The organism is Lysobacter sp. 2RAF19, from assembly GCF_052115395.1.
In the GTDB taxonomy this organism is placed as follows: Bacteria; Pseudomonadota; Gammaproteobacteria; order Xanthomonadales; family Xanthomonadaceae; genus Noviluteimonas.
The window spans coordinates 1-109673 of record NZ_JBFRGO010000001.1 but is presented as its reverse complement, the minus strand read 5'-3'; the positions used below and the strand labels follow the sequence as shown (position 1 = coordinate 109673).

Annotated in this window: 131 protein-coding genes and 1 pseudogene (1 of these 132 running past the window's edge); 85 read left to right on the top strand and 47 right to left on the bottom strand. The window is 64.7% G+C overall.

The window, feature by feature from the left end; translation table 11 throughout:
• From AB4059_RS00660 to AB4059_RS00620, 9 genes are all read left to right on the top strand, one after another.
• Positions 1–184 carry the 3' portion of an AI-2E family transporter gene (locus tag AB4059_RS00660; RefSeq protein WP_498975648.1) on the top strand. 1106 nt of this gene lie to the left of the window's left edge, so the window shows 184 of its 1290 coding nt (coding positions 1107–1290); the start codon falls outside the window, past its left edge; the stop codon is at positions 182–184.
• Positions 185–191: 7 nt separating this feature from the next.
• Positions 192–1715, top strand: a complete 1524-nt coding sequence (locus AB4059_RS00655; RefSeq protein ID WP_498975646.1) for an efflux transporter outer membrane subunit — start codon at positions 192–194, stop codon at positions 1713–1715.
• Entirely contained in the window at positions 1712–2821 is a 1110-nt protein-coding gene (locus tag AB4059_RS00650; RefSeq protein ID WP_498975644.1) for an HlyD family secretion protein, read from the top strand. The genes AB4059_RS00655 and AB4059_RS00650 overlap by 4 nt, the downstream gene beginning before the upstream one ends.
• Positions 2822–2829: 8 nt before the next feature.
• Positions 2830–3852, top strand: a complete 1023-nt coding sequence (locus AB4059_RS00645; RefSeq protein WP_498975642.1) for a DUF2955 domain-containing protein — start codon at positions 2830–2832, stop codon at positions 3850–3852.
• Positions 3853–3867: 15 nt separating this feature from the next.
• A complete protein-coding gene (locus tag AB4059_RS00640) occupies positions 3868–4317 on the top strand; it encodes an ion channel (protein WP_498975640.1) in 450 nt (149 codons plus the stop codon).
• Positions 4318–4732: 415 nt separating this feature from the next.
• Entirely contained in the window at positions 4733–5134 is a 402-nt protein-coding gene (locus AB4059_RS00635) for a DUF2541 family protein (protein WP_498975638.1), read from the top strand.
• Positions 5135–5245: 111 nt separating this feature from the next.
• On the top strand, positions 5246–6328 hold the full coding sequence (locus AB4059_RS00630) for an OmpA family protein (protein WP_498975636.1): 1083 nt from the start codon (positions 5246–5248) through the stop codon (positions 6326–6328).
• Positions 6329–6649: 321 nt separating this feature from the next.
• A complete protein-coding gene (locus AB4059_RS00625; protein ID WP_498975634.1) occupies positions 6650–6886 on the top strand; it encodes a hypothetical protein in 237 nt (78 codons plus the stop codon).
• A gap of 438 nt (positions 6887–7324) precedes the next feature.
• Positions 7325–7675, top strand: a complete 351-nt coding sequence (locus tag AB4059_RS00620) for a hypothetical protein (RefSeq protein WP_498975632.1) — start codon at positions 7325–7327, stop codon at positions 7673–7675.
• Between the two features lie 129 nt (positions 7676–7804).
• On the opposite strand, the gene AB4059_RS00615 is transcribed toward AB4059_RS00620, so the two are convergent.
• Complete coding sequence (locus tag AB4059_RS00615) at positions 7805–8155, bottom strand: hypothetical protein (protein ID WP_498975630.1); 351 nt, start codon at positions 8153–8155, stop codon at positions 7805–7807.
• 80 nt (positions 8156–8235) lie between these two features.
• On the opposite strand from AB4059_RS00615, the gene AB4059_RS00610 reads away from it, so the two are divergent.
• From AB4059_RS00610 to AB4059_RS00555, 12 genes are all read left to right on the top strand, one after another.
• Positions 8236–8889 (top strand): hypothetical protein, encoded by a 654-nt coding sequence (locus AB4059_RS00610; RefSeq protein WP_498975628.1) that lies wholly within the window; start codon positions 8236–8238, stop codon positions 8887–8889.
• Complete coding sequence (locus AB4059_RS00605) at positions 8883–9056, top strand: hypothetical protein (RefSeq protein WP_498975626.1); 174 nt, start codon at positions 8883–8885, stop codon at positions 9054–9056. Before AB4059_RS00610 ends, AB4059_RS00605 begins: the two co-directional genes overlap by 7 nt.
• A 126-nt stretch (positions 9057–9182) precedes the next feature.
• Entirely contained in the window at positions 9183–9584 is a 402-nt protein-coding gene (locus AB4059_RS00600; protein ID WP_498975624.1) for a hypothetical protein, read from the top strand.
• Between the two features lie 76 nt (positions 9585–9660).
• On the top strand, positions 9661–10044 hold the full coding sequence (locus AB4059_RS00595) for a hypothetical protein (protein ID WP_498975622.1): 384 nt from the start codon (positions 9661–9663) through the stop codon (positions 10042–10044).
• A gap of 80 nt (positions 10045–10124) precedes the next feature.
• The gene (locus tag AB4059_RS00590) at positions 10125–10589 is read left to right on the top strand and encodes a hypothetical protein (protein WP_498975620.1); all 465 of its coding nucleotides are present in this window, start codon (positions 10125–10127) and stop codon (positions 10587–10589) included.
• 27 nt (positions 10590–10616) lie between these two features.
• The gene (locus tag AB4059_RS00585; RefSeq protein ID WP_498975618.1) at positions 10617–11261 is read left to right on the top strand and encodes a hypothetical protein; all 645 of its coding nucleotides are present in this window, start codon (positions 10617–10619) and stop codon (positions 11259–11261) included.
• A gap of 218 nt (positions 11262–11479) precedes the next feature.
• On the top strand, positions 11480–11743 hold the full coding sequence (locus tag AB4059_RS00580) for a hypothetical protein (RefSeq protein WP_498975616.1): 264 nt from the start codon (positions 11480–11482) through the stop codon (positions 11741–11743).
• A gap of 129 nt (positions 11744–11872) precedes the next feature.
• Entirely contained in the window at positions 11873–12220 is a 348-nt protein-coding gene (locus tag AB4059_RS00575; protein ID WP_498975614.1) for a hypothetical protein, read from the top strand.
• Positions 12221–12836: 616 nt separating this feature from the next.
• Positions 12837–13331 carry a hypothetical protein gene (locus AB4059_RS00570; RefSeq protein ID WP_498975613.1) on the top strand — a complete coding sequence of 165 codons (495 nt, stop codon included), beginning with the start codon at positions 12837–12839 and terminating at the stop codon, positions 13329–13331.
• Between the two features lie 146 nt (positions 13332–13477).
• A complete protein-coding gene (locus AB4059_RS00565; RefSeq protein WP_498975611.1) occupies positions 13478–13888 on the top strand; it encodes a hypothetical protein in 411 nt (136 codons plus the stop codon).
• A 702-nt stretch (positions 13889–14590) separates the two neighbouring features.
• Positions 14591–14950, top strand: coding sequence for a hypothetical protein (locus AB4059_RS00560; protein WP_498975609.1), 360 nt, complete (start codon positions 14591–14593; stop codon positions 14948–14950).
• A gap of 175 nt (positions 14951–15125) precedes the next feature.
• A complete protein-coding gene (locus AB4059_RS00555) occupies positions 15126–15557 on the top strand; it encodes a hypothetical protein (protein WP_498975607.1) in 432 nt (143 codons plus the stop codon).
• Positions 15558–15604: 47 nt separating this feature from the next.
• Here AB4059_RS00555 and AB4059_RS00550 read toward each other — a convergent pair whose 3' ends face one another.
• On the bottom strand, positions 15605–16105 hold the full coding sequence (locus AB4059_RS00550; protein ID WP_498975605.1) for a hypothetical protein: 501 nt from the start codon (positions 16103–16105) through the stop codon (positions 15605–15607).
• A gap of 198 nt (positions 16106–16303) precedes the next feature.
• Here AB4059_RS00550 and AB4059_RS00545 point away from each other — a divergent pair, with 198 nt between their 5' ends.
• Positions 16304–17005 carry a DUF6624 domain-containing protein gene (locus tag AB4059_RS00545; protein WP_498975603.1) on the top strand — a complete coding sequence of 234 codons (702 nt, stop codon included), beginning with the start codon at positions 16304–16306 and terminating at the stop codon, positions 17003–17005.
• Positions 17006–17015: 10 nt separating this feature from the next.
• Here the strand turns inward: AB4059_RS00545 and AB4059_RS00540 are convergent, their stop codons facing one another.
• Positions 17016–17711 (bottom strand): cupin domain-containing protein, encoded by a 696-nt coding sequence (locus AB4059_RS00540; protein WP_498975601.1) that lies wholly within the window; start codon positions 17709–17711, stop codon positions 17016–17018.
• 168 nt (positions 17712–17879) lie between these two features.
• Here AB4059_RS00540 and AB4059_RS00535 point away from each other — a divergent pair, with 168 nt between their 5' ends.
• The 7 genes from AB4059_RS00535 (at position 17880) to AB4059_RS00505 (ending at position 21763) form a co-directional block, all read left to right on the top strand.
• On the top strand, positions 17880–18281 hold the full coding sequence (locus AB4059_RS00535; RefSeq protein WP_498975599.1) for a hypothetical protein: 402 nt from the start codon (positions 17880–17882) through the stop codon (positions 18279–18281).
• A gap of 105 nt (positions 18282–18386) precedes the next feature.
• Positions 18387–18788 carry a hypothetical protein gene (locus AB4059_RS00530; RefSeq protein ID WP_498975597.1) on the top strand — a complete coding sequence of 134 codons (402 nt, stop codon included), beginning with the start codon at positions 18387–18389 and terminating at the stop codon, positions 18786–18788.
• A gap of 93 nt (positions 18789–18881) precedes the next feature.
• Entirely contained in the window at positions 18882–19238 is a 357-nt protein-coding gene (locus AB4059_RS00525; RefSeq protein ID WP_498975595.1) for a DUF4844 domain-containing protein, read from the top strand.
• 177 nt (positions 19239–19415) lie between these two features.
• Positions 19416–19901 carry a hypothetical protein gene (locus tag AB4059_RS00520; RefSeq protein WP_498975593.1) on the top strand — a complete coding sequence of 162 codons (486 nt, stop codon included), beginning with the start codon at positions 19416–19418 and terminating at the stop codon, positions 19899–19901.
• A 163-nt stretch (positions 19902–20064) separates the two neighbouring features.
• Positions 20065–20496: a hypothetical protein gene (locus AB4059_RS00515; protein WP_498975591.1), complete on the top strand. Its 432-nt coding sequence runs from the start codon at positions 20065–20067 to the stop codon at positions 20494–20496.
• A 183-nt stretch (positions 20497–20679) separates the two neighbouring features.
• A complete protein-coding gene (locus AB4059_RS00510) occupies positions 20680–20949 on the top strand; it encodes a hypothetical protein (RefSeq protein WP_498975589.1) in 270 nt (89 codons plus the stop codon).
• A gap of 148 nt (positions 20950–21097) precedes the next feature.
• Positions 21098–21763, top strand: coding sequence for a hypothetical protein (locus AB4059_RS00505; RefSeq protein ID WP_498977786.1), 666 nt, complete (start codon positions 21098–21100; stop codon positions 21761–21763).
• Between the two features lie 17 nt (positions 21764–21780).
• Here the strand turns inward: AB4059_RS00505 and AB4059_RS00500 are convergent, their stop codons facing one another.
• From AB4059_RS00500 to AB4059_RS00490, 3 genes are all read right to left on the bottom strand, one after another.
• Positions 21781–23169, bottom strand: a complete 1389-nt coding sequence (locus AB4059_RS00500) for a hypothetical protein (RefSeq protein ID WP_498975587.1) — start codon at positions 23167–23169, stop codon at positions 21781–21783.
• Between the two features lie 215 nt (positions 23170–23384).
• Positions 23385–23636: a hypothetical protein gene (locus AB4059_RS00495; protein ID WP_498975585.1), complete on the bottom strand. Its 252-nt coding sequence runs from the start codon at positions 23634–23636 to the stop codon at positions 23385–23387.
• Between the two features lie 25 nt (positions 23637–23661).
• Positions 23662–23997: a high-potential iron-sulfur protein gene (locus tag AB4059_RS00490; RefSeq protein ID WP_498975583.1), complete on the bottom strand. Its 336-nt coding sequence runs from the start codon at positions 23995–23997 to the stop codon at positions 23662–23664.
• 170 nt (positions 23998–24167) lie between these two features.
• Here AB4059_RS00490 and AB4059_RS00485 point away from each other — a divergent pair, with 170 nt between their 5' ends.
• Entirely contained in the window at positions 24168–24401 is a 234-nt protein-coding gene (locus tag AB4059_RS00485; RefSeq protein ID WP_498975581.1) for a hypothetical protein, read from the top strand.
• A gap of 23 nt (positions 24402–24424) precedes the next feature.
• Here AB4059_RS00485 and AB4059_RS00480 read toward each other — a convergent pair whose 3' ends face one another.
• On the bottom strand, positions 24425–24817 hold the full coding sequence (locus AB4059_RS00480; protein WP_498975579.1) for a hypothetical protein: 393 nt from the start codon (positions 24815–24817) through the stop codon (positions 24425–24427).
• Positions 24818–24947: 130 nt separating this feature from the next.
• On the opposite strand from AB4059_RS00480, the gene AB4059_RS00475 reads away from it, so the two are divergent.
• The 3 genes from AB4059_RS00475 to AB4059_RS00465 all read left to right on the top strand — a co-directional run bounded on the left by AB4059_RS00475 (position 24948) and on the right by AB4059_RS00465 (position 26758).
• A complete protein-coding gene (locus AB4059_RS00475) occupies positions 24948–25391 on the top strand; it encodes a carboxypeptidase-like regulatory domain-containing protein (protein ID WP_498975577.1) in 444 nt (147 codons plus the stop codon).
• 40 nt (positions 25392–25431) lie between these two features.
• On the top strand, positions 25432–25827 hold the full coding sequence (locus AB4059_RS00470; protein WP_498975575.1) for a hypothetical protein: 396 nt from the start codon (positions 25432–25434) through the stop codon (positions 25825–25827).
• A 130-nt stretch (positions 25828–25957) separates the two neighbouring features.
• On the top strand, positions 25958–26758 hold the full coding sequence (locus AB4059_RS00465; protein WP_498975573.1) for a hypothetical protein: 801 nt from the start codon (positions 25958–25960) through the stop codon (positions 26756–26758).
• A gap of 32 nt (positions 26759–26790) precedes the next feature.
• On the opposite strand, the gene AB4059_RS00460 is transcribed toward AB4059_RS00465, so the two are convergent.
• Together AB4059_RS00460 and AB4059_RS00455 are read right to left on the bottom strand one after the other, a co-directional pair.
• The gene (locus tag AB4059_RS00460) at positions 26791–27300 is read right to left on the bottom strand and encodes a hypothetical protein (RefSeq protein ID WP_498975571.1); all 510 of its coding nucleotides are present in this window, start codon (positions 27298–27300) and stop codon (positions 26791–26793) included.
• Between the two features lie 13 nt (positions 27301–27313).
• Complete coding sequence (locus tag AB4059_RS00455; protein ID WP_498975569.1) at positions 27314–28141, bottom strand: DUF8616 domain-containing protein; 828 nt, start codon at positions 28139–28141, stop codon at positions 27314–27316.
• Positions 28142–28282: 141 nt separating this feature from the next.
• On the opposite strand from AB4059_RS00455, the gene AB4059_RS00450 reads away from it, so the two are divergent.
• From AB4059_RS00450 to AB4059_RS00435, 4 genes are all read left to right on the top strand, one after another.
• Complete coding sequence (locus tag AB4059_RS00450; protein WP_498975567.1) at positions 28283–28675, top strand: ribonuclease E inhibitor RraB; 393 nt, start codon at positions 28283–28285, stop codon at positions 28673–28675.
• 98 nt (positions 28676–28773) lie between these two features.
• Positions 28774–28980: a hypothetical protein gene (locus tag AB4059_RS00445; RefSeq protein WP_498975565.1), complete on the top strand. Its 207-nt coding sequence runs from the start codon at positions 28774–28776 to the stop codon at positions 28978–28980.
• Position 28981: 1 nt separating this feature from the next.
• Positions 28982–29929 carry a phosphate acetyltransferase gene (locus AB4059_RS00440; RefSeq protein ID WP_498975563.1) on the top strand — a complete coding sequence of 316 codons (948 nt, stop codon included), beginning with the start codon at positions 28982–28984 and terminating at the stop codon, positions 29927–29929.
• A complete protein-coding gene (locus AB4059_RS00435; protein ID WP_498975561.1) occupies positions 29929–31110 on the top strand; it encodes an acetate/propionate family kinase in 1182 nt (393 codons plus the stop codon). The genes AB4059_RS00440 and AB4059_RS00435 overlap by 1 nt, the downstream gene beginning before the upstream one ends.
• A 21-nt stretch (positions 31111–31131) precedes the next feature.
• Here the strand turns inward: AB4059_RS00435 and adhP are convergent, their stop codons facing one another.
• Entirely contained in the window at positions 31132–32160 is a 1029-nt protein-coding gene (adhP, locus tag AB4059_RS00430) for an alcohol dehydrogenase AdhP (protein ID WP_498975559.1), read from the bottom strand.
• A 137-nt stretch (positions 32161–32297) separates the two neighbouring features.
• Here adhP and AB4059_RS00425 point away from each other — a divergent pair, with 137 nt between their 5' ends.
• The 6 genes from AB4059_RS00425 (at position 32298) to AB4059_RS00400 (ending at position 35257) form a co-directional block, all read left to right on the top strand.
• Positions 32298–32495, top strand: a complete 198-nt coding sequence (locus AB4059_RS00425) for a hypothetical protein (RefSeq protein WP_498975557.1) — start codon at positions 32298–32300, stop codon at positions 32493–32495.
• Between the two features lie 159 nt (positions 32496–32654).
• Complete coding sequence (locus AB4059_RS00420; RefSeq protein WP_498975555.1) at positions 32655–32942, top strand: hypothetical protein; 288 nt, start codon at positions 32655–32657, stop codon at positions 32940–32942.
• Between the two features lie 154 nt (positions 32943–33096).
• Positions 33097–33423, top strand: a complete 327-nt coding sequence (locus tag AB4059_RS00415) for a hypothetical protein (protein WP_498975553.1) — start codon at positions 33097–33099, stop codon at positions 33421–33423.
• A 121-nt stretch (positions 33424–33544) separates the two neighbouring features.
• Entirely contained in the window at positions 33545–33898 is a 354-nt protein-coding gene (locus AB4059_RS00410) for a hypothetical protein (protein WP_498975551.1), read from the top strand.
• A 234-nt stretch (positions 33899–34132) separates the two neighbouring features.
• Positions 34133–34603, top strand: a complete 471-nt coding sequence (locus tag AB4059_RS00405; RefSeq protein ID WP_498975549.1) for an Hsp20/alpha crystallin family protein — start codon at positions 34133–34135, stop codon at positions 34601–34603.
• A gap of 264 nt (positions 34604–34867) precedes the next feature.
• Positions 34868–35257 carry an FG-GAP repeat protein gene (locus AB4059_RS00400; protein ID WP_498975547.1) on the top strand — a complete coding sequence of 130 codons (390 nt, stop codon included), beginning with the start codon at positions 34868–34870 and terminating at the stop codon, positions 35255–35257.
• An 89-nt stretch (positions 35258–35346) separates the two neighbouring features.
• Here the strand turns inward: AB4059_RS00400 and AB4059_RS00395 are convergent, their stop codons facing one another.
• The gene (locus AB4059_RS00395; protein WP_498975545.1) at positions 35347–35712 is read right to left on the bottom strand and encodes a cupin domain-containing protein; all 366 of its coding nucleotides are present in this window, start codon (positions 35710–35712) and stop codon (positions 35347–35349) included.
• The gene (locus AB4059_RS00390; RefSeq protein WP_498977784.1) at positions 35709–36206 is read right to left on the bottom strand and encodes a YgjP-like metallopeptidase domain-containing protein; all 498 of its coding nucleotides are present in this window, start codon (positions 36204–36206) and stop codon (positions 35709–35711) included. Before AB4059_RS00390 ends, AB4059_RS00395 begins: the two co-directional genes overlap by 4 nt.
• Before the next feature lie 73 nt (positions 36207–36279).
• Between AB4059_RS00390 and AB4059_RS00385 the strand changes: the two genes are divergently transcribed.
• From AB4059_RS00385 to AB4059_RS00365, 5 genes are all read left to right on the top strand, one after another.
• Complete coding sequence (locus AB4059_RS00385) at positions 36280–36834, top strand: DUF2058 domain-containing protein (RefSeq protein ID WP_498975543.1); 555 nt, start codon at positions 36280–36282, stop codon at positions 36832–36834.
• Between the two features lie 307 nt (positions 36835–37141).
• Entirely contained in the window at positions 37142–39214 is a 2073-nt protein-coding gene (locus tag AB4059_RS00380) for an alkaline phosphatase D family protein (protein WP_498975541.1), read from the top strand.
• Positions 39215–39246: 32 nt separating this feature from the next.
• Positions 39247–39981 carry a hypothetical protein gene (locus tag AB4059_RS00375; RefSeq protein ID WP_498975539.1) on the top strand — a complete coding sequence of 245 codons (735 nt, stop codon included), beginning with the start codon at positions 39247–39249 and terminating at the stop codon, positions 39979–39981.
• Positions 39975–40352 (top strand): hypothetical protein, encoded by a 378-nt coding sequence (locus AB4059_RS00370; RefSeq protein ID WP_498975537.1) that lies wholly within the window; start codon positions 39975–39977, stop codon positions 40350–40352. The genes AB4059_RS00375 and AB4059_RS00370 overlap by 7 nt, the downstream gene beginning before the upstream one ends.
• Complete coding sequence (locus AB4059_RS00365) at positions 40345–40758, top strand: hypothetical protein (RefSeq protein ID WP_498975535.1); 414 nt, start codon at positions 40345–40347, stop codon at positions 40756–40758. The genes AB4059_RS00370 and AB4059_RS00365 overlap by 8 nt, the downstream gene beginning before the upstream one ends.
• A 9-nt stretch (positions 40759–40767) precedes the next feature.
• On the opposite strand, the gene AB4059_RS00360 is transcribed toward AB4059_RS00365, so the two are convergent.
• On the bottom strand, positions 40768–41001 hold the full coding sequence (locus tag AB4059_RS00360; RefSeq protein WP_498975533.1) for a hypothetical protein: 234 nt from the start codon (positions 40999–41001) through the stop codon (positions 40768–40770).
• Between the two features lie 100 nt (positions 41002–41101).
• Between AB4059_RS00360 and AB4059_RS00355 the strand changes: the two genes are divergently transcribed.
• Positions 41102–41512 carry a hypothetical protein gene (locus AB4059_RS00355; protein ID WP_498975531.1) on the top strand — a complete coding sequence of 137 codons (411 nt, stop codon included), beginning with the start codon at positions 41102–41104 and terminating at the stop codon, positions 41510–41512.
• Between the two features lie 186 nt (positions 41513–41698).
• Here AB4059_RS00355 and AB4059_RS00350 read toward each other — a convergent pair.
• Both AB4059_RS00350 and AB4059_RS00345 read right to left on the bottom strand, forming a co-directional pair.
• Positions 41699–43765: pseudogene (locus tag AB4059_RS00350) on the bottom strand (methyl-accepting chemotaxis protein); the annotation flags it as partial.
• Positions 43766–43786: 21 nt separating this feature from the next.
• A complete protein-coding gene (locus AB4059_RS00345; protein ID WP_498975529.1) occupies positions 43787–44878 on the bottom strand; it encodes an OprO/OprP family phosphate-selective porin in 1092 nt (363 codons plus the stop codon).
• A gap of 171 nt (positions 44879–45049) precedes the next feature.
• Between AB4059_RS00345 and AB4059_RS00340 the strand changes: the two genes are divergently transcribed.
• Positions 45050–47482, top strand: coding sequence for an FG-GAP-like repeat-containing protein (locus AB4059_RS00340; RefSeq protein WP_498975527.1), 2433 nt, complete (start codon positions 45050–45052; stop codon positions 47480–47482).
• A gap of 57 nt (positions 47483–47539) precedes the next feature.
• Positions 47540–48142 (top strand): DUF938 domain-containing protein, encoded by a 603-nt coding sequence (locus AB4059_RS00335; protein WP_498975525.1) that lies wholly within the window; start codon positions 47540–47542, stop codon positions 48140–48142.
• A 146-nt stretch (positions 48143–48288) separates the two neighbouring features.
• On the opposite strand, the gene AB4059_RS00330 is transcribed toward AB4059_RS00335, so the two are convergent.
• Entirely contained in the window at positions 48289–48654 is a 366-nt protein-coding gene (locus tag AB4059_RS00330) for a hypothetical protein (protein ID WP_498975523.1), read from the bottom strand.
• Between the two features lie 156 nt (positions 48655–48810).
• On the opposite strand from AB4059_RS00330, the gene AB4059_RS00325 reads away from it, so the two are divergent.
• The 9 genes from AB4059_RS00325 (at position 48811) to AB4059_RS00285 (ending at position 55079) form a co-directional block, all read left to right on the top strand.
• Positions 48811–49149 carry a low molecular weight protein tyrosine phosphatase family protein gene (locus tag AB4059_RS00325; protein WP_498975522.1) on the top strand — a complete coding sequence of 113 codons (339 nt, stop codon included), beginning with the start codon at positions 48811–48813 and terminating at the stop codon, positions 49147–49149.
• Between the two features lie 74 nt (positions 49150–49223).
• Positions 49224–49508 (top strand): hypothetical protein, encoded by a 285-nt coding sequence (locus AB4059_RS00320; RefSeq protein WP_498975520.1) that lies wholly within the window; start codon positions 49224–49226, stop codon positions 49506–49508.
• On the top strand, positions 49505–50011 hold the full coding sequence (locus AB4059_RS00315; RefSeq protein ID WP_498975518.1) for a hypothetical protein: 507 nt from the start codon (positions 49505–49507) through the stop codon (positions 50009–50011). Before AB4059_RS00320 ends, AB4059_RS00315 begins: the two co-directional genes overlap by 4 nt.
• Positions 50012–50266: 255 nt before the next feature.
• Positions 50267–50734, top strand: coding sequence for a DUF4019 domain-containing protein (locus AB4059_RS00310; protein ID WP_498975516.1), 468 nt, complete (start codon positions 50267–50269; stop codon positions 50732–50734).
• Positions 50735–51458: 724 nt separating this feature from the next.
• Positions 51459–51806: a hypothetical protein gene (locus AB4059_RS00305; RefSeq protein ID WP_498975513.1), complete on the top strand. Its 348-nt coding sequence runs from the start codon at positions 51459–51461 to the stop codon at positions 51804–51806.
• A gap of 142 nt (positions 51807–51948) precedes the next feature.
• Positions 51949–52425 (top strand): hypothetical protein, encoded by a 477-nt coding sequence (locus AB4059_RS00300; RefSeq protein ID WP_498975511.1) that lies wholly within the window; start codon positions 51949–51951, stop codon positions 52423–52425.
• Positions 52426–52610: 185 nt separating this feature from the next.
• Positions 52611–53840 carry an epoxide hydrolase family protein gene (locus tag AB4059_RS00295; RefSeq protein WP_498975509.1) on the top strand — a complete coding sequence of 410 codons (1230 nt, stop codon included), beginning with the start codon at positions 52611–52613 and terminating at the stop codon, positions 53838–53840.
• A gap of 123 nt (positions 53841–53963) precedes the next feature.
• Complete coding sequence (locus tag AB4059_RS00290) at positions 53964–54431, top strand: Pycsar system effector family protein (protein WP_498975507.1); 468 nt, start codon at positions 53964–53966, stop codon at positions 54429–54431.
• Positions 54432–54536: 105 nt separating this feature from the next.
• Positions 54537–55079, top strand: coding sequence for a DUF4136 domain-containing protein (locus tag AB4059_RS00285; RefSeq protein ID WP_498975505.1), 543 nt, complete (start codon positions 54537–54539; stop codon positions 55077–55079).
• 12 nt (positions 55080–55091) lie between these two features.
• On the opposite strand, the gene AB4059_RS00280 is transcribed toward AB4059_RS00285, so the two are convergent.
• From AB4059_RS00280 to AB4059_RS00245, 8 genes are all read right to left on the bottom strand, one after another.
• The gene (locus tag AB4059_RS00280) at positions 55092–56552 is read right to left on the bottom strand and encodes a M15 family metallopeptidase (protein ID WP_498975503.1); all 1461 of its coding nucleotides are present in this window, start codon (positions 56550–56552) and stop codon (positions 55092–55094) included.
• A 10-nt stretch (positions 56553–56562) separates the two neighbouring features.
• Positions 56563–59769: a hypothetical protein gene (locus AB4059_RS00275; protein ID WP_498975501.1), complete on the bottom strand. Its 3207-nt coding sequence runs from the start codon at positions 59767–59769 to the stop codon at positions 56563–56565.
• A 139-nt stretch (positions 59770–59908) separates the two neighbouring features.
• The gene (locus AB4059_RS00270; protein WP_498975499.1) at positions 59909–61519 is read right to left on the bottom strand and encodes an amidohydrolase family protein; all 1611 of its coding nucleotides are present in this window, start codon (positions 61517–61519) and stop codon (positions 59909–59911) included.
• A gap of 4 nt (positions 61520–61523) precedes the next feature.
• Complete coding sequence (locus tag AB4059_RS00265) at positions 61524–62300, bottom strand: uracil-DNA glycosylase family protein (RefSeq protein WP_498975497.1); 777 nt, start codon at positions 62298–62300, stop codon at positions 61524–61526.
• A gap of 9 nt (positions 62301–62309) precedes the next feature.
• Positions 62310–64958, bottom strand: coding sequence for a S8 family serine peptidase (locus AB4059_RS00260; protein WP_498975495.1), 2649 nt, complete (start codon positions 64956–64958; stop codon positions 62310–62312).
• A 195-nt stretch (positions 64959–65153) separates the two neighbouring features.
• On the bottom strand, positions 65154–65432 hold the full coding sequence (locus tag AB4059_RS00255; RefSeq protein ID WP_498975493.1) for a hypothetical protein: 279 nt from the start codon (positions 65430–65432) through the stop codon (positions 65154–65156).
• A gap of 69 nt (positions 65433–65501) precedes the next feature.
• A complete protein-coding gene (locus AB4059_RS00250) occupies positions 65502–66317 on the bottom strand; it encodes an MEDS domain-containing protein (RefSeq protein WP_498975491.1) in 816 nt (271 codons plus the stop codon).
• Between the two features lie 31 nt (positions 66318–66348).
• The gene (locus tag AB4059_RS00245; RefSeq protein WP_498975489.1) at positions 66349–66834 is read right to left on the bottom strand and encodes a VOC family protein; all 486 of its coding nucleotides are present in this window, start codon (positions 66832–66834) and stop codon (positions 66349–66351) included.
• Between the two features lie 176 nt (positions 66835–67010).
• Between AB4059_RS00245 and AB4059_RS00240 the strand changes: the two genes are divergently transcribed.
• From AB4059_RS00240 to AB4059_RS00225, 4 genes are all read left to right on the top strand, one after another.
• The gene (locus tag AB4059_RS00240) at positions 67011–67349 is read left to right on the top strand and encodes an ArsR/SmtB family transcription factor (protein ID WP_498975487.1); all 339 of its coding nucleotides are present in this window, start codon (positions 67011–67013) and stop codon (positions 67347–67349) included.
• Entirely contained in the window at positions 67346–67729 is a 384-nt protein-coding gene (locus AB4059_RS00235) for an arsenate reductase ArsC (protein WP_498975485.1), read from the top strand. Before AB4059_RS00240 ends, AB4059_RS00235 begins: the two co-directional genes overlap by 4 nt.
• A complete protein-coding gene (locus AB4059_RS00230) occupies positions 67726–68400 on the top strand; it encodes an aquaporin (protein WP_498975483.1) in 675 nt (224 codons plus the stop codon). The genes AB4059_RS00235 and AB4059_RS00230 overlap by 4 nt, the downstream gene beginning before the upstream one ends.
• Before the next feature lie 91 nt (positions 68401–68491).
• Positions 68492–68839 (top strand): GFA family protein, encoded by a 348-nt coding sequence (locus AB4059_RS00225; RefSeq protein WP_498975481.1) that lies wholly within the window; start codon positions 68492–68494, stop codon positions 68837–68839.
• Positions 68840–68855: 16 nt separating this feature from the next.
• Here AB4059_RS00225 and AB4059_RS00220 read toward each other — a convergent pair whose 3' ends face one another.
• Genes AB4059_RS00220 through AB4059_RS00185 form a run of 8 tightly spaced genes read right to left on the bottom strand, consistent with a single transcriptional unit; the run spans position 68856 to position 73432 of the window.
• A complete protein-coding gene (locus tag AB4059_RS00220) occupies positions 68856–69149 on the bottom strand; it encodes a hypothetical protein (protein WP_498975479.1) in 294 nt (97 codons plus the stop codon).
• The gene (locus tag AB4059_RS00215) at positions 69146–69397 is read right to left on the bottom strand and encodes an FAD assembly factor SdhE (RefSeq protein WP_498975477.1); all 252 of its coding nucleotides are present in this window, start codon (positions 69395–69397) and stop codon (positions 69146–69148) included. The genes AB4059_RS00220 and AB4059_RS00215 overlap by 4 nt, the downstream gene beginning before the upstream one ends.
• Positions 69394–69813 carry an MAPEG family protein gene (locus tag AB4059_RS00210; RefSeq protein WP_498975475.1) on the bottom strand — a complete coding sequence of 140 codons (420 nt, stop codon included), beginning with the start codon at positions 69811–69813 and terminating at the stop codon, positions 69394–69396. Before AB4059_RS00210 ends, AB4059_RS00215 begins: the two co-directional genes overlap by 4 nt.
• A gap of 4 nt (positions 69814–69817) precedes the next feature.
• Entirely contained in the window at positions 69818–70600 is a 783-nt protein-coding gene (locus tag AB4059_RS00205) for a succinate dehydrogenase iron-sulfur subunit (RefSeq protein WP_498963115.1), read from the bottom strand.
• 18 nt (positions 70601–70618) lie between these two features.
• The gene (sdhA, locus tag AB4059_RS00200) at positions 70619–72406 is read right to left on the bottom strand and encodes a succinate dehydrogenase flavoprotein subunit (RefSeq protein ID WP_498975474.1); all 1788 of its coding nucleotides are present in this window, start codon (positions 72404–72406) and stop codon (positions 70619–70621) included.
• 6 nt (positions 72407–72412) lie between these two features.
• A complete protein-coding gene (sdhD, locus tag AB4059_RS00195) occupies positions 72413–72796 on the bottom strand; it encodes a succinate dehydrogenase, hydrophobic membrane anchor protein (RefSeq protein ID WP_498975472.1) in 384 nt (127 codons plus the stop codon).
• Between the two features lie 3 nt (positions 72797–72799).
• Entirely contained in the window at positions 72800–73183 is a 384-nt protein-coding gene (sdhC, locus tag AB4059_RS00190) for a succinate dehydrogenase, cytochrome b556 subunit (protein WP_498975470.1), read from the bottom strand.
• 39 nt (positions 73184–73222) lie between these two features.
• On the bottom strand, positions 73223–73432 hold the full coding sequence (locus tag AB4059_RS00185) for a DUF1674 domain-containing protein (protein ID WP_498975468.1): 210 nt from the start codon (positions 73430–73432) through the stop codon (positions 73223–73225).
• An 84-nt stretch (positions 73433–73516) separates the two neighbouring features.
• Between AB4059_RS00185 and ygfZ the strand changes: the two genes are divergently transcribed.
• Positions 73517–74332: a CAF17-like 4Fe-4S cluster assembly/insertion protein YgfZ gene (ygfZ, locus tag AB4059_RS00180; RefSeq protein WP_498975465.1), complete on the top strand. Its 816-nt coding sequence runs from the start codon at positions 73517–73519 to the stop codon at positions 74330–74332.
• Positions 74333–74336: 4 nt separating this feature from the next.
• Here the strand turns inward: ygfZ and AB4059_RS00175 are convergent, their stop codons facing one another.
• The 6 genes from AB4059_RS00175 to AB4059_RS00150 all read right to left on the bottom strand — a co-directional run bounded on the left by AB4059_RS00175 (position 74337) and on the right by AB4059_RS00150 (position 81981).
• Positions 74337–76607 (bottom strand): thiamine pyrophosphate-dependent enzyme, encoded by a 2271-nt coding sequence (locus AB4059_RS00175; RefSeq protein ID WP_498975463.1) that lies wholly within the window; start codon positions 76605–76607, stop codon positions 74337–74339.
• Positions 76604–78697 carry a DUF3857 domain-containing transglutaminase family protein gene (locus AB4059_RS00170; RefSeq protein ID WP_498975461.1) on the bottom strand — a complete coding sequence of 698 codons (2094 nt, stop codon included), beginning with the start codon at positions 78695–78697 and terminating at the stop codon, positions 76604–76606. The genes AB4059_RS00175 and AB4059_RS00170 overlap by 4 nt, the downstream gene beginning before the upstream one ends.
• On the bottom strand, positions 78697–79344 hold the full coding sequence (locus AB4059_RS00165; RefSeq protein WP_498975459.1) for a glutathione S-transferase family protein: 648 nt from the start codon (positions 79342–79344) through the stop codon (positions 78697–78699). Before AB4059_RS00165 ends, AB4059_RS00170 begins: the two co-directional genes overlap by 1 nt.
• Positions 79344–79886 (bottom strand): GNAT family N-acetyltransferase, encoded by a 543-nt coding sequence (locus AB4059_RS00160; protein WP_498975457.1) that lies wholly within the window; start codon positions 79884–79886, stop codon positions 79344–79346. Before AB4059_RS00160 ends, AB4059_RS00165 begins: the two co-directional genes overlap by 1 nt.
• 5 nt (positions 79887–79891) lie before the next feature.
• A complete protein-coding gene (locus AB4059_RS00155) occupies positions 79892–81055 on the bottom strand; it encodes an acyl-CoA dehydrogenase family protein (protein ID WP_498975455.1) in 1164 nt (387 codons plus the stop codon).
• A 98-nt stretch (positions 81056–81153) separates the two neighbouring features.
• Positions 81154–81981: a glycine zipper 2TM domain-containing protein gene (locus AB4059_RS00150; protein WP_498975453.1), complete on the bottom strand. Its 828-nt coding sequence runs from the start codon at positions 81979–81981 to the stop codon at positions 81154–81156.
• 198 nt (positions 81982–82179) lie between these two features.
• Here AB4059_RS00150 and AB4059_RS00145 point away from each other — a divergent pair, with 198 nt between their 5' ends.
• On the top strand, positions 82180–82395 hold the full coding sequence (locus tag AB4059_RS00145) for a DUF6116 family protein (RefSeq protein ID WP_498975451.1): 216 nt from the start codon (positions 82180–82182) through the stop codon (positions 82393–82395).
• Positions 82395–83162: a TatD family hydrolase gene (locus AB4059_RS00140; protein ID WP_498975449.1), complete on the top strand. Its 768-nt coding sequence runs from the start codon at positions 82395–82397 to the stop codon at positions 83160–83162. Before AB4059_RS00145 ends, AB4059_RS00140 begins: the two co-directional genes overlap by 1 nt.
• A 312-nt stretch (positions 83163–83474) precedes the next feature.
• Here the strand turns inward: AB4059_RS00140 and AB4059_RS00135 are convergent, their stop codons facing one another.
• Entirely contained in the window at positions 83475–84269 is a 795-nt protein-coding gene (locus tag AB4059_RS00135; RefSeq protein ID WP_498975447.1) for a tRNA threonylcarbamoyladenosine dehydratase, read from the bottom strand.
• Positions 84270–84352: 83 nt separating this feature from the next.
• Here AB4059_RS00135 and AB4059_RS00130 point away from each other — a divergent pair, with 83 nt between their 5' ends.
• From AB4059_RS00130 to AB4059_RS00105, 6 genes are all read left to right on the top strand, one after another.
• Positions 84353–84769: a hypothetical protein gene (locus AB4059_RS00130; RefSeq protein ID WP_498975445.1), complete on the top strand. Its 417-nt coding sequence runs from the start codon at positions 84353–84355 to the stop codon at positions 84767–84769.
• A 154-nt stretch (positions 84770–84923) separates the two neighbouring features.
• Positions 84924–85385, top strand: a complete 462-nt coding sequence (locus tag AB4059_RS00125; RefSeq protein ID WP_498963147.1) for a glycine zipper 2TM domain-containing protein — start codon at positions 84924–84926, stop codon at positions 85383–85385.
• 131 nt (positions 85386–85516) lie between these two features.
• Positions 85517–86632 carry a M35 family metalloendopeptidase gene (locus AB4059_RS00120; RefSeq protein ID WP_498975443.1) on the top strand — a complete coding sequence of 372 codons (1116 nt, stop codon included), beginning with the start codon at positions 85517–85519 and terminating at the stop codon, positions 86630–86632.
• A 64-nt stretch (positions 86633–86696) separates the two neighbouring features.
• Positions 86697–87185 (top strand): DUF456 domain-containing protein, encoded by a 489-nt coding sequence (locus AB4059_RS00115; protein WP_498975441.1) that lies wholly within the window; start codon positions 86697–86699, stop codon positions 87183–87185.
• A 97-nt stretch (positions 87186–87282) separates the two neighbouring features.
• Positions 87283–88548, top strand: a complete 1266-nt coding sequence (locus AB4059_RS00110) for a phospholipase D-like domain-containing protein (RefSeq protein ID WP_498975439.1) — start codon at positions 87283–87285, stop codon at positions 88546–88548.
• 36 nt (positions 88549–88584) lie between these two features.
• Entirely contained in the window at positions 88585–89886 is a 1302-nt protein-coding gene (locus tag AB4059_RS00105) for a mechanosensitive ion channel domain-containing protein (RefSeq protein WP_498975437.1), read from the top strand.
• A 4-nt stretch (positions 89887–89890) separates the two neighbouring features.
• Here AB4059_RS00105 and AB4059_RS00100 read toward each other — a convergent pair whose 3' ends face one another.
• Positions 89891–90298 (bottom strand): hypothetical protein, encoded by a 408-nt coding sequence (locus AB4059_RS00100; protein WP_498975435.1) that lies wholly within the window; start codon positions 90296–90298, stop codon positions 89891–89893.
• Positions 90295–91848 (bottom strand): fumarate hydratase, encoded by a 1554-nt coding sequence (locus tag AB4059_RS00095; RefSeq protein ID WP_498975433.1) that lies wholly within the window; start codon positions 91846–91848, stop codon positions 90295–90297. Before AB4059_RS00095 ends, AB4059_RS00100 begins: the two co-directional genes overlap by 4 nt.
• Before the next feature lie 99 nt (positions 91849–91947).
• Between AB4059_RS00095 and AB4059_RS00090 the strand changes: the two genes are divergently transcribed.
• The 6 genes from AB4059_RS00090 (at position 91948) to AB4059_RS00065 (ending at position 97626) form a co-directional block, all read left to right on the top strand.
• The gene (locus AB4059_RS00090) at positions 91948–92559 is read left to right on the top strand and encodes an RNA polymerase sigma factor (protein ID WP_498975431.1); all 612 of its coding nucleotides are present in this window, start codon (positions 91948–91950) and stop codon (positions 92557–92559) included.
• Positions 92549–93097 (top strand): hypothetical protein, encoded by a 549-nt coding sequence (locus tag AB4059_RS00085; RefSeq protein WP_498975429.1) that lies wholly within the window; start codon positions 92549–92551, stop codon positions 93095–93097. The genes AB4059_RS00090 and AB4059_RS00085 overlap by 11 nt, the downstream gene beginning before the upstream one ends.
• Positions 93098–93128: 31 nt before the next feature.
• Complete coding sequence (locus AB4059_RS00080; protein WP_498975427.1) at positions 93129–94034, top strand: DUF4097 family beta strand repeat-containing protein; 906 nt, start codon at positions 93129–93131, stop codon at positions 94032–94034.
• A 120-nt stretch (positions 94035–94154) separates the two neighbouring features.
• On the top strand, positions 94155–95996 hold the full coding sequence (locus AB4059_RS00075) for an ABC transporter ATP-binding protein (RefSeq protein ID WP_498975425.1): 1842 nt from the start codon (positions 94155–94157) through the stop codon (positions 95994–95996).
• Between the two features lie 59 nt (positions 95997–96055).
• Entirely contained in the window at positions 96056–97204 is a 1149-nt protein-coding gene (locus AB4059_RS00070; protein ID WP_498975423.1) for a PQQ-dependent sugar dehydrogenase, read from the top strand.
• Positions 97201–97626 carry a GFA family protein gene (locus tag AB4059_RS00065; RefSeq protein WP_498975421.1) on the top strand — a complete coding sequence of 142 codons (426 nt, stop codon included), beginning with the start codon at positions 97201–97203 and terminating at the stop codon, positions 97624–97626. Before AB4059_RS00070 ends, AB4059_RS00065 begins: the two co-directional genes overlap by 4 nt.
• Here the strand turns inward: AB4059_RS00065 and AB4059_RS00060 are convergent.
• Complete coding sequence (locus tag AB4059_RS00060; protein WP_498975419.1) at positions 97623–98678, bottom strand: LysR family transcriptional regulator; 1056 nt, start codon at positions 98676–98678, stop codon at positions 97623–97625. The genes AB4059_RS00065 and AB4059_RS00060 overlap by 4 nt on opposite strands.
• A gap of 142 nt (positions 98679–98820) precedes the next feature.
• On the opposite strand from AB4059_RS00060, the gene AB4059_RS00055 reads away from it, so the two are divergent.
• The 6 genes from AB4059_RS00055 (at position 98821) to AB4059_RS00030 (ending at position 106683) form a co-directional block, all read left to right on the top strand.
• Positions 98821–99090, top strand: coding sequence for a hypothetical protein (locus tag AB4059_RS00055; RefSeq protein ID WP_498975417.1), 270 nt, complete (start codon positions 98821–98823; stop codon positions 99088–99090).
• Complete coding sequence (locus AB4059_RS00050; RefSeq protein ID WP_498975415.1) at positions 99087–99992, top strand: SDR family NAD(P)-dependent oxidoreductase; 906 nt, start codon at positions 99087–99089, stop codon at positions 99990–99992. The genes AB4059_RS00055 and AB4059_RS00050 overlap by 4 nt, the downstream gene beginning before the upstream one ends.
• Positions 99970–101163 (top strand): efflux RND transporter periplasmic adaptor subunit, encoded by a 1194-nt coding sequence (locus AB4059_RS00045; RefSeq protein WP_498975413.1) that lies wholly within the window; start codon positions 99970–99972, stop codon positions 101161–101163. Before AB4059_RS00050 ends, AB4059_RS00045 begins: the two co-directional genes overlap by 23 nt.
• Before the next feature lie 154 nt (positions 101164–101317).
• Positions 101318–104479, top strand: coding sequence for an efflux RND transporter permease subunit (locus tag AB4059_RS00040; RefSeq protein WP_498975411.1), 3162 nt, complete (start codon positions 101318–101320; stop codon positions 104477–104479).
• 18 nt (positions 104480–104497) lie between these two features.
• A complete protein-coding gene (locus tag AB4059_RS00035; protein WP_498975409.1) occupies positions 104498–105250 on the top strand; it encodes an SDR family oxidoreductase in 753 nt (250 codons plus the stop codon).
• Complete coding sequence (locus AB4059_RS00030) at positions 105244–106683, top strand: efflux transporter outer membrane subunit (RefSeq protein WP_498975407.1); 1440 nt, start codon at positions 105244–105246, stop codon at positions 106681–106683. The genes AB4059_RS00035 and AB4059_RS00030 overlap by 7 nt, the downstream gene beginning before the upstream one ends.
• Positions 106684–107142: 459 nt before the next feature.
• On the opposite strand, the gene AB4059_RS00025 is transcribed toward AB4059_RS00030, so the two are convergent.
• From AB4059_RS00025 to AB4059_RS00005, 5 genes are all read right to left on the bottom strand, one after another.
• Complete coding sequence (locus AB4059_RS00025) at positions 107143–108255, bottom strand: IS3 family transposase (RefSeq protein ID WP_498975405.1); 1113 nt, start codon at positions 108253–108255, stop codon at positions 107143–107145.
• Positions 108256–108375: 120 nt separating this feature from the next.
• A complete protein-coding gene (locus tag AB4059_RS00020; RefSeq protein WP_498975403.1) occupies positions 108376–108684 on the bottom strand; it encodes a MafI2 family immunity protein in 309 nt (102 codons plus the stop codon).
• On the bottom strand, positions 108681–108917 hold the full coding sequence (locus AB4059_RS00015; protein WP_498977783.1) for a polymorphic toxin type 50 domain-containing protein: 237 nt from the start codon (positions 108915–108917) through the stop codon (positions 108681–108683). The genes AB4059_RS00020 and AB4059_RS00015 overlap by 4 nt, the downstream gene beginning before the upstream one ends.
• Positions 108917–109174: a hypothetical protein gene (locus AB4059_RS00010; protein WP_498975401.1), complete on the bottom strand. Its 258-nt coding sequence runs from the start codon at positions 109172–109174 to the stop codon at positions 108917–108919. Before AB4059_RS00010 ends, AB4059_RS00015 begins: the two co-directional genes overlap by 1 nt.
• The coding region (locus AB4059_RS00005; protein ID WP_498975399.1) for an RHS repeat-associated core domain-containing protein at positions 109152–109673 on the bottom strand (522 nt) is incomplete at its 5' end. The genes AB4059_RS00010 and AB4059_RS00005, both read right to left, overlap by 23 nt.

Sequence of the window (109673 nt, the reverse complement as noted above, 5' to 3'; positions counted from 1 at the left end):
GCTGGTGATCCTCATCGGCGCCATCGGCGGCATGGTGACCGGCGGCATGGCCGGCCTGTTCCTGGGTGCGGTGCTGCTGGCCGTGGGCTATCAGATCTTCATACAGTGGGTCGATCGTGGGGTGCCCGAGGCGGGCGCGACGGCGCCCGCTGCGATCGCGCACACCGACGACACTCCCGGGTAATCGCAGCATGCGACGCGTCGGCACCGCGTTGATCCTTGCGTCTGTCGTGTTGCTCGAAGGCTGCGTCACGCTTGGGCCGGACTACCAGGAGCCGGAAGTCGGCTGGTTGAAGACCTGGCAGTCCGACCTCTACGGCCAGCTCGGAAACGCCGACCAGCAGATGCAGGTCGACCTGCGTTTCTGGTGGCAGGCCTTCAACGACCCGGTGCTGAACGGGCTGATCGAAACCGCGCGTCGCGAGAATCCATCGCTGCGCATCGCAGGCTTGCGGATCCTGGAGAGCCGCGCCGCACTCGGCATCGCCGGCAGCAACCAGTTCCCGCAAGTGCAGCAACTCAGCGGAGCAGCCACCTACGTCGACGATCGCCAGAGCGGAGGAACAGGTTCAGGCAAGCACGAGCACTTCACCGCGTACGGCGCCGGCTTCGACCTGGCGTGGGAGCTGGATTTCTGGGGGCGTTTCCGGCGCGGCGTCGAATCGGCGGAAGCGGGGTTCTTCGCATCGATCACCAACCAGCAGGACGTACAGGTGCTGCTGAGCGCGCAGGTGGCCATGCTGTATTACGGCTATCGCACGACCTTGCTGCGCATCGAGATCGCGAAGAACAACGCCGCCATCCAGAAGCGCAGCCTGGACATCACCGAGCGCCTGTACCTTGAGGGTCAGGAATCGGAGCTGGACCTGCAGCAGGCCAAAGCGCAATACCTCGGGACCTTCGCGACCATCCCGGAGCAGGAAGCCGATCTGGTCAGGTTGCGCAACGCACTGTGCGCCGTGCTTGGGCGGCCGCCGGGCGAACTGCCGGAACTGGCATCGGTTGGCGGCCCACTGCCGGTCGTCGAGAAGGCGGTGATCGGGCAGTTTCCGGCACAACTGCTGCTGCGTCGCCGGGATGTCCGCACGGCCGCATGGCAGGTCGCCGCGCAGTCGGCGCAGATCGGCATCGCGAAGGCCGATTACTTCCCGGCCATCACGCTGCTGGGGAGCATCGGATGGTCCTCCGATACGCTGGACGGGACGCCAGATATCACGCGCATCACCGCCGGCCCCGCGCTGACCTGGAATCTGTTCGACCACGGCCGCATTCGCAACAACGTGCGCCTGCAGGATGCGCGCCTGCAGGCATCGATCGCGCTGTTCCAGAACAGCGCGCTGCTCGCGGCGCAGGAGATGGACGATGCGGCAATCAGCGTGGTCAAGAGCGGCGAACAGCAGATGCCGCTGCACGATGCGGCGCGCGCGGCGGAGCGTTCGCTCGAACTTGCGAACACGCTTTACCGGGAAGGCTATGCGGGATTCGATCGCGTCCTGGACGCGCAGCGGGTCCTGTTCTCCCAGGACGAACGCGAACTGCTCAACGACAGCGCGCACATCAGCGCCGTGATCACGATGTACAAGGCGGTCGGCGGTGGATGGGTGGACATGCCGATGGACGACATCGTGCCCGGGCAAACGCGCACGACGATGGAAAACAGGACGCATTGGGGCGATCTGTTGCGCGCCCCGCTACCGACGGACGACGCGAAATGAGCGAAGCACAGCCAGCCCCCGGGGATGCCAGGGCGACCGTCGGGAAAGGCGGGCGCATCATCGCCGTGGTGATCGCCTTCAGCCTCGTGTTGTATCTGTTCGCCGATCGCTACACGCCGTACACCTCGCAGGCCAGGATCGAAGGCTTCGTCGTCGGCGTCGCGCCGACCGTCCCCGGTGCGGTGACGAAAATCGCGGTCGCCAACAACCAGGCGGTGAAGGCCGGGCAAGTGTTGTTCGAAGTCGACCCTTCCCAATACCGCATCGCGCTGGCCAAGGCGCGCTCGGATCTGGCCAATGCGCACAAGCAGGTCGGCGCCGGCACTGCGACGGTGGAAGCATCCCGCGCCAAGCTCCGCGCCGCACGCGCGGGCGAGCTGGCCGCGCGACAGGATGCGATGCGCCTGCGTCGCCTGCGGGAAGAGGACGAAGGCACCGTCTCCGTGCGCCGCCAGGAAATCGCCGATGCGGGCCTGCAACAGGCCACCGCGCAAGTGGCTGCGGCCGAAGCCGACATCCGCCGCGCCATCGAACAGATGGGCGGCGACGACGTCGACGAGAACACGGTGCTCGAAACCGCAGTCACCGCGGTCGACAAAGCGGAGCTGGACCTGGCAAGCACAGTGGTCAAGGCGCCCTCGGCTGGTGTCATCACCGATCTGCGCACCGACGTGGGCCTGTATGCCGGCACGGGCAGTCCCGTGCTGACGCTGGTCGCGATCGGCGACGTGTGGATCAACGCCGAGTTCACTGAAAACAACCTCGGCCACATGCGCGTGGGCACTGCGGTGGACATCGTGTTCGATGCGCTCCCCGGGCGCGTGTTCAAGGGCCGCGTGCGCAGCATCGGCCTGGGCGTCAGCGCCGGCAATGCGCCGCCGCCGGGCACCTTGCCTTCGATCGACAACAGTCGCGATTGGCTGCGGCAATCGCAGCGATTTCCCGTCATCGTCGGCTTCGACGCGCGACAGGATCCAGCGCTGCGCGGTGCGCTGCGCGTCGGCGGACAAGCCTCCGTCATCGCCTACGGAGAGGGCAGCGGGATCCTGCGCCTGCTCGGCAAGCTCTACATCCGCGCGGCGAGCCTGCTGTCCTACGCGTACTGACGACCGTGATGCCATTGGCCGCCAGGCGGACGTTCCGGATCGCAGCCGTGATGGGGTTGTCGCTGGCGCTGGCCTATGGCTTCGGCATGCCGTTGCCGTTCCTCGCGCCGTTGTTCGCGATCTTCCTCACTGCAACGCCCGCACCGCCGATGGGGCCGAAAAGCCTGTTGGGATTGTTGGTCGTCGTGTCGATCACGCTGGGCATCGGGCTGGTGCTGGCCCCCATGCTTCGCTACTACCCATGGACCGGCGTGATGCTGATCGCCGCGGGGCTCTTCGTGAGCACCTACCTGGGCGTGGGGATGGGAAAGGGCTTGGTGTCGACCTTGCTGACGATCGGCCTGACGATGATCCCCGCCGCCGCGCTCGTCGAACACGCGCTGGCCAGATCCGTCGTGCAGGCACTGCTGATCGGCATTGCGATCGCCATCGCGTGCCAGTGGATCGTCTATTCGTTCGTTCCCGAAGACCGGATCGTCGCGCCGCGCGCCAAGGCGTCGGAGACGAACGCGCAAGCCGCCGCATGGATCGCCTTGCGTACGATGATCATCGTCCTGCCGCCCGTGCTGATGGCCTTCACCAATCCTTCGTTGTACATGGCCATCATCATGAAGGCGGTCATGCTCGGTCGGCAGGGCTCCGCAGTCGGTGCACGCGCGGCCGGAAAGGAGCTCCTCGGTTCCACTTTCCTGGCCGGTGTCTTCGCGATGGCATTCTGGTTCGCGTTGCAGGCGTGGCCGAGCCTGTGGATGTTCTTCCTCTGGATGTTGCTGTTCGGCGTTTACCTGGGCGCGAAGCTGTATGGCGTTTCCGCGACGCGCTACCCGCCATCGTTCTGGGTCAACGTGGGTGCGACGATGCTGATCCTGATCGGCCCCGCCGTGGAGGACAGCACCGGCGGCGATGTCCGCACCGCCTTCGTCGAGCGCTTCGTCCTGTTCGTCGCGGTCACGGTGTATGCGTGGTTCGCGATCGTGGTGCTCGAACGCTTGCGTGCGGGCCATGCAGCACGGCGATTGCGGGTGGCATAACGCGGGAGGTGCGAGATGTTGCTGAATGTCGTGATCGGGTTGTCGACGATGGCTGCATGCCTCTTGCTGCAGTCGGTGCTGATCGTGGTGGCCATGCGCCATTATCTGCGACGCAATTACCTCGGCACCTCACCTTCCGCGTGGCGCACGCTGGTAACGCTGAATGCGGTGATGTCGTTGCTGGTCATCGGCAACCTGGCGCAGGTGGTGATATGGGCGCTGGTGTTTCGCCTCCTCGGCGAATTCGATGCGCTGGATCCGGCCGTGTACCACTCGGCCGTGAACTTCGCGAGCCTGGGCTATGGCGACATCGTGATGTCCGAACGTTTCCGGCTGCTGGGCCCGCTGGAAGCAATCAACGGCGTGCTGATGATCGGCGTGTCGACAGCGGCGTTGATGACGACGCTGCAAGACGCGTACGGCAAGACTCGGGCCGCAACGAACGAGACGTTGCGCCGGAACTGATGCGCGTACGATAAGGGGTGAGCGTCGCCTCAGGCACTTGAACTGCGGGCGTTCGCCATGACCGTTCTCCAGCGAACGGTTGTGGAAGGCGTGGCCGGGCACCTCCAGTACCCGGCCGCGCCGCTTTCCGGGTCTGGCTTGACATCCTCCGATGCCCCACCAGCGCACCCAGAGTGTGCGGTTTTTTGCGCGCGCTGACCCATTCGGGGCACAACATCCTTGCGCCACCATAAAGCCGAGCTCGCCAACCTAAAAGAGGTGGCGCTCGGCGGTTCGCGCGAGCGACGGCCGCACTCCTGGCGCAAAAAAATTAGGTGAACGAAAGCCTTGAATACTGGGACGTCCGACGTGCGGTGACCGACCGTAACGATCCTTGCGTAGCATGCAAAGCCACTCTCAAGGTGAGGACACATCGATGAAAAGCGGTTTGCTCAACATTGTGGTCCTTGCATCCTTGACGCTCTTGTCGACGCCGGGTGCAATGGCAAAAGACCAATGGTTCTCGCTGGGCCAACAGACCATCCAGGCCGCCGATCCGAGCGTGGAGATCAAGAGCCAAGGCGGGCGCTGGGACAAGGATGTCAAGCAGGTCAAAATCGGCGTCGATGGTGCGGATGTCACGATCAGTAAGCTCGTGCTGCATTGGGACAACCGGCCCGATGCCACGATGGATAACGTCGGCACGCTGAAATCCGGCGGCGAAACCGCACCGTACAACGCGCCGGGGCTCAAGGCACGCCTGACGTCGACGACGATCTACTACACGATCGGCGGCGGCAAGACGAGCGCGACGATCAAGGTGATGGGATACGACTGATCCGAGTCGGTCACACGCGACCGCGATCTTCGACGATCGCAAAGCAAGCCCGGCGGGTGAACGAGCGGCGGCTGAGAACTCGCTACGCTCACGCCGGACAAGGAGTTAAACATGAAGCGTCTAACACGGCTGTCAATGGGCATCCTTTCGGGGGTTTTGTTTGGTGTATTCGCCCAGTCGTCGTTGGCGATCGAAGTGCTCACCAAGGATGATTTCGTCAACAACGTCGTGAAGAAGGAACAGCTGGTCAAGGTCGCGGACAACGCGATCTTCCTTCTCGACACATCGTCGTCGATGAACGAAAAGTTCGCGGGAACGGAAAAGCCGAAGATCCAGGTAATGAAGGACGTGCTGGAACAGCGCAATACGTGGTTCCCGGACATCGGGCACCACATCGGCATCTATACGTACACGAACTGGCAGGACAACTATCCGGTGCAGCCGTACAACCGCGAAAAGGTCGCCGCCGCGCTCGCGTCGGTGCGCGACAAGGGCCAAGGCCCTACGGCGTTGAATAGCGGGCTGCAGAAACTCGAGCCGATTCTGAAGCAGTTGCAGGGACGCACTGCGGTTTTCGTGTTCTCGGATGGCGAGTACACGGGCGCAGATCCCGGCGGAACCGCCAAGCGCCTGGCGAAAAACCATGACATCTGCTTCTACGTGATCAGCACCGCCACGCCCAAGCGCGAAGCCGCGTTACGCGACGACATCGCATCGCTCAACAACTGCTCGCGCCTGATTCCGCTCGCCGACTTCGTCAATCGCCCCGAGTACACGACGGGTGCCCTTTACGACGTCAAGGTCACCGAACAAGTCGTTACGACCACCCAGCAACGCATCACCGGCTTGAAGACCGACGACATCAACTTCGCCACCAACAAATCGGAACTGGCCGCCGAGGACAAGGCGGAACTGGACAAGATCGCGGAGTTCATGAGTATGAAGCCAGATGCGTTTGCGGTCATCGCTGGCTACACCGACGACGTCGGCGGCCGCGACCACAACGAAGGTCTCTCGCGCCGCCGCGCGGAAATGGTCGGGCGCTATCTGCAGGAAGCCCACGGCATTGCCAGCGACCGCATCGCGCTGTTCTGGTACGGCCCGAACAACCCGCTCGTGCCAAATGATTCGGCGGAGAACCAGGCGAAGAACCGGCGTGTGGAGATCCGGGTGGGTTTGCGAGGGGCGACCTGATCGGCCTGCGCCAAGAACGGGGCGTAAGCGAGAAGGCCACCTTGGATGGGTGGCCTTTTTGTTTTACGGGAATGAGGAGCCGCCTCGTGAATGGCGGGATTCGAGCTTCCGTTTCCGACGGCCGTTGTTGGCTGGCCGACCAATCCCGGCCCTCTTGTCGTCAGGGTGCAACCCCCTTGCGCGCTGGCCAGGTCAAGGCTCTCTGATAGAACGATCACAACGTATTCGCTTCTTCGTCGCTCCGGGAGGCAGGGCCATATTGCTCCGGTCTTTTCGTTGACAGTCATGCCGCGACTAGGCGGCAATCTGGGGAGGCCCCCGATGAAGCTCGACGATACCCAAGCCCTACAGCAAACGATCGCATGCGCACTGATTGCGCTATTTCGCACGCATCACGCCCCACGCACGTTGGAGCGAACCTTCCGGAACGTGCGGAGCGAAGTAGCGACAAACGTTGATCAAGAAATGCTCAGCGAATTGCCTGGCGCAAAGCCCCTTCTAGATGCGTTTGAGGCGGCGCTTCGGGAGAACAAGAAAGAAAAGCGGTCCCACGCGTAATGGCGTGTGGAGTCTAGGGCGCCGGGTCCGCCTTTCAACAAAGATGACTCGAAGTCGTTAATGTTCGACGGGGGTGCGTCGCCCATGCCATCTCTCCCAAGAGGGAACATGGCTTTACGGGGCAACGGTTGAGACGCCTGTCGACGTCGTCGCCTTGGACTACGACTGGTGGCATTGCCTGGATCAGGCTGATGATCAACTGGATGCAGGCCAATTGCCGACACCCATGGGTCCAGATGGTTGCCTGTATTACGTCCGTTTCAGGCGAGCGCTAGAGCTTTCAGAGCCTACGTGGCCAGACTCATCTGGCTATCCGCTGTTGCAGGATGCTATGCGGTACGCGGAATCCAAAGTCGTCGGTGGCATTCGCTGGGAAGCAATCTAACGAATGTCCGCTTCTGGCCGAAAGCGGCCATTGGTCCGTGAACAGGGGAAGTCATGCACTACGGGATCACGACGATAGCGACTGATTTCACCGAAGGAGAAATGACGGATTGGCGCGTCCGAGTGATCAAGGCGATCCTCTTCTTCGTACCTCGCGCCAATCCGGACAATGAATGCCTGTATCCCCAGGTCAGGTTCTGGGCGTTGGAGTTGGACGAGGACGGATGGCCGCAGCGGGAAGTCGGCCTCGACGCCTCAAGGATGCCGCTGTTTCGCGCGCCAGATGAGCGCAACACTGGATTCTGGCCAGACATGGCGCACACGCAATTCACGAAGGCGGAACTCGAGGCGATCTCCGAGAATACCTTTGAGGAATTCTGGTCTGGTGCGCCAGGTGTCGGATGACATTTGCGGGGAGGTTCGAGGATGTCCGCTTTCGACCCAAAGCGGCGGACGTGCGGTTGGCCACTCGCGCGGATGGCTGGGGGTTCGTTAGCCTTCGGGGTTCCAGGTTTCGACGTCGAGTGGAGGTGGCTACGTCGTTGCCGGGGCCGTCGCCCCGCCCTCGCCGCCCGACGCGTCCGTTCCATCCTCGGGCGGGTCCTCCGAATAAAACGTGTACCCCCGCGGTTTGCGCTTCAACAGGGCGCGCCAAACAGGAACCAACACCACCGACTCCACCGTCAACGTCGGGAGGCCGCCCGACGCGAATTCGCCGCCGGCGCGCCAGTCGCCCAGCACTTCCGCAGTTGCGAATTCCTGCGCCAACCGCGGATCACTCGCGAAGACACGCTTCGTCGCATAGAAACCGACAATCGGTCGCGACGCCCCATGGGTTACAAGCCGCAGGTCGCTGCCGTGGATCATGATTTGGTAAAAGGGCATGCAGGCAGGATAGCGGACCTTGAGTGCTCGGCTTGTTGGCCTGCCCCATCCTGCCTAAGCTTGGGGCGAAGGGTGAAGGTATGCGCGGATTGCGAATGGCGTTGGCGATGCTCGTGGGAGCGTGCATCGGTCTGAGTGTGGTCGTGGTGTTGTTCGGCCATCGATTCGGTTGGCGGCCGTCGCGGGCGTGGGTGGCGGTCGTGCTGTGCGGGGTGGTCGCGAGCGCCGCGATCTGGAAGTGGCGCAGCCTCGACGTGGACATCGCCGCCGAGGTCGAACGTAAGCTTGAAGCGCTGTCGCGGTGCTACCGCTTCGAAGCCTCCCTCCGCAAGTCGGTGATGTTCGCCCTCCTCGTCGGCGCAGTCTTGTGGCCGGCGATGGCGTTGCTGGCGACGCGCGAGCCGACGATCATGCGCCTCGCACTTGGCGCTGTGGGGCTGTTGACGCTCGCGGCCTTGATCATGACCTTCGGCTACGCGGTGAAGCCGGGCCCGACCCTCGTGATGGATGCGCGTGGCCTGTACCACGCCGGATTCGGCCGCATTCCGTGGGATGCGATCGTGGGCCTGCAGTACGGGGAGACCGAAATAGCGGCGGCCGCGAACGCTTCGTCGTCCGAACGCTCAGGATCGCCGTCGCGTCGCCGCATCGCTTCGCACGCCGGTTCCCGTGGCTGGCGCTGCGCCTGCGGCCGTGGCTTGCCTCCCCCGCCACCGCCTTCGGCGACGTGTTGATTTCCCTCGACACGCTCGACGAGGCGGCGGAAGTGATCGTCGCCGCCGCGTACGAGTTCCGCGGGCGAAACGAAGCGCCATTCGTGGATGCCTGGGAAGTGGGCATGCCCTCGCGCGAAATCGCCGAGCGGCTCGCCGAGCAAACTGCCGCGGCTACGTCAACGTAGTCCGGAGGCGGGGACAATCTGCGGAAACGTTTGATTCCGGTGTCCGCTTTCGACCCAAAGCGGACATTCGGCTAGCGGCTAAACTGCGTCAGGTATCGACCGTTGACTGGGGTGGTTGTGGACTCGTTGCTCTGGAACATCCTCCACGATGGAGGCATCAAGCGCATTGACGGTTCCGTACCCGGCACAGTTGCTCTGCACATCTCCATTCGGTACTTGCGCAGTCGCTTTGCCGGAAACGGCACCGGTTTTGTCGTGCGCCTGTCGGGCTGCACACATCTCACGTTCCAGCCCTATGACGAACCTCCGGTGTCTGACTTGAAGGCAATCGTCGCCTTGGCGCCCGAGATTCTTGGCGCAGAGCCGAGCGATCCGTTGGAGGTGGCATGCGTGATGGGAACGCTGTTCCTTCGTTACGAAGCCGCTGCCATTTCCTTGGACACAGGCGACCAGGTAACGCTTTCGGAGCTGGACGCAGCTTCCAAGTCATATTGGGATGAGTGGTCCGCCCGGAACCGGGCGCGCTGACGCATGTCTGCTAATGGCCGAAAGCGGACACCCTGGTTGGCTAGGCCGGATCTCTCAAACCGGGTAATTTGCGTGCATGAAAAACATCCGTATCGGCGTTCTCGTGTTCGCTTCGCGCGCGCTCCTTCTTGGCGCGATATTGGCTTCAACGGGTTGCGCGTCGGTCAACGGATTCAGCTGGACCTATGAGCCCTCATCGTTTGCCGACCGAATGGGGATGCATGGCTGTGCGATATCGGTCCCCTTGACCTCGGACCAAGTCATCGAAGGCGCCAAGCTCATGGGCAATCCCTCCCCGGAAACGCACGGCGCTTGGATCAACATGAAGGCCGAATTTCGGGAAGGAGATCAATTGCGGTTTGTAAATTGCTCCGAGGTCAAGGGTACGACGGGCACGGATTTTTATGCATTAGTTCGAAACAACGTGGTGATTCTCAAGTTTGCCCCAATGCTCTACTAGACGCGAAAAAGGTGGCTGCTCGTGCGTGTTCTGACTTCAATCTGGAGCCAGCTCGCGGTTCGGGCGACATGGATTGGCGAATGTCCGCTTTTGGCTTTGGCCAAAAGCGGACAACGAGCCTGGGCGTCGTGGCGATCTACTTCTCTGGGCCAAAGGATCTGGAAGCCCTGGCGGAATTCTGGACGCATCATTTGTACTTCGACCTCATCTCTTGTGCAGACCCGCGAAACGCCTTGGAGCTTTTCAACGGTCCAGTGTTCCGAGCAAGCAGCGACGAACAGAAGCGATTCCTTCAGCATGAGAACTCGGCGTTCGTGGCGTTGTATAAGGTCTACGTTCCACTCGACCCGAGACGCCTCTCTTCCGGTGACAACTCAAGTGAGGAATCGGAGATGCCGGCTTACCGGCAATCTGCGCGACTCAGCGGAGTCTGCCTCCGTATTGGAGGCGGCAACATGAGCGGTTTCGGTCTCAGGTCTAATGTCGTGAAGACTCCGTTGGCCTTCGAAGACAACGGCAAACTGACGATCTCGATCAGTCGCTGACGTCCGCTTCCGGCCGATAGCGGTCATTTGACCATCAACGACGTCGACCCAAAGCGGACACACCCGGTCAGGCGGGCGATGGCCTGCATTTTTGAAAGGCAGTTATCGATGGCGATCGGCAGAATGTACGTGGCAGGCATGTGTGGCTTGGCGTTAGCCACCTTGGCGCCAGTTGCGCTTGCCGAGACGCCGACAATGGTGAGTGCATTCCGAACGGCGGCATTGTCGGGTGTCGGCCCCATCGTCAGCGCGGCGGAGGTCGGATCTGGCCTTCGGACGGTGTTCGTCTACGAGGTGACGTACGGGACTAAGCTCGCGAAGAGGGTGAAATTCTGCACCGCAAGTTCTTTGCGAGTTGGAACTCCCGTTCTCTTCGCGATCGAGAAGCCGCAAAAGCATGCGCTCTGTCCGAAGGACACTTGGTTCGTACCGGATGACGACCGCATGTCGACCTACTTGCTCGATGGCTTCGTGGATGCGTACAGCGGTCGCTTGGTCTTCCACTTCGACTACCCCCAATCAGTGCTGCCGGGCTGCGAGATGTCCCTGACGACTGTCGATGCGACCTTCAGTCGGAATGGAAAGGGGGTCGATGAGTTCGGGCCCCTTGTCGAGACGTCGGGGAGCTACTTTTTCTGGGACGACTTTCTGCGTTGTTTGAAGTCGAAGTAAGAACCTCTGTTCAGGCGGGGTCCAATGTCCGCTTCTGGCCGATGGCGGACATCTGCGACGTCTTCGGGCCGCACGTGACAGCTAGTCACGTAGTGACCGCTTTCGACCCAAGGCGAACGTTTGGCCAGCGACTCGCTTTGATTCTCTGCGTTGGGTAGCCTGCGGGCATGTCGACTTCAATTTCGTACCCAGGAAAGTTCCAGCTTTGGAGCTACTCCGTGAGCCACGGGCAGCTCCTCATCCGCAGTTCCAAGACCAAAGATCGTCCGACCCAGATCGACATCCTTTTCAAGAACGTTGCCGCCATCTGCATTCCGACGATGTTTGATGGAATCAGCATCGTGAGTAACGCAGTGCCTGAAGGCCTTCCCAGGTTCGACGTTTTGACGTCGAGTGGATCGGGCTACATCGTTGCCGGCGCGGTTGTCGTAGACGAAAGCGACCTTGATTACCACAACGCAAGCCCGCTACTGAATCGATGAGTCATGCTGAGGAGCGAATGTCCGCTTATGGCCGAAAGCGGACGGCTCAGTGTCGCTTCAGGGCGCAACGTTTCCGGTAATCACTGGGGCCGCTTTCTCTCCAAGGCGGTCATCGCTTAATCTCCGGCTATGACCGACATGGCACATGATCCTTCCAGGGAAGACGTTTCAGCGAAACTCGCGCCCGACCACATCCTTTCGCTGCTACGCGCCCTGCCCGCAGTGTTCGAGGCACTGGCGGGCGACGCGAAACTCATCGCGCGTTACGGCGCCGGCAGCAGGCTTCACGGCGACCTTTGGGGAAATCCGATGCGTGTCGGTACCGCTTGGCTGGATCGGTTCTTGCAGCAAACGATAGAGCAACAGATTTTCGCTCCCGGCGACTCCGATCTCGTCATCGCGCTCGAGAACGGCGACCTCAGGATTTCTTCTGCAACGAGGCGCACCTGCACGTGGGTGGCAATAGCGCGCAGTTGAGACGCGCGTTGCTCGCGAGCGAGCCGTTCAACGCCGTCAAGATGGTCGGCTGGATTGAAGCGCACAGCTAAAAATGCGCCGCGTGGGTTACACGTCGGGCTTTGCGAATGTCCGCTTCTGGCCGAAAACGGACATCGAGCATGGGTGTCCGCTTTCGACCCAAAGCGCACATTCGCTACGATGCTGTCGCACAAGGAAGCCATCGGGGAGCTTGGGTGAGCAGACTAGGAACGATATTCATGGGCTGCTTCGTGGTGGCGGCTTTGTCTTGCGCGCTGGTCTTTTACTTTCAAAGCCAAAGTGCGGAGCACCCCGCCATCTTCGCGTTCTATTCGGGTGCTGCAGCGGTATTGGTCGGTTGCGTAATTGGCGCCGCGATGTTCATCCGGAACGTCGGCTTGATCTACCGGAAGGCCAGGCGACTCGATGGGCCAGACAGTTAGCTCCGAATATCCGCTTCTGGCCGAAAGCGGACGCCGCCCACCGCTCGTCAGGGTGTGACCGCTTGCGACCCAAAGCGGACATTGCGCGGTTCATCGCTGTCCCAAGTCCGCCGCCAAGGCGTCTCATGGTTGAGCATGCATAATCGAGCTCAACCCCTTGGCTCACGCTGACGATGAAAAGACTCGTTTTCGCTATCGCGTTGTTGCTCCCCACCGGAATAGCAAATGCGTGCTCAATCGTGGTGCTGTCTGACTTTCGAGATTCGCTCCGAGATGCCAAGAGCGTTTTCGTGTTTCATGTAACGTCGCTCGAAGTTTACAAAGCGACCGAAAATGACTGGCCAAGCTTTAGAGGTTCAATTGAAGTCGTAGAAACGCTTCACGGCCCGAAGCCTGGATTTACCGCCGTCAACGTGGACGGAGTCTGCAACGACACCCGCCTCGATGTGGATGGATACTATGTTTCAGCCACGTCGGACGACGGTCGGACGCTGCAAATCGAGGCGGGCGACACTTCCTTAATCAACATTTCCGACGAACTCTATTTCGGAACCGAAATGATGGAGCCTTCCTTTAGCTTGAAAGCACTGCGCGACTATTTTCGCGGCGTGCCACTCCCCGAACAATTTCCCTCCGCTGAGTCAGTGCAAAGCGTGCAGGGCCGTTGAGGGCACTTGAGCGAGTGTCCGCTTCTGGCCGATAGCGGACATCGAAGCCAGTGTCCGCTTTCGACCCAAAGCGGACCTTCGATCAGGCCCAGCCGAACGCTCGCGCTGACGCCTGCAACCGCATGTTGATCTGGTAAGTTGGACCCATGACCCGACTTTTTCTGGCAGTTCTGCTAACGCCACTGGCACTGCATCTGCCGTTTCTGATCCCACCGTATGAAACGTTCACGTTCTGGTGGTTTCGACTGTTGCTGTCCTTCAGCTACGCGGCGATGTTCTTATTCGGTGTCCCGCTACTTTGGCTGTTCGTGCGGAAGCGTTGGACTTCCTGGTGGCAGTGCATTGTGGCAGCCCTCGCAGCGGCCACACTTTTTCTGCTCCTTTGGTTCTTCGTCCTGACGAACTGGGAGCACTTCCTGCTCAATGGCCTTCGCGTATCGCTCTATGCTTGGGCCGTGGCGGTGGTGGCCGGGGGATTGTTCTGGCTTATAGCCTTCTGGCGAAACCCACGCTTCACCGGCTCCGAGACAGCGAAGGCGCTTAGCGGTTCGCTCTGATTACAGGCTTGGGGAGTGTCCGCTTTTGGCCGATAGCGGACATTCGGGCGAACCGTGAGGCGTCGGGTGACGACTGGTCACGGAGTGACCGCTTTCGACCCAAAGCGGACACTCGGCAGCGGCTTGGGTATAACCACCGACTCGTCGATTCGTAGCCACCGTTCGTGCCGACTGACAAGTCAATCCGCCACCTCCACTCAGCCCTTTGCATCGACCTGGGCTTCAGCCTTGGTCACGCGACTGTCGCCGAATTGGCGCAGGAGCACGCGCTAGACGCTGTGGAATTCACCCACGCCATTTTTCGGGCGGAGGGCATGGACCCTGAGCTTGTTGATCGGAACCTCTATCGAAGGGTTCGTGATCTGATTCGCGAAGCCGAGGCTAACTCCCAGTTTGAATAAGCGGGCCCAATGTCCGCTCTTGGCCGAAAGCGGACATCGGCGACCTCGTCTGGCCGCAAGTGACAGCTAGTCACGGAGTGACCGCTTTCGACCCAAAGCGGACATATGCCTGCAGCGTTTTACAGCCGCATCCCGCGCCGATAAGCTCGAAATCGATTGGATGGTCTCGGCCGTCCGGGTGCGTGCCCGCGTGACCCATGGATTTGTTTGAGGTGTATGCCGACTCATGATGGAAGTTGACTGCACAGCCGAGGCCCTCGGGACAGAAACTTCCTCGCCGTGCCCATGCTGCGGAAGGCCAGTGCACCAAGGCTCCGGCTGGCTGCTGCGTGGTGACGAAGAGATAGCCTTCTACTCCTACCGCTGGACGGATGGACACGAAATACGCTTCTTCTTGGCCGTTGCGGGCACAGCGTCTGGCCACATGCGTCAAGGTTTTGCCGTCGTATCCTGTCAACGTCTGGGCGATGACCTTTACTACACCGCAGTCGATTCGGAAGCGTCGCCTTGGGAGGATTCAGAGATGATGGGGCGGGTGCTCTCTCGCGAGGAAGCACTAGACCCACATGGCCTCTATCCGGACTTATGGAGCCTCACCGACGCTATTGCGCAGCACGAGCCCCGTTTGGCGCAGCGCATTCTTGCGGCCTACGGAATGTAAGCAATCAGGCATTGCCGAATGTCCGCTTTTGGCCGATAGCGGACACTCGGGTGAGTTCTGGTTGCGGGGTGACGAGCCGGCGCTGCAATGTCCGCTTCCGACCCAAAGCGGACATTGGAGCGCGCGGCCCTCAGTTCGACCAGCGCGGCTGGGTCGTGTTGGATAATCTCGTCGGATGGAAACTGACCGCGTCTACCGCGCCGACTTCGGAAGCTACGCGCTTTGGCTAACGCTGCTCGGCATTCCGCTCGTGCCGGCTGCCGCTGTGCTCGCGAAGTTCGGTTGGGTGGAGTTTCAGGCCAAAGGCATGGTGATGCCCGTTGTGTTTTGCCTCGCGGCCATGGCAACAGCGTTTCTTTGGCTATCTCGCTATCGGCTGACCTTCTCATCGTCCGGCATCGCGTATCGCTCGTGGCGCCGGGCCTGGGACGTGCCGTATAGCGACATCGGCGCGATTTTCCCGTCGCGTGTGGCGCCCATTTCAGGAGTTCCAATTGGCGTCTACGTGCAGATCAAAGGCGGGCGCAGAGAGCTTGTGTACACCAAGGCACTCTCGATGGCCGCCATCAATGAGCTGCTTGCTCTCGCCGCAGCCAGTAACGAATAACCGCTCCTGGCCGATAGCGGACATGACGTCGCATCCGATTCGCTTGCTCAGCCGCCACTCGGTAGCGCACCAGGTTCTTCTTGATTCTCACCGAAGCTCAGGCCGACGTTGGGTGGCAGCACGCACGTCCAATTCAGTGCCATGAACGTGTCGAGGCCTTCGTCCAACGCGACCCAATGGAGGCTCAGGGTGCTGAGCGGATCCATGGTCGCTGACCTGGTCAAGGGGACGTACGTGTAGTAGACGGCAGACACCGGGGTGAGCGTGCATCTGACGTTCGCCGGGAAATTGTTGAAGTTGATCAGACCGAGGACTGCGTGCGCGGACTTTCGGGCTGTTGCCATTGAGCAGATGACTTCGGCATTGGGGTGCTTTTTGTTGTTGCTGATGTTGGTCAGGGCCAATGGGCGGGCTTCCAGTTGCTCCCGATCCTGTGCGGTGGCGCCTTGGCAGAACCCGGCGGCGTTCTGTAGGTTGTCGGCCGCCTTGGCATGTCCTGCGATCGCGACCAGACAAAAAACGGCCAGGAGAATGGTCATGAGGCGCATGGGTACATCCACCGTCGATGTGGGCTCGTGAATGGAACACGCACTCCGCCTGCGCGCTCGGCCATCACCTGGAAGGAAGGTCTGTCCGCTTCTGGCCGACAGCTGCCACCGCAAGTTGATCTGGTAAGTTGGACCCATGACCCGGCTTTTTCTGGCAGTTCACCCCGGGGGCGAAAATTGGACAGGGAGAAGTTCGCCATGAAATTGCGCTGCATGATCGTCATGCTCGGCTTGTTGACCGCACTGTCGTCGACGGCACAGGACGCCGGCGATGCTGCATTGGTCGCAGCTTGCCCAGCGCTCGCTGCTTGGTCCGAAACTCATCCTCGTCATTCGGCGAGCGCCCCGGATGAAGCGATGCCCATCGATTCACCAGCCTTGCGCGCCGAACTCTCCAAGCGAGCAACAACCGATCAGCGCGCCCGCGAATTCATGACGAATGGCAATGCGCCGAGTCAGGCGCAAGTTGCAAACCTGCAAGCGGTTGATTCCGGAAACCTGCAGTGGCTCAAGGCGTTGATCGCGCGACAGGGATTCCCGACCGCCAGGGAGGTCGGCAACAAGGGCGTTTCCGATGCTTGGCTGCTGGTCCAGCATGCAGACATGGACCCTTCGTTTCAGCGCGCCGTGCTTGACGCATTGATGGCGGACATTGCCACTCGCGGAGACTTGAAACCCGAGATCGCCATGCTTTACGACCGCGTTCAACTCGCTGAGGGCAAGGCACAACGCTATGGCACGCAGTTCGAGCGAAATGAAAACGGCGATTTTGTGCCGAAGCAACCAGTGGACGACCTGCCGAACATCGATATCCAACGCGCCGCGGTCGGCCTGATGCCCTTGGATCTTTATCGGTGCGTGTTGCGCAACGTGTATGGCCCGCCGGCACACCGCGCATAGCACGGGGCCTTCAGCGGCTACATGCCCCTGGTGGCGTCCAATCAGACGCCTGGCCTCGGGCCTGTTCCGAATCGTGGATGACGAGAGCAAAGGCGCGACGGATTGTCGTCCCTGTTACGTTCAATTCCATGGGAACGTTCGGCGCCACCGTCATGGTCTCTCCGGCGCGCGCACGCGTGGCGCCCGCTGGCGTTTCCAGGCACTGCGCGCCCGCCAGCACGTACCAGCCTTCGGGGCCTGGGTGCGTATGCACCCTGGAACTGTCACCAGGCCGCATGACGGCATAGGAAAGCACCGCGGTGTAATTGTTTGCGGGGGGAAGCTGCAGCGGCCCGATGCGCGCGACGAACTCCCCACCTGCGGTTGCCATGCTTCGAGGACCAAACTCGGAGAGCCAGGTGCGTCCGGCTTCCTCCACGACGATGTCTCCCGCGCGCCTGGCGGCTTCGGCTGTCGCCCTGTTCGGAAACGCGCGCAAATGCCAATACACCGAGGTCTGGCTGAAATGCAGTCCCGTGACCGTACCGACGTTGAAGCAACCGAACGGCGGTCGCGCCTCGCCCGGAGGGACATCGACACAGGCCACCTCGCCCAAATGTGCGTGTCCGCGCGTGCCGGGCGCCTGTTGCGCCATCAGGCTCCCCGTCGACATGAGGATCGTCATGGCGGACAACACGCGAAGGCGGATGATCGAATCTTGCGCCATGGCTGAGTGTGTCTCAGGAGCTTTTCGGGGAGGGGCATCGGGTCTCTTGCAGTTGAACGCAACTGGTGAAAAGAAACCGGTCAGGCTGCCGTTCGCTCGGCAGGTCTGCGTTGATTGAGCCGGCGGCTGCTATTAGGCTGGCGCACACCCGTCGCCCACGAGTTTCCGATGATCAAGCCCGTTCCCCTCCTGGCCCTGCTCCTTTTCGCCGGAACGGCGCACGCTGGGGACGATTTTGGTGATCGCATCGCCCGTGCGGAGAAGATCGAACGCTCGTCGCCCGTCGGGCGCGACTACCTGATGCGATTCACACCTGAGACACACTCAGCGTTCGAGGACGTCGTGAGCGATTGTTTCGCCGACGGGAAGAAGGGAGATACGGAATCCTTCATTGTGGTGTTCGATGTCGACGTCGCAGGTAACATCACGAATGTCGCCGTCTCGGAATCGAGCGACCACGCACTGTGCTATGCGAAAGGCATTGCGCGCATCAAGGCCCCGGCGCCGCCGGAGTCGTTTGCGGAAAAGGGGTTCCCGGTCGCGATTGAGCTTACGAACTCGATGAAGTGAGCCTGCTCAGCAGTCTCCGCTTCCGACCCAAAACGGACATTCGACAACCTGTCGCAAGTCGCCTTGATCGTGCCTGCATAATCGAGGGACAAATCAGGGCAGACCATGAACATCGAGAAGGCGTCGCTTTCGGTTGCGTCCATGTGGGCGATTACGTTCTTGGCGCTGCTTTCAATCGGACCGCTCGTCACGGGGTTAGACCTGCTGCTTAACTTTCTGCCGCAAGTCCCCGCCATCCAGAGCCTGCATGCGGCCAGCTCCATAGGGCAAGCCTTGTGGGTCGGTTCTGGCGTTCTGGGCGCCGCGACAATCCTCTTGATGCTTCGTCGGTCTGTCCTCGGCGTGGTGGCCTGTCTCGTCTTTGCGGCCTCCTATATTTCCGGCGCGAAGGCGGTCTGGCTGTACTTCACTCCCGGATGCTGGCTCGCGATCGCTGCCGTCGTCCTTTCAGTGATTGGTACTCGTTTGGCGTCGACCGCCTTCGGCAGGTTCCGCGCCCCTGAGTGACCGCTTTCGACCCAAAGCGGACATTCGCTAGCGCGATCGCCGCCGGCTCCGATAATCTTCAAACCCGCCAGAATTACCGCACGCGAAGAGCACATGTCCGAAGACTCCACTACCGTTCAAGCGCTTCGCCAGATCGCGGGGAAGGACAACTTCGCGGGGGAACTCGGAGCGCTTTACACAGGCGTGCAAGACCCCATCGCGCGAAGCGAGCTGAACTCCAGGTTCGATCACGCCGTTGAATTGCTCATATCCGCCGCGAGCGCAGGGGCGCAGACTCCCGAGTACCTGGCAATCATTGAAAAGCAGATCAACGGATTTGACCGGGACTCCTTGGATACCGAAGACGCCGAACAGGTCGCATCCAACTTTGAGAAGGTCCTGGACTGTCTCGGAATCGAGAGTTCTGGCGACATACTCAATGACTGGATGTACGGCTTTGATATCTCCTGAAAGCTAGCCACTTCATCGGGCACTCCATGAGAAGCCGTGGAGGCCTGACCTTCACCAACTGGAATGTCCGCTTTTGGCCGATAGCTGAGATTTGAACTTCTGACCGCTTTCGACCCATAGCGGACACTTGATCAATCGGGCCTACTCCGGGTGCGACTATCTCGCGGGGAAATCGTCATGGTGTCCGACTGGAAGGCGTGCTTGGCCGCGTCGATGATCGTTGCATCCACCTTGGCCGGGTGCGCGGCAGAGAGGTTCCGCGTGTCACCAGGCAAAGTAGGCGTCGAGGTCGAATCACCGGACGTGTCATGCGGCGAACGTCATCGCGAAATTCCGGTCAAGGTGCACGTGCATAACGACAGTGCCGGCATCCTGCAGATCTGGATCGATGATCCGGTTGGACCGCCTTACGAGTTGAGTTGGTTGTCCTACCAAGTGCTCAACGAAGCCGGGAAAGCCGATTGGCGACACGGCCCGGGCGGTCACGGTCCCATGCCACCACCCACGTTGAAGATCGGACCGGGGGATCGCACGGAACTGTGGGCCGTGCTGTTCGACGTCGGTGAGGCCGACTACGGGCGCAGCTTCCGCATCCGGTTCGAAGATGCAGAAAAACACACTTGGACGACCGATGCATTCCGGCCGTGCGTGCAGCGCGGATGATGCGAGTGACCGCTATTGGCCGATAGCGGACACTCGGGTGAGTTCTGGTTGCGGGGTGACGAGCCGGCGCTGCAATGTCCGCTTCCGACCCAAAGCGGACATTGGAGCGCGCGGCCCTCAGTTCGACCAGCGCGGCTGGCGTCGTGTCGGATAATCTCGCCGGATGGAAACTGACCGCGTCTACCGCGCCGACTTCGGAAGCTACGCGCTTTGGCTAATGCTGCTCGGCATTCCGCTCGTGCCGGCTGCCGCTGTGCTCGCGAAGTTCGGTTGGGTGGAGTTTCAGGCCAAAGGCATGGTGATGCCCGTTGTGTTTTGCCTCGCGGCCATGGCAATAGCGTTTCTTTGGCTATCTCGCTATCGGCTGACCTTCTCATCGTCCGGCATCGCGTATCGCTCGTGGCGCCGGGTCTGGGACGTGCCGTATAGCGGCATCGGCGCGATTTTCCCGTCGCGTGTGGCGCCCATTTCAGGAATTCCAATTGGCGTCTACGTGCAGATCAAAGGCGGGCGCAAAGAGCTTGTGTACACCAAGGCATTCTCGATGGCCGCCATCAATGAGCTGCTTGCTCTCGCCGCAGCCAGTAACGAATAACCGCATATGTTTGCGGCCTGTTCCCTGCTTCTGGCCGAAAGCAGACATTCGACCACGACCGCTTCGACACCAAGCAGACAATCTTCACGCTCCATCGACGTACTCCAACGTCATCTGAATGCGGGCAATGGCCCCGGCGAAAAGGCCGCTATATTCGATGTCCCCCGACGAAGGAGTTTGGAAATGGCGATGACCAATCAATCTCTCGCGATGGCGCGTACGCTGGGCGTGGCGCTCGTCGCCGCGCTGAGTCTTGCGGGCTGCAAAACCTACGACACCGAGTTCGCGACGATCAACTCGCGCCTGGATCAACTCGACACGAAGGTGCAAGGTGCGGCCCAGAGCGCCGAGTCCGCCAATCAGGCTGCGCAGCAGGCCAACCAACGGCTGGATCAGTTGGAAGGTCGCGTCCAGAAGCTCGAAACGGCACCGCCCCGCAAGCCGCGCGGTTGATCGCGTGCAGTGACGCGATGTGAACCCGGGACCCGTTGGCCTTCGCTGGCCACGGGTCTGTTTGCTTGACCCGATCTTCGTCCCAAGGAACCGTCCCCTCCGCATGTGCATACACCCTGCGATCCGGGCCGCTTGTGGCCCGCTGGTGTTGGCGTTGGCGTTCGCAAGCGTCGGCGTGGCCCACGCCCAGGAGGCCGCCGCGCAACCCGTGGCCGCCGTCGACCAGCTTCCCGAAGGCCAGAAGGTCTCCGACACCGTGATCGCGCTCGCGGGCTGGGTGGTCGCGACCAAGGACAGCCAGGGCTATCCGTTCGCGGTCATCGACAAGGCCGCCGCACAGATCCTGGTGTTCGGCGGCGACGGCCGGCTTCGCGGCGCGGCACCGGGGCTCTTCGGTTCGGCGATCGGCGATCATTCGGCCCCCGGCGTCGCCGGTCTCGCGCTTCGCGAAATTCCCGGCGAGGATCGCACGACGCCCGCGGGTCGCTTCGTGGGCGCTTTCGGGCCATCCATCGACGCCGGGCGCGTCCTGTGGGTCGACTACGATTCGGCGATCTCCATGCACCCGACGGCGACTGGCGTCCCGTCCGAAAAACGCGCCGAGCGTCTTGCATCGCCTTCGCCGGACGACAACCGCGTCACGCATGGCTGCATCAACGTCTCGCCAGAGTTTTACGAGCAGATCATCCGCCCGATGTTCGAACGCGGTGGCGTGTTCTACATCCTGCCGGACAAGGCGCCGCTGGCCGAGGTATTCCCGGAGTTCGCGCACAGCCGCGAGACCGCGCAAGGCGGCGACCTGCCCGTGAACTGAAGGACCCGGTCGAGCCCCTATTGCTTCGACGCAGTACACGCCCCCGGAACCCCGGCCTCGCAATCGCGCTTGCGCTTCAGGCTCTTCGCGCGGGCGGCTTCCAGCTTGGCCGCGCCTTCGGCCCTGGAACGCGCGGCGTCGGCATCCCGGCGCGCTTGCTCGGCGGAGCGTTTCATCGCGTTGAGTTCCTCCAGCGTGGGCAGATTGAGGCCGCCTTCGATCGATTCACTCTCCAGCGCCGGCCACAGCACGCGGCGCGGCACCGGGTCCTGCTGTTGCGCTTGCCGGTATCCGTAATCGGCGGAATCGCGCGAGCCATATGTCTGGCAGTTCACGCCGATGATGCCGCCCTGCGGCACCAGGCCGGAGGTCTGCATCGCGTTGGTGAAGCGCGCTTCGACGTCGCTGCCGCGGTTGGGCCCCTCGTAGGCGTCGTATTCCTCGCTGGGGCCGTCATAGGGCTTGTAGATGCGCTGGTGGATGAGTTGGGTGATGAAGGAATCCCCGTCCTGCACGCCGTAGGCGCAGAACGACCACCAGTCGCGGTTGTCGGCGCCCTGCACCCACGGCCGCGGCTTGGGCTTGGGTGGATTGGCCAAGGCCGCGAGCGCTTGCGCTTGTTCGACCTGGTCCTGCGCCGCAGCCGCGCTCGCATCCGCATCGCGCGCTGCCTGTTCCAGACGCGCGATCTCGGCCTGCGCGGCGACGGCTTGCTCCTGCTCGGCGGCATCGGCTTGCGTGCGCCGTAGCACCGCGGCCTGTTCCTGCAACGCGGCGGCTGCGGCTTCGAGTTCTTCGGCCGTGCGCGGTTGCGACGGTGCCGGGGGAGCCGGCGGAACCGTCGCGTTTGTCGAAGCCGACGCCGATGCCGATGCCGATGCCGATGCCGATGCCGATGCGACCGCACCATCGATCGGCGTGAACCGGTTGTAGGCGGACGCAGGCGATTCGGATACCACCTGCCCTGCCCGCAACTTCACCAACCGGATTTCCATGGCGCCGTCGTCGGTGAGCACCATGCGATGCGGGGCCTTCAACAGCCCGCGGCCCACGAAGACCACGCTGCCATCGGCCTGGACGGTGCCGTCCCATTCCTTGCCGGCGAGATAGGAGCCCTTGACGTGCAAGGTGCCCGGGCCCGGCCCCGGTGTGATCGTGTTGGTATGCAGCACCTTGCCGGTGTTCGGGCTGCTGAACTCCTGCACCAGCACGGCGCCGGGGACCTCCCAGCGCCAGTGCAATCGATACCCGTCGGCGCCTGCCTGCTTGTCGGTTCCCGCCAGCCGGGCGAACAGCCCCCAGACCGCAGGATCGGCCGGCACCGTCGACTGGGCGCGGGCCGACGGCGCGCACACGATGACGCAACACAACGCAGCCGCGGCCGCGAGACGGATGAAGGTATTCATCGGACGTATCCCCCTGGATGGGGAAACGATAGCCGAACCCCGCAGCCGGATATAGTCGGGTTAGCAGTCACCCGCGTTTCCACGGCGCTCGTGATTGCCGGGAAACCAATCGGTTTTTCGTTCGCCCAAATCGGCTTGTTCTTCCTGTTCCTCCTTGGCGTGGCCTTGTGCTGCGGAAAGCAAAGGCGGAAATGCAAAACGCCATTCGAAACTCGTCAACTTTCAGTCGTTGACGAAGTCGTGCGTTGTTCCGTGACTTGCAGCCGACGCACGACGAGGTGGTCGATCTCCAGTCGCTTGATGCGTGCCCGCCCGATGACCACGCGACCGATGACCAAAGCACCGATCGCCACCGCGCCGAGCGCAATCGCGCCGAGGGTCATCCCACCCACCGCCAAAGCGCCCATCGACTGCGCGCCGACTGCTTTTGCGGGAACGGCGCTTGAGCGTGCGAGTTCCCGTCTCATGGGGAGCGCCCGTGAAGCCGCCCGCTCAGGCCTTCTTCGCCCACGCCGAGCACCAACCTTGGGACGACACCGAGAACTGCGGGAAGATCTGACACGGGCCGGAGGCGTCGCCCTTCGCTCCCTTGAAGAAGTTGCAGTTGTCGCAGCGGCTGCCGGCCTTGAACGAGGGGTGTTTCACCTTCGTCGCGTCTTCGGTGTAGGACAAGGCTTTGGCTTGCGCGTTGTCCGGGGGAAGCTTCGGTAGCTTGGCGGCAGCGGGCGCCGCTGGGGCGGATGTTGCGTCCAGCGCCAGAGTCGCGATGGCGGTTGCCGTGACGGCCCGGGCGAGGAAGCGGCGACGTGAAGGGTCGTGCGTGTGCATGGCTCACCTCCGAGCGCCGGATTATGCGCCCGCGTTCAACCGTGGGTGATGTCGCCCATATGGGGGGCGCGTGCAGCTTGTTCGCCGAAAGGCACCCAGCTGAAGGCTTCAGGCACGCCGGTAGTGCTGCCGAGGGGCGGACGTTACATTTGCCGGAAGGCGCAAACCGCATGGGCGAGACGATCCCCACCGTGAATTCGACCCTCCACGACCTCCACGCCATCACCTTCGAACAGTTGCGGCTCTCCGCGGCGGTGCGTGTCACCGACGGCACGGTTTCGACGCTGTTGTGGGTCAACCCGGATCGCTCCAGAACGAAGGATTTGTTCATCCGGGTTCCCGACATCACCGCCGAACATGTCGATCCGGTAAGACGCCAGGTGCTCCTGCTTCTGGCGACCTAGCCAGCGGCGCCGGACGTGCGTTGTCAGCCTTGCGGCGGCAGGTCCGGCATCATCGGGATCGAGCGGTCGATCAACGGTGTGTTGTAGCGGTCGCCGCCCTGCTTGAGCCTGCGCTGCTTCTCGGCCTGGCGCCTCGCGTACTCGGTGGGCTTGAAGCGCTTGATGTTGAACGACTCGACCGTGTTGTCGGACCAGCGTACGTGCACGGTCGTCGGGTCGAGCGTGTAGCAGCCCGCGCGCTGTTCGACCCCTGCGGCGGTGTGCCGGATCGCGCTCTCGCCTTTCGCGCAGAAGCCCTGTTCGTCGGTCAGTGTGTATTGACCGCCCTCCTGCTTCAGGACCGCGAGGTCGTTCGCGCGGGCGGCCGGCGCGGCGAGCATCGCCGCCAGCACGAGGCATTCAAGCATTCGTCGCATGCAGGTCTCCTGGGTCTGGGCAGTGGGGTGGCGTTGGGCGGCCGGGCAATCATGCCATCCCCTTTGGACGTCCGGCTCGCCAACCGGATAGTCTTCCCGCTGGCGCGCAGGGGCTGAAGGGAACGTAGCCATGAAGAAGTCGCTAGTGTTCTCGATCCTCCTGCTTGCTGCGCAATCGGCGTCTGCAAAGTGCATGCCCGCCTACCACGTGTTCTCGGGCGTCGCAGTCGACGACAACGGCAAGCCCATCTCCGGCGCATCGATTGGCATCTCGTGGTTCGAGGTCGACGGACCCGCTGGCCCGGCACTCGCAATGACCGATGCCAGCGGGCGTTACAGCATCCCTGCATTTTTCGATACGTACTCCGGGAAAGGCGCCGTTGTAGAGGACGCATGCAATTGGCGCGTCAGGTTCGTCTCGGTATCTGCATTCAAGGCGGGCCGTCGTTCGCCCTACACCAGGGTGCGCGTTGGTAGCTCGGAAGCGGTCCGCGTCCCGGCGGCAGTGATCTCGTTGAAGGTGGAAGTAAAGGAGGACACTTTGCTTCCGTTCCTCAAGGGGCCGAAGCGCTGATGGCGCTCCACGCATTTCAGGCGATGGGTTGACTGACACCATGCGCAACGAAAAGCATCGTCGTTTTCGAACAGCCCATTGGCTAAGGCTGACCTGCATCAATGCCGCGGCTCTTGCCCTCTGTGCCGTTGTGAGCACCTTTGTCGTTACCGCCCAACTCCCCAGGCTCTACATCACGCTGCTCGCGATCTCCATCGGCATAGCAATGGGGACGCTTCAATACCGCTGCGATCTCACCCTAGCGGTGAAGGACAGCCTGATTCCGTGGATTCTCTGCGCGGCCTCGTCGTCTGCCTTGCTGTTTTGGTCGTTCTCCCCCGACGGCATATTTGCACCGGCGATCGGTGCCAGGGCTGCGTGGGCAACCGGGTTCGGCATGGGGACATCCCTGCTGTGCCTGATGCCTTTGCGTTGGTTATCTCAACGTTCGGGGTGAGCCCTGAGTGACCCCATTGTTGCCAGAGGAAAAGATGCTCGTGTTTGAAGTGCTACCAGGGCTTCCCCCTTACGGAGATCTGCCCAGGCTAATTGGTGCCACGGGCTCGACCGTTTACAGGGAGGGCTACGTGATCCGCTTCCTTGCGGGCACGCCGGAAGAGTGGGTTGGCAACTTCCAGCGCGACATGACTTCCTTCGACCAGGCGGTCGCGCTTTCCGACACGAAGCATGTCCTCGTAATCGCAGGTGGCGCAGCGTACGTCGTCGACCCGGCGACCCAATCCATCGTCGAGTCCTTCGGAGGGCACATCGAATCGTGCACGCCAACTGCGGACGCGAGTGGCTTCCTCCTATCAGACTCGACGGACATTGAACTGATCAACGGTTCCGGCCGCGTGTGGCGGAGCCGTCGGCTTGCGTGGGATGGCTTGCGCATTCTCGAGGTAACGCTCCACGAGATCCGCGGCGAGGCCAGGCACTTTGAGGACTCGTGGCATCCCTTTCGGGTCAATCTCTCGAATGGCCAGGCGACGGGCGGCGCATTTCCTGGACCCGGGCCCAAACAATCAAGCCTACGCCGTCGCATTCCAACCTGGGTTTTCGGAGCCGCGTCAGTCGCCAGTGCGCTTGTTACGGCCTACGTCTTTCTTTCCGCGATAGCGACCGCGTCCCTTCGGTTTGGCGTCTGCGGCCCCTCGTGGCTCGACGCCCCCGACCAGTTCTGTCGCATCGGCACACAACGCCTGTTGCTCTCGTACACGCTTGGCGCGGTGACGCTGCTACTGGTTGGCGTTACAGCCTGGTTGTTCTGGCGACGTCGCATCGGCCCCATGGAAGACGGATGGCCAGCGTCAGACGCGAAGGTCGCTGAAGAAATCCTTGCGGGGCTCCGTGATCCGGATGGGACGGCGAAACCACCGCGCGACTGATGTTGCTTGAAAGCCGATTCGACTCAACGCGATCACTCCGACGGAACGCAAACCGCGAGGATGTATTTCGCCCCCGGCTGCGTCAGCGGGTCGAGCTCGCCCCATTCCTCTTCGGTCATCGCTTTGAGGCTGGTCCCTTGCAGGGCGAGTTGCTCATCGATTTGGTTCGCCAATGAAGGCTCCGCGCCGAGGACGGTCGCATCGGCATCGGCGAGCAAGGCCCATCGGCCATCAGCGTCGTACATCACGAACTCGAGTGACCAGGTTTCCTCCGCGCGCGTGTATGCCTTGTAGACGTCCCAGTCCGGCGCGATGCGATCAGGCCCCAGATGGTCCGGTGCGTAACGCTCGATCAGCAGTTCGCCAGGTGCAGCAAGGGCGAGCAGGACATCGAATAGTTGTCTTGGCATCCGCGTCGAGTCGAAGGTGCCACGATCCAGGACACAGCCCCGCCACCCGCGCGCTCGAAACGGCGGAAGCATGTTGCCTTCTTCATTGAAGAATCGAGCACGGGCGGAGCCAGGCGGGATGTCGTATTGCATATGGTTCGACCGCCTACTTGCTCGCGCGCTCAAGGTTGAGCCGTTCGCGCGACTTGGCATCGCCAAGCGCCGCGCCGCGTTCGAGCAGTGCGAGCGCGGCGTCGCGGTCTCCGTCGGCCCCGCGTTCCAGGCGCATGAGCGCCGCGTTGTATGCGGCAATCGCGCTGCCTTTCGACGCGGCGTTCTCGAAGCCTGCGAGCGCCTTGTCCGGGCAGAGGAAGAAGACATCCCAGCCGGCGGCGGCGCGCATCAACATGTCGGCGTCGTCTTCGGGAATCTGGTCCTGCACATTGGCGGGCCAGCCAGCCACCAGGGAAGCGAACACTTCGGACCCGCTTGGCACGAAGTAAGAGCCCGCTCCCTCGCGCGTGGTGAATGCCTGGCGCGTGGTGCGGCGCGTTCCATCCTTCGCGATCCAGAGGAACCCGTCCTCTCCCTTGACCGGAAATCCGCCAAGCGCCTTCGACACGCGATCGGCGAGCGACGGCACGCCGGGTTGCGGCGAGACGCCTGTCCATGAGCCGATCAGCTCCACGCGCTCCAATTTGCCATCGAGTTGGGGCCTCACGGCGTCGGCGATATCGTCGGCGGTGAGGATGCGCATCTCCCCGTCGTACATGCGCCAAGGGCTCGCCTGCAAGCCGATCGTGAACAACGCATCGCTGTCCGGCACGGCCTCCAGATAGTCGGACAGCGCCTGTCCGGCGTAAACGCAGTCCGTTGCACCCTGCTTCGGCGAGCAGGTTGTCACGCTGACCGAGCCGGACAGGGCCAGGTGCGACGTGTCGCATGCCAGCGCGGCGGGACTGAGGAGGCAGAGAGCGAGCAGGAGCTGCTTCATGTGGCGACTGCGAAAGTGGGTTCGGCGTGCACTTTAGCTTGCCTCGGGCTCCAGCCGAATCTTGACGCTACAGCCAGCAACGCCTGAACATCCCACGCAACAGGCCCGCATGTGGAAACGGGTCTATCAACGGGGGTCGTCATGAAGCACGTTTGGAAAGCATTTGCGGCAGTTCTGTGCTTGGCGACTTCGTCGGCTTTTGCGCAAACGTCCATCGCCGAGCAACAGGACGCCCGGGTCATCGAGAACCTGCGTGCCGCTGGCGCCGACCTCTCGAAGTTGCATGACATCGACTTCTTTCTCATGTTCGACACCAAGTCCCAAGCCGAAAGCGCTGCGGCGGAAATCGAACGCCTTGGCTATCGCATCGCCGAAATAGAATCCTCGCCAGACGGAACGCAGTGGCAGATACACGCAACGCGCCAGATGGTTCCTGCATTGGATGCAATGACAGCCATTACGCGCAGCTTTGAAGCCTTGGCGCAGAAACATGGTGGCTATTACGATGGTTGGGGCACTTCCGCGGTTCAATAGCGTGAAGGTCTCGGTCGTCCGCACACCGGGCGGCCCCACCCCGCTGGCCGATCTCCAGCGCGCAGTCGCGTTCCCTCTCTGTACAAGGAGGAACGACCATGCCCCACTCCCAGCCGTTGGACGACGTCGCCCAGGCGCTCGTCGAGGCGATTTCCGCAGTCGCGGCGTACGCAGTGCCTTCCACGGCGGTGCCCGCCTTCCTGCAGCACCTGGCCGCATTGGCTGAGTCCCATCCCGAGGGATCCCCGCGGAGGCAGGTCCTGCACCTGATCCACTCGCGCATGGGGCCGTTGATGGAGGAGTGACATGAGCGCACCCCGCAAGCACGCGAAATACGATCAGCTCATCGAGAGCTGCAGTGCGCTGCCGCCCATGACCACGGCCGTCGCGCATCCATGCGACGCCTCCTCGCTCTCGGCCGCGATCGATGCCACACGCCTCGGGCTCATCGCGCCGATCCTCGTCGGCCCGCAGGCGCGCATCCACGGCGCAGCGAAGGCGGCCGGCCTGGACCTGGGCGACATCGAAATCGTCGACAGCCCGCACAGCGTGGAATCGGCGGTGCTCGCCGTCGCGCTGGTGCGCGAGGGACGCGCCGAGGCGCTGATGAAGGGCAGCCTCCACACCGACGAACTGCTGGGCGCGGTGGTCAAGCGCGAAACCGGGCTGCGCACCGCGCGGCGCATCAGCCACTGCTTCGTCATGGACGTACCGGGGCACGAGGACACGCTGATCGTGACCGATGCGGCGGTGAACATCGCGCCGACGCTCGCCGAGAAAGTGGACATCGTGCAGAACGCCATCGATCTCGCCCATGCGCTCGGCGTCGTCGAGGTGCGGGTGGCGATCCTCTCGGCCATGGAGACCGTGAACCCTGGCGTGCCGTCGACATTGGAAGCGGCGGCGCTGTGCAAGATGGCCGACCGCCGCCAGATCACCGGCGCGATCCTCGACGGTCCGCTCGCGCTCGACAATGCGATCGACCTCGAAGCGGCCAAGCTCAAGAATCTCGACTCCCCGGTGGCCGGCCGCGCGAACGTGTTGGTCGTGCCCGACCTGGAGGCCGGCAACATGCTCGCCAAGAGCCTGACCTTCCTGGCCGGCGCCGACGCCGCCGGCATCGTGCTGGGCGCGCGCGTGCCGATCATCCTCACCAGCCGCGCCGACTCGGTCACCGCGCGCCTGGCCTCCTGCGCGGTGGCCGTCCGTGTCGCGCATGCGCGACGCCTGGACGCCGCGCAGGCGGTGCGCTGATGGCCGGCGCCATCGCCGTCATCAATGCGGGCTCCTCGAGCCTCAAGTTCTGCGTCTACTTCCATCGTGCGCACGGCCTGGCGCCTGCGCTGCGGGGGCAAATCGAGTCGATCCACACGCAGCCGCGTTTCAAGGCGCGCGATGCCGCGGGTGCGGAGCGCGGGACGAAGGCATGGCCCGAAGGCACGACGCTCGGGCACGAAGGGGCGCTGCACCACGTCGTCGATCTCGTGCGCGCCGAACTGCCGCACGAGCCTTTGCTCGCGGTGGGCCATCGCGTGGTGCACGGCGGAATGGAATTCGCCGCGCCCGTGCGCATCGACGCCGACGTGCTCGCGCGCCTGGAAGCCTTCATCCCGCTCGCACCACTGCACCAGCCACACAACCTGGCGGCCATTCGCTCACTGCTCGCGGCGCGACCCGAGCTGACGCAAGTCGCCTGCTTCGACACCGCCTTCCACCGCGCCATCCCCGAGATCGCGCAGATGTTCGCGCTGCCGCACGCGCTGCACGTCGAGGGCGTGCGCCGTTTCGGCTTCCACGGTTTGTCGTACGAATTCATCGCTTCGCGCTTGCCGCAGTTCGATCCGGTCGCCGCGGCGGGCCGTACCATCGTGCTGCACCTGGGCAACGGCGCGAGCATGTGCGCGATGCGCGCCGGGCGCAGCGTCGCGAGCACGATGGGCTTCACCGCGGTCGACGGCCTGCCGATGGGCACGCGCTGCGGTTCCATCGACCCGGGCGTGATCCTCTACCTCATGGACGAGCGCGGCCTGGACGCGCGCGCCATCGAGAAGATGATCTACAACCAGTCGGGGCTGCTCGGGGTGTCGGGCATTTCGAGCGACATGCGAACGCTGCTCGCCTCCGGCGAACCGGGCGCGAAGCGCGCGGTCGACCTGTACGTCTATCGCATCGGCCGCGAGCTGGGCTCGCTGGCCGCCGCGCTCGGAGGGCTCGATGCGATCGTCTTCACCGGCGGCATCGGCGAGAACGCGGCCGTGATCCGCGAGCGCGTTTGCCGCGACGCGCAATGGCTGGGCGTGGCGTTGGATCCCGAAGCCAATGAAGCCGGTGGTCCGTGCATTTCGGCCGCCGGTTCGCGAACGCGGGTGTGGACCGTGCCCACCGACGAAGAACTGATGATCGCGCAGCACACCCTTTCGGCCCTGGAAGCTTGAACAACGCCGCGCGGTACGACGCTATGCCGCCATGTCGAGGACGATGCGGCCCTCGATCTCTCCCTTGTGCATGCGGGCGAAGATATCGTTGATGTTCTCCAGCTTCTCGGCGGCGACGGTCGCGGCGACCTTGCCCTGCGCGGCGAACTCCAGCGACTCCTGCAGATCCAGCCGCGTGCCGACGATCGAGCCGCGCACCGTAATGCCGTTGAGCACCATGCCGAAGATGTCCAGCGGGAAGCTGCCCGGCGGCAGGCCCACCAGCGACACCGTGCCGCGACGCCGCATCATTCCCAATGCCTGCTCGAATGCTTTCGGCGACACCGCGGTGACCAGCGCGCCATGCGCGCCGCCGATTTCCTGCTTCAGGAACGCGGCCGGATCGGTGTTGCGCGCATTGACCGTGACAGTCGCGCCCAGGCGCCGCGCCAGTGCGAGTTTCTCGTCGTCGACGTCCACCGCGGCCACGTTCAGGCCCATCGCCTTCGCATACTGCACAGCCATGTGCCCCAGCCCGCCGATGCCGGAAATCACGACCCAATCGCCGGGCCGCGTATCGGTCATCTTCAAGCCTTTGTAGACAGTGACGCCGGCACACAACACCGGCGCGATCTCGACGAAACCGATCTCCTTCGGCAGATGCCCGACGTAGCCTGCGTTGGCGAGCGCGTACTGCGCGAAGCTGCCGTTGACCGAATAGCCGGTGTTCTGCTGCTGCTCGCACAGCGTCTCCCAGCCGCCGAGGCAGTGTTCGCAGTAACCGCAGGCCGAATGGAGCCACGGAATACCGACGCGGTCGCCTTCCCTGACGTGTGCGACGCCACCGCCGACCGCGACCACGGTGCCCACGCCCTCGTGGCCGGGGATGAAAGGCGGCTGCGGCTTCACCGGCCAATCGCCTTGCGCCGCGTGCAGATCGGTATGGCACACGCCGCAGGCCGCGATCTGCACCAGCACCTCGCCGGGCCCGGGCCGCGGCACGGGGACCTCATCAATCACCAGCGGCTGGCCGAACGCACGCACCACCGCGGCCTTCATGGTCCTGTCCATCGCGATCTCCACGGGAGGAAGGTGGGACCCAACGTTACGCCGGTCTTGCGGGGCGTGCATGGGCGCACATGGCGGACATCGGGACCGCCGACATGCTTAACTCTGCTGGCCGCGTTCTCGTCCACAACGCTTGAGAGGTGATCGTCATGCACCCACGCCGCGAATCTTTTCGAGTCGTCTTCGTTCTTGCCGCATTCGGTCTCCTGAGCCTTTTCAGCATGCTCGCCCGCCCGAGCCTCGCCAACATTCGGGCGGTGGACTTCGTGCATCTCATCGGCACGGGCATGTGTTTCGGCGGCGCCATCGTGGCATTTGCCTGGGCACGTTCGCAGTAGCGCAAGGCGCGGGAATGTTGGCTCCAGCTTCCGGGGTGGAGCGGCGGATCGTCCCGTGACCATCGGTCAACGAGTGTCGGCTTTCGACCCGAAGCAGACATTCCCCTCGACTTGTTTATGCTTGCACTAGGTCCTCTTTAGTCGGGTTCTTGGCAGTCCATGATGTGCATCCGCGTAAACCTCGTATCCGGCACCCATGAGCGTTTTCCGCCCGGGACGTCGGTGGCGGCTCTACTGTTTGTCGATGCCAAGGATTTGGACGTGGCCGAGGAAATCGCGGGCAGGACACTCGCCGAGCATGGCTGGGCCAGGATGGAGACCGAGCGCGTCAAGACGATCGCTGACTACTCGCAGTTCGATTACCGCGATGACGTCGTAGGCCAAGCATTCCGCGATGCAAAGGAGTCAGGCTTTGGTCACGTCATCTACCCAGAAACCGACGCCTGACGCTCCATGTCTGCTTCTGGCCCTTAGCGGACATCGAGCACCCGAGCGTCCGCTTTCGACCCAAAGCGGACATTCGGTCTGTGTTCGTTGCGGCGCGGTCGGACCTGTAATGTGTCAGCCAGTTGGGTCACTGACCCGCAGGCGATACTCCCGAATGGTCACAGCCGCTGACTTCCGAGATTCATACCTCAGTTCGTTTCTTGTCGGCTTCGACTGGGACAAATCGGAGCACTTCGCACAGCTCACGCTTCGGCAACACGGGCGCGTCGAACGCATCTATCGGGTCGAAGGGTTGACGTCTTGGTCTGCCTTTGAGGATTTCCGGGCGCAGCACATCGAGCAATGCACTCTCTTGACCGAGCCAGGGGACGTCTATCTGTGCCTCGATCCGTACCGCGAAGGTGAGCGATCACAACAGGACAACTACTGGTTCGTTGGCTCCCGCATATTTGACGACTCGGCAAGCGGCGCCGCCAGCTAGCCATTTGCGACTGTCCGCTTCTGGCCGATAGCGGACATCGAGCTTGGGTGTCCGCTTTCGACCCAAAGCGGACATTCAAATCGTCGAATAGCATGCGAAAACGTAATTCGGGCAGGGCGAGATGATCGAGCAGAAGAACCACGAGGAATACGTACTTGCAGCGCGCCGACGGGCCGCCGAGATTGCCGCTGGCATCCTCTCGGGCGATGTTGCGGTTCTCGAGGGTAGTCGTCTCCTCGACCTCATCCGATGGGAGCTGGAGGTAGACGAACGCGATCCAGACTTCGATGTCTTTACCGCGATAGCCTCCGAAACGGATGCGCTGCCGATTGGGCCTGTGCGGCAGCACTGGTCTCCCGAGGCGTTAGCAAAGCTGGAGTCGGAAATACAAAGTGCTATCGCATGGGCCGCACCGCTGGCTGCACCGGCTTGTCAAGCGATCGTGGAACGGTTCGGTATGCCCGCAACAACCTGATTGCTCGTGCAGGATTAATGTCCGCTTTTGGCCGATAGCGGACACTCGACCCTGACCGCTTACGACCCATGGCGAATATCCCTGTGGGTCCGATTTTTAATGCATTTTTGACAGGCATTAAGAATCGCCAACGGACCGGTGCACCCTGCTTGAAAAGACGCGTCGGCGCGCTATTTTGCGCGCCGGTGGGACCTACCACCATCCTCAGATCAACGCTTGAATTGGAGAGATGCGATGAACCAGATGGCTCGCTTTCCGCAGTGGGGCGGACAGGGAACCACAGACCCGGTCCGCCAAATCATCGACCGCCTTTTTGAAGGTAACTTTTTCCAAGCCGGCTCCAGGGACGAATCGTCAGTCGTGACCAGCCAATGGATTCCATTGGTGGACATCAAGGAAGAGCAGGACCGCTTCATCCTCTATGCCGATATTCCCGGCGTGGATCCCAAGAACATCGAAGTGCAGATGGATAAGGGATTGCTCACCATCAAGGGAGAGCGCACGAGCGAGATCGACGAAAGCGAGCGCTTCTCCCGCATCGAGCGCCGACACGGCAGCTTCCATCGCCGTTTTGCGCTCCCCGATAGCGCCGACCCTGAAGGGATTACGGCGACCGGTCACAACGGCGTGTTGCAGATCCTGATCCCGAAGCGCCCCGAGACCACCCCCCGCCGCATCCAGGTGGGATCGACCTTCAACAATTGAGCTAGTGGCGCCCCGCAAAAGTGGCGGGGCGCTTTCTTACTTCAAGGTGCGTGGGAGCTATGGACCGACTGACGGAGGAAGCGCTTTGCGATTTGCAGGCTCAGGTTCTTGTTCTCCGGATGGCACTACGGGCTTTGATTCGTACGCATCCCGATCCTGACGCCTGCCTGGCTGCATGGCGTACGACGGTTTCGGATATTGGGTCCGGTCCTGCCGTGTTGCCCGTGTACGCTCGTGGCAGCGAATACGTCACCGACAGGTGTCATGCGTTTGCCGAGGATTGGACAGCCGAGTTGGTCGAGCACGCGGTTGCAAACAGGGGCAACCAGGATTCGAAAACCGGAATTAAGCATCAGGCCGGCGGGGCGTGGCACGCCCCGAAGTAGCAAAACTCATCATTGCCGTCCCGGTGATTTCGTCGGCCTGACCGCTGTCCCCGACCCAGCGTGGCTGCCTGTGGCGGCGGGCGATTTCGATGGGGACGGCAAGGCCGATGTGTTGTGGCGCAGTCTTGGTAACGCCAACGGCCCTGGTACGGGCGAAAACACGATCTGGAAATCCGGCAACGGCGCCACGCAGCAGGCGGTGCACACAGTGGGCGACTACGAATGGCAAGTGATGCCAACGGAAGGAACCATAGGCATATTTTTCTAAGTCGACTGGATTGGCGAGCTTGGCGAATGGCCACAAACGCGAAATCCGTAACTGCCCACAGCGCGCGCGGCCTCACCCATCGTCAGGCGCTAATCCCCCGTCGGCGCCACGCCCGCCCGCTCGATCATCAACACCACGGTTCGGCCGCGCGCATGGGGGAAGTGCATCACGCCCCTGGGCACGGTGAAGGCCTGGCCGGGTTGCAGCGTGACCATGCGATCTTCCAGTTCGATGTCGAGTTGGCCTTCCATGACCAGGAAGAACTCGTCGGTGTCGTCGTGTTTGTGCCAGTGGAAATCGCCGTCCAACACGCCCAGGCGCACCCAGGCATCGTTGACGGCGCAGAGCGTGCGGTTCCACCAGGGCGACTGCGCGGCACCGATGGCGGTGATGTCGAAGTCGGTGCCGACGTCGTGGAGGATGGTGTCGGTGTCGATGTCGTAGGGGCGATTCATGATGGGATTCCTGCAAGGTGCGTCAGGTACAGGCGCAAGTCGAACTCGAGCTGGTGGTAGTCCGGTTCCATGTGCGTGCACAACTGGTAGAACGCCTTGTTGTGCTCGGCTTCCTTCAAATGCGCCAGCTCGTGCACGGCGATCATCTTCAGGAAGTCAGCAGGCGCATCGCGGAACACGGTGGCGATGCGAATCTCGCGACTGGCCTTGAGCCGATCCCCCTGCACCCGCGAGATCGCGGTGTGCGTGCCGAGCGCCTGCTTCATCACCTGCAGCTTGCTGTCGTAGAGCACTTTGCCCAGCGGCACCGCCCTGCGCAGATGCGCGTCCTTGAGGGCCTGGACGTAATCGTACAGTTGGCTGTCGCTGCGCACGGCGTGCGGCTGGGCGTACTTTTCCGCCAGCATCGGGCCGAGCCGACCCTGTGCGATCAACGCGCGCACCCGCTCGTGCACATGCGGCGGGTAGCCTGCGAGGTACTTCAGCGGTTCCATCGGAAGGCGACGACGGCGAGCGGCGGGGACGGCAAGTATCATGGTCCGAAAACCCCCGGCAAGACACTCCGACATGGCGAAGGGCAATCCCCTCCAGGAACAACTGCTCAAGGCCGGCCTGGTCAAGAAGTCCAAGCTGGCCGAGGTGGCGCGCGAACAGAACAAAGCCCGGCATGCCAAAGCGCCACCCGAGCCCAGCGAAATCCAGCGCGAAGCCGACCGCGCGCGGGCGCAAAAGGTCGAAGCAGACCGCGCCCTTGCCGCCGAACGCAAAGCACAGTCCCGCATCACTGAACTCCGCGCCCAGGCACGGCAGATCATCGAGGACAGGAAAGTGCCGCGCACCGGCGAGAGCGAATACCGCTTCACCGCCGACGGCGCCATCCGCACCCTGCTCGTCAACGACGACCTGCGCAAGAAACTGTCCACCGGCGCACTGGTGATCGCCCGCCTGGGCGACCGCTACGAACTCTTGCCGCGCGCGGCCGGCGACAAGGTCCGCGAACGCGACGCCAGCATGATCGTGCTCGATCACGGCGAGAAAGCAGGCGCCGAGCCCTCCGCCGAAAACTCCGACGATGATGCGTACTACGCGCAATTCCAGATCCCTGACGACCTGATTTGGTGACGCCGCTCTTGATCGTAGAAAACGATCGCCTCCCTGCAAAGCTTGCTTTGCAGCCAACAATGAAAGCTCGGGCGAAGGCCCCCTGATCGAAGCGACCCCGCAAGGTGATGCCCCAGCGTGGGGAGTTTCAAATTTTTTTCCCAAAAAAATTTGGAACTTCACACGTTCGGGCGGCGCGCCAATGATGGAGTGGCGCTCTTGGCTCGCGTGCCCGCCGACAAGTGGTCTGCCCGCAGTACTTCCGGCACGCTCCCCGCCCAAATATTCGGCTCAGCGTTACGGCACATTGACCATCGTCAGGACCAACATGCCGACCCTGGACCGTCGACAGTTCCTGAAACTCGCCACCGCCCTGGGCGCGACCGTGGCCTTCGGCTGCGCACCCGTGCGCCCCTCGACGAACGCCTGGCGCGAACGACGCGACCTGTTTCCCCAAGGCGTCGCCTCCGGCGACCCCGACGACAACAGCGTACTGCTGTGGACACGACGCCCCTATGCCGACCCCCGCGAACGCGCCACGCTGATCGTCGAACTCGCGGAAGACCCGGCATTCACCCGCGTCATCGCCACCACCTCGGCGCCCGTACTCGCCGCAGCCGACTGGACCTGTCGCGTCCTCGTCGGCAACCTGCCCCCGGCCGGCGAATACTGGTATCGCTTCATCGACGAAGAAGGCAACGGCAGCCGCATCGGCCGCACATTGACCGCGCCCGCGCCTGACGATGCGCGTCCGACGAAGTTCGCCTTCGTCAGTTGCCAGACCATCTGCGAAGGCGCGCAGAACGCCTATCGCAAGATGCTCTACGAAGACGAACGCGCGGCACCGGACGAACGCCTCGGCTTCGTACTGCACCTGGGCGACTTCATCTACGAAGTCGTGCAATACCCCGACCAGGTCAAGGATGGCAAACGCTACGACCGCATCATCAAATTCCCGGTCAAGTTCCAACACGGCAAGAAAGTCGCCAACAACCGCTTCACCGTGCCCGGCTCGCTGGACGACTATCACGCGCTCTACCACGCCTACCTGCTCGACCCCGACATCCAGGACGCGCGCGCCCGCTTTCCGTTCGTGGCGATGTGGGACAACCACGAATTCTCATGGCAAGGCTGGCAGTCGAATGCGGGACACGGCGCGGGCCCGGTGCCGGCGCAGACACTGAAGGTCGCGGCGAACCAGGCCTGGTTCGAATACCAGCCGGCGCGCGTCGTGCAGCCGGGCCGCTCGCTGGCCAGCTTCGATGCGCCGCACGTGGTCGACACGCCGGTGACCGATTTCGACGACGACGGCCTGGGGCATGAACCCAACAACCTCGCGGCGATCGACAGCCTGATCGCCTATCGCGCATTGCGCTGGGGCCGGCACATCGACCTGATCATCACCGACCAACGCAGCTTCCGTTCGCCCGATCCGTCGAATCGCGACGAGCTCGCGCCGCTGTTCGCGGACACGCCCTTCAGCTTCTTTCCCGAAGCGCTGGCGATGCACATCGACAGTGGCCGCGACTTCGCCGACGGCCACCCGCCGGCGAAGCTGGTGTTCGGCGAGAAGTCCATCGCCAACTTCCGCGCCAAAGAACCACCGCAGTCGATGCTCGGTGCGAAGCAGAAAGCCTGGTTCCTCGAACGCCTGCGCACTGCGCAAGGCACGTGGAAGATCTGGGGCAATTCGCTGGGCACGCCCGACTGGCGCCTCGATCCGCAACAGCTGCCGGCCGCGATGGGGAAATGGACCGACGGGTATGCCGTCCTGGCCAACGGCGACTGGGGCGGCATGTACCACGAGCGCGCGCAGATCTTCGATGCGGTGCGCGATGCCGGCATCACCGGCTTCGCCATCCTGTCGGGCGATCGCCACAGCTTCTGGGCGGGCCTGGCCGCCAAGGCCTTGCCGCCCGCGCAGTTCGAACCGGTGGGCGTCACCTTCGTCACCGGTTCGATCTCGGCGCCGGGCACGGCGGAAGCCAACGAGCACAACCTCAAGATGGACGATCCATTGCGCCCGCTGTTCGTCGCCAATCCCGGCGGCGGGCCGCCGCAGCCCACGGTGAACCTGCTGTTGCACCACGGCGTCCACTCGGCGCTGGAATACGCACGCAGTGGCGACCTGGGCAAAGCGCGCGCCGTGCGCAATCCGGAGATGGCGCCGCATCTGTCGTTCGTCGACATGGGCGGGCATGGTTACGCCACGGTCCGCGTCGACGGCACCACGATGGCGACCGACTTCGTCTGCATCCCGCGCCCCATCGCGCGCAGCCCCGGCGACGACGGCGGGCCGTTGCGCTATCGCGTTCGACACGAGGTGAACCTCTGGCGGGCGGGCGAACACCCGCAGATGCGGCAGACTGTGTTGGAAGGCGATGCGGGACTGGCGGTGTGACGCTGGATGTTGCGATGGGGAGATCGCGGTAAATGCCGAATCTGAAAGCGCTGTTGTTGTCAGCGACGTTGATCTGCCTGTCCACGCTTGCCGCTTGTGCGGCGACGCCCGCACGCCCGCTGGTCGACGTGCTGCCCGGCTGCTACAGAGCCAGCGACGAATCGCGCTACGACGCAAAGCAAGTGCAGCTGAAGGCCGATCACACGTATTACGCCGAACACCAGGGCGACATCACCCTGTGGGGTTCCGGCACGGGCGAATGGCGCGTTGAAGGCCACACGGTCCTGTTCTCGCCGGACCATGTGGACGGCGAGCCTCCGGTGCCCGAGCGCCTGATCGTCGAGCGCGGCTGGCATCGCGTCGCGTTGCGCATTCCCGACGGCGGCATCCTCTGGAAGGCCCCCTTGTCACCCATGTCCTGCGATGCGGCGAGCTGGGAGGGAACTGCGCTCAATCGAAAGGGCGCACCACCCCCGATCCCCGACGGCGAGTACACGTTCCATCATCGCTTCGCCGAACACCCGTCGATGCCCAGCGCCGACATGCGCGTACGATTCGGCGCCGGCCGCATCGTCGTGACCAACACGACGCCGGGCACGCCCTTCCCGATCGGTGTCGTCGCCGAAGGTCAGTTGCTGTGGAACGGTTACGTCGGCAAATGGATCATCGCCCGCACGCCGGCCGACCAGAAGGCGACCGAGGTGGGTGGATGTTCCGACGGGCCTGAAGTCGTCGACCTCGAGAAGCGGGTGTACTGGACATGCTGATCGCCCTCGCCAAGTCCTTGATGACCGTTGCGTTCGCAGTTCTTCTGACAAAACTCCTGCTCGACCAGAATTTCGTTTCAGCCGCAATCTTCGCCCTGATCTACGCCGCCGGATTCTGGTTCCGGTTCAAGGAGGTCTTCTGGAAGGCATCCTTTCTGTTTTGTTCGCTGATGGCGATCATGCTTTTGTTCCCCGTATTCGGTGGACTGGAACCGAACACCCCGGGTGCGATCGATACCGGAGAGTGGGCCAGCTTCGAAGTTGCACTCTTCGTTCTGTTCGTCGCCTGCTCGCTGATGGCCTTCGTCGCGGGTTTGACCGTGGCCGCAGCGAACAGGCGTCGGCGATACGGAGATCGAAAACATGCTTGAGCGCACTTTGGTCGGGCTATTGATGTTCGCTCTGGTCGGGCCCGCAGTCGGTGGACTCGCGATCGGGCTTAAAGCATTCCTGACGGACCCTGTACGGGACTGGGCACTCCTGCTCCTGTTTCCGTTCGCCGCTTATTTCGTCGGCCTGATCCCGGCGGCAGTGACGGGTGCGATTGCAGGAGCGCTACATCCCTCGCGCGCGCAAGCGATAGGCCACTTCGTCGCTGTGTGCGTGCTGGGCTCGGTGATCTCCGCGGTGACCGTCTATGTCTTGGGTCAAGGGGACGAGAAAGTGTTCGCGTTGTGTGGGTTCGTTGCGTCGTTGGTTTGCGAACCGCTGCGGAGGCGGTTTCATGCCACGCAATTCGCAAAGGCGCGTAGCGGAGCGGACGTCGGTCGATCGTAATCGCGCGCGCTACTCGCGGAGGCGCTTGATGGCGCTCAGCGCGAGGTAGCTCCCCGCGAACAGGCTGATTGCGACCAAGGCCAGCGCCAGATTGCCGGAGACAAACGATTGGCTTCGGTATCGAAAGACCCAAGTGCCCGATCGGATGGATTCGAGCAACGAGCTGCCACCGAGGAGCAGCATGACAACGCCAGCCAGCAATGCGGAGGCTTGGCCGTGCGCTTGTTTGTTGACGTCGGTCATCCTGGCCCTTTCCCCCAATCGATCAGGCTTGCCGAATTGTGCCTTGGAACCCGAGTGCGCACTACCATGATGGCCAGGGCCAGAGGACTCGAACGTCGCAATGAACATTGTCATCACCGTGATCGCGATCGTCATCGCGGTCGCTGCCCTGGTCGGCCAACGCGCAATGCAGCGCGACGCGCTGCGGAATTCCTTCCAGGCGCAGACATTCGACACGCCCGAAGGCAAGGTCGACGGCCGCAGCCTGCAGGTGGTGAAAATCGCGTCGCTCGCCGCGACGACACCCAACAGCGTCGAAGGCTTCGATACCCAGACGCGCGATGAGTTCTGGTACTGCGTTGGCCCGGGCCCCAGTTACTTCCTCGCCATCCCGACGATCGGCGTGCGCTACGGTTCGGTGGCGTTCGTGCGCTGGGTCGTGCGCCCGCTGTCGGAGGAGCGCATGCGCGGCGCCTTGCGTGGCGATCGGCGCGCCACCAAACTCGCGTTCGGAGAGGCAATCGACGCGTGACGTCGTGCGTGCATCAGACGCCCGGCTGCGGCGCTCGGCGCGAGTCCGGGCGGCACCAACATGCATCGAGGAACGCGCGAAGAATATGGCGCTGAATGAAGACCAGGTTCTTCCTTAGTCGTTGGCCGCCCTGCGAAGACTCACCGGCGCCGCGCTTCCCTGCCGGCCAACGTTGCCGCCCTGCTGCAGACGAAACGCAGCAACGGTATCCACCAGTTCCGAGGCCTGCTGTTCCAGGCTACGCGCGGCAGCCGAGGCTTCCTCCACCAGCGCTGCGTTCTGCTGCGTGCCTTCGTCCATTTGCGTGATGGCTTGGTTGACCTGCTCGATGCCGGCGCTCTGTTCCTGCGAGGCGGCGGAGATGTCGGCGATGAAGTCGGTCATGCGCTGCACGCTGGTCACGATTTCCTGCATCGTCTGGCCGGCGCGGTCGACCAGCGCCGAGCCCTCGCCCACCTGCCCCACCGATTCGGCGATGAGCTGCTTGATCTCCTTGGCCGCGCCGGCCGAGCGCTGCGCCAACGAGCGCACTTCGGAGGCGACGACCGCGAATCCGCGGCCCTGTTCGCCGGCACGCGCCGCTTCGACCGCGGCGTTCAACGCCAGGATGTTGGTCTGGAAGGCGATGCCGTCGATCACGCCGATGATGTCGGCGACCTTGCTGGAGGAGGCGCGGATCGCGCTCATCGTCGTGACCACCTGGCCGACCACCTGCCCGCCCTGCTGGGCGATCTGCGTGGCGCCCAGCGCGAGCTGGTTGGCCTGGCGTGCGTTGTCCGCGTTCTGCCGCACGGTGGAGGTGAGTTCTTCCATCGAGGAGGCGGTTTCCTCGAGCGAGGCGGCCTGCTGTTCGGTGCGTCGCGACAGGTCGTCGTTGCCGGCGGCGATCTCCATCGCCGCGGTGTTGATCGCATCGCTGCCCGAACGAATCCGGCCGACGATGTCGGTCAGCTGCGTGGCCGTGCGGTTCGCGTCGCCTGCCAACTGGCCGAAGCGACCGGGCAAGGTGGCATCGATGCGGCGCGTGAGGTCGCCTTCGGCCATCGCCGCGAGGACGGCGCCCACTTCCGCCAGGCCGTCTTCGGCGGTGGCCATCAGTGCATTGAGGCTGTCGACCAACTCGCGATAGAAGAAGGCGAAGCGTGCGGCATCGCCGCGCTGGGTGAAGTCGCCGGCCGTCGCGGCGTCGACCAGATGCTTGATCTCCGCGTTGACCGCCTGCATGCCGGCCTTGACCGCATCCACTGCGGCAGCGGCTTCGCCCTTCTTGCCGGGCATGCGGTCCACGTCACGCGACAGGTCGCCGCGTCCGTACGCAGCCACCACGTCGAGAATGTGCGCGGTGGCGTCGATGTGCGAAGCCACCAGCGTATTGGTCTGTTCGGCCATGCGTGCATAGGCGCCGGGAAAACGATCCACCGCGATGCGATGGTCGATTGCGCCCAGTTCGTGCTGGTCGAACATCGCTTCCTGCGCGGCGGCGTAGCTTCGCAGTACGTCCACCATGTCGCGCATGGCGCCGGCGAGGCGGCCGGTTTCGCTGCGGTCCGCCGCGGGAATGCGCCCTTCCAGCTCGCCGCGCGCGACCGATTGCGCGACGCCCACCACCTGCGCCAGCGGCCCGACGATGGAGCGCGTGATCAGCGCCGCGAGCACGACCGCCAATCCGAGCGCGATCACCAGCATCACGCCGATGGCCCAGAGATTGAAGCGATATTCGGCTTCCTGCGCCGCGACGGCCTTGTTGAGCAGCACGAGGTTGTAGTCGAGCAACGCCGCGACGGCATCGGCGGTGGCCTGGCGCAGGTCGCCTGCCGCCTTGACGGCGGTCATGTCGCCCGTCTTCAGGCCTTCGACCAGCTTGCGGCTGTTTTCGAAGTAGCGCGCCCCCTTTGCGCGGACGTCTTCGTACAGCTTGCGCTCGTTCGCGTCGGCGATCTTCGCCTCGTGCGCGGAGGCCAGTGCTTCGAACTGCTTCACGCCGGCCTTGAGCTCGTCGGTGTATTCGGCCGCCTTCGCGGCGTCTTCGTAACTGGCGACGAGACCGCGTTCGCTGACGCGATACTCGGCGAGCATGGTCGCGAGCTGGCCGAGGTTGCGGATCGATGGCACCGATTCCTGCGTCACCGTGCGCACCATCCGCTGGGCCGCCCCCATGCGCTGCGCCGCGAACGCGCCCATCACGAGGATCAGGATCGCGAGGGCGCCGAAGCCGAACGCCAGTCGCTTGCCGATATTGAGATTCTGCAACATGTCGTCTTCCGAAAAGTGGCGTTAGTAGGTGAGCTGCAGGCGTGCGCCGACCACCAGCGGGTCGTCGTGCACACCGCGGCGCGCGGCATCGACGCGAAGCACGTTCGCCATCAGCCGCACGTGCGCATTGAGGGACACGCTGGTTGCGAACCCGACGCTTTCGGCATGGCCGCCCGCGACGGCGCCGTCATCCAGATCGATGGCGCTCCAGCGCAGCGCCACTTCCCACGCGGGGCCGTCGTCGGCCGCAGGTGCGTTCGTCACGCCGCGTTTGTAGGTGCGTGCATTCCCGGTCGGCGACCAGGTGAACAACACGCTGCTGGCATTGCCATGGAAATCGGCGAAGCCATCGCGGTGCGCGACGAGCTGCGCCGCCTCGCCCTGCAGCGACCACGCGCCGCGCACCCACAGGCCTTCCACGGCGCCACGATCGATGCGATCCACGTCGCGCAGCGAGCCGGTCGATGCGGCCTTCAGCGTGGTGAGGAAGGTGCCGGGCGTGGCGCTGAAGGACCCCTTCTCGCTGCGCGGCGAATCGCTGGCCACGCTGAAACCGACATGCGCCGCGCCGGTGTCGTCCTTGTGCAGCAACCAGGTGCCGCGGGCGCTCGCGCCCGGCGCGTCGTTGGTGCCATCAAGGCGCTGGCCGAACACGGCGACGTTGAGCGTGCCGTGCGTGCCGAAGCGCGCGTACTCGGCACCGATGCGGCGGCTGATCGCGAAGGCGCCGACGAAGGACGGTTCGAGGAACGCCGCTTGCTTGTCGCTGATCGCGTCTTCCAGCGTGAAGGGCTGCTTGTACTGCCCGATGCGATACGCATCGCCCTCGCGTGGCGTGAGCTCCAGGTAGGCGTCGGCCGGCGTGCGATCGGCGAAGTCGTGCTCGGCGACGAACTGCCAGCGCTTGCCCGGATCCTTGATGCGGAAGCCGAGCCGCGCGCGGCGGAAGCCGTCCTCGTTTTCCGTCGTGGCGTGGTCGGAGTCCACCCGCGCGAAGTCGTACTGCACGTTCGCGGTGGGGGAAAGATCGAAGGGCAGCGAGGCCGCGGCAGCGGCGGTCGGTGCGCACGCGCAGGCGACGAGGCATGCGGTGCGAAGCGAAGTGGAAGGCATTCGGAAGTCCGGGGGAGGAAGGGAGCCTTCGGCCCACTGCGTTTGCAATGGGCCGCGAGGGCTACATCGACCGGGCGCCGCGTTTCTTGAACTCCGCTGAAGGCAGATCGGTGAATGGTTCAGCCTGCCATTTCGCCTTATAGTCGCGCGGGGACTCGGGGGAGCAAGGGAATGTCGAAGGATTGCCGCCAGGCGAGCCGCCGGAAGGTGCGCGCGCTGTTGTTCGGAATCGTGCTGTTCGCGGCCTGGGTGCCGGCGCAGCTTTTCGCGGCGGAGACGACGCCGCTGGTCACGACGTACGCTGGCGGTGGCGACAACCCCGGCAGCGGCATCGATGCGCGCCAGGCCAAGCTCGACGGGGTCGTCGACCTGGCGTTCGGCGGCGGCTCGCTCTACATCGTGGAGACGCAGGTCACGCAGCAGCGCGTGGTGCGCGTGGATGCCAACGGCATGCTCTGGACCTTCGCCACCCGTGCCCAGATCGGGGACGAATTGTTCTTTGCGGTTGCGGCGGCCGCCGATGGCACGGTTTATCTGTCCAGCAATTCGCGGGTGTGGCGCGTTCCCCCCGGCGGTGTCCCGGAGGTCTTCGCCGGCAACGGCGACTACACGCCGATCGTCGAGGGCCCTGCGCTCGCGACGCCGTTCGCCGGCGTGACCGCCCTGGCGGTCGATGCACGGGGCGCGGTGTACGCGGCGACGGGTAACCGGATCTACCGGATCGATCCCGATCGCACCGTGCGCCGCATCGCGGGGACCGGAAGCCCGACGACCACGGGCGATGGTGGCTACGCCCTGCAGGCGGGGATGCAGGTCAGGGCACTGGCCGTCGACCCACGCGGCTACGTGTTCTTCGTCGACCAACAGACGGTACGGCGCATCACGCCCGGCGGTGGCATCGACCACGTCACCGGCACGCGCTACGACAACGATCCGCTCGCCGGCGACTTCCGGGTGGACACGCCGCGCGGCGTCGCCATCGACGCGTCCGGGAATCTCGTCGTCGCCGGTCTGTTCAGCGCATATCTGGTCGACCCGCGCGGCGTGCTGAAGAATTTCGCGAACAGCTACACCGCCGACGGCTTCCCCGGAGACCCCGGCGAAAACGTGCCTGCCCTGTACGCGAACTACGGGAGCATCGCGCGCATCGCAACCGACCCGGCGGGCAATACCTATGTCCTCGACGACGGCAACGTGCGCGTGCGCAAGATCACGCCCGTGAGCGCGCCCGGCGCCTTTCCGCCGAGCGCGAGGGCGTTCGCCCCCGCGCGGCAGATGCGCCCGTCCAACCTGCCGATGGACGCGGCGATCGCCGACGTCAATGGCGACGGCCGCAACGACGTGCTCATTGTTTCCGGGTGGAGCGGGAACCAACCGGTCCCGCCGCTCGATTTCTGCGTGCTCGTGTACCTGCAGCAGTCGAACCGGAACTTCGCCACGCCCACGTGTTCCCGTTATCCCCCCTCGTCGAACGGCAGCGGCAGCAGCATCGCCACGACGGACCTCAACAAGGACGGCAAGCAGGACGCCGTCGTCGGCACGCATCGCGGACTGATGGTCTTCCTCGGCAACGCCAACGGCCTCGCCGCCGGCGTGGAAGTCGTCGGACCGGCGGGCCAGGGCCTGCATGTGCAACTGGCGGCGATGGATTTCGACCGGGATGGCCGCACGGACATCGTCGCGCGCACCGCGCCGGTCGTATCGGCCGACGATGCCGGCGGGTTGGTCGTGTATTACGGCAACGGCACCGGCGGGATCGCGCGCCAACGGGTGTTGTACGCCACCGGGGTGACGTTGCCGTTCGTGGTGGTCGACGCCGATCGGGACGGCCTGCCCGACATCGCTCGCCTCTATCGCCATTTCGATGCCGTCGCCGGCACGATGGAGCAAGGCGTCGAGATCGATTACAGCAACGGCAGCGACGGCTTCCGGTCGCAGCCGCGCTTCCCCGCATCGGACGCTCCGCAGAAACTGGCCGCGGGGGATTTCGACGGCGATGGCCGCATCGACTTCGCGACGGTCGGCGTGTCGTCGTACACAGCGTTCCTGATGCGCGACGCCAGTGGTGGATACGTCGAACTCCCTCCCGTCGCCGCCCCGCGTGCTCCGCAGTACGACCGGGTTTACGCCAGCGACTTCGATGGCGACGGCGACGACGACGTGTTGCTGTCGACGGACCTGGTCGAGAGCGCGAGCTTCGCCTACCGCGCACAGGACGCAGGCGTGCTCGCCGCACCCGCGCATTACGCCGTGCCCTACGATGCATCGTCGCGGTATCCCGTCATGGCGATCGGCGATGTGGACGGAGACGGTTGCAACGACATCGTGACCGCGGGCGCACAGGCAGGATGGGCGCTGTACCGCGGCATCCGCTGTGGGCCGCGCACGCTGACCGGAACGACGCCGCACTTCGGCGCGCGCGGCGCCGACTCGCCCCTGCCGCCGCACGCCAGGTCCCCTGCCCTGCAGGCGCAGCAGGCCTCGCCCGCGGACAACGCGGTGTGGCGCGCGACGCAATCCTTCCTGAAGGTGGCGCAGCGGCAGTTCCAGCTTTCCGTTGTTACGTTGCGCTTGGCTTGGCGCGCCTTTGTTTCGTGGTTTTGAGGCGTGCCATTGGAGCGCTCGACATGATGCAGCCCCTGCATGCGGCATGCTTGCGGCATGGACGCCAAGCCCTTCGCGCCCGCCTGCGAGCGCAATCGTGATCCAATCCTCGGGGTGCTGCGCACGCAGTTCGCCGATCGCCGCAACGTGCTCGAGGTGGGTAGCGGCACCGGGCAGCACGCGGTGTATTTCGCCGCCGCGATGCCGTGGTTGTCCTGGCAATGCGCCGATCTGCCGGCACAACTGCCCGGCATCCGGCAGTGGCTGGACGAAGCCGGCCTGCCCAACACGCCGCCGCCGCTCGCGCTCGACGTGTGCGGGCCATGGCCGACCGGCCCGTACGACGCGGTGTTCAGCGCCAACATCCTGCACATCGTCGGCTGGGCGGGCGTCGAAGCCTTCTTCGCTGGTGTCGGGCGCGTGCTCGCCGCGGGCGGCACGCTCGTCGTGTACGGGCCTTTCAACGCGGGCGGCACCTACACGAGTGAGAGCAACCGCGAGTTCGATGGCTGGCTGAAAGCGCGCGATCCCCGCTCCGGCATCCGCGATCTCGAAGCGGTGCAGGCGCTCGCCGCGCAGGCGGGCCTGCACGCTGTCGATGACGTGGCCATGCCGGCGAACAACCGCTGCCTTGTGTGGCAAGCTCGCCGGCCGTTGTGATCGCGAGTCTGCTCATGGCGTTGTTCGCCATTCTGCATTTCGCCGCGAGTGGCGCGATGTTCTAGTGGAACCGGGGCTTGCGGTAGTCTGCAAACCGGGGATGGCGTGTTGTCGCCTCCGCTTGAATGCGGGACGTCGGGTTCGCCCTACCCCGCCGGCATCAACCAAGCCAACGCCGACGCTTCATCCTCGAAACTCCGCACGCGCATGTTGCGCACCACGCCCGCGAGTTCGGCGGCGCGCGCGTGCTCCGGCGGCAATCCGATCAGCGCGACGTCGGCTTCCTTCAGGGTCGCGGCGGTGATGGCCTTCGACAGGTAGTCCTGCCGGCCGGCGCTGTCGCCCGCGTCGCCGAAGGTCGCACGGGTGTAATCGGCCAGGATGCGGCGGACGCCGCTCTCGCCGACCATCGTGGCGACAGCATCGAGTGCGGCCATGCGCGCGGCGTAATCCACCACGCCGGTGTAGCGCAGTTCGATCCAGCCCTCGCGCATCGTGACGATATGGGTCACGGCCCTGCCCCTTCTGCGTGTCCCCACACGCGTCGGGCGATCATGCCTCCTGGCGGGTGGGTGCGGTAGTCCCCGTCGGCTTGGCAAACTGTGGCGATAGTCCAAAGCGAAGGCCATCGTTGGCCTTGGCCTGAAACCCCGGAAGCAGGATCGGCCTTGTTCAAAAACATTCTCTTCATCTGCACGCAAAACCGCCTTCGCAGCCCGACGGCCGAGCAGGTCTTTTCCGACTGGCCCGGCATCGAGACGCAGTCGGCCGGCCTTGGAAACGAGGCCGGCAATCCCGTCACCCCGGAGCTGCTTGCGTGGTCGGACATGATCTTCGTCATGGAGAAGACCCACCGCATCAAGCTCTCCACGAAGTTCCGCCCGCACCTGGGCGGAAAGCGCGTCATCTGCCTGGATATCCCGGACGAGTACGACTACATGGATCCCGAGCTGGTCCAGGTGCTTCGGCAGAAGGTGACGCGGTTTTTGCCATCGAACCAGGGATAGGCTCCCTTGTTCGCCGCACTTGCCTTGCATAAGCTCGAAAGCTGACGGGGAGATGCCATGCAGATTTTGCTGACGTGGGCCCGCTGCACAAGACCTACGGTGAAACCGCGTGGCTCGTTTACGCATGCAATGACGCTCGTTCCGTCGTCATCGTTTCGGACGAAGGCAGTCCGGCCTTTCCTTTCGTTTTCATGTTGTACGTAAAGCCCGGGGAAGACGTGCAGGTGCACGGTGAGGGGACCGGCAAGGAGTCGGCCACCCGGGCCGCATACGACGAGATCAAAGCGTCGACGCAATCGGACGTTGCCGGACTCGTGGAGCAAGCACAGTCCGTTCAAGCCAAGAGTCAATCGGAATGAGCTCCACTCTGCTCCCCTTGCTCACGCTGATGGCTTTCGTACTTTCAGCCAACGCCGCCGAACAGCGCATCGGTTCTTCAGGCTACGGACCGGCGCGCATCGGCATGACGCGCGCAAGCTTGCAGGAGGCGATGGGCGCCAGGCTGGTCGATCAAATCCCTGGCGCCGAAAGCGATGGATGCACCTACGTGCTTCCCGAAGGGACTTCGCAGGGCGTCGCATACATGATCATCGATGGCCGCCTTGCACGAATCGATGTCGACACCCAGACGGTCGCAACCATTTCCGGCGCGCATGTCGGCACCACGGAGTCCGAACTGCGCGCCCTGTATCCGGGTATCGAGACATCGCCGCATTTCTACAACGGGCCCGACTGGCACTACATGGTGCTGACGTCCCCCGACGGCCGCCTCGCTATCCGCTTTGAGACCGACGGCGCGCGTGTCGTACGCTGGTATGCAGGCAAGCGCGAGGCGATCGAGTACGTCGATGGTTGCGCCTAGGGGCACTTATGAAATCTCGGATTCCTGCGCTTGGTGCAGTCGCGTTGGCGCTGGGAATGCTCTATTTCCCGGCCCGGTTCGCGCTCGCGTTCGAACTGCGTCGGAGACCATGACGAATGTCCGCTTCCGGCCGAACGCTGCCATAAGTCACCGGGTGACCACGCGCCCCGTTTGCGTTCCATCTGCCGGAACGCTAAAAGGTCGGCAGCTTAGCCGCACGCCACCACCAATCCATCCCAGGTCGTTTCGTACCGAATGAGAGTTGCAATCCTTCTTGTCCTTTCCGCCGCGTTGCTTGGATGTACGGTCCAGTTCAACACGGGCACGGGCGAACAGACACAACCGCGAAGCGGCACAAAATCGGAGCAGGCTGCCGTTCGCGCTGCTGCGTCGGCGGTCCTTGCGCACGTCGATGCAGAAGAATGGAACAGCGTCTGGGACGCTGGTGGAACATCACTCAAGAAGTCGGCCACATTCTCAGGATTCACCATGGGGGTCCGTACATCCCGGGCCATGTTCGGTGTGCCGAAATCCCGAACCATCAAGGGCTATGCGTTCCCGCAGTCCCTCGAAGGCGCTCCGCCTGGGCAATATGGCGTCGTGTTCTATGGAACCGATTTTTCGAGGGTAGCGGGCGTCGAAGAGCAGGTCGTGCTCACCTTCGAGCGCGGCGAGTGGCGTCTGGCCGGCTACTGGGCTTTGAAGAACCAGAAGTTGCTCTAGGCATGAAATACCACGATGGTTCGGAAGTACGCCTCGGTGACATCGTTACCGTCCCGACACCGCGAGGGGACGAGCGAGCCAGAGTCGTCATGCTCGGTGACACGCAGGAACACCTCGATATCGACCCTGAGTTTGTTCAGTGGGTCGTCAGGGACAACATACTGGCTGCCACATCGGTTTTCGTGGAATGGATAGATTCCAATCCGTTCGCGCATTCCGATCCAAAGTACGCGCCAGTGGGCAACCACATGTCTACTGTCGTCGACGAGCACGTTCGGCTTGAGTCTCCAAGGAACGGTCCAGCGCGCTGACCAACATCCCACCGCGACCTATATCCACGTGTCGCCGCCGCCCTCGCGTCTGCGCTTGACGGCCATCGCGGCGCTAACCAGCACATACCAACACGCTGAGAAGATCGCGAGATTCAGGGCATACGTCAAAACCAAGAAAGCCAGGGGCGAATCGGAATGGGTGCCGTCCGGCCACGCCAGGGACGACAGTGCCGCGCCAGGAAGTGACATCGCCTCCCCTGCCGCCGAAGCCCACTGCGTGGGTGGCAGGAGGGAGACGCCGACGATCGTCGCGATCCCGAGTACGAGACAGACCAAGAGTCTTTTCATTGGATAGGATGGGATTGGCTGCGCGCAGTGAGCCCAGAGGTTACTTAAACTCGGAACCAGTCCGGCGATTGGATCACACACAGATGGGGACAATCTCGAATCTGATGGCGCGATTCTCCAGGCGGTCAGAACCTGGGCTTCCTCCGATCGCAGTCAATGCTTCCGCGTTCACCGTCGGCCCGACCTCTGTCGCCTGGCAAACCGTTTCAGAAATCTGGGCTTACAAGATCGATCTCCTCACCACGGACGAGGCGTTCCTGGAGTTCTCGTTCAACGGCCAAACCATTTCGGTCAGTGAGGAGCAGCCCGGATTCGACCTGCTGGAGTCGGAGATGATCGCCGCGTTTCCGGCAACAGCAGACTGGCGTCAACATGTGCTGCTACCTGTGTTCGAGTCCTGCCGCACGCTGCTGTACACGAACGTTTCCGGTCTCCAAGCTGAGTGCCCATGATCAAACTCCTCTGATGCGGACGACCTGTATTTCTACGATCGCCGAGGCAGGTTCACTGGCGCCCTTCGAGGGCATTAGGTTCGCTGCAAAGCGCCCGCTCCAATCCATTGCGGTTGTCGGAATTTCTCGGCATTCTCTGCCGATGAAAATGCATCAATGGTTCATTTGCATCGGCTTGGCTTTGGCCGCAACGCCCGCATTCGCAGCGCCTTCCGAATGCGGCCTGCCGGAAATCACGGGCGCGCGCGAACTGAATCGATTCCTGAGCCTTCGTGCGGTTGAAGTCGTCAAGCGAGCGGCAAACCCGGACGACGGGCTCGCGGCGATGGTCGCCCCATCCGCAATATTCAATCTTGGCGCAGGCGACGTGGGCCGTCCCTTGGGAACGGGAGTCGACGGCGCCCGCGCGCTTGCGCGAGAGATGAAGGCAGACACGTATCGCTTTCTCGGATGGGACTACATGGACATGCCGGCAGGTGCCTGCTCGAAGCGCAAGGTCGAAGTCGAGTTCATCGATGGCAAGGGCAAACAGCTGTCCCGCCTGGAGTTCACGTTCGAAGCGGGTCGCGTGGTGAGCGCCATTGGCTGGGTGCGCTCGTTCGAAACGGGTCGTTTGTAGGTCTCAAGTTCGCAAAGCAACAACCAGCATTGGAGCGGACGCGTACCGCTTATGGCCGTTTGCGAATGCAGTCGCTTGTGCCCCCAGCAGGCGATGGATGCCGCGCCTCAGAAAGTGGATCGTTCCTGTTTGACGTCCCTTCGCCCCATTGGTCGTGGCCGTCTTTCTCAGACAGGAGAGCGGCCATGCAACAACAAGCCAACCCCACCGGGGCCGACAACACCATTCGCCCGTTTCGTTACCAGGCCTCGGATACCGAACTGGCCGACATGAAGCGTCGCATCAATGCGACACGGTGGCCGGAGAACGAAACCGTCGCCGACACCTCGCAGGGCGTGCCGCTCGCACCGCTGCAGGAGCTGGCGCGCTATTGGGCAAACAGCTACGACTGGCGTAAGTGCGAAGCCAAGCTCAACGCGCTGCCTCAGTTCATGACGCAGATCGATGGGCTCGATATCCATTTCATCCACGTGCGCTCGAAGCACAAGGGTGCCCTGCCCGTCATCATTTCGCATGGCTGGCCCGGCTCGATCCTCGAACAGATCAAGCTCATCGGGCCGCTCACCGATCCCACGGCCTTCGGCGGTAACGCGGAAGACGCGTTCGACGTCGTGATTCCTTCGATCCCCGGTTACGGCTTTTCGGGCAAACCGTCCGCGATCGGCTGGGACCATGCCCGCATGGCGCGTGCGTGGATCGCGTTGATGCGGCGCCTGGGGTACACGCGCTTCGTGGCGCAGGGCGGCGACGTCGGCGGGCAGATCACCGACGCCATGGCGGTGGAGGCGCCCAAGGAACTCGTGGGCATCCACACCAACTTCCTGTTCGCGCTTCCGGAGAACGTGTCGAACACGATCCAGGCCGGCGCACCGCCGCCATCGGATATCACCGACCAGGAACGCGGCGCGCTCGCCAAGCTGCAAGGCTTCTTCGTCAAGAACGCCGCCTACGCGATCGAAATGGCCACGCGCCCGCAGACGCTGTATGGAAACGCGGATTCGCCCGTCTCCCTCGCGGCCTGGCTGATCGACCATGGCGACGGCGACGACCAACCGGCGGCCACGGTGCTCGCCGCGATGCGCACGCCGACCGAAGGACAGCCGGCCGAACGCCTGACGCGCGATGACGTGCTCGACAACATCACCCTCTACTGGCTGACGAACACCGGCGTTTCCTCTGCGCGCAGTTACTGGGAGAACAAACCCCCGTATTTCGGCCCGAAGAAATTCACGATTCCGACCGGCTTCACCGTCTTTCCCGGCGAGATCTACCAACCCTCGCGGCGCTGGGCGGAGGGCGGCTATCCGAACCTGACTTATTTCAATGAAGCGAAAAAGGGCGGGCACTTCGCAGCATGGGAGGAACCGTTGGTTTTCGCGTCGGAGATGCGGGCGGCGTTCAAGACCTTGCATTAGCCGTGCCGACCGACGCCCGCCCGCCGATGCAACAGGGCCAGGCCTGCTGCAAGTAGCTTCCCCGCCCGCCTGGCGCGCAGAAGCGGCCGGAGTACACTCCCGCGAAAAACCGGGGGCCGGGGCATGGACAAGGAACGCGTCGACGAGCGCCTTGGAAAGGCGGTCAACCAGTATTTGAACCACTACGTGTTGGTCATCGACACGAAGGCGGCCGCGATCGCCGCGGCGTCGCTGGTGATCGTCGGCTTCGTCACCTCCCCTGCTGCAAGCCACCTGGGCGCCCCTTGGCATCTGGTCGGCGGTGCGCTGTCCGTCGTGGCAGCCATCGTCGCGGGGAGCGTGCTTTATCCCCGGACGCCGCGCTTCAGCAACGGCCATCTGTTCTGGTTCGATATCCGCAACTTCGCCTCACCGACGGAGTACTGGAAATCGGTCGCCGCTTTGGACGACGACGCCGTCGGCCTCGAATACGCGCGGCAGAACTTCAACCTGAGCGGTGTGCTCGTGGAGAAGACGCGGCGGGTGCAAATGGCGCTGTGGTTGCTCTCGTTTTCCTGCGTCGTGCTTGCCATCGCCTATCTGGCGAAGTGACGCGGTTCCGCTCCCCCCGCTGAACCGCATAGCCCAAGGGCCAATGGAATCCCCCCAAGGCAGGTGCTGAGATTCCCCTGCCGAGCGTCACCGGAGGATTTGGCCATGAACCGCAGACTCCCCGCGTATACCACCGCAGCGCTCTGCCTCCTGCTTCTCGCCGCCTGCGCCAGCAGCAAGCCCGTCGTGCAGACCGACAAGGCCGCCGGCGTGGACTTCGCGCGCTATCGCACCTACACCTGGGTCGAGGAACCCGAGACGCAATCGCCGCTCGTGCGCGACAAGCTCGTGCGCGCGATCGATGCGCAACTCGCGGCGAAGGGCTGGCAACGCACGGCCGATGGCGATGTGGCGTTGTTGGGCAAGTGGGACGCGCGTGAGGAAGTCAGCTACAGCAACACGTCCTTCGGCTTCGGGCTCGGCAGTTGGGGCGGCAGCAGTGGTGGCGGCATCGGAACGAGCACCGGGACATCACGCCCGCATTCGAAGATCGTGGGCGCGCTGGCCATCGACATGTTCGATGCCAAGACCAAGCAGGCGATCTGGCGCGCGACGGCCTCGGGCGATGTGCCGAACTCGCCGGAAGGCATCGATGCGGCGATCGCGACGGTCATTCCGCAGATGTTCGCGAAGTTCCCGCCGCCCTGAGCGAGCCAGGCTTCACCCTGGAAACGCGAGCTCGCCGAGTTCCCATGCGCTCCTGAAGCGTTCCATCCCGTGCGAGCCACCGTTGACGCATTTGCGCGCCGTCCGCAGGTCGCCCGCTGCAAGCGCCGCACGCACGCGCGATTCGTTGTTCTTGAGGAATTGCGCGAGGATGCGCCCCGCAAGCGGGCCGTCGTTCGCGCGTTCGGGATCGCTCAACAGATCCACGCCCACCTGTCGACCGATCTTGCCGTAGTTCTCGCGCCCGGTCAGTTGCACGAAACCGCGGCCCTTGAAGCGCGCACCGTCGCCGGCGTGCGTGTTGCCGACGCGATTGCCGGCGCTGGTGCCCGGTTCGTAGCGATCGAAGGGTTGATGGTTCGTGTTGAAGCCGCTGATGCCTTCCGAAATCGGGCGGAAGCCTTCGGATTCGGCGCGGATCGTCGACAAGGCCATCAGCACCATCTGGCGATCGCCGAGTCCGCAGTCGCGCAAGCCGGCGAGGATCGACGGCAGGTGTTCCTCGATGTTCGCCTTGCGTGTCTGCGGGAACATCGTCGCGACCCGATCGACTGTCACGCTGCCGGTGATGTCGCCCACCGCGTGCGCGATCCCCACGCCCCGCTCCGCCATTTCCCTCGCGTGCGATGCCTCGCCGACGGGCCGCAGGAACGCGGCGCTCATGAAGCCGTCGGCAAGGCTGTCGCCGAGGAAATCGACCAGGGCCCAACCGTCCTGGCGCGCCAGCACGTTTACTTGCGTGCCGGCCGGCACGACGCGAATGACGTCGCTGTCCGCCGAGGGTCCACTGCGTAATCGCAGGCCACTGCGCGCGATCACTTCCTGGCGGTCGAGGATCGCCGGTTGCGCCGGTGCAACGCTCGCCGGTGTGTCGAATGCAGGCAGGTGCAGACTCGCCAGATACTCGGCCAGGCCCACCACCGAATCCGGATCCAGGCCGACCGCCAGTTCTTCCGGCGAGACATCCATCTCGAAGTGCATGCAATCCTTGCGATCGCTCCAACTGCCGCCCCATTCGAAGACCGCCACGCCCGCGCGCGTGCGGATCTTGCGGACGTCGTCGATCATCGCCTTGGTCATGTCGGTATCGGCCACGCCGTGGCGGACATCGAGCGCGCGCAGCGCCTGCGTTTCCTTGTTGGAATAACGCACCTGCCGGGTGCCGGGGTGGTTGTTGTAGGGATTGGTTTCCCAGTTCACGTCGAGCGCGATGCCGTAGCTGTGCAGGCTCTTGCCGGTGCCGCCGGTGATCGCGCGGCAGTTGTAGCTGTCGGTGTCCTGCGTGCGCACCGTGTAACCGTGGTGGTGCAACACGGCGGCGAGCGCTTCGAATGCCTGCGTCGTCGGGGGTGCCACGCGGATTTTGTCGGGGCCGAACGGGATCAGCACCATGTCGCCTTCTTCGCATTCGAAGGCTTTCCAGGCGCGACGCAGTTGCGCGGTGTTCTTGGGCATCTTCGTTTTCCTAGGTGAAGGAGTTGATCGAACGCACGATGTCCAGCAACCAGCGCCAGATATCCGGCATCACCAGTGGCACCAGCACCACGCCCATCGCGAGGAACTTCGGCCACAGGGCCCGCAGACTGCCGCCGAAGGACAGGTGGTCGCCGCTGCGCGTGAACATCGGGCCGAGCATCAGGTCCTGCTCCAGGCACAGCACCAGGTACACGCCGTAACCGAAGCTGGCAACCAGCTGCACGATCGCGATCATCGTCATGCGCGGTTCCAGCAGCGGCGGATAGGTGGACATCGCCATGAGCACGGCGATCGGCGCCAACATCGCGCACCACACGCAGGTCCGCATTGCGACGACGTAGAGCTTGAGTTCCGCCACCAGTTGGGCCTGCCATTTTTCGAACCGCCTGGGCGGAAGGTGCCCGTCGCGCCCCATCGATTTCGCGCTGCGATCCACGAGCTGGCACGTCAGGACAGCCCAGGCGTCCGGCGCGGCGTACGACAGCGCGTCGACGTCGCTCACCCGATTGAGGCTAAGGTTGAACGGCGTCTGCGGCACCTGGTGGATGACTTGCGGTGCGGGCCAATCCTTCTCGCCGAGGTAGGCGCGAATTCCCGGCGTCGCCCCGGACACGAACAGCGTGATGCGGCAAAGCAGGCGCGCCAGCCGCGCGGCATTGACGAGGAATGCGACGCCGAAGGCGAGCACCAGCAGCGCGACCAACCAGGGCAGGCCCGAATCGACGCTCAGGGGCAGGCTGCTCGAATTGAGTTCGAACAACAGGAAGATGTTCTGGCGGAAGGCGACGAGCAGGACGATGACGGCGATGATGACGGGCAGGAACCACGCGAGCGTGGGGTGCTTGTAGGGGTCGGGCCGCGAGATGGACTTCACGAACTGGGCCACGTATTTACCGAGCCGATGGTCGGCGACCTTGAGCCGCGCGAAGCCCAGGATGCACACGCACATGTAGAGCAGCCAGATGGCGACCAGTGCATGGAGGTCGCGTCCATGCGCCAGTTGTTTGTCGCCGTCGATCACCTCGATGAGCCGCTTGAGCGAGATGCTCAGCGCGGTGCACGAAACCAGCCACAACAGCAGCATCAGCACCCGCACCCGGTCCGGCGACAGGAATGCAGTCGCCGCGTTGTTCGTCGCCTGCACTGCGGGTTGCGCCGGCGACTGCGATTTCATGCCGGTCCCCGGGCGCAGCCGATCCCACGCCCCCTTGAGCCACCGGCCATCGAGGACCACGTAGCGCATCGCAGACAGGAACACCCTGCCGCGGCCGCCGTCGGCGAGGATCCAGAGCGACACCAACATGAAGTACGCCGACAACAAGGCCAGGGCGACGAACGCCGGCATTTGCGCGGCCACGCGCGTTTCGGCCGCAGCCATCGCACTTCGCGGGAATTCGCCCGCGCTTACCTGGTTGCGGCATCGCAGCGTCGCACCTTCCAGCGGTGGGAAATCCAGTTCCTGGAAACCCGCGAGCGTCGCGACGTACAGGCAAGGGGCGCTGCGCGAGGTCAACCACAGCTCCGGCGCGGCGAAGCGGAAGAAGCCCGCGTTGGGCGTGCTGCCTGCCTCGTGCCAACGCAGCAGGACCGAGGTGGAGCGGAACACATTGGCGGCATAGTCGGTCGCGAACGAGTACGTGCGCGGCCAACCTTTCGCGCGCTTGCAGGCGGCCAGCCTCGCCGCTGCGTCCGTGCAGACGATGGCGTCGCCGGCCGGAACGAAGACCGCACCGCGGCTGCTCCTGCGGTAGTCGGGATGGATCGCGAGGAAATCCAGTTCCATCATCACCGGCAGTGCGTCCGGCAGTCCTTGCCGCACGTGGCTGAGGAGGAACAGGCGATCGCGCACATCGGTGGCGACGATGACCACGACGTCCGGGTGCACGTGGTTGCGGAGCGTATCGAACATGCTGAACAGCAAGAGTTCGTCGGAGCGCGATGTCAGGCTTGGTTCGTAGACAGTCGGGCGATCCATCCCTTCGCGCGCCGACGTCATGTCCAGCTCGAGCAGGCGCCCGCGCGCATTCGACATGCCCGGCACCTTCGACTCCTCCGCGTCGCGCTGCAGGGAGTGCTCGGCGCGGATCGAGGCAATGTTCGGCGGAAACGAGCGAACACTGACGCTGAAGGCCCCCGAGCGCTCATCCTCCGAGCACCGGCGTTTCAGGCCGGCGACTTGCTCGGCATCGCGCCCGAACGACGACTCCTCGGCGAGGATGATCACCTTCCGCTCGTGCGCGCGCACCGGCAAGCTGCACAGATAGCTGCGCAGGGCCTTGTACTGTTCCTTGATCGGCCATGCGACCGGGACGTAGGTGGTGGTGCCCTGCGCGTGCGGCTGTCGGGGATCGGTCGTGTCGAGGTTGTCGATCAACAGATTCGAGGAGACCGTGGCCGATGGGCTCAACAGCAGCACGTCGAGGCTGGAGAAATCGTTGCCGTTGCGAAGCGCCTGGATCGCCAGGGACAGCGATTGCATCGATCCGGAGAACGAGGGGCCGAGTACGTCGAGCATCGCCGTGCGCCGCTGCGTCGGCGCGGTGTCGCATCGCTCGTTGATGCGGAGCGTCGCGACGGGTACCGATCCGAACGTGTTGAGGTTGATGGCACACCGCGCCGCCACGCCGAACGCGCCGCGCTGCACGCCATAGCTGGGCGACTCTCCCACCAGGAACACGATTGCATAGCGCGGGACCGCGCCGTGGGCATTCGCAGAACGCCAGACATCGCGGCGGAACCGGAGCACGCCGGGGGTCCTGCGATACGCGCGCGCGTCGTCGGGTTCGTCCTGCTCCTGCGCGCCCGGTTTGAGTGGCGCGAGGGGCCGCCAGGGAAAGGCGTAACCATCCAGCACATAGCCTTGGGACTGGAACGCGCTGATCGAAGCCGCAAGCGCCATGTCGAACGAACGCCCCAGGTGCGTTTCCGTCGGGTCGGGGATCGTGGCCACGAGTGCGCGCACATTGGCGTATCCGCTCGACAGGCTCGCCAGCGGACGCAGCGGATCGGCCAATTGCGGCGTCGTTGCGAAGTAGTCTTTCCCCGTGCTGTCCTGGGGTCCCGCGACCTTGGCTGTCGCCGGCGCCGAGACACTGATCGGTACTGCCACTTTCGCCGCACTGCGCGCGTCGCCGCACCACCCCAGCAACGCCAACACGCTGCACACCGCAACTGAGCAGTGAAACCACCCGCGCATGACACGAACGCTTCCTCTGCATTGCGCACCTGCTGGCAAACGACGCGTCCGGATGCGGCCAGCGGCCACGAAATTGGACCAACGGTAGTGACGCGCGGTCTCTCCAGAGACGCGTGGTATCGCCGTTGCACCCCGCGCCTCAGCGCGCGAATGCCTTCGCCAGGCGATTTCGGATGGCCTTCGGCACGTTGGGGTGGCTCGTGATTTGTTTCACGAAGGCCTTGTCGTCGACCGCAGTCAGCTTGTCGAGCGTCATCGGCGCGAGCACTTCGGAAAGCACGACGTTGCCCAACGCTTCGATGCCCAGCGCGCGTTTGGGCATCGCAACGCCCTGCCCTTCGTCGAAAAAGCGCGGACGCAGCGAGGTGCCCGCGGGCTCCTCTTCCTCGAGCTCGAGCGTCCACTCCGGTTGCACCTGCGCCAGTGCGCGCACCGATCGTGGATGTTCGAGTTGTTCGGCGAGCTTCACCAGGTCGCGTAACCCGGTTTGCAAGGTTTTCGTCGCAGCCTTCAACAACACCGGCTTCAAGGGCGCGGTCGTGACGCCGGACAAATCCAGCAGGCGCGGGCTACCCCCGACCTTGCACGTTTCCCCTTTCGCGGCACTGCCCATGAGGCGACGCAGGCCGTAACGACGCACACCATCGATGAGGACCAGCACGATGTCGGTTTCGTTGGCGTCCAGCAGTTGCAGGTAAGGCGGCTTATCGTGCCCGCGCACGACGATCAGGTCGGCGCGCTTGCCGGCTTCCAGGCTGCCCACGCGCGTGTCCCAGGCGATGATGCCGGCGGCGTTGCTGGTCGCCATCGCGACGATGTCGGCATCGGAAAACACGTTGCCGGCGTGCCTGGCGACCTGGTAGGCCACCTTCATTTCGCCGAGCAGGTTCTTGCTGCCGCTGGGCGCCCAGTCCGCGCCCAGCCCCATGCGCACGCCCGCTTTCTTCGCGGCTGCGATATCGGCGGTTTGTCCGTAGAGCAACAGGTTGCTCAGCGGAGACCACACCATGGAGGCGCCCTTGGCTTTCATCCGCCGGAAATCCGTGGCCTTGAGCGCGACGCAATGGATGCCCGCGAGCGACGGCGCCAGCGCGGGTTCGACACCCTTGGGACACAGCGATTCGAAATGCGCGCGGGCGCGGGCATCCGTGCCTTCGCTCAAGTGCAGCAACACCGAAGACGAATGCTTCAGCAGCGTCAGGAAGGTTTCCCGATCGTGCGCCGCGACATCGGCGATGCGCGCATGCGCCGCGGGGAACCCCTCGCCATCGGAGACTTCCGGATTGCGCAGGAAGCCCTTGTAGAACGTGCTCATGCCGCTGTTGCTCGCGAGCTTGATGCCCTGCGATGTGGTCACGCCGCCCAGCAGGCATTTGCATTCGGTGTAACGCGCGATGGCTTCCGGATAACCCTTCGTGCGGCCCAGCACGCTCAGCGGCCCGCTGATCAGGCGTCGATAGTCGGGGTGGTCGCCCCACTGATCGCGGTTGGTGTACAGCTTCGGCACGTCCCACAGGGTGAGGATGTTGTAGGCCAGGTGGTTGTGCAGGTCGATCAGCCCGGGGTACACGGTGCCGTTCGTCTTTTGCGGCGTCACTTTCGCGAAGTCGTCCGGTGGCGGCGCGCTCGCCGGCACGACGGCGGCGATGGAATCCCCGCGCACGTAAACCACGCCGTCGGCCAGGACCGTGCGCTTGCGATCCATCGTGACGATGCGGCCGCGCAATGCATGAAGCTTGGTCGCGGCCACGACGTCAGGCGCCTGTCGGTGCGATCCAGATCAGCGTGTGCCGATCGTCCGGACTCGGGCGCGACACGCTGGATCGGTGCGCGGGCGTGGACGTGCGGCCCGCGGCATCGTCGCCGAGGAACGCGGGCACGCCATAGGGCAAGTCGCGGCGCGGAATCGGCGTGTAGTCGCTCTCGCCCAGGGCCGCGCCGTAATTGGCGACGCCGGTTTCGCCGTCGTCGTCGGGCGTCACGATGCCGCGCAGGTCGATCACCGCCTGCCGCCATTGCGTGGCCAGTTTGGTTTCGTCGTGGCTGCTGGGATGAGGCAGTTCGAACACCGGCGTGGTGCCCTTGCCTGTCCACAGAGCGACCGCGCGCTGCGCCTGCTCGCCGAAGGCGACGATCGCCTGGGTCTTGGGCGTGTGCGCCGCGGTGAAGACGCGATTGCGCCACTTCTTGTGCACCGGGTCGTCGAGGAGCGCATCGCCCGCGCTCGCCTGCGAAGGAATCAACGCATAGGAATAGGCGTTGAGGCACAGATACGAACGCGTCAAACCCAGCTTGCGCAGGAAGCCCTGCACGCGTTGTCCGGCATCGCCGACCAGCGTGCGCGCCGCGATGCGTTCGGTGGCGCCCGGGTCGGAGGCGATGCACAACACACGCGCCGAGCCATCCAGCCGACCGCGGTAGAACACCGGCCCCCAGTCGTACCAGAAGTGCGGCTTCAACGCGCCGTAATCCGGACATGCCGCGAACAGCTTCGCGAAGCGTTGCGTCGGACCCTTGTCGAACTCGATCATGCGGTGGCCTCAGGTGCTTGCGAGCATCTTCACCAGGTTCGGAATGCCCTTGCCCTGCGCGTAGGGATCGCGCCCCAGGTCGGTGCACTGCTCCATCAGGATCTGCTTCACGCGATCGGGATAGCCGATGAACTCCCGACGCTGCGACAGGAACGCGGCAAGCACGCCCGAGACGTGCGGCGAGGCCATGCTCGTTCCGGATTCGGCGACGTAGAGCTGTTCGGCGGTCAGCTTCTTCAGCTGGGCCGGCGTGAGACTTCCGGGCGTCATGCCCTTCGGGAGCAGATCCCTGAAGTCCGCGCGCGCCGACAGGATCTTTTCGCCGGGCGCTACGACGTCGGGTTTGAGCCGTCCATCGGCGGTCGGCCCGCGCGAAGAAAAATAACTCACGCCATACGTGTGGGGATTGGTGCGATGCACCGAGCCCACCGCGATGGATTCCTCGAGATTGGCCGGGTCGCCGATCGACAGATCCAGGTTCGCTTGCCATGGGCCGTCGTTCAAGGTCTGCAACACGGTGAAACCTTCGTTGCCGGCGGCCAGCACGATCAACACGCCCTGGCGCCACAAACGGCGCAACTCCATGCACAAGGGCGTATGCCCGCATCCGAAGACACTCGGGTCGAAGTTGCCGCCCAGGCTCAGGTTGACGCCGTGGATACGAAGCTCCTGCGATTGCTCGTTGATCTGCGCGATCTTGTCCAGCGCGATCAGGATCCACGCATCCTCGCCCTCGCCGCTGTTGTTCAGGACCTTGAACGAATGCAACTTCGCGCGCGGCGCCATGCCGGCGAACGTGAGGAGTTCCTTTTCGTCTTCAAGCGGGTGCGGAAACTCGCCGGCGATGATGCCGGCCACGTGCGTGCCGTGGCCGAAGGCATCGATGAAGCCGTCCGCACCTGCCGGCAGCGTCGGTTTTCCCTTGTCGTAGGTGACGAACCCCCCCACCGGTTGATTGACGCCGTTGCCCGACCGCTTGCTGTCCGTGCAATCCCACAGGCTCGCGATGTTCTCGTGCATCGCGAAGTGCGGATGCAGGTGGTTGATGCCGGTGTCGAGCAACGCCCATTCGATGCCGTGGCCATGCGCGGAATACGCCTGGTGCGCCGGCGCGGCCTGCACCATCTGCGCGGAACGACAGATCAGCGCCTTCTTCTGCGCGTTCTGCCAGACGCGGTTGATCTGCAGGCCGTTGAACTCGGTGCGCAGGACCTCGATCTCCGAGCGGTTCAACTTGGCCGACAGAAAACGCATGTGATGCTGGATCTGCAGCAGGTCGATGTTGGTCTTGCTGCGCTTGGCGAAGGCGCGCAGCCGCGCGTCGATCGCAAGGCGGCCGGCTTCGATGGTGCTCTCGCCTTTGTCCTTGAGGTCCATCACCTCGATCATGACCGGGTGGCGGTAGGCCTCGTCCTTGGTTTCGATGCGCTCGACCAGGTCGGACATGATCCGTTGGTTCGCCATGCTGCTGGCGAAGTCGCGGCCGACGGCGGCGTACACGGTTTGCCGCACGATGGGCGTGGACAGGTAGCCCATCGCCGAATGCGCGTTGCCGGTGAACAGCGGATTGGCGTCGCGCTCGGCGCGGGTGATCTGGTGATTCTCGAACGAGGCACCAGCCGGCACGGGCCCGATGTCGTCGGTCAGGTTCGGGTCGAACGCGACGACATCCCCGGTGTTCGCAACATTGACCCACTTGGTGACGCAGGGCGGGAACGGCAACTTCTTCTGCTTCGTCCATTTCTCGAAGACCGTTCGCACGGGCGGCAGCCCGAGCGGCGAGCCGATCGTCACGAACAGGCGCACGTCCGCCTGGGCCTTGCTGAGTTGGCGCAGCACGTCGTAGGCGATCATCGTGCCCTGGCTGTGCGCGACCACGATGAAGGGCGCGCCACCGCTGGCCAGGCGCTGCAGGAAGATGTCTTCCATCTGCTTGCGGTGATCCCATTCGAACAGGAAATCCTGCACGTCGGGCAGCGCCATGCCGGTGATCAGGTCGGTCAACTTGCGCAACAGCGCATCGCCGAAGCCCTTGGTCTGCAGGCCGTAGACGCCCTTGCTTCCGCCGACCGCTTCGAAGGTCAACGCATTGCCCCTGGATTGCGAGGCCGCCTCTTCTTCGGCGCGATCCAGCATCTGCGAACCGATCTGGCGCAGGAATTCCTGCTGCGCGGGATCGGAGGTGATCGCCTTCACCGCTTCATCGAGTTCGTGCTGCGGATCGGGCGTGCCGACGGCGAGCACCTTTTTCGTGCGGAAGGCTTCTTCCGGATCGTGGCAGGCGCACTTGGGGTCGATGCAATCGCAACTGGACGGTTGCGGATACCGCGCGCGATTGACCCAATAGGCCATGCGCGTGCGATCGCCCATGTCTTTCCCGAACAGCGCGCGATCCCATCGGATGACGAGCACCTGTTCCTCGGGATGATTGCCGATGCCGTGGATGTAGACCGCGGTGCGGGCCTTGGTCGGATCGGCGCCGACTTCCTTGACGGCCTTGCTCGCCCTGCCCGCATCGAACAGCGGCTCGAACTCGATGACATTCGGTGGACCGAAGTCCGGAAGCGGCATCGCTTTCGCGCGTTGCGTCTTCTTCGCCGGCCGTGCCGTGCGCGCCTGCTTCCGCGCCGTTTTGTTCGCCCGCTTCTTCGCAGCCATCGTGATCCTCGCTTCTCCGCGCGGTGGCGCGGCTCGTGCTTGGTTCACTCAGGCCGAACGCGTAACACCGGCGAACGCCGGCCATGCTTGCGCGACCGTTGGGCGGATGAATGCCGGGGGATACCGGCATCGCATGCGTGACCGGAATTCAACAGTGCGCGCGACAACGCGCGCACGGCACGCATTGCGCGAGGATCACGCCTGCGCGGCGCCTTCCTCGGGCGGCGGCGCCAATTGCACGGCGAGCTCTTCCAGATCGGTGATCGCAGCTTCAACTGCGTCGTAGAACTCGCCCTGCCGCGTCATCAGGTCTTCGAAACGCGACGCACGCTTGAGCTTGGACAGCTCGCCATCGAACAACAGCCACTGCGTCGTCAGCATCTCGACGTTGTTCTTGGCGTAGTGCCGCATCTCCTTGAGTTGCAGCACCGTGTCGTGCACGTGGTCCAGCGCGGTCTTGGTATCCGACGTCATGGCGGTCTCCCTTCGCGAACGAACCCGTCGAAGGTACCGACGCGGGGCGCGTCGTGCGGTGAACGCCGCTCAGGCCCCGGCGAGCGCAGTGAAGACTGTTTCGATCCGCTCGGCGTCGCGCGATTTGTCGTGCACCCATTCGCCGCGCTTGACGAAGAAGTTGCCGTGGTTGTGAATCAGCTCCCGGCACGCGCACAGGGAAGCAGACTCGGCCGGGTACGTGCAGACGGCCATGATCTTGGCGTCCTGGATCGCGACGTTGACGCGGGTTTCGTAAGCCATGAAGCGCGACATGCTCGCCGCGTCCTTCACCCACGCCACGCTGCCCGACGCGCGCAGCCCTTGGTAACCGTCGCTCTTGGCGGCCGCACCGAGCGCGGCGAACTGGTAGCTCAGCTGTTCGGGCGCCTTCACCGTGCCGTTGGGATCGGTGTAGAACTCGGCGTAGTGCACGATCTGCATCTGCCCCTTGGCCATGCGATCGGCGAGATCGGGCACGGCGGCGGCGAGCGCATTGCGCGCTTCATCGACCGTCAGGTCGCCGACCAGCCAGGCGCAGGCTTCGTTTCGTTCCAGCCCCTGCTTGAAGTACGGCACCAGCATGTCGAGCTGGTCCTGCTTGGTTTCGTAGAACTGGCAGACGTGCGAGCCCCACGGCAGGTCGAGCAGCGCCTTGCCGCTTTCCTTGGGCACGGAAACCATGCCCTTGGAGATCAGATACAGCAGCAGTTCGGCGGTCATGTCGGCGGACAGCCCATGCAACAGCGGCGCGTCGAGCTCCGAGAGCCGCGTCAGCAGCGACTCCAGGGCGTGCTCCGACTCCGGGATACCCGCGACCGACAACTTCTGGCGGAGGGTCGGGTTCGGGTATTGGTCGATTTTCATCGGCCCAGTGTAGGCCCGATTCGGTTCGGTATCAGGCTTTGACACCCTCAACCGCACGATCCAGGGCGGCGATGTCGATCTTCCTCATCGTCATCATCGCTTCGAAGGCGCGCTTGGCCGTTTCGCCGCCTTCGCTCATCAAGTCGGTCAGGCGCCGCGGCGTGATCTGCCACGACAGGCCGAAGCGATCCTTGCACCACCCGCACTCGCTCTCCTGCCCGCCGTTGTTCACGATGGCGTTCCAATAGCGATCGGTTTCGGCCTGGTCGTCGGTGGCGACCTGGAAGCTCACGGCTTCATCGAATTTGAACTGCGGCCCGCCGTTCAACAGCATGAAAGGCATCTTGAAGATGGTCATGTTGATGACCAGCGCGTCACCGGCCTTGCCGGAGGGATAGTCGCCCGGCGCGCGCGCGATGTTGTCGATCTTCGTGTCGGGGAAGGTGTCGGCATAAAAGCGCGCGGCTTCTTCGCCGTTCTTGTCGAACCACAGGCAGGGCTGGATCTTGGGGGTCATGGCTTGCCTTCCGGGGGAGTGGACGAAACGCCGAACCTACTGTGAGCGCGATAAGGAAACGGTTAAAGGTCCGCATCCGCCGGCGGACCCTTCAAGAAAAGGAGCCAACGCGCACCGCGCGAATCGGGCTCGTGCTTGACGCCGCTTATCACTTCCATAATATTGGAATTGTGGAAATGCCCTCCTCCCTCGCCTGCCTGGCCGCGCTCGGCCACGAATCGCGACTGCGTGCCTTCCGGCGGCTTGTCGAAGCCGGGCCGGACGGACTGCCCGTGGGAGAACTGCGCGAACACCTCGACCTGCCGCCCGCCACGCTCACCGCGCACCTCAACGTGCTGCGCTCGGCCGGCCTGGTGCTCGACCAGCGCGAAGGCCGCGTCATCCGCGTGCGTGCGAACTACGAGCGCATGAACCATCTCATCGCCTACCTCACCGAAAACTGCTGCGCCGGATCGGGCGCGTGCGATCCGGTGTCTTCCGCCTGCAAGCCACGCAAGAGCACTCGCAAGCCATGAAGCGCGTTTTGTTCGTCTGCGTCGAGAATTCCAACCGCAGCCAGATGGCGGAAGCGTTCGCGCATATGCTCGGCGGTGCCGACGTCGATGCGCAGAGTGCAGGGTCGCGTCCCTCGGGCGTCGTGAATCCGAAAGCGGTGCGCTTCATGTCTGAAGTCGGCTATGACCTCTCCACGCATCGTTCGAAATCCCTGGACGACATCGAGGGCGCGTTCGATGCAGTAGTAACGATGGGTTGCGGCGACGAATGCCCCTGGGTGCCGGCGAAGCGGCGCGAAGACTGGGCGCTGGCCGATCCCAAGCACATGGATGACGCCGGCTATCGCGCGGTGCGCGACGACATCGCGGCGCGCGTGCGTGCATTGCTGGCGTCGCTGTGAACCACTTGCCTCGTGCGCTGCTGGCAGAAGGTCTCGGCACGGCCGCGTTGCTGGCGACGGTCGTCGGCTCCGGGATCATGGGCGTGGCGCTGTCGCGGGGAAACGATGGCATTGCGTTGCTCGCCAACGCCAGCGCGACCGCCGCGATCCTCTACGTCCTCATCGTGATTCTCGGCCCGATCTCCGGCGCGCATTTCAATCCGGCAGTGACGCTCGCGATGCGCCTGCGCGGTGCGATCGACACGCGAACCACGCTCGCCTACATCGCCGTGCAAGTCATCGCGGCCATCCTCGGCGTCGTGCTCGCGCATGCGATGTTCGACCAGGCCTTGCTGCAACCGGGGACGCATGTGCGCACCGGCACGGGGCAATGGCTGAGCGAAGGCGTCGCGACGTTCGGTCTGTTGCTCACGATCCTGCTCGGCATGGCGCATCGGCCTGCGGCCGTGCCCGCGCTGGTCGGCGCTTACATCTTCGCGGCCTACTGGTTCACGGGCAGTACGTCGTTCGCCAATCCTGCGGTGACGGTGGCGCGCGGGTTGACGCAATCGTTCGCGGGGATCCGGATGATGGACGTGCCGGGGTTCGTGGTGGCGCAGGTGATCGGGATGGGGGTGGCGGTTGGGGTCGCGGCGAGCTTGATCCCCCTCAATCGCGCTTTGCGCGATTGATCCCCCTTGGGAAGGGAGATGAGGGCCAGTGGTACTTGAATCGACGCGTCGATCCCCGCAGCATCCTTGAATTCCCCCAGGAGCGCGCTCGATGAACTACACCGGTAGCTGCCAATGCGGCAAGGTCGCCTTCGACGTCGAAGGACAGATCGACAGCGGGCTGGCCTGCAATTGCTCGATGTGCGCCAAGCGCGCGTCGCTGTTGTGGTTCGTACCGCGCGAGAAGCTTGTGTTGCGCACGCCGGAATCGGACATGGCGACGTACACCTTCAACAAGCACCACATCCAGCATCGCTTCTGCGACACCTGCGGCATCCACGTGTTCGGCGAAGCGAACGATCCGAAGGGCAATCCCGTCGCGGCGGTCAACCTGCGCGTGCTCGACGACGTGGATCTGTCGGCGATTCCCGTGCACAACTACGACGGGCGCGCGCTCTGAGGTCTCCCGAACGCGCTCAGCGGAAGGTTTTCAGCGGACCGCCGAAGACGACGTAGAGCCCGTTCGCGGCGATCTGCAGCGCGAACCACAGGCACGTGGTCAGGGCCAAGGGCTGCGGCAGTATCCAGAACGCCGCCGCCAGCGAGCCAACGAAGCTCACGAACAACCACCAGGACGCGAGCGTGACCCGCACCTGGCAGGCAGAACAGTGCAGGTCCGCCGGGTGCGCCACGCGCGACTGGATCGGCAGCAGGCCGAGCAGCCCGAAGTCGATGCGGCGGCTGCAGTTGGGACAACGGGCGGGGATCATGCGTGCGGCAGGTTGCGGATGCGTTCGATGAGCGCCTGCAGCTCCGCATCGGGCGCGGTTTCGTGCCCGAGGAACCATTTCCACAAGCGGTCGTCTTCGCTGTCGAGCACGCGCAGGAAAGTCGCGCGATCGGCGTCGTTGGATTGGCGCCACGAAGTCTCGAGCCAACGCTCGAGCAGTTGGTCGAGTTCGCGCATGCCGCGGCGGCAGCGCCACTTGAGCTTGCGGATTTCGGCGTCGTCGTTCACCACGCCTGCCCCGTTGCCAGATACGCCCACCAGGTGAACAAGACCAGTGCGCCCGCGACATACAGGAGGAAGCGGTGCATGACGCGGTTGTAGGTGCAGTGCACGGCGCTATGCAGCACGCGCAGGACGACGAAGATCCACGCCAGTGCGATCGAGATCGGCGTGACCAGGTGCGTGGACATCGCGACGAACACCGCGGCGTAGAACAGGACCGGGAGTTCGAAGAGGTTGCGGAAGTTGTCGGAGGCGCGCGTGTCGGTCAGCAGGCGCGCCATTTCCGACGAGGTGGCGACCGCCTGCGCATCGATGCGCCCACGCCCGAGCTCGGCCAGACGCAACCAGTACATGCGAACGAAGACGACGGCCGTCAGGCCGACCAGGGCGAACGCGGGCTTGAGGATCTCCGCGTCGGCCACGGGATCAGCCGCGCCTTGCCAGCATCAACTTCTTGATCTCGCCGATCGCCTTCGCCGGGTTCAGGCCCTTCGGGCAGGTCCGCGCGCAGTTCATGATCGTGTGGCAGCGGTAGAGCTTGAACGGGTCTTCCAGGTCGTCCAGGCGCGCGCCGGTGTCTTCGTCGCGCGAGTCGACGATCCAGCGGTAGGCCTGCAGCAGGATCGCCGGGCCCAGGTAACGGTCGCCGTTCCACCAATAGCTCGGGCAGCTGGTCGAGCAGCACGCGCACAGGATGCATTCGTACAGGCCGTCGAGCAGCGCGCGATCTTCCTTCGACTGCAGGCGTTCGCGATCCGGCGCCGGCGTCTGCGTGCGGATCCACGGCTTGATCGACGCGTACTGCGCGTAGAAGTGCGTCATGTCCGGCACCAGATCCTTCACCACCGCCATGTGCGGCAGCGGGTAGATCGGCACTTCGGCCTTGGTGCAGTCGGAGATCGCGCGCGTGCACGCCAGCGTGTTCGTGCCGTCGATGTTCATCGCGCACGAGCCGCAGATGCCTTCCCGGCAAGAGCGGCGGAAGGTCAGCGTCGGGTCGATCTCGTTCTTGATCTTGATCAGCGCGTCGAGAACCATCGGGCCGCAGGTGGCCAGGTCGACATCGTAGGTGTCGACGCTCGGATTCTTGCCGTCGTCCGGGTTCCAGCGATACACCTTGAAGGTGCGCACTTTCTTCGCGCCGGCGGGCGCGGGGAAGTGCCGGCCCTTGCCGATCTTCGAATTCTTCGGGAGCGTGAATTCAGCCATGGTTTCTCGTTCCCTGGGTCAGTAGACGCGCGGCTTGGGCGGCACGACTTCGACGTCGTTGCTGAGCGTGTACATGTGTACCGGGCGGTAGTCGATGCGCGTGTTGCCCGCATCGTCGACCCAGCACACGCTGTGCTTGTGCCAGTTCGCGTCGTCGCGTTCCGGGAAGTCCTCGCGCGCATGCGCGCCGCGCGATTCGGTGCGGTTCTCGGCGGACACGATCGTGGTCAGTGCCTGGCCCAGCAGGTTCTGCAGTTCCAGGGTTTCGATCAGGTCGGAGTTCCAGACCAGCGAGCGATCGCTGACCTTCACGTCGGCGAAGGACGCATTGATCTCACGGACCTTCGCCACGCCTTCGGCCAGCGTTTCGCCGGTACGGAACACCGCGGCGTCGGCCTGCATCGCACGCTGCATGTTGTTGCGGATCTCGGCCGTGGGCAGCGAGCCCTTGGCGTTGCGCAGGCGGTCGAAGTTGGCGAGCGACTGGTCGCATGCCGTGGTCTTCAGATCCTTGTGCGGCATGCCGGGCTTGATGGTCTCGGCGCAACGGTTGGCGACCGCGCGGCCGAACACCACCAGGTCGAGCAGCGAGTTGGAGCCCAGGCGGTTCGCGCCGTGCACCGACACGCACGCCGCTTCGCCGATCGCGTACAGGCCCTGCACCACCGCATCGGGATTGCCGTTGCGCAGTTGCACGACTTCGCCGTGATAATTGGTGGGGATGCCGCCCATGTTGTAGTGGACGGTCGGTAGCACGGGGATCGGTTCCTTCTCCACGTCCACGCCCGCGAAGATCTTCGCGCTCTCGGCGATGCCGGGGAGCTTTTCGTGGATGTCCTTCGGGTCCAGGTGCGTCAGGTCGAGGTTGATGTGGTCCTTCAGCGGGCCCACGCCGCGGCCTTCGCGGATCTCGATGGTCATCGAACGCGAGACGACGTCGCGCGAAGCGAGGTCCTTCGCGTTCGGCGCGTAGCGCTCCATGAAGCGCTCGCCGTTGCTGTTGCGCAGGATGCCGCCTTCGCCGCGCACGCCTTCGGTGATCAGGCAGCCCGCGCCGTAGATGCCGGTGGGATGGAACTGCACGAACTCCATATCCTGCAGGCCCAAGCCGGCGCGCAGCGCCATGCCGCCGCCGTCGCCGGTGCAGGTGTGCGCGGAGGTCGCCGAGAAGTACGCGCGGCCGTAGCCGCCGGTGGCGAGCACCACGCCGTGCGAACGGAACAGGTGCAGCGTGCCTTCGGCCATGTCCAGTGCGAGCACGCCGCGGCAGGCGCCCTCCTCGTCCATGATCAGGTCGAGCGCGAAGTATTCGATGAAGAACTGCGCTTTATGCGCGAGCGACTGCTGGTACAGCGTGTGCAGGATCGCGTGGCCGGTGCGGTCGGCGGCCGCGCACGTGCGCTGCGCGATGCCCTTGCCGTAATGCGTGGTCATGCCGCCGAAGGGACGCTGGTAGATGCGGCCGTCTTCGGTGCGCGAGAACGGCACGCCCTGGTGCTCGAGTTCGATGATCGCGGGGATGGCCTCGCGGCACATGTACTCGATCGCGTCCTGGTCGCCCAGCCAATCCGACCCCTTGATGGTGTCGTAGAAGTGGAAGCGCCAGTCGTCTTCGCCCATGTTGCCGAGCGCGGCGGAAATACCGCCCTGCGCGGCGACGGTGTGCGAGCGCGTCGGGAAGACCTTCGTCAGGCACGCGGTCTTCAGGCCTTTTTGCGCAAGGCCGAAGGTGGCGCGCAGGCCGGCGCCACCGGCGCCGACGACGATCATGTCGTACTTGTGTTCCTGGATCTTGTAGGCGGTCATTTGGGCTCAGGCCAGCAGCGCGATGCGGACGATCGCGAACAACGACGCGATCGCGCCGAGGGTGCACAGGAACAGGTTCAGCAGTTGGAGCGTGACTTCCCAGGCGCGCGTGTGCACGTAGTCTTCGATGACCACCTGGATGCCGAGCTTGGCGTGCCAGAACATCGCGACGAGGAAGGCGCCCATCAGGATCGCGTTCCAGGGACGGTGCAGCACGTCGATGGCGTGCTGGTAATCGCCGCCCACCATCGAAAGCAGCACCCACACCAGCCAGGGCACGAGCAGCGCGAGCGCGACGGCGGTGACGCGTTGCACCCAGAAGTGGCCGGTGCCGGTCTTGCCGGAGCCCAGGCCGCGGGCGCGTGCGAGCGGAGTACGCAGGTCGGTCATGGCTCAGGCGACTCCCAGTGCGAAGAACCACAGTGCGGCGGTGACGACCACCGTGAGCGCGAAGACGGTCCAGCCGGTCTTGTAGACGGAGGGAATGTCGTAGCCGTGGCCCGTATCCCACAGCAGGTGCCGCAGGCCATTGAACAGGTGGTAGACCAGGCACAGCGAGAAGGCGAAGGTGAACAACAGTCCGATCGGCGATCCCACGCAGGCCATCGCGCGCGCGCCGGACTCCGGGCCCATCGAGAGCATCACCAGGAACCAGGCCAACGCGAAGGCACCGACGACCAGGCCGATGCCGGTGGCGCGATGCAGGATCGACATCGTCATCGTGATCTGCCAGCGATACACCTGCAGATGCGGTGACAGGGGGCGTTGCGTCGCCATCGGGTCGTCTTCCTTACGTGATGTCAATCGGGTGCGGCGTCAGAAATCGATGCAGCGGCCGTTCTTTTCCCAGTCGCCGTAACGGACCGGGTCCAATCCCTTGCGCCCGCCGATCTCGACCGGTGGGCGAACGGGGTCCACGTCGTCGGCCGGGACAACCTGCGTGCCTTCGTGCGGCGCGACTGCACCATCGGGCAGCGCTCCGGCGTCGGTGTCGGGTTCGGATTGACCTATGATTCGCGGCGTCACAACCCCCGAAGTTTAAGTCCGCACCGGATGTCCCACAACCTAGCGCCCCCGCCCGCCCCGGCTTTCGCCCTTCCCGGCCACCGCGTGATCGCGCTCGAAGGGCGCGATGCCATCGCCTTCGCGCAAGCGCAGTGCATGAACGACGTGGAGGCAGCACGCGTCGGGCGATGGCAATGGAACGGGTGGCTGACCCCGAAAGGCCGCGTCATCGCGCTCTTCGCCCTGGCCCGCGTGGCCCAGGACACCGCGTGGCTCATCGTGCCCGACGTCGATGCGCACGCCCTTGCCGCGCAATTGCAGCGCTTCGTGCTGCGCCGCCAGTTGCAGGTGACGGTGCGCGACGATCTTCACGCGAGCGGCACCTTCGACGCGCCTTCGACGGCCGCCGGCGCCAGTTTCGCGGGCACGCCGGAGGACGGGATCGAATTCGACTTCGGTGGATTCGGGCTCAAGCGCACGCTGCGCATCGCGCCGGGCGGTGCATCGCCGGGCGATGGCGACGCCGAAACGCGCTGGCGCGCGGCCGATTTGCGCCTGGGCTTTCCGCGTTTGCCGCCTTCGCAAGCCGAGCAGTGGACGCCGCAAATGCTCTCGCTCGACCGCCTGCATGCCTTCAGCGTGAAGAAGGGGTGCTATCCGGGGCAGGAGATCGTGGCGCGCACGCACTTCCTCGGCCAGGTCAAACGCGGGCTGACGCTGTTCGAATGCCAGAGCGAGCCCGAAGCCGGCGCGAACGTCGACGTGGGCGCCGCGACGCTGGGCCAGGTCGTGAGCACCGCGCGCAATGGCGAAGGCTGGGTGGCGCTCGCGGTGTTGCCCGTCGAGCGCCCCGATGTGCCGGTGACGAGCAACGGCGTGACCTTGCGCGAACGCGCGTTGCTCGCCGGCCTCGCCCGCTAGCGGATCACGCCTTCGCGGCGAGCCGGTCGGCCGCCGCGACGATGTCCTCGTCCGACGGAATCACCAGGAAGGCGGCACCCGCGAGCGGCGTGAACGTATCGGCGCCGACCACGCGCTGGAACGGGCGCGCGCCGAACCCGCCTTCCACGATCGCGGTGACCACGCCCTCGCCCACGCCCGCGCTCTTGCGGCCTTCGTCGACGATGAGGATGCGCTTGGCGGACTTCGCCTGTGCGCGGATGAAGGTTTCGTTGAGCGGCACCAGCCAGCGCAGGTCGACCACGCGCGTCTTCCAGCCGTGCTTGCCTTCGATCTGCTTCGCCGCACGCAGCGACATCGGGACGCCGTTGCCGAAGGTGAAGATCACCAGGTCGTCGCCCTCGCCGTAAACGCGGCCTTCGCCGAGCTCCATCGCCTCGTTCGGCGCCGGGTATTCGGTGAGCCAGCCGCCGTCGCCGGGCTCGTGCAAATCCTTCGTCATGTACAGCGCGATCGGTTCGAGCAGCGCGCACACGCGCCCGTCGACCTGCGCGAGCGCGGCCAGCGTGCGCAGCATCGTCGCCGCATCGTCGCCGCGCGAAGGGCAGCCGACGACGAGACCCGGGATGTCGCGCAAGGCGGTGATCGAATTGTCGTTGTGGAAGTGCCCGCCGAACCCGCGCTGATACCCGAGCGACGCGATGCGCATCACCATCGGATTGCGGTACTGGCCGTTGCTGAAGAACTGCAGGCTCGCCGCTTCGCCGCGGATCTGGTCGCAGGCGTTGTGGAAATACGCCAGGTACTGGATTTCGGGGAACGGCAGCATCCCCATGTTCGCGTAACCCTGCGCAAGGCCCAGGATGATCGTCTCGTCGAGCAGCGTGTTGAACACGCGCTTTCCGGAAAACGCCTTCTGCAAGCCCTTGGTTACCGTGTACACGCCGCCCTTGAGCGCGACGTCTTCGCCGAACAGCAAAGCCTGCGGATACTTGGCGAACAGATCGTGCAACGCGTTGTTGATCTGGATCGCGAGATGGCGCGGCGCTTGTTTCTCCGGCAGCTTCGCTTCACCGCCGAAGGCCTGCTCGCGACGTGCGGCATCCGGCACGCGCGCGGCTTCCTTGCGCACGGCGTCGGGCGTGTACGGCGCGAGCGGCTTCATCACGTCGGCCAGGTCGGTCAGTCGCGGACGGCTGTCGGCGTCGTGGGCCGCGGCGAAACACTTCTTCCGCGTGTCTTCGTACAGCGCGAGGATGTCTTCCTTCGACATCAGGCCCGATTCGAGCGCGATCGCGGCCGAACGCAGCAACGGATCGGTCGCCTCCACCGCGCACAGTTCTTCGATCGAACGCCATTCGATTTCGAAGTCGGTGCCCGCGTGGCCCATGATGCGCGTGGTGCGCAGGTGCAGGAAGGTCGGGCGGCGCGTGCGGCGGCAATGTTCGACGGCGGCTTGCACCTGGCCATAGCCTTCGGCGAGGTCCAGGCCATCGGCGTAGAAGTAATCCAGGTCCGGGCGCTGCTGGAAGTTGCGCGCGACCCAGCCGCTCGGCGTCTTCACCGAAATGCCGATGCCGTTGTCTTCGCACACGAACAACACCGGCGCGGGGAGCTTCTGGTACGCGGTCCACGCCGCGGCATTGAACGCGGTCTGCGCGGTGGCGTGGTTGCTCGAGGCATCGCCGAAGGAACAGATCGCGATGCTGTCCTTCGGGATCGGAAGTTCATGCCCGATGCGCGGACCTTGTTCGATCGCGAGCGCGGTGCCCAGCGCCTTGGGCAGGTGCGAGGCGATCGTCGAAGTCTGCGGCAACACCCACAAGGGCTTGCTGCCCCACACCTTGTGGCGGCCGCCGCTCGCCGGATCGTCCTTGCTGGCCGCGAAGGACAGCGCCGAATCCATGATCGGGTCCATTCCCGGCAGCTTGCGGAAGCGCTCGGCCATGAAGCCGCCCGAACGGTAATGCAGGAACGCCGGATCGGTGTGGCGCGTCAGGCGCGCGACCATCGCGTTGCCTTCGTGGCCACTGGAACCGATCGTGTAGAAGACCTTGTTCTGCACGCGCAACACGCGCGCCATCAAGTCCAGATGGCGCGAAATCAACTGCGATTCGAAGATCTCGCGGAAGCCCTGCGCATCCAGCGCGCTGCCTTCGAGGATGGCTTCGTGCGGCGCGGGCGCGACATCGCGGTGGCCGTTCCAATCGCGCACGTATTCCTGGAAGTTGACGTCGCAGATTTCGGCGCGGTTGAGGCCCTTCATGCGGGCGGGGATCGGCTTGGCGGCGTTCATGGGGCGGCGTCTCTCGAGCGATTCTGGGGGGCGGTCCACGACGAGCGCAGACGACGCAACTGGGATTCCTGCTTGAACGCGAGCCCTGCGAAGAACAGCAGCAGGCCTGCGAGCACGGCGGCGATCATGCGCCACTGATTCACCGAGGCGTCCTGCGCCCTGGCGGCGGTGTCGTCGGCGTCATCGCCGATCGCCACGCTGTATTCCATGAGTTCGCGCACGCGGCGGACGTCGGCACGGACCTTCGCGTAATCGCGCGCGGGCACCTGGTCGGCCAGGCGGCGCCATTCGCCGACGATCTCCAGCTTGTCGCCGACCACGCGCACGACGCGATGGAAACGGAAATAGGCATTGGCGATGGTGGTGTCGTCGGGCGCGATGTCCCATCCACCCGCGAGGTGCGTGCGGACGGTTTGCCGCGCGTAGGCTGGACCCTCGAGCGCCATCGGCGTGCTGCGCTTGTCGAGGTCGAAGGCCGGCATCCAGTCGAGCAACTGGAACAGCACGATGTCGAAGCCGTTGCCCTCCTTCGCCGGCCAACGCATCACGTAGCGTTCGATCGCGCGCGCCGCGCCGGCGCCGCGGTCGTGCAGGCTCGGCGTGCGCGTGCTCTGCAAGTCGTCGTAGTACTTGCGCATGTAGCTGACGTACTGCTCGCCCAACTCGTCCTCGCCATCGGCGAAGGTGTCGCGGATGCCGTCGGCCTTCTCGTTGCGATAGTCGGTGACGATGGTGAAATCGGCGCGGAAGCCGTCGTGCGTCGTCGCAAGGTCGACGCGCTGGCCGACATCCACCAGCGGCGTGCGCGGTGCGGGCTGCGGGATGTCGACGAGGCGGTCGCAGGTGTCGCAGATCGGCAGGCCCAGGCGGAAGGGCAGCGGCGAGCGATCTTCGAGCGCACCGGTTTCGATATCGCGCGTGGGGTCGATCCAGACCGGCTTGCCGTCCAGGTGCGCGCGCACGACCACGTGGTCGAACGCGACTGCACTCGGCTGGCGGCTGGCGAGCGACTCGCGGCCTTCGGTGTCGACGAGCACGGGCTCGGCGACGATGCCGGCTTCGTGCAACAGCGCCGAGAGCAGCACGGCCTTGTCCTTGCAGTCGCCGAAGCGGCGCGCGACGACGGTTTCGGGCAGGTTCGGCTCGTGCGAATTCTTGCCCATGTCCAGCGCGGTGTAGCGGATCTCGCCTTCGACGAAGGCGATCGCGCGCAACATCGCCGCGCGTTTGTCGGTGTCGTGCAGCTGCAGGCGTTCCACCAGTTCGGCGGCGAGCGCGCGGTCGCGCAGGCGCGGGTTGTACATCGGCAGCGCCCATCGCACGACGTCGGACCAGCTGGAGGCGGTCGAAAGTTCGATGTCGCCGTAGGGGTCGAAGCTCGACGGCGTGTCGGGCTCGGTGCGCGTGCGCGGCAGGCGGCGCGCGGAGAATTCGACGAAACGCGCATCGCCGATCGCGCCGTCCTGTCGCAGGAAATCCGCCGGCGCACGCACGTGCAAGGGCCGCGCGGCCGGATATAGCGCGCGCACGCGGCGATAGGCGAGCGCCGAGTCGAAGCGCGCGGTGTAACTGCCGTGGTAATCGCCACCGAACACCGGGTTGTCGCCCACCACGCTGTAGCTGTAGTCGACGATGTCGCCCACGCGCAGGTCGGGCAAGGTGATGCTCAGCGTGTGCTCGCCGTCGTACATGGCCTGGTCGAGGTCTTCCTCGCGGCGCAGCACTTCGATGCGGGCCGAATTGCGACGGTCGCTGACCTGGCCACCGCGACGCACTTCGATCGCATGGATTTCGACGCGCTGGTATTCGGGCTGGTACCAGATTTCGATCTGGCCGCCGTCGGACAGCGCGCGCGCGTTGTCCAGGCGCGTGGCGATGCGGCGATAGGCGACGCGCTGCGGGCCGCGCACGTCGACCTGGTCGTCGAGCAGCAGGTAACGCGTGCCGTCGCCGGTGGGTTGCGCGTCGCCGGCATCGGGCAACGGGGCGTCCTTCACCCAGGCCGGCGCGGGCGCGAAGCGGTAATCGGCGGCCAGCGCGGGCAGCGCCAGGCAACACAGCAGCAACGCGAGCAGGAGGCGGCGCAACATCACGTCATCGCCGCCAGGCGCTCGCGCACGTCCGCGTCGTTCTCGGGCAGCGCCACGAAGTTTTCGGTGGCGCGCACGCGATCGAGCCAACCGCGCAGCACCGGATAGGGGTCGAGCGCGACGCCGCCCTCGCCCGCCACGGCCGTGTACGCGAACAAGGCGATATCGGCCACGCCGTACTGCGCGCCGGTGAACCAGGGGTGTTCGACCAGATGCCGTTCCATCACGCGCAGCGCATCGTGCGCACGTTCGCGCAAGCGCGGCAGATCCGCGCGACGCGGGGAATCCAGCGGCGTCCATCCGCAGATGAAGCGCGCGACCGCGACGTAGGGTTCGTGGCTGTATTGCTCGAAGAACATCCAGCGCAGCGCCTGCGCACGCTCCCACGCATCGGCCGGCAGGAAGGGCGTGCCGTCGGCGAGCCAGCACAGCATCGCGTTGGATTCGGTCAGCACCGCGCCGTCTTCGCGCACGAGCACGGGGACCTTGGCATTCGGATTGAGCGCGAGGAATTCGGGCGTGTGGGTCGCGCCCTGGTCGCTGCGCGTTTCCACCCACGTATACGGGCGGCGCAGTTGTTCGAGGAGCAACCGCACCTTGTGGCAGTTGCCCGAAGGCGAGAAGCCGTGGACGGTGAGCATGGCCATCAGCGGTTGCGCGCGCGCCATTGTTCGCGCGTCTGGCCCCAGATATCGATCACGACATCCTCGAACGGCGCCGGCAATTGCCCGCGCCCGAGATTGCGCGAGCCCAGGCGCTTGGCGAGTTCCTGCGAACCGACGTTGTCCAGGTCGATGGAATGGATCACGTCGGTCCAGCCGAGTTCGTCGAAGGCCCAGTCGATCGCGGCGACCGCCGCCTCGTACGCATAGCCCTTGCCCCACGCGGCGCGGCGCAAGGCCCAGCCCACTTCGGTGCCGGGCCAGCCTTCGGGATGCCATGGACCGATGTTGCCGATCCATTGGTTCGAGGATTTCTCGATCACGGCGAACATGCCGAAGCCCTGCACCGCCCATGCGCCGGGCATCTGCAGGAACTTGCGCCAGGCCGCCGCGCGCGGCGAGGTGCCGCCGATGTAACGGCACGCTTCTTCGTCCTGCTGCAACTCCGCGAAATATTCGAAGTCTTCCGCGCGTTGCACGCGCAGCACCAGGCGATCGGTCTCGATGCGGGTGTCCAGGCGCGACACGGGCGTCAGAACGCGCTGATGCCCGTGAGTTCGCGGCCGATCACCAGCTGGTGCACGGTCTCCGTGCCTTCATAGGTGATCACCGACTCGAGGTTGAGCGCGTGGCGGATCGCGCCGTGCTCGGTGGTGATGCCGGCGCCGCCGAGCAGGTCGCGGCATTCGCGCGCGATGTCGATGGCCATGCGGCAGTTGTTCCACTTCGCCAGCGAAACCTGCGCGGGCTGCATCTTGCCGGCGTCCTTCAGGCGACCGAGCTGCAGCACGAGCATCTGCGCCAGCGTGATGCGGCGGGCCATTTCGGCCATCTTGATCTGCGCGCTCTGCGTAGCGGCGACGGGGCGGCCGAAGAGCATGCGTTCCTTGGTGTAGTGCAGCACTTCGTCCAGGCACGCGATGGCCGCGCCGATCGGGCCCCAGGTGATGCCGTAGCGCGCCTGCGTCAGGCAGCCGAGCGGACCCTTCAGGCCCTTCACGTTCGGCAGGCGGTTGGCTTCGGGCACGCGCACGTTGTCGAAGAACAGCGCGCTGGTCACCGAAGCGCGCAGCGACATCTTGTGCTTGATCTCCTGCGCGGCGAAGCCGGCCATGCCCTTCTCGACGATGAAGCCCTGGATGCCGTCGTCGGTCTGCGCCCACACGATCGCGATGTCGGCGAGGTTGCCATTGGTGATCCACATCTTCGAACCGTTGAGGACCCAGTCCTCGCCGTCGCGGCGCGCATTGGTCTTCATGTTGGCCGGGTCGGAGCCGCCCTGCGGTTCGGTCAGGCCGAAGCAGCCGATCACCTTGCCCGCGGCCATGTCCGGGAGCCAGCGCGTGCGCTGCTCTTCGGTGCCGTAGGCGAAGATCGGATACATGCACAGCGAGGACTGCACGCTGACGAAGCTGCGGATGCCGCTGTCGCCGCGTTCGAGTTCCTGGCAGATCAGGCCGTAGCTGACGGCGTTGAGGCCGGCGCAGCCGTACTTTTCGGGCAGCGAGGAACCGAGCAGGCCGAGTTCGGCGATTTCGCCCACCAGCTCGCGCGGGAAGCGGCCCTGGTCGAAGGCATCGCCGATGATCGGGATGACGCGTTCGTCGGTGAAACGCGCGACCGTGTCCTGGACGGCGCGCTCCTCTTCGCTGAGCAGGGAGCGGACGTCGTACAGATCGTAGGGATGCAGGGCCATGGGGGGCTTGGGTGCGGACGGAAGCCCGACATTGTAGGTAAAAAAATGGGGCCGGATCGCTCCGGCCCCATCTGGTAACGGTTTCCGCTTGTCCGGCCTTAGCCGTTGTCGTTGCTGCCCGCGGCCGAGGCGACCTGCGTCATGACCTGCCCGTCCACCACCGGCAGGCGCTGGCCGGGCTTCTCGTCCATGCGGACGGTGTGTTCCTGGCCTTCATAGCGGTAGGTCACGTCGTAACCGACGGTCCGGGACTCGCTGCCCAGCGAGATGCGGCTGCCCGGCTTGTCGCCGGTCCGCATGGTGCCGGTGGTGCCGTCCGGGTTGCGGTAGGTCACGTTCCACGCCACGGTCCGCGAGGACTGCGAGGTCGAGGTCTCGGTGTGGCACTGGCGCTCGGTCTTGTCGACCACCTTGCCGCCCACGTGGCGCTTGTCGATCTCGCGACCGGCGAAGCCACCGGCCACCGCACCGGCGACGGTCGCGGCCTTCTTGCCGTTGCCGCTGCCGACCTGGTTGCCCAGCAGGCCGCCCACCACCGCGCCGACGACCGTACCGCCGACGTTGCCGTCGCGTTCCGGGGCGCGTTCCTGCACGACGACGTCCTGGCAGACCTCGTGCGGCGAGGAGGTGGTGCTGGTTTCCTTGATCGGCTCGGTGCCGATGACCTGCGCGTAGAGCTTTTCCGACTTCTTGATCGGCTGCACGCCGATCACGTCGGCGTATTCGACCTTCGGGTTGGCCTGCACGCCGGTCTCGTCGAGCGGCTGGTCGGCCGCCGCGTCGGCCGGGTTGGCGGCCAGCGACGGCGCGGGCTGCACGTCGGCGGCGACGTCGGCCTTGCCGCGGTTGTTCATGAAGGCTGCGGTGGCCACGCCACCCACGAGCAGCGCAGCGAGGGCAATGGCGAGAGTGTTGTTCTTCAACATGGCGGTAGGCCTCCTTCGGCCTTCTTCGTACTTGCTTCGGCGGCACGAGCGCCGGCGTCGGAAAAGATTCCAACACTTCCTTCCTGAACGGCCACCCCGCAATTTGACAACTTCTTAACCGAATCGTGAAGCACGGCACGATCGCTGCAGGCTGCATGCTAGCGTTGGATGAACGCAGCATTCAGGAGCGCCCCGTCGATGCCCAACCCCATCACCAACCGGTTGCTCGGGTTTCTGTCGAAACTGAGTTTCCCGCGCCTGTTCCTCATCACCGCGGCCTTGTTCGTGCTCGACACGGCGATCCCCGACTTCATTCCCTTCGCCGACGAAATCCTCCTCGGCCTGGGCACCTTGTTGCTCGCAGGCCTGCGCAAGCGCAAGGCACCGGACGTCATCGAGACGCCCCGCCGCTGATGTACGCGCTGGTCGATACGCACTGTCATCTCGACGTTGCGGAGTTCGACGCCGACCGCGACGCCGTCGTCGCGCGTGCGCGAGAAGTCGGCGTCACGCGTCAGATCGTTCCGGCCATTCAAGCGAACACTTGGCCGGCATTACGCGACGCATGTGCCCGGGACGCGGGCTTGTTTCCGGCCTACGGGCTGCATCCGATGATGATCGCTGCGCATCGCGAAGCCCATTTGCGCGAGCTGCGCGATTGGATCGAACGCGAGCGTCCAGTCGCCATCGGGGAATGCGGGCTGGATTTCTGGGTCGAAGATCTGGATCGCGATGTCCAGGCGACGTTCTTCGATGCGCAATTGGTGTTGGCGCGCGAGTTCGACCTGCCCGTCATCGTGCATGCGCGACGTGCCGTGGATGCGGTGATGGCGGCGATCAAGCGCGTCGGCAACTTGCGCGGTGTGATCCACAGTTACGCCGGCAGCGAGGAGCAGGCGCGGCAGCTCGCGGATCTGGGGTTCCTTATCGGTATCGGGGGGCCGGTGACGTATGCGCGTGCCAATCGCGTGCGGCGCGTGGCGGCCAGCGTACCGTTGGAAACGCTGCTATTGGAAACCGATGCGCCGGATCAACCCGATTGCGGGCATCGCGGGCAGCGGAACGAGCCTGCGCGCATGGTGCGGGTGTTGGAGACGGTCGCAGAGTTGCGCGGGGAAGATCCGGGGGTCATTGCGAAAGCGACGACTTGGAACGCAGAGAGGTTGTTTGGGTTGGGTTGATGCAGCCTCCAGAGCGGCGCAGCGGCGCGCCGTATCGAAGGCCATATTGCTCCGCAAGGGCGCACGCTCCGCAATGTGGCCTTCAATACGACGTCCACTGCGCACCACGCTTCGGGTTGCGCGACAGCATCGGATGATTCGGTTCGTCGCGATTTGATCGGGCCCGTGTACAGCCAGCACACCAGACGGGCGGCGCCTCGCGCCTCGAGGACATCTCGGAGCCGAGCTCCAGTCGCGCGTTCTCCTCGATGTCCTCTCTGGCGCATCGGCGCCTTCGCGGCGATCTGTATTTTGTCTTTCGCTAGATGAAGACTAGGGGGCCTTGACCTTCAACAAAACTTCCATCGCCTTTCCCACCGCCGCGAACGCAAACGCGCCGGTGACATGCGTGGCGGCACCCAGGCCTGCACCGCAATCCAGTTTCAACGCCGCATCGGCCTCCATCTGCGGTCGTATGCCGCACACGCTGCCGTCGGCTTGCGGATATTTCACGTTTTCCAGCGAGTAGACCGCCGAAATTCCGAAGTACCGGTCCTTGCTGCGCGGGAAGTTGAACTCGCCGCGCAGCTTCTTGCGGATCAGCGAGAGCATCGCATCGTGTTCGGTGCGCGAGAGGTCGCGGACGCGGATTTGCGTGGGGTCGGTGCGGCCGCCGGCCGAGCCGACGGTGATCATCGGCAACTTGCGGCGCCGGCACCAGGCGATCGAGGTCACCTTCGTCCGGAAGCTGTCGCAGGCATCCAACACCAGGTCGAAGTTGCGATCGAGCAAGGTGTCGAGGTTGCTCGCCGTCAGGAAGTGCTGCACGGGATCGACGTCGATCTGCGGGTGGATCGCCCGCACGCGTTCGGCCATGACTTCGGCCTTGTTGCGGCCGTAGTTCCCGGCCAGCGCGGGCAGCTGGCGATTGGTGTTCGACACGCACAGGTCATCCGCGTCGACCAGCGTCAGGTGCCCGACGCCCGAACGTGCCAACGCCTCGGCCGCCCACGCGCCCACGCCGCCCAGGCCGATGACGGCCACGCGCCGCGTGTCCAGGCGCTCCACCGCGCCGCGCCCATAGAGCCGGTCGATGCCGGCGAAACGATCCCGCAAGTCCTGTCGCATACCGCGCATTCTACTGAAGCCACGCCTGCGGCCCCGGCCCTCTGCTACCCTCGCCGCCACACCATCCACGCAGGAGCACGGACATGGCAGGCACCGGGGCGCGTTACTTCTTCCTCTTCCTTGTCGGCCTGGTGGTGGGCGCCATCCTCACCGTGATGGGCATTCGCACGTGGCAGGCGCGGCAGGATCCTTTCCCCGATGCGCTGATGCACGTGCAGCAATGGCATGCGGTGCAACTGAAGAACAACCTCGAGGCCAACCGCTGCAACGCGACCGACACGCTGCCGCACTTCAATGCGTTGCGGCTGACCGCCGACGACATCGAAGCTGCCTTCCCCGACCTGCGCGACGACGCGCGATTCACCAAGGCCGCCGGCGGTTTCCGCGCCGCACTGGATGCCGCGCGCGCGAATCCGCCGCTCACCTGCCCCGCCCTGGCCAAGACGATGGAGTCCATCGGCAACGCGTGCAAGGCGTGCCACCAGGATTTCCGCGGTTGATATTGCAAGCCTGATCGCGTCGCTGATTGCGTTGCTGAAGATCCGGCAACTGAACATGCGCTGATGCGCGCGCGGCGAAACCCGCGCGCTTGATGCCCTGTTCACCGCGCGACTCACAGCATCGGTGCCGGACAAACACCGACAGGAGAGTCGCATGAAGATGCACATGCTTGCTGCAGCCGCCGTCGCCACCCTCGCGCTCGCGGGCTGCGCATCGACGTCGCCGTCGTACAACGGCACGTCTGGTTACAACACGCCGCCGCCTGCGCAGAGCTGCTACGACTGCGGCACGGTCACGCGCATCGACGCGGTGGGTTCGCAGCAGACCAGTGGCACCACGGGCGCGGTCCTGGGTGGCGTGGTCGGTGCGGTCGCGGGCCATGAGCTGGCGAAGAACACGAGCAACGGCAAGCAGAATGCCGCCACGGTCGCCGGCGCGGTCGGCGGCGCGGTCGCCGGCTCGGCGATCCAGAAGAACATGAACAAGGCGCAGAGCTACAACGTCTATGTGCGCATGGACAACGGCAACACGGTCACGCTCAACCAGACCGATGTCGGCGGAATCCGCGAAGGCGCGTATGTGCGCGTCTACAACGGCCGCGCCTGGGCGAACTGATCAGCGAACCAGCCCCAAGTTCGTCCTTGTTCGAGGCCGCCTGCGGGCGGCCTCTTTTTTGCATTTTCTTCACGCGCGCTTCGCGCATATGCCGCCGGCAGGGTTCCAACCACCCAAGGGGTTCCGATCGCATGAAACTGTCCGTCAGCCAGACCGTCGTCGCATCCGCCCTCCTCGCCGGTTCGATCGCAGCGGTCTCCACCGCCGCACCGCCCACCGCGCGCAGCAATCCGCTGCAGGTCAGCATGGTCGCCGCCACCGGCAAGGCCAGCGACTTCCTCGGCGCCGTCGAAGTGCGCATCACCAATACCAGCCGCAATACGGTGCGCGTGCCGAAGTGGCAGCTGCCGTCGGATTTCCTCGAAGCCCGCCTGTTCCAGGTGAGCCGTGACGGCAAGCCCGTGCAGTACGAAGGTCCGCTGGTGAAGCGCGGCCTGCCGACCGCGGCGGACTTCGCGATCATTCGCCCGGGCCAAACCTACATCGCGAAAGTGGATCTGTCCGCTGCCTACGATCTGGCGCAGACCGGCCAGTACACGGTGACCTTCGCCTCGCCGCTGCAACACGCCTCTCTCTCGGGTGGCGCGATGCTGCGCCAGGCCTCCGGCGCGCCGATGATCGCGCGCTCGGCGCCCCTGCGCCTGTGGGTCGACGGCCGCGACCAGTTGCTCGGCAAGGCTGGCGGCAATGGTGCGAAGAAGCCGCCGACCGGTGGTGGCGGCACCGTCGTCAACGGCGTGAGCTACGTCGGTTGCACGACCTCGCAGATCAGCACCGCGGGCAGCGCGGTCAACAGCGCGCGCACGTACACCGAAAACGCGAAGGGCTATCTCAACGCCGGCACGGCGGGCCCGCGCTACACGACGTGGTTCGGGACCTACACGTCCACGCGCTACAACACGGCCAAGTCGCACTTCACCTCGATCGACGCAGCGATGGACCAGAGCGCCGGCCAGGTGAAGATCAACTGCGGCTGCAACCAGAGCTACTACGCCTACGTGTATCCGACGCGCCCCTACGAAATCTTCGTCTGCCGCGCGTTCTGGAGTGCGCCGCTGACGGGCACCGATTCCAAGGCCGGCACGCTCGTGCACGAGATGAGCCACTTCAACGTCACCGCCAGCACCGACGACCACGTCTACGGCCAGGCCGGCGCGAAGAACCTGGCGATCACCGATCCGGCCTCGGCGCTGGACAACGCCGACAGCCACGAATACTTCGCGGAGAACAACCCGTTCCAGAACTGAGGCAAGATGCGGGAAACCGAACCCGGCCGAAAGGCCGGGTTTTTCGTGCAACCAGAGAACCCAGATGACCCAGCAAGCGTTGCTCTACGCCATCGCCGCCCTGCTCGTCCTCGTCGGCCTGGCCGGCGTGATCCTGCCGGCCCTGCCCGGATTGCCCCTGGTCTTCGCCGGCATGTTGCTCGCCGCATGGGCGGGCAATTTCCAGGAAATCGGATGGGTCACGCTCGTCGTGCTCGGCCTGATGACCGCGGTGTCGTTCGTGATCGACTTCTGGGCCACCGCGCATGGGGCCAAGCGTGTCGGCGCGAGCAAGCAGGCCATCTGGGGCGCGATCCTGGGCACCTTCGCGGGCCTGTTCGTGATGCCGCCGCTGGGCTTGTTCATCGGTCCGTTCGTGGGCGCGCTCATCGGCGAGTTGATCCACGGCCGGGAAATCCGGCAAGCCGCGAAGGTCGGCTTCGGCACGTGGCTGGGCATCGTGCTGGGCATCGTGCTGAAGCTGGGGCTGGCTTTCGCGATGCTCGGGGTGTTCGCGTTCGCCTGGTTCTTCTAGAACGCCGCGTCCAATTCACGCGGGGGCTGCGGCCGCTTCTTTACCGTCATCCGCTCCCATGGACCCGGGGCGCGCGATGCGCTGGAGCAAGACCCGCATGCTGACCGTTGTCATCGTCACCATCCTCGTGACCGGTTTGGCCGTCATCCTCGGCCTGAACTTCGTCAAGCCGGAAAAACAGATCCAACGCAAGGTCGAACACCGGTACGCGGTGGCCGACCCGCAGTTCCGTCGCGAGATGGGGGTGCTGCTCGGCCCGGCGATCCTGTCGCACAACGTGATCAAGGACCTGCAGAACGGCGACGAAATCTTCCCCGCGATGCTCGAAGGCATCCGCGGCGCGAAGAAGACGATCAGCTTCGAAACCTACATCTACTGGGAAGGCCAGATCGGCCGCGATTTCGCCGCCGCGCTGTGCGAGCGCGCCAAGGCCGGCGTGCAGGTCCACGTCACCATCGACTGGGCCGGCAGCTACAACATGGAAGAATCGCTGCTCGACCAGATGAAGCAGGCCGGCGTGCACGTCGTGCGCTATCGCCCGCTGCATTGGTACAACCTGGCGCGCATGAACAATCGCACCCATCGCAAGCTGCTGATCATCGACGGGCGCGTGGGCTTCACCGGCGGCGTGGGCATCGGTGATCCGTGGAAGGGCCATGGACAGGACAAGGACCACTGGCGCGACATGCATTTCCGCGTCGAAGGCCCGGTCGTCGCGCAGTTCCAGGCGGCGTTCAACGACAACTGGATCAAGACCACGGGCGAAGTGCTCAACGGCCCCGACAACTTCCCGGCGCTGGAAAGCGCCGACGGCATGGACGCGCACCTGTTCATCAGCTCGCCCAACGGCGGCAGCGAAAGCATGCACCTGATGTACCTGATGGCGATCGCGGCGGCCGAACATTCCATCGACCTGGAAGCGGCGTACTTCATTCCCGACGAATTGATCACCAACGCCTTGCTCGCGGCACGCAAGCGCGGCGTGCGCGTCCGCGTGATCGTGCCGGGCAAGAACACCGATTCGGACGCCGCGCGCCATGCCTCGCGCATGGATTGGGGCCCATTGTTGCAGGCCGGCATCGCGATCAGCGAATTCGAACCGACCATGTTCCACAACAAGATGATGATCGTGGACAAGGAGATGACGTCGGTGGGTTCGACCAACTTCGACCTGCGCAGCTTCCGCCTCAACGACGAGGCGAGCCTCAACGTCTATGACACTGCGTTCGCCGAGCACATGACGCAGATCTTCGAGCAGGACCTGACCAAATCGAAGGGCTATACCTACGAGATGTGGGAGAAGCGACCGCTGAAGGAGAAGTTCATCGAGCGCGTGATCCTGCCGATCCGCTCGCAGCTGTAGACTGGCGGGGCCTTTCCGACGCCACGACGGTTGCGAATGACCCGATCGATCGCCGCGCGCCTTGCGCCCCTGCTGTTGCTGTTGTCCCTGGGTGTCCATGCCCGCACGCCGGCCCCGGTGCTGCCCTCGGCCGCCACGTCGGTCCCCGGCGCCGTCGACGCGACCGACCGCGCGCTCGACAAGCGCGTGGAAGCGCGCCTGGCCTCGCAACCGCAACTGGCCGACGTGGAAGTCAGCGTGATCAATCGCGTCGCGATGCTGCATGGCGAAGCGGTGACCAAGGCCGACATCGACATGGCGGGCGCCATCGCCGCGGAGACCGCCGGCGTGACGGGCGTGGAGAACCGCGTCGTGCTGAGCACGAAGTTGTCCGATCGCTTCCAGGTGGCGGTGCGGGCGGTGGGCGACAAACTCGTGCGCCTGGTGGCGGCCACGCCCCTGCTCGTCATCGCGATGGCGATCGTGTTGCTCGCCGCGTGGATCGGCCGCGGCCTCTCGCGCCGCATGCGCTGGATGGCGCGCGTGCACAGCAACAACCCCTACATGGAAGCCCTGCTCCGTCGCCTGGTGCAGGGCGCGATCACGCTGGTCGGCATCCTGGTCGCGCTGGACCTGCTGGGCGCGTCCTCGCTCGTCGGCGCGGTCCTCGGCTCGGCGGGCGTCATCGGCCTGGTGCTCGGTTTCGCGTTCAAGGACATCGCGGAGAACTACATCGCCGGCATCCTGCTCAGCCTGCGCCGGCCCTTCGCGCCGGGCGACCACGTGGTCGTGGATCGCGTGCACGAAGGCAAGGTCGTCGCGCTGACCTCGCGCACCACCCTGCTGATGACGCTCGACGGCAACCAGGTCGCGCTGCCCAACGCGCTGGTGTTTCGTTCGGTGGTCCTCAACTACACGGAAAATCCGAAGCGCCGCTTCGACTTCATCGTGCCGCTGGATCCGAATGCATCGGTGGGTGATGCGCTCCGGCTCGGCCTGGAGCGTTTGCGCGGGATCAAGGGCGTGCTCGAGGATCCCAAGCCCAACGCGCTGATCGTCGAATACCTGCACGACCAGTTGAAGGCGCAGTTCCTGGGCTGGGTCGACCAGCGCGAAAACAGCGTGCCGCGCGTGCGCAGCGAAGCGATGCGTGCGGTCAAGTCCGCGCTCGACAAAGGCGGCGTGCGCCGCGCCGGCACGCCGGCGCCCGCGGTGGCGCCGTCCGCGCCGACGGTGGAACACGCGATGCACGTCGACACCTCGAAGGACAAGGAAATCGACGCGCAACTGGCCGAAGCGCAGCGCAAGTCCGAAGACGTGAACCTGCTCGACGACAAGAACCCCGCGTCGCCGGAGTGAGGCGCTACTCCCCGTACATCAGCCAGTGGCGCGCGACGAACTCGTCGTTGGTCACGTAGACCTGCACGCCGCGTTCGCTGGCGAGGATCGAACCGTGCTCGCTGCCCTGCAGGTCGTCCTGCAGTTCGACGAAGGCGGTGCGGATCGCGCCGAAGCCGGCGTCGGCCATCGCGGCGATGACATCGTCGACCTGCTCCAGCGGCACGGTGCCGTCGAGGTCTTCGACCACCAGCAGCCGCGTGGCGCCGTGCGCGCGGCAATACGCGCCGAGCATCTGCCACATGGCGATGGAGACCTCCAGGCTGTCGCGGCCTTCGTGCACGTAGGCGCGCACGTAGCCGTGGTGCTGTTCGAATCGCACCTTGAAGGGCTGGCCGGCGGCGGCGTGTTCGACGAGCGTCGGGGCGATCAAGCGACCACCACCGGGATTTTCCCGATGCGCGCCTGCCATTCCTTCGGGCCGGTCGCGTGGACCGACGTCCCGCTGGCATCCACCGCCACCGTGACCGGCATGTCCTGCACGGTGAATTCGTAGATCGCTTCCATGCCGAGGTCTTCGAAGGCGACGACCTTCGCGGCCTTGATCGCCTTGGAGACCAGGTAGGCCGCGCCGCCGACCGCCATCAGGTAGGCCGAGCCGTGCTTGCGGATCGCCTCGATCGCGACCGGGCCGCGTTCGGCCTTGCCGACCATGCCCAGCAGGCCGGTCTGCGCGAGCACCTGTTCGGTGAACTTGTCCATGCGCGTGGCGGTGGTCGGGCCGGCGGGGCCGACGACTTCGTCGCGCACCGGATCGACGGGACCGACGTAGTAGATGAAACGGCCGCGCAGGTCGACCGGCAAGGACTCGCCGCGATTCAACATTTCGACGATGCGCTTGTGCGCGGCATCGCGACCGGTGAGCAGCTTGCCGTTGAGCAGCAGCACTTCGCCCGGTTGCCAGGTCGCGAGGTCGTCCTTCGTCAGCGTATCCAGGTCGACGCGGCGGCCCTTGGAGGCGTCGTAGGTGAGCTTCGGCCAATCTTCCAGCGAAGGCGGCTGAAGCATCACCGGCCCGCTGCCGTCGAGTACGAAGTGCGCGTGGCGCGTGGCGGCGCAGTTGGGGATCAATGCGATCGGCAGGTTCGCCGCGTGCGTCGGGTAATCCTTCACCTTGATGTCGAGCACGGTGGTCAGGCCACCCAGGCCCTGCGCGCCGATGCCCAGCGCGTTGACCTTGTCGTAGAGCTCCAGGCGCAATTCCTCGGCGCGGTTGGATGCGCCGCGCGCCTGCAGCTCGACGATGTCGATCGGCTCCATCAGCGCTTCCTTCGCCAGCAGCATCGCCTTCTCGGCGGTGCCGCCGATGCCGATGCCGAGCATGCCCGGCGGGCACCAGCCGGCGCCCATCGTCGGCACGGTCTTGAGCACCCAATCGACGATGGAATCGGAGGGATTGAGCATCGCGAACTTCGACTTGGCTTCCGACCCGCCGCCCTTGGCCGCGACGATCACCTCGACCGTGTTGCCCGGCACGACGCGGACGTTGACCACGCCGGGCGTGTTGTCCTTCGTGTTGGTGCGCTTGCCGGCCGGATCGGCGAGCACGCTGGCGCGCAGCTTGTTGTCGGGATGGTTGTAGGCGCGGCGCACGCCTTCGTGGACCATCTCCTCCACGCCCATCGTGGCGTCGTCCCAGCGGATGTCCATGCCGATGGTGAGGAAGACCGTGACGATGCCGGTGTCCTGGCAGATCGGGCGGTGGCCTTCGGCGCACATGCGCGAATTGATCAGGATCTGGGCGATCGCGTCCTTCGCGGCCGCGCTCTGCTCGCGCTCGTAGGCGGCCGACAGGTTCCGGATGTAGTCGACGGGGTGGTAGTAGGAGATGTACTGCAGGGCGTCGGCGACCGACTGGATCAGGTCTTCCTGGCGGATCGAAACGGGGCCTGCGGGACGGACGGAAGGCGAAACTTGGGTCACGGGACAACCGGGGGGGCGTGCGAAGGGGGCGATTCTAGCCCGCCGCGGCCCCCACAAGCGGCTCTAAACCTTGCCGGCTGACCGTGCATCGGAGTGAGTATGCTGACCTCCGCCGTGACCGCATGGACACCACAAGCCACCGCAGCACCTCCGTCCGCCGAGCCCGGCGAGGACGCCGATGGCGCGTTGGTGCGTGCGGCGGGGCGTGGCGACGCGAGCGCTTTCGAGGCGATCTACCGGCGCCATAACGCACGGGTCCACGGCGTGATCATGCGCTTGGTCGGCGGCCACGCCGGCCGCGCCGAAGACCTCACGCAGGAAGCCTTCGTGCGGTGCTGGCAAGCCCTGCCGGGCTATCGCTTCGAAAGCGCGTTCACGACCTGGCTGCATCGCCTGGCCGTGAACACCGCCCTGATGGAATTGCGCGCGCGCCGCAGCCGGCCGCAGGCCAGCGACGACGAGGACGCGCTCGACCAGCTCGGCACGCCCGATTCGGCCGGCCACGGCACGGCGCTGACGATGGACCTGGAGCGCGCCGTGGCCACCCTGCCCCCGCGGGCGCGCGCGGTGTTGGTCTTGCACGACGTGGAAGGTTGGAAGCATGAAGAGATCGCCGCCGAACTCGGCATGGCGGTCGGCAGTTCGAAGGCCCAGTTGCATCGCGCGCGCGGATTGCTGCGCACGCGCCTCGGAGGTTCCCATGACGCATGACATCGACAAACAAGACGGCCCGCTCCCGGACGGCATGCTCCCTGACGCGCTGCGATGGGAACTGCGCGCCCTTCGCACGGACGTCGCGCCCGCCGCCGACCTGTGGCCCGCGATCGCCTCGCGCATCGCCGCGACGCCGCAGGTCGCGTCCGCGCCGGTCCGCAAGTCCTGGCGTCCGCTCATTCCACTGGCCACGGCCGCCTCGCTCGCGCTGGCGCTGGGCATCGCCTGGCAGATTCGCCCGGTGACGCCCGATGTCGCGGCGCCCGCGCCCGGCGTGCACGGCCGCATCATCGCCGTCGAAGCCGAAGCGATGACGCGCGAATACCAGGCGGCGCTCAAGGAAATCGACGCCTACACGCCGCCGCCGGCCAAGGGCGACGCGCAACTGAAGGTGCTCGACCGCAGCGCCGCGCAGATCCGCACCGCGCTGGCGCGCGACCCGGACGCGCGCTTCCTGCTCGGCCGACTGCAACGGACTTACACGCGGCGCCTGGAACTGACCCAGCGTTTGGCCCGCACTTCGCTCGCCAGCTGACCGCTCGCACCATTTTTTCGGAGACACCTCGATGACCCGCTCCCTGATCGCACTCACTCTCCTGGCCTGCGTGGCCGCACCCTCGGCGTGGGCCGCCACGCCGATCAACGAAACCCGTCCGCTCGACGCGCGCGGCCACATCGAGATCGAAAACCTCAAGGGCCGCATCCAGGTGCGCGTGTGGGACAAGAAGGAAGTCCACATCGGCGGCAGCCTCGGCAAGGGCGTCGAGAAGCTGGTGATCGATGGCGACGAAAACGACCTGGTCGTGCGCGTGGAATATCCGCGCGGCCGCAGCGGCTGGCGCAGCAACGACAACACCGAGCCGACCGACCTGATCCTCAACGTGCCGGTGCTGGCCGAGCTGGAGATCGATTCGGTCTCGGCGACCGTCGATGTGGTCGGTACCGCGGGCGCCTCGCTGCAGATCGACAGCGTGAGCGGCGATGTGGTGGTCGCCGGCGCGCCGCGCGAAGCGGACATCGAAAGCGTCAGCGGCGATCTCACGCTCACCTTGAACACGCGCGACGTCAAAGCCTCGTCGGTCAGCGGCGATCTCAACCTGCGCGGCAAGCTCGACGGCGAGATGTCGGTGGAAACCGTCTCGGGCAACATCGAAGCCGACTCCAACGGCAAGCTGCTGCGCCACATCTCGGTCTCGACGGTCTCCGGCGACGCCAAGGTCCGCGCCGGCCTGCAGAACGGCGGCGAGTTCAAGTCCGAATCGGTCAGCGGCGACCTGCACCTGATCCTGCCGAAGAACACCTCGGCGCAGGCCTCGGGCGAAACCTTCAGCGGCGATCTCACCGCGCCCGACGCGAAGATCGAACGGCCCAAGTACGGCCCGGGCGCGAGCTTCGAGCACCGCTACGGCTCGGGCAACGGCCTGATCCGCATCGAAACGTTCTCCGGCGACGCGGAACTTGTCTTCGAGTAAGCGGTCAGAACCATTACGCAGCCGGGTCTCCCCTCCCCGGTTTCGTCCCTCGGGGGCGCGGTGCAGGCCGCGCCCCTTTCTTTTTTCCTCCATCACCCGCCGACCGCGACACTGGCGGGAATGGCCGACAACCCCACGCTCCGCGAACGCGTCGGCGCCCTGCGCAACCTGCCGCCGTTCCTGCGCGAGATCTGGGCGACCTCCCGCCCGCTGACGCTCACCAGCCTCGGCCTGCGCCTGGTGCGCGCGCTGCTGCCGATCGCCACGCTTTACGTCGGCAAGCTGATCATCGACGAAGCGGTGCGCCTGGTCGGCCTGGGCCTGGCGTTCGACTCGCTCCCCGCCGCGTGGCACGGCGGTGCGATCGATCACCTGCTGACGCTGCTGCTGCTCGAATTCGCCCTGGCCATCGCCTCCGACCTGCTCGCCCGCCTGGTGAGCTACGCCGATTCGGTGCTCTCGGAGATGTTCACCAACGCCACCAGCGTGCGCCTGATGGAACACGCCGCGACGCTCGACCTGGAAGATTTCGAAGATCCCGAATTGCAGGATCGCCTGGACCGCGCGCGTCGCCAGACGATGGGACGCATGAACCTGCTGAGCCAGTTGTTCGGCCAGGTGCAGGACGCGGTGACGGTGGTGAGTTTCATCGCGGGCCTGGTGGTGTATGCGCCGTGGCTGATCGTGCTGCTGGGCGTGGCCTTGATTCCGGCCTTCGTCGGCGAGTCGCACTTCAACGCGCTCAATTACCAACTCAACTTCCAGTGGACGCCCGAACGCAGGCAGCTCGAATACCTGCGCCAGATGGGCGCGAGCGTCGAAACGGCGAAGGAAGTGAAGATCTTCAACCTGCACCGTTATTTCATCGCGCGGTATCGCGCGTTGTCGGCGCAGTTTTTGATCGCCAACCGCAGCCTCGCACGGCGCCGCGCGCTCTGGGGCACGCTGCTTGCGGCCTTCGGCACGCTGGGTTACTACCTCGCCTACGGCTACATCGCCTGGCGCACGGTGAAGGGCGATTTCAGCATCGGCGACCTGACCTTCCTCGCCGGCAGTTTCCGCAGGTTGCGGCAATTGCTCGAAGGTTTGCTAGTCGGCTTCTCGCAGGTCGCGGGGCAAGCCTTGTATCTCGACGATCTGTATTCGTTCTTCGAGATCCAACCGGAAATCCGTTCCCGCCCCGGCGCGATCGCGATCCCGCGCCCCATCGTGCGCGGCTTCGCCTTCGAAGGCGTCGGCTTCCGCTATCCCGATGCCGAGCGTTGGGCCCTGCGCGAGTTGCACTTCGAATTGCGCGCCGGCGAAGTGCTCGCGCTGGTCGGCGAAAACGGCGCGGGCAAGACCACGCTCGTCAAACTGCTCGCGCGTCTGTACGACCCGGACGAAGGCCGCATCCTGCTCGACGGCCGCGACCTGCGCGACTACGACCTCGAAGACCTGCGCGCGAACATCGGCGTGATCTTCCAGGATTTCGTGCGCTATCACCTGACCGCGGCGGAAAACATCGGCGTCGGCCAGATCGACGCGATGGACGACCGCGCGCGCATCGAAGCCGCGGCGCGGCGCGCCTACGCCGACGAAGTCGTCGCGGGATTGCCGAACGGCTACGACCAGGTGATCGGCCGACGTTTCCGCACCGGCGTGGACCTCTCCGGCGGACAATGGCAGAAGATCGCCATCGCGCGCGCCTACATGCGCGATGCGCAGGTCATGATCCTCGACGAACCCACCGCGGCGCTGGATGCGCGCAGCGAGTTCGAAGTCTTCCAACGCTTCAAGGAACTCTCGCACGGGCGGACCGCGGTGCTGATCTCGCATCGCTTCTCCAGCGTGCGCATGGCCGACCGCATCCTCGTGCTCGACGAAGGGCGCCTGGAGGCCAGCGGCACGCACGCAGAACTGCTCGCGCAGGGCGGGCGCTACGCGGAACTGTTCGAACTGCAGGCGGCGGGGTACCGTTGAAGGCCGGGACCCGGGACCGGGACCCGGAACGGGATGGCGAGGAGGTCGGCATGATTCGGATGACGCTTGGATTCGTGGCATTGGTTTGCGCCACCGCGTGCGGTGCGCAGCAGTCGTCGTCGAGCGGCGGAACCGCGAGCGCTCCGGCCACGACCGCCGCCAACGGCATGCGCGTGGAAACGATCGCGCATGGCCTTGAACATCCTTGGTCGGTCGCGCTGTTGCCCGACGGCAACTTCCTGGTCACCGAACGTCCGGGCCGCCTGCGCCGCGTGGCGCCCGACGGCACGCTGGGCGAGCCGATCGCCAACGTGCCGGCGGTGTACGCGCAAGGCCAGGGCGGATTGCTGGATGTCGCACTCGCGCCGGATTTCGCGACGTCCAAGACCCTCTATCTCAGCTTCGCCGAACCGGGCGAGAACGACACGGCCGGGACTGCGGTCGCGATCGCGACCCTGGTCGACACCGCGCTCCACGACGTGCGCGTGATCTATCGGCAGCAACCCAAACTCACCGGCACGAACCATTTCGGTTCGCGCATCGCCTTCGATGGGCACGGCCATGTCTTCATCACCCAGGGCGAACGCCAGGACCGCATGAAGGCGCAGCAACTGGACATGCTGCAGGGCAAGCTCGTGCGCCTGAACCTCGACGGCAGCGTGCCGCGCGACAACCCCTTCGTCGGCCGCAAGGACGCGCGCCCGGAAATCTGGAGCTATGGCCATCGCAACATGCAGGGCCTGGCGATCGATCCACGCACCGGCACATTGTGGGAAAGCGAGCACGGCCCGCGCGGCGGCGACGAAATCAACCTGCCGCAGGCCGGCAAGAATTACGGTTGGCCGATCATCACCTACGGCATCGATTACCCGGGCTACAAGATCGCCGAATCCATCGGCACCTCGGCGCCCAACATGGAACAACCGCACCACTACTGGGCGAAATCGCCGGGCCTGAGCGGCATGGCGTTCTACACCGGGCGACCGGGCAGCGCATGGAACGACAGCCTGTTCCTCGGTTCGCTTGCCGAATCCAACCTGATCCGCCTGTCGCTGAAGGGCAACAAGATCGTCGGCGAAGAACGCCTGTTGCAGGACCTGGGTGCGCGCATCCGCGATGTGCGCGTCGGCAACGATGGCAAGGTGTATGTGCTGACCGACGAACAGGACGGCAAGTTGTTGCGTCTTACGCCGCCGACGCACCCATGATCGAAGGCGGCTGCCACTGCGGCAACATCCGTCTGTCGCTGGACTGGCCGGCCGATGCACCGCGCATTCCTGCGCGCGCCTGCAGCTGCACGTTTTGCCGCAAGCATGGCGCGACGTGGACTTCGCATCCGCAAGCGGCGCTGACATTGCGTATTGCCGATGCAGGTCGCGTCGAACGCTACGCCTTCGGCACGCGCACGGCGGATTTCCATGTGTGCACCGGATGCGGCGTGGTGGTCGCATCGACGTGCCGCATCGACGGCCGCGATTACGCGGTGGTGAACATCAACACCTTCGAAGGCGTGGATCCCGCACGCTTCGACCGCAGCGACAGCGACGTCGAAGGCGAAACCGTCGAAGCCAGGCTCGCGCGCCGGCGATCGCGCTGGATCGCCGACGTGCGGATTCAAGCCGCCAGCTAGGCCTCGACGCCCTCTTCGGCGTCGACGGTCTTCGCCGCAGGCGCGTCGTCGGCCACCTTGCGCAGCGCAAGGCGATACGCATTGGCGATCGTCGCCGGCTTCTTGCCCACTTCGGTGCAGCTCGATCCGGGGCACACGCCCTGCATCATGCCGGCGTCGAAATCCAGGCGCTCGACGAGGAAGTCGACGAACGCGCGCACCTTGGGCGACTGCACGCGACCGCGCGGGAACACCGCGTTCATTTCGTACTCCGGCCCGTTCCACGCCGGCAGCACGCGCCGCACGTAACCGGCTTCGACGTAGGGCCGCATCATGATGTCGGTGCCGAGCATCAAGCCTTCGCCGGTGATCAGGGCGCCGCGCAAGCCGGCCGGATCATTGGCGACGAAGACCGGATCGATGCGGAACTCGGTGCTCTTGGTGCCGTCGTGGAGCGGCCAGCTGAAGCCCGCGCCGTTCTTGCGCTGCTTGTTCATCGCCAGCGTGCGGTGGTGCTGCAGGTCGTCGGGATGCAGCGGTTCGCCGTGGCGTTCCAGGTAACGCTGGCTCGCGTACACCTGCGTGCGCAGCGTCGCCAGGCGGCGCGCGACGAGGTTGGAATCGGGCAGGTTGCCCACGCGCAGCGCAACGTCGAGTTCCTTGTCGATGATGTCCAGCGGCTCGTTGTTGAGCACCAGTTCCACGCGGACTTCGGGATTGCGCTGGTGGAATTCGCCCAGCAGCGGCGCGATCCACTCGATGCCCATCGAATACGGAGTGGTAATGCGCAACCAACCGCGAGGACCGCCCTGCAACTGGCCCACCGCGCTTTCGGCTTCGTCCAGTTCGCGCGCGATGCGCTGGCAGTGTTCGTAATACACGTTGCCCGCTTCGGTCAGCCCGAGCTTGCGCGTGGTGCGATGGAGCAACTGCGCGCCCAACCGCGTTTCCAGGTCCTGCACCTTGCGGCTGACCGTGGTCTTGGGAAGCCGCAACGCGCGCGCCGCGGAAATGAAACTGCCGTGTTCGACCACCTTGACGAAGATCAGGGTGTCGTTGAGATCGCGGGCCATGCGTGGCTCCTGTGGGCCGGGGTCGCTAAGGGGGGAGGAACATTGGACCGGGGCCGGGACAATTATTCCCCGTTTTGCCAGCTAATCAAGTGCCGATCCGGGGCGTACCTTTCACGCCATTCCCGCCGAACCCCCTACGGCCATGTCGACCCAGCAACGCACCCGCCTCGCTCTCCTGCCGCTTCTGCCGATCGGACTGATCGTGCTGGTGGCCTTGGGATTCCTTGCGATCGGTGAAGCGACGGCACATGGCGCCGGTCCGGCCTGGCTGATGGTCGTGGTGGTCGCCTTCCTCGTCGGCATGCCGCTGCTCGTCCTTGGCCTCGCCGTGGCCGGCGCGATGCAGCGCCACGACCTGATCCGCGCTTTCGTCCCACATTCGGGAGAAACTATCCCGGGAGCGGGGCAATGAAGTCCACCTCCCGTAACAATCAGGGCGGCCCCTCCGCCGCCCTCCTGGTCCTCGGCGCGACCGGCGCCATCGGGCGCGGCGTGGTCCGCGCTGCGCTCGACGCCGGTCGGCCCGTCATCGCCGTCTCCCCCGACACCGACGGGTTGCGCGCATTGCAGGGATCGCATGCGCACGCCGATCTTTCCATCGTTCCCGCCATGCTCGGCAGCGAACGCGATGCCGCGGCGCTGGAACGCACGCTGCGCAAACTCGACCGTCCGCTGCACGGCGTGGTCGTGGCCCTGTGCAGCGATCGCGAACGCGGCCGCTTGCTGGATGCCTCGGCCGGTGAACTGCGCGAATCGATCGACCAGAACGTCGTCGCGCATCTCGCGCTCGCCCGCCATCTGTTGCCGCTGCTCGCACAAGGCGGCCGCGCCGGTGGTTGGGTGATCGTCGACGGCCCCGGCGGCGAAAACCCCTGGGCCGGTTACGGCCATCGTTCGGTCGGCGCCGCCGCGTTGCGCATGCTCGCGCGCGTGCTGCACGAAGAAGCCCGTCCGCGCGGCGTGCGCGTGCAACTGCTGTCGCTGGATTGGCCGGTGAAGACCGAAGCCAATGCCAGGCACGCCTGCGACCAGTGGCCCGATGCCGTCGGCGTCGGCCACCGCGCGCTCGCCTTGCTCGATCGCAACGACGGCACCGCCATCGACCCGATCGTCCATTGCAAGGGCCCGTGCCAGGCGCAGGCGAAGTCGCAAACACAAGGATCGGATGGCGACGAGGCTGCGCTCGCCGCACGCTGCCATGCAGATGCGCGCCGCCTGCTCGGCGCGCTCTCTCCCTCGAACAAGAACAACAACGATCTGCCCTCTCCCCTCCCCTCCAAGGAAGACGCTCATGACCCGCCAACCCGCCGATAACCGATTGCCTGTCGTCAACCGCGTGGTGCTCGGAACGCTGGCGCTCGCCGCGCTGTTGCCGATCGCGCTGTCCGCTTGCACGAGCGAAGCCGCGCCCGCGGCCCCGCCGCCGCCGGAAGTCAGCGTCGCCACCGTGCTGAGCAAGGACGTCGCGGAGTGGGACGAATTCACCGGCCGCGTGCAGGCGGTGGAAACGGTCGACCTGCGTCCGCGCGTGAGCGGCTACGTGCAGGACGTGGCGTATCACGAAGGGCAGGACGTCAGGAAAGGCGACCTGTTGTTCGTGATCGACCCGCGCCCCTACCAGGCCGCGCTCGACCAGGCGCTGGCCAACCTCGAGAAGGCGCGCGCCGAACAATCGCTCGCGCAGATGCAGGACAAGCGCGCGCAGACCCTGATCGACGCCAAGGCGATCTCGCGCGAAGAGTTCGAGATCCGCAAGGCCGCCTCCTCGCAGGGCAATGCCGGCGTCCGCGCCGCCGAAGCCGCGGTGGCCGCCGCGCGCCTGGACCTGCAGTTCACGCAGGTACGTTCGCCGATCGACGGCCGCGCCGGCCGCGCGCTGGTGACCGTCGGCAACCTGGCGCAGACCGATTCGACGCTGCTGACCACGCTGGTCTCGCAGGACCCGATGTACATCTACTTCGAAAGCGACGAACAGGCGTTCCTGCGTTACGCGGCGCTCGCGCGCAAGGGCGAACGCGACGGCGTGCGCAACCCGGTCCGCATCGGCCTGGCCGATGAAGACGGATATCCGCACGACGGCACGGTGGATTTCATCGATAACCAGGTCGATGCCAAGACCGGCACGATCCGTGCGCGCGCCGTGGTCGCCAATCCCGATCGCGTGTTCACGCCCGGCCTGTTCGCGCGCGTGCAGTTGAAGGGCACGGGCAAGTTCAAGGCGATGCTCGTCGACGACAAGGCCGTGCTCACCGACCAGGACCGCAAGTACGTCTACGTGCTCGGCCCGCACAACACCGCCGCGCGCAAGGACATCGTGCCCGGCCCGATGATCGATGGCCTGCGCGTGGTGCGCTCGGGCCTGGCGCCGACCGACCAGGTCATCGTCCACGGCGTGCAGAAGGTCTTCATGCCGGGCATGCCGGTTTCGCCGAAGGCGATTGCGATGGGTGCGCAGCCGGCTGGCGAGAAGGTTGCGATGAAGTAGCGAGGGAATCGGGAATGGGGAATGGGGAATTGTTGTTCCCCCGCTCCTCCAGCTCCCCGACACCAGATGCCTGATGTGTGGCCGCTCCGCCGGCCGCCACGGACAACTATTCCCTATTCCCTGTTCCCCATTCCCTGCTCCCCCCGAGGTTGCCATGGACTTCTCCAAATTCTTCATCGACCGGCCGATCTTCGCCGCGGTGCTGTCGATCGTGATCTTCGCAGCGGGCCTGATCGCCATCCCGCTGCTGCCCATCAGCGAATATCCCGAAGTGGTGCCGCCGTCGGTGATCGTGCGCACCGTGTATCCGGGCGCGAACCCGAAGGTGATCTCCGAAACCGTGGCCACGCCGCTGGAGGAAGCGATCAACGGCGTGGAGGACATGATGTATTTCAAGTCCGTCGCCGGTTCCGACGGCGTGCTGCAGATGACCATCACCTTCAAACCCGGCACCGATGCCGACGATGCGGCGGTGAAGGTGCAGAACCGCGTGGCGCAAGCACTCGCGCGCCTGCCCGAGGATGTGCGGCGCCAGGGCGTGACGACGCAGAAGCAGTCGCCGACCTTCCTGATGGTCGTGCACCTGGTTTCCACCGACGGCAAGTACGACACGCTGTACCTGCGCAATTACATGCGCCTGCACGTCAAGGATGAACTGTCGAAGATCCCGGGCGTGGGCGAAGCGCACCAGTTCGGCGGCGGCGATTACGCGATGCGCCTGTGGCTGGACCCGGACAAGATCGCCGCGCGCGGCATGACCGCCGGCGACGTGCTGCGCGCCGTGCGCGAGCAGAACATCCAGGTTTCCGCGGGCCAGCTCGGCGCCGAGCCGATGGCCAACGGCAGCGATTTCCTCACGCCGATCAATGCGCAGGGTCGCCTGCGCTCGGTCGAAGAGTTCAAGGATGTGGTGCTGAAGTCGGGCGACGACGGTGAAGTCGTGCGCCTGGGCGATGTCGCGCGCGTCGAACTCGCCGCCGGCGATTACACGCTGCGCTCGCGCCTGGACGGCCAGAACGCGGCCGCCATCGGCGTGTTCCAGGCGCCGGGCGCCAATGCGCTGGCGATCCGCGACCAGGTGGTCGCGAAGATGGACCAGTTGCAGTCGCGCTTCCCGCCGGGCGTGGAATACCGCACGGTCTACGACACGACGATCTTCGTGCGCGATTCGATCAAGGCCGTCGTCAGCACGCTGCTGGAAGCCACCCTGCTCGTGGTGTTGGTGGTGATCCTGTTCCTGCAGACCTGGCGCGCATCGATCATCCCCCTGATCGCGGTGCCGGTGTCGGTGGTGGGTACCTTCGCTGCACTGCACCTGCTCGGGTTCTCGATCAACACGCTGACATTGTTCGGGCTCGTGCTCGCCATCGGCATCGTGGTCGACGATGCGATCGTGGTCGTGGAAAACGTCGAACGCCACATCGAGGAAGGCGCAACGCCCCTGCAGGCCGCGCACCTGGCGATGAAGGAAGTCTCCGGCCCGATCATCGCGATCGCGCTGGTGCTGTGCGCGGTGTTCGTGCCGATGGCGTTCCTCTCGGGCGTGACCGGCCAGTTCTACAAGCAGTTCGCCGTCACCATCGCGATCTCCACCGTGATCTCGGCGATCAACTCGCTGACGCTCTCGCCGGCGCTGGCCGCCAAGCTGCTGCGCCCGCACGGCGCGAAGCAGGACCTGCTCTCGCGTTTCATCGAGCGTGGCTTCGGCTGGATCTTCCGTCCGTTCAACCGCTTCTTCAACAAGAACTCCTCGCGCTACCAGACCGGCGTGGGCCGCATGCTCGGCCATCGTGGCCGCGTGTTCGGCGTCTATGCGGTGCTGCTCATCGCCGCGGGCTTCGTGTTCCAGTGGGTGCCGGCGGGTTTCATTCCGACGCAGGACAAGCTGTACCTGATCGCCGGCGTGAAGTTGCCCGAAGGCGCGTCGATCGAACGCACGGACGCGGCGTTGAAGAAAGTCGCCGAAGCTGCGCGCAGCATCGACGGCGTCGCGCATGAAGTCGCCTTCCCCGGCCTGAACCCGTTGCAGTTCACCAACACCCCGAACAGCGGCGTGGTGTTCTTCCCGCTCAAGCCCTTCAACGAGCGCCACAAGTCGGCCAAGGAAATCAACGACGAGCTCAACGCGAAGATCTCGCACATCCAGGAAGGCTTCGCCTTCGCGCTGATGCCGCCGCCGATCCTCGGCTTGGGCAACGGCCAGGGCTATTCGTTGTTCGTCGAAGACCGCGCCAACCTCGGCTACGGTGCGCTGCAGAGCGCGGTGCAGGCCTTGCAGGGCACCGCCGCGCAGACGCCGGGCATGGGCTATCCGATCACCAGCTACCAGGCCAACGTGCCGCAGCTGGATGCGGAAGTCGATCGCGTGAAGGCCAAGGCGCAGGGCGTGCCGCTGACGGAGCTGTTCGACACGCTGCAAACCTACCTGGGTTCGGCCTACGTCAACGACTTCAACATGTTCGGCCGCACCTGGCAGGTCGTCGCGCAAGCCGACGGTCCCTTCCGCGACAACGTGGAAGACATCGCGAAGCTGCGCACGCGCAACGTCGACGGCCAGATGGTGCCGATCGGTTCGATGGTCACCATCAAGCAGTCCTACGGCCCCGACCCGGTGCTGCGCTTCAACGGTTATCCGGCGGCCGACCTGCTCGGCGGCTACGACCCGAAGCAGATGTCCTCGGGCGAGGCGATGGAGAAGGTCACGGAAATCGCCGGCCAGGTGTTGCCGAACGGCATGGGCTTCGACTGGAGCGATCTAAGCTACCAGCAGGCCACGCAGGGCAAGGCCGCGCTGGTGGTGTTCCCGCTGGCCGTGTTGCTCGCCTTCCTCGTGCTCGCGGCGCTGTATGAAAGCTGGACGCTGCCGCTGGCCGTGATCCTGATCGTGCCGATGACGCTGCTCTCCGCGCTGGTCGGCGTGAAGCTCACCGGCGGCGACAACAACGTGTTCGTGCAGGTCGGCCTGGTCGTGCTGATGGGCCTGGCGTGCAAGAACGCGATCCTGATCGTCGAGTTCGCTCGCGAGCTGGAACTCCAAGGCAAGGGCATCGTGGAAGCGGCGCTGGAAGCCTGCCGTTTGCGCCTGCGCCCGATCGTCATGACCTCGATCGCGTTCATCGCCGGCACGGTGCCGCTGGTGCTTTCGCACGGCGCGGGCGCGGAAGTGCGCTCGGTCACCGGCATCACGGTGTTCTCCGGGATGCTCGGCGTCACGCTGTTCGGCCTGTTCCTCACGCCGGTCTTCTACGTCGCGCTGCGCAAGCTCGTGACCCGCAAGGCCGATCCCGCCGCCGCGCTCGCGACGACGCAAGCCTGATTCATCGGAGACATACACATGACCGCCATTGCCCCCACTCTCCGCAACACCGACAAGGTCGCGCTGGTCACCGGCGCCACGCGCGGCATCGGCCTGGAAACCGTCCGCCAACTCGCCAACGCCGGCATCCACGTGCTGCTCGGCGGCCGCGATCGCGAAAAGGCCGTCGCGGCGGCGCTGAAACTGCAAGCCGAGGGCCTGCAGGTCGAAGCGATCGCGATCGACGTCGCCAACGACGACAGCATCGCGCAGGCCGCGCAGGAAGTGACGCGGCGCCACGGACGCCTCGACATCCTGGTGAACAACGCCGGCGTGCTGGTCGACGATTGGCAGCGCAAGCCTTCGGAACAGTCGCTGGCCACGTGGCGCGAGACCTTCGATACGAACGTGTTCGGCGTGGTCGCCACGACGCAGGCCTTCCTGCCGCTGTTGAAGCAGGCGCCGGCCGCGCGCATCGTCAATGTCTCCAGCCTCCTGGGCTCGGTCGGTGCGAACAACGACCCGGCCTCGCCGATCTACGACATCAAGATTCCCGCCTACAACGTCTCCAAGAGCGCGGTGAACGCGTGGACCGTGCAACTGGCGCACGAGTTGAAGGACACGGGGATCAAGGTCAACGCGGTGCATCCGGGTTCGGTGAAGACCGACATGAATTCGGCGGGCGATCTCGACGTCGCCGACGGAGCGCGCACCAGCGTGCGCATGGCCCTGCTCGGCGCCGATGGCCCGACCGGCGGGTTCGTGCATTTCGAGGAGACGCTCCCATGGTGAGTGCGCGCCTTGCGATGACCGTGCTGGCCACGGCGTTGTTGGCGGCCTGCGCGGTCGGCCCGGATTACGTCCGGCCGACCGCCGTCGAACCGGCGAGCTTCGCGCGCGCCGATTCGACCGCCGTCGCCGCGCCCGCCGACGATGCGTTCTGGGAACGCTTCGGCGATGCGCAACTCACCGCGCTCGTCGAGGAAGCCCTCTCCGCCAACCACGACCTGCGCATCGCCCTCTCGCGCTACGACCAGGCCAATGCGCTGCTGCGTAACGCGAAGTTCGACCAGATCCCGACCATCACCGCGCAGGGCAACGCCAGCCGTTCCCGTCTGAGCGCGGACCAGGCGCCGGGTGTGTCGCGCGAAGGCCGCGACGACGTGGATTCCTACGATGTCGGCGTCGTCGCCGGTTGGGAACTCGACCTGTGGGGCCGCGTGCGCCGCAATGTCGAAGCCAATCGTGCGGGCGTGGAAGCCGGCGCGAACGACCTGGCGGCGATGCAGGTCGCGATCGTCGGCGACGTGGCCCGCAGTTATTTCGAACTGCGTGGCCTGCAGGAACGCCTGCGCGTCGCTCGTGAGAACGCGGAAAACCAGCAAGGCACGCTGCGGATCGTGCAGGCACGCATGGATGCCGGCCGCGGCACCGAGTTCGACACCTCGCGTGCGCGATCGCAGTTGGAAAGCACGCTCGCGATCGTTCCGCAGCTCGAGGCGCAGGTTGCATTCGCAGAACATCGCATCGCGGTGCTCACCGGCCGCGTACCGGAGGCGCTGATCGCGCAACTCGACCAGCCCGCGCCCCTGCCCGCTTTGCCGGAGCAGATCGACGCCGGGACGCCGGGCGAAATCGTGCGTCGCCGTCCCGATGTCGCTGCCGCGGAAGAACGCCTGCATGCCTCGACCGCACGCGTCGGCGTGGCGACCGCGGACCTGTTTCCGCGCTTCACCCTCGGCGGTTTGATCGGCAGCCAGTCGATCGACGCGGGCAATCTGTTCCAGCGCGACAGCGAAACGCGCGTGGTGGCGCTCGGCATCGATTGGTCGTTCCTGGATGTCGGGCGTGTGCGGGCGCACATCGCTGCGGCGGATGCGAATGCCGAAGGCGAGCTCGCGCGTTATCGACAGACGGTGTTGCTGGCGTTGGAGGACACCGAGAACGCGTTGATTCGCCAGAATCGGGCGCGTGTCGAAGATGGACATCGTGAGCAGGCGGCGTTGGACAGCGCGAATGCCGCGCGTCTTGCTCGCGTGCGATATGAGGCCGGTGCGGTCGATTTGTTCGAGGTCTTGGACGCCGAGCGCGTGCAGTTGCAGGCGCAGGATGCGTTTGCGGATGCGCGGACGCGCAGTGCGGTGAGTGTGGTCGCGTTGTATCGCGCGCTGGCCGGTGGTTGGCCCGGGCGGATGCCGATGCGGGAGAAGATTGCGCGGGAGTAAGCGCTTTCCGCGGTGGGGTGCTCGCGAAGAGCGCCCCTCCATCCTTAGCGTCGATCTACTTGTTTAGGCGTCAACATAAGTGCTACGAAAGCCCCCCCCCTGAAGAGCACTTCCGCAGATCAACTCCTACTCGCATATTCCGGCTTCACGCCCATCGCTCAACGCTGCTCCGGAGCAAGCTGCGTCTGGATAGCTTGAACTTTCATTTGAACCCTTTCGGCAAATCGTGGCTCACTCCGATTCGAAACGTCTTCTCATTTCCGCGAACACGACCATCGCATCGTCTTCGTGATCGAAGATGTCCTCCGACAGATACGGGTTCTCCAGGAATTCGACGGGATCCATTGAGAGCGTCAGGCCTTGATATCTGATCACCCAGAACCTGGAGGGTCGGGAGTCCGTGATTTCGAACAGGCAGGACGGCACGGGGATGAGCCGGTCGTTGCGTAATCACCCCCGTCAAGCGGACAAATCGAAAGTAGAGCTCTCTTCGCGGTGATGGCGGTATTCGACGGGCGTCATGCCGCCGAGGGAACTGTGGGGTAGGTGCTCGTTGTAATCGATGAGAAAGTGCCAGGTGGCTTCGCGTACGTCCTCAAGTCGGGCGAACAGGAACTGATCCAGCACGTCCTCCCGGTAGGTGCGGTTGAAACGTTCGATATAGGCGTTCTGGTTCGGCTTACCGGGTTGGATGTACTGGATGGCCATGCGGTTGGCCTTGGCCCATTGCACGAAAACCTCGCCCAGGAATTCGGGGCCGTTGTCGGTGCGCAGCACCTGCGGCAAGGGCCGTTCCTGGCGGATTTGTTCGAAGATGCGCACCAGCCGATGCGAGGTGATCGAGGTGTCGACCTCGATATGGATCGCTTCGCGGTTGAAGTCGTCGACAAGGTTGAAGGTGCGGAAGCTGCGGCCGCAAGCCAGCGCATCGAGCATGAAATCGGCGGACCAGACCGAATCGGGACGCTCGGGCACATACAACGGCACGCGCTCACGCTTGGGCAAGCGCCGTCTGGCTGCGCGGCGCAAATTGAGTTTCATGGCGCAGTACACCCGATAGATCCGCTTGTGGTTCCACTGTGGATGGGATTTGTTGAGGATCTGGCAGCACTTCCCGTAGCCGCGCGCCGGCTTGGCTTCGACCAGGCGTGCCAGTGCGGCGATCAGCGCAGCATCGCGCACTGTCCAATCCGCGGGCGGGGCGTACCAGGCCGAACGCGACAGGCCGACGCAGTCGCAGGCGCGGCGAAGCGGACGTCCCTGGGTTTCAAGCAGGAAACGAACCGCTTCGCGCTTCCGCGCCGGCCCTACAATTTTTTCAATCAGCTCCTTCATCGCCGCGTTGTCGAGCGCCAGCTCGGCGTACATGCGCTTGAGCTTGGCGTTCTCCGCTTCCAAATCCTTAACCCGCCTCAGGTCCGATGCCTCCATGCCGCCGTACTTCGACTTCCATTGGTAGTACGTCGCCGGGCTGATCCCGGCCTGGCGGCACAGATCCTTCACCGGCACCCCGGCGTCGCTCTGCTTGAGGATCGAAACAATCTGGGTCTCACTGAACTTCGACTTCTTCATGGAACCTCCTGGCCGAAAAGATGCCAGAAAGCTCTACTTCTCAGGTGTGCATGGTTAGGGGGAGATTACGACAAGGCCCGCAATGCGGGCCTTGTGCGGATGAACGATCAGGACGTGGTCTTAGACCTGTTCATTAGTCTTCCGAAGGAATATCCAGAAGGCATCAGATGCCGGAAGGCTAGCCTGCCTTGAATTTACGACCTTGTGCGAGATCTCAAAATTACTCGGGAAGTCAGCGATAACTTCCGTTTCAATGCAAGAAATGTCTTCCACCTTAAAAGCAGGAAGCTCGGAGTCCACAAAAAAGGTCAACTCAAATTTTCTTTCATCCTCAACTTCGCAGGAGACCGCAACAAGCTCTGGAAATACCTCTCCGAGTAGCGCCCGATTCACGCTTAGGACTATATCGGATCGCAAATTTTCGTTCATGGATCAGGCCTCGATGGGACGATGTGAATACTATCCTTCCCATAATGGATTATTCCGTTCGTCGTCGGTGCCGCATTGCCAGCCTGGTCAACATAGTTGCCGATCTGCTGGCCGAAATTCACGCGCTCCTTAGACCCAGGAAGTCCGACATCAATCTTTCCTACCTGCTGCCCGGTTCCCGCATGCCTTCCAAGTTCAGCCGGATTTCCAGTAAGAACACTTCTTCCTGGAATTAATTGTTATGTCCAGTCTGATGCTTTCCTTGCTGACCCAAATTGATTTTCGGAGAAGGGCCATGCATGGGGCCGGCACCTGATTTCCCATGCGTGAGCGCACCGACCACTACAACAGTCGCAAGAGTCGCAACGGCTTGCTTAGAAATTGTTCCTGTATCAACAACATTTCCAACAGCCTGGCCAATCGCAGCACCTTCTTCAGCACCACTTCCTGCTGTTCCTGCCGCCGCTTCACCAGCAGCCCATACGCGCATCTTCTCTGCGCATCATGAATCCAACCGCAGCGCCGTAAGACATTTCGCATGAGCGGCATTCCTGCCTGCCATCCGGATCTTTGAAGCTGTATGGATTATTCGCGGCGTATTTGTAGCGATTGAAGTTCCCGCCCGTGTTGCCATCAGCCGTAACCGGGTCGACCGACAAGAACCGTCCGATGGCGGGATCGTAATAGCGCTGCTGCATATGCGTCAGCCCGGTCGCCGCATCCTCTACATGCCCGGTGAATCCGGGCCCGTCATGAATCGGCCGATTCAGCACCTTGCCGTAAGGCTCATACTCGGTAGCCTCCAGCAGGGCGCGATTCGCATCCGTGACCTTGACTGGGCTTCCCAGCGCATCGGTGTGCTGGTACTTGACGACATGGTTGCTCGCCCCAATCGGCGTCTCGCGAATCGCCACAAGTCTGCTGCCCAGATAGAAATAGGCGTGAAGCTTGTTTTTACGTGAATCGTGCTGGTAACGCAGCACGCCGCC

Coding starts and splice junctions, on each gene's coding strand:
- AB4059_RS00125 (WP_498963147.1), top strand. CDS start 84,924: ATGAAGATGCACATGCTTGCTGCAGCCGCCGTCGCCACCCTCGCGCTC.
- AB4059_RS00030 (WP_498975407.1), top strand. CDS start 105,244: ATGGTGAGTGCGCGCCTTGCGATGACCGTGCTGGCCACGGCGTTGTTG.
- AB4059_RS00510 (WP_498975589.1), top strand. CDS start 20,680: ATGGCGATGACCAATCAATCTCTCGCGATGGCGCGTACGCTGGGCGTG.
- AB4059_RS00075 (WP_498975425.1), top strand. CDS start 94,155: ATGGCCGACAACCCCACGCTCCGCGAACGCGTCGGCGCCCTGCGCAAC.
- AB4059_RS00065 (WP_498975421.1), top strand. CDS start 97,201: ATGATCGAAGGCGGCTGCCACTGCGGCAACATCCGTCTGTCGCTGGAC.
- AB4059_RS00340 (WP_498975527.1), top strand. CDS start 45,050: ATGTCGAAGGATTGCCGCCAGGCGAGCCGCCGGAAGGTGCGCGCGCTG.
- AB4059_RS00410 (WP_498975551.1), top strand. CDS start 33,545: ATGATCGAGCAGAAGAACCACGAGGAATACGTACTTGCAGCGCGCCGA.
- AB4059_RS00110 (WP_498975439.1), top strand. CDS start 87,283: ATGCTGACCGTTGTCATCGTCACCATCCTCGTGACCGGTTTGGCCGTC.
- AB4059_RS00235 (WP_498975485.1), top strand. CDS start 67,346: ATGAAGCGCGTTTTGTTCGTCTGCGTCGAGAATTCCAACCGCAGCCAG.
- AB4059_RS00130 (WP_498975445.1), top strand. CDS start 84,353: ATGGCAGGCACCGGGGCGCGTTACTTCTTCCTCTTCCTTGTCGGCCTG.
- AB4059_RS00520 (WP_498975593.1), top strand. CDS start 19,416: ATGGTGTCCGACTGGAAGGCGTGCTTGGCCGCGTCGATGATCGTTGCA.
- AB4059_RS00610 (WP_498975628.1), top strand. CDS start 8,236: ATGCGCGGATTGCGAATGGCGTTGGCGATGCTCGTGGGAGCGTGCATC.
- AB4059_RS00375 (WP_498975539.1), top strand. CDS start 39,247: ATGCCGAATCTGAAAGCGCTGTTGTTGTCAGCGACGTTGATCTGCCTG.
- AB4059_RS00280 (WP_498975503.1), bottom strand. CDS start 56,552: ATGCCCAAGAACACCGCGCAACTGCGTCGCGCCTGGAAAGCCTTCGAA.
- AB4059_RS00360 (WP_498975533.1), bottom strand. CDS start 41,001: ATGACCGACGTCAACAAACAAGCGCACGGCCAAGCCTCCGCATTGCTG.
- AB4059_RS00045 (WP_498975413.1), top strand. CDS start 99,970: ATGACCCGCCAACCCGCCGATAACCGATTGCCTGTCGTCAACCGCGTG.
- AB4059_RS00025 (WP_498975405.1), bottom strand. CDS start 108,255: ATGAAGAAGTCGAAGTTCAGTGAGACCCAGATTGTTTCGATCCTCAAG.
- AB4059_RS00205 (WP_498963115.1), bottom strand. CDS start 70,600: ATGGCTGAATTCACGCTCCCGAAGAATTCGAAGATCGGCAAGGGCCGG.
- sdhD (WP_498975472.1), bottom strand. CDS start 72,796: ATGACCGACCTGCGTACTCCGCTCGCACGCGCCCGCGGCCTGGGCTCC.
- AB4059_RS00400 (WP_498975547.1), top strand. CDS start 34,868: ATGCGTTTGCCGAGGATTGGACAGCCGAGTTGGTCGAGCACGCGGTTG.
- AB4059_RS00060 (WP_498975419.1), bottom strand. CDS start 98,678: ATGGCCCGCGATCTCAACGACACCCTGATCTTCGTCAAGGTGGTCGAA.
- AB4059_RS00090 (WP_498975431.1), top strand. CDS start 91,948: ATGCTGACCTCCGCCGTGACCGCATGGACACCACAAGCCACCGCAGCA.
- AB4059_RS00055 (WP_498975417.1), top strand. CDS start 98,821: ATGTCGACCCAGCAACGCACCCGCCTCGCTCTCCTGCCGCTTCTGCCG.
- AB4059_RS00415 (WP_498975553.1), top strand. CDS start 33,097: ATGGTCACAGCCGCTGACTTCCGAGATTCATACCTCAGTTCGTTTCTT.
- AB4059_RS00225 (WP_498975481.1), top strand. CDS start 68,492: ATGAACTACACCGGTAGCTGCCAATGCGGCAAGGTCGCCTTCGACGTC.
- AB4059_RS00335 (WP_498975525.1), top strand. CDS start 47,540: ATGGACGCCAAGCCCTTCGCGCCCGCCTGCGAGCGCAATCGTGATCCA.
- AB4059_RS00260 (WP_498975495.1), bottom strand. CDS start 64,958: ATGGCTGCGAAGAAGCGGGCGAACAAAACGGCGCGGAAGCAGGCGCGC.
- AB4059_RS00440 (WP_498975563.1), top strand. CDS start 28,982: ATGAGCGCACCCCGCAAGCACGCGAAATACGATCAGCTCATCGAGAGC.
- AB4059_RS00295 (WP_498975509.1), top strand. CDS start 52,611: ATGCAACAACAAGCCAACCCCACCGGGGCCGACAACACCATTCGCCCG.
- AB4059_RS00485 (WP_498975581.1), top strand. CDS start 24,168: ATGGGCGAGACGATCCCCACCGTGAATTCGACCCTCCACGACCTCCAC.
- AB4059_RS00265 (WP_498975497.1), bottom strand. CDS start 62,300: ATGATCGAGTTCGACAAGGGTCCGACGCAACGCTTCGCGAAGCTGTTC.
- AB4059_RS00220 (WP_498975479.1), bottom strand. CDS start 69,149: ATGATCCCCGCCCGTTGTCCCAACTGCAGCCGCCGCATCGACTTCGGG.
- AB4059_RS00470 (WP_498975575.1), top strand. CDS start 25,432: ATGCGCAACGAAAAGCATCGTCGTTTTCGAACAGCCCATTGGCTAAGG.
- AB4059_RS00120 (WP_498975443.1), top strand. CDS start 85,517: ATGAAACTGTCCGTCAGCCAGACCGTCGTCGCATCCGCCCTCCTCGCC.
- AB4059_RS00530 (WP_498975597.1), top strand. CDS start 18,387: ATGAACATCGAGAAGGCGTCGCTTTCGGTTGCGTCCATGTGGGCGATT.
- AB4059_RS00460 (WP_498975571.1), bottom strand. CDS start 27,300: ATGCAATACGACATCCCGCCTGGCTCCGCCCGTGCTCGATTCTTCAAT.
- AB4059_RS00480 (WP_498975579.1), bottom strand. CDS start 24,817: ATGCGACGAATGCTTGAATGCCTCGTGCTGGCGGCGATGCTCGCCGCG.
- AB4059_RS00345 (WP_498975529.1), bottom strand. CDS start 44,878: ATGCCTTCCACTTCGCTTCGCACCGCATGCCTCGTCGCCTGCGCGTGC.
- AB4059_RS00625 (WP_498975634.1), top strand. CDS start 6,650: ATGAAGCTCGACGATACCCAAGCCCTACAGCAAACGATCGCATGCGCA.
- AB4059_RS00365 (WP_498975535.1), top strand. CDS start 40,345: ATGCTTGAGCGCACTTTGGTCGGGCTATTGATGTTCGCTCTGGTCGGG.
- AB4059_RS00620 (WP_498975632.1), top strand. CDS start 7,325: ATGCACTACGGGATCACGACGATAGCGACTGATTTCACCGAAGGAGAA.
- AB4059_RS00370 (WP_498975537.1), top strand. CDS start 39,975: ATGCTGATCGCCCTCGCCAAGTCCTTGATGACCGTTGCGTTCGCAGTT.
- AB4059_RS00420 (WP_498975555.1), top strand. CDS start 32,655: ATGATGTGCATCCGCGTAAACCTCGTATCCGGCACCCATGAGCGTTTT.
- AB4059_RS00300 (WP_498975511.1), top strand. CDS start 51,949: ATGAAAATGCATCAATGGTTCATTTGCATCGGCTTGGCTTTGGCCGCA.
- AB4059_RS00255 (WP_498975493.1), bottom strand. CDS start 65,432: ATGACGTCGGATACCAAGACCGCGCTGGACCACGTGCACGACACGGTG.
- AB4059_RS00630 (WP_498975636.1), top strand. CDS start 5,246: ATGAAGCGTCTAACACGGCTGTCAATGGGCATCCTTTCGGGGGTTTTG.
- AB4059_RS00175 (WP_498975463.1), bottom strand. CDS start 76,607: ATGAACGCCGCCAAGCCGATCCCCGCCCGCATGAAGGGCCTCAACCGC.
- AB4059_RS00080 (WP_498975427.1), top strand. CDS start 93,129: ATGACCCGCTCCCTGATCGCACTCACTCTCCTGGCCTGCGTGGCCGCA.
- AB4059_RS00455 (WP_498975569.1), bottom strand. CDS start 28,141: ATGAAGCAGCTCCTGCTCGCTCTCTGCCTCCTCAGTCCCGCCGCGCTG.
- AB4059_RS00105 (WP_498975437.1), top strand. CDS start 88,585: ATGACCCGATCGATCGCCGCGCGCCTTGCGCCCCTGCTGTTGCTGTTG.
- AB4059_RS00115 (WP_498975441.1), top strand. CDS start 86,697: ATGACCCAGCAAGCGTTGCTCTACGCCATCGCCGCCCTGCTCGTCCTC.
- sdhA (WP_498975474.1), bottom strand. CDS start 72,406: ATGACCGCCTACAAGATCCAGGAACACAAGTACGACATGATCGTCGTC.
- AB4059_RS00305 (WP_498975513.1), top strand. CDS start 51,459: ATGGCGCGATTCTCCAGGCGGTCAGAACCTGGGCTTCCTCCGATCGCA.
- AB4059_RS00040 (WP_498975411.1), top strand. CDS start 101,318: ATGGACTTCTCCAAATTCTTCATCGACCGGCCGATCTTCGCCGCGGTG.
- AB4059_RS00390 (WP_498977784.1), bottom strand. CDS start 36,206: ATGGAACCGCTGAAGTACCTCGCAGGCTACCCGCCGCATGTGCACGAG.
- AB4059_RS00550 (WP_498975605.1), bottom strand. CDS start 16,105: ATGCGCCTCATGACCATTCTCCTGGCCGTTTTTTGTCTGGTCGCGATC.
- AB4059_RS00085 (WP_498975429.1), top strand. CDS start 92,549: ATGACGCATGACATCGACAAACAAGACGGCCCGCTCCCGGACGGCATG.
- AB4059_RS00140 (WP_498975449.1), top strand. CDS start 82,395: ATGTACGCGCTGGTCGATACGCACTGTCATCTCGACGTTGCGGAGTTC.
- AB4059_RS00290 (WP_498975507.1), top strand. CDS start 53,964: ATGGACAAGGAACGCGTCGACGAGCGCCTTGGAAAGGCGGTCAACCAG.
- AB4059_RS00445 (WP_498975565.1), top strand. CDS start 28,774: ATGCCCCACTCCCAGCCGTTGGACGACGTCGCCCAGGCGCTCGTCGAG.
- AB4059_RS00010 (WP_498975401.1), bottom strand. CDS start 109,174: ATGCGCGTATGGGCTGCTGGTGAAGCGGCGGCAGGAACAGCAGGAAGT.
- AB4059_RS00380 (WP_498975541.1), top strand. CDS start 37,142: ATGCCGACCCTGGACCGTCGACAGTTCCTGAAACTCGCCACCGCCCTG.
- adhP (WP_498975559.1), bottom strand. CDS start 32,160: ATGGACAGGACCATGAAGGCCGCGGTGGTGCGTGCGTTCGGCCAGCCG.
- AB4059_RS00245 (WP_498975489.1), bottom strand. CDS start 66,834: ATGACCCCCAAGATCCAGCCCTGCCTGTGGTTCGACAAGAACGGCGAA.
- AB4059_RS00540 (WP_498975601.1), bottom strand. CDS start 17,711: ATGGCGCAAGATTCGATCATCCGCCTTCGCGTGTTGTCCGCCATGACG.
- AB4059_RS00385 (WP_498975543.1), top strand. CDS start 36,280: ATGGCGAAGGGCAATCCCCTCCAGGAACAACTGCTCAAGGCCGGCCTG.
- AB4059_RS00535 (WP_498975599.1), top strand. CDS start 17,880: ATGATCAAGCCCGTTCCCCTCCTGGCCCTGCTCCTTTTCGCCGGAACG.
- sdhC (WP_498975470.1), bottom strand. CDS start 73,183: ATGGCGACGCAACGCCCCCTGTCACCGCATCTGCAGGTGTATCGCTGG.
- AB4059_RS00315 (WP_498975518.1), top strand. CDS start 49,505: ATGAGCTCCACTCTGCTCCCCTTGCTCACGCTGATGGCTTTCGTACTT.
- AB4059_RS00240 (WP_498975487.1), top strand. CDS start 67,011: ATGCCCTCCTCCCTCGCCTGCCTGGCCGCGCTCGGCCACGAATCGCGA.
- AB4059_RS00615 (WP_498975630.1), bottom strand. CDS start 8,155: ATGCCCTTTTACCAAATCATGATCCACGGCAGCGACCTGCGGCTTGTA.
- AB4059_RS00570 (WP_498975613.1), top strand. CDS start 12,837: ATGAAAAGACTCGTTTTCGCTATCGCGTTGTTGCTCCCCACCGGAATA.
- AB4059_RS00490 (WP_498975583.1), bottom strand. CDS start 23,997: ATGCACACGCACGACCCTTCACGTCGCCGCTTCCTCGCCCGGGCCGTC.
- AB4059_RS00135 (WP_498975447.1), bottom strand. CDS start 84,269: ATGCGACAGGACTTGCGGGATCGTTTCGCCGGCATCGACCGGCTCTAT.
- AB4059_RS00645 (WP_498975642.1), top strand. CDS start 2,830: ATGCCATTGGCCGCCAGGCGGACGTTCCGGATCGCAGCCGTGATGGGG.
- AB4059_RS00495 (WP_498975585.1), bottom strand. CDS start 23,636: ATGAGACGGGAACTCGCACGCTCAAGCGCCGTTCCCGCAAAAGCAGTC.
- AB4059_RS00435 (WP_498975561.1), top strand. CDS start 29,929: ATGGCCGGCGCCATCGCCGTCATCAATGCGGGCTCCTCGAGCCTCAAG.
- AB4059_RS00170 (WP_498975461.1), bottom strand. CDS start 78,697: ATGTTGCGCCGCCTCCTGCTCGCGTTGCTGCTGTGTTGCCTGGCGCTG.
- AB4059_RS00555 (WP_498975607.1), top strand. CDS start 15,126: ATGGAAACTGACCGCGTCTACCGCGCCGACTTCGGAAGCTACGCGCTT.
- AB4059_RS00590 (WP_498975620.1), top strand. CDS start 10,125: ATGTCCGCTTTTGGCTTTGGCCAAAAGCGGACAACGAGCCTGGGCGTC.
- AB4059_RS00165 (WP_498975459.1), bottom strand. CDS start 79,344: ATGGCCATGCTCACCGTCCACGGCTTCTCGCCTTCGGGCAACTGCCAC.
- AB4059_RS00525 (WP_498975595.1), top strand. CDS start 18,882: ATGTCCGAAGACTCCACTACCGTTCAAGCGCTTCGCCAGATCGCGGGG.
- AB4059_RS00575 (WP_498975614.1), top strand. CDS start 11,873: ATGACCGACATGGCACATGATCCTTCCAGGGAAGACGTTTCAGCGAAA.
- AB4059_RS00655 (WP_498975646.1), top strand. CDS start 192: ATGCGACGCGTCGGCACCGCGTTGATCCTTGCGTCTGTCGTGTTGCTC.
- AB4059_RS00355 (WP_498975531.1), top strand. CDS start 41,102: ATGAACATTGTCATCACCGTGATCGCGATCGTCATCGCGGTCGCTGCC.
- AB4059_RS00050 (WP_498975415.1), top strand. CDS start 99,087: ATGAAGTCCACCTCCCGTAACAATCAGGGCGGCCCCTCCGCCGCCCTC.
- AB4059_RS00640 (WP_498975640.1), top strand. CDS start 3,868: ATGTTGCTGAATGTCGTGATCGGGTTGTCGACGATGGCTGCATGCCTC.
- AB4059_RS00515 (WP_498975591.1), top strand. CDS start 20,065: ATGGAAACTGACCGCGTCTACCGCGCCGACTTCGGAAGCTACGCGCTT.
- AB4059_RS00145 (WP_498975451.1), top strand. CDS start 82,180: ATGCCCAACCCCATCACCAACCGGTTGCTCGGGTTTCTGTCGAAACTG.
- AB4059_RS00405 (WP_498975549.1), top strand. CDS start 34,133: ATGAACCAGATGGCTCGCTTTCCGCAGTGGGGCGGACAGGGAACCACA.
- AB4059_RS00545 (WP_498975603.1), top strand. CDS start 16,304: ATGAAATTGCGCTGCATGATCGTCATGCTCGGCTTGTTGACCGCACTG.
- AB4059_RS00155 (WP_498975455.1), bottom strand. CDS start 81,055: ATGGCCCTGCATCCCTACGATCTGTACGACGTCCGCTCCCTGCTCAGC.
- AB4059_RS00070 (WP_498975423.1), top strand. CDS start 96,056: ATGACGCTTGGATTCGTGGCATTGGTTTGCGCCACCGCGTGCGGTGCG.
- AB4059_RS00650 (WP_498975644.1), top strand. CDS start 1,712: ATGAGCGAAGCACAGCCAGCCCCCGGGGATGCCAGGGCGACCGTCGGG.
- AB4059_RS00250 (WP_498975491.1), bottom strand. CDS start 66,317: ATGAAAATCGACCAATACCCGAACCCGACCCTCCGCCAGAAGTTGTCG.
- AB4059_RS00035 (WP_498975409.1), top strand. CDS start 104,498: ATGACCGCCATTGCCCCCACTCTCCGCAACACCGACAAGGTCGCGCTG.
- AB4059_RS00285 (WP_498975505.1), top strand. CDS start 54,537: ATGAACCGCAGACTCCCCGCGTATACCACCGCAGCGCTCTGCCTCCTG.
- AB4059_RS00475 (WP_498975577.1), top strand. CDS start 24,948: ATGAAGAAGTCGCTAGTGTTCTCGATCCTCCTGCTTGCTGCGCAATCG.
- AB4059_RS00450 (WP_498975567.1), top strand. CDS start 28,283: ATGAAGCACGTTTGGAAAGCATTTGCGGCAGTTCTGTGCTTGGCGACT.
- AB4059_RS00395 (WP_498975545.1), bottom strand. CDS start 35,712: ATGAATCGCCCCTACGACATCGACACCGACACCATCCTCCACGACGTC.
- AB4059_RS00310 (WP_498975516.1), top strand. CDS start 50,267: ATGAGAGTTGCAATCCTTCTTGTCCTTTCCGCCGCGTTGCTTGGATGT.
- AB4059_RS00500 (WP_498975587.1), bottom strand. CDS start 23,169: ATGAATACCTTCATCCGTCTCGCGGCCGCGGCTGCGTTGTGTTGCGTC.
- AB4059_RS00275 (WP_498975501.1), bottom strand. CDS start 59,769: ATGCGCGGGTGGTTTCACTGCTCAGTTGCGGTGTGCAGCGTGTTGGCG.
- AB4059_RS00595 (WP_498975622.1), top strand. CDS start 9,661: ATGAAAAACATCCGTATCGGCGTTCTCGTGTTCGCTTCGCGCGCGCTC.
- AB4059_RS00635 (WP_498975638.1), top strand. CDS start 4,733: ATGAAAAGCGGTTTGCTCAACATTGTGGTCCTTGCATCCTTGACGCTC.
- AB4059_RS00565 (WP_498975611.1), top strand. CDS start 13,478: ATGACCCGACTTTTTCTGGCAGTTCTGCTAACGCCACTGGCACTGCAT.
- AB4059_RS00150 (WP_498975453.1), bottom strand. CDS start 81,981: ATGTTGAAGAACAACACTCTCGCCATTGCCCTCGCTGCGCTGCTCGTG.
- AB4059_RS00020 (WP_498975403.1), bottom strand. CDS start 108,684: ATGAACGAAAATTTGCGATCCGATATAGTCCTAAGCGTGAATCGGGCG.